Genomic DNA, 114473 nt, shown 5'->3' with positions numbered 1-114473 from the left:
GCTCCCCGTACTGCCCCCGCTATAGGCTGACGCCATGACGTACAGCGGAGCGGTGAAGGTCGGCGGGCCTGCGGATGTGCACGAGCTACAGGACCTGATGATCTCCAAGGTCGCCGTCGGCCCCATGGACAACAACACCTATTTGCTGCGCTGCCGGGCCACGGACGAGCAGCTGCTGATCGACGCGGCCAACGACGCCGGGACGCTGCTCACGCTGATCGGCGACGACGGCATCGCCTCCGTGGTCACCACGCATCAGCACGGCGACCACTGGCAGGCGCTCGCGGAGGTCGTGGCGGCCACGGGCGCGCGTACGTACGCGGGACGGGACGACGTCGACGGCATCCCGGTACCGACGGACGTGCCGGTCCAGGACGGCGACACGATCCGGGTGGGCCGCGTGGAGCTGACCGTGCGCCATCTGGTGGGGCACACACCAGGCTCCATCGCGCTCGTCTACGACGACCCGCACGGTCACCCTCATGTGTTCACAGGTGACTGCCTCTTCCCGGGTGGTGTGGGCAACACACGTAAGGATCCGAAAGCGTTCGCCAGCCTCATCCACGACGTCGAGACGAAGATCTTCGCTGTGCTTCCGGACGAGACCTGGGTCTACCCGGGGCACGGCAACGACACGACGCTGGGCTCGGAGCGACCGCACCTGCCGGAGTGGCACGCGCGGGGCTGGTGAACCGCCCCAAGAAGAAGGCACGTTGGCGAACTCCCTGACACCGCGAGCGTGTTGGTGAGTCGCCCGACGCCGGAAGTGAAGTCGGCGGCCGCACGCGTCGTCGCGCGCCCCGTGTGAAACGAGCGCACGCGCCGGTGGCACGCGCGCGCTCCCGGCGCATGGGGGGCACGCGGTCCACTGGAGGCAGTCCCGCACAGGATGATGGCTCCTGAGCGGACGGGTCGCCGGCCTTCGATCCCCGCCCTCGGCCGGCGGCCCTGCCCTGGCAGCGGTGGCCGACGTCCGGCGGCCACCGCCCCGGCACTCCCGGTTGCCTCGGCCGTCCCGTCCGGTCGGCCCACCGGACATACGGTGCGTCGTCGGCGCCACACCAGTTCACAGCATTGCAACACCCGTTCCCACTATGCGGACAGTTGCCCCTGTGACCTCGACAGACAGGCCCACGCACTGTCACTCTCCCGCCATGCATCTTGCCCTCAGCACCCTGCGTGGTGCCGCGTCCGCCGCCACCGTCGCTCTGCTCGCCGTCGCCGTCGGCTGCGCCCCGCAGCCTGAGGAGAAGGCCGCCGACAAGCCCTCCGCCGCGTCGTGTGCCAAGGGCAAACTGGCCACCGAGGTCTCCGGGAAGCTGACGATCGCGACGGACGAGCCCGCGTACGAGCCGTGGTTCAAGGACGACAAGCCGGCCAACGGCAAGGGCTTCGAGTCGGCCGTCGCGTACGCCGTGGCGAAGCAACTCGGCTACACCGAAGGCGACGTCGTCTGGCAGACCGTCCCCTTCAACAAGGCCTTCGCGCCCGGCGAGAAGACCTTCGACTTCGACATCAACCAGGTGTCGATCAGCGACGAGCGCAAGAGGGCCGTCGACTTCTCCTCCGGCTACTACGACGTACGCCAGGCCGTCATCGCGCTGAAGGACTCCAAGGCCGCGAAGGCGAAGAGCATCGCCGACCTCAAGGGCGTGAAGCTGGGCGCCCAGGTGGGCACCACCAGCCTCAACTACATCAACGACGTGGTGAAGCCGACCCAGGACCCGGCCGCGTACGCGAAGAACGACCAGGCCAAGTCCGCGCTGAAGAACGGCCAGGTGGACGCCATCGTGGTCGACCTGCCGACCGCGTTCTACATCACGGCTGCCGAGGTGACGGACGCGAGGATTGTCGGGCAGTTCGAGAACACTGGCGGCAAGCCCGAGCAGTTCGGGCTCGTCCTGGACAAGGGCAGCGCACTCACGTCGTGCGTGACGGACGCCGTGGACGCCCTGCGCGAGGACGGCACGCTGGCCTCCATCGAGAAGCAGTGGCTGTCCGACGCCGTCGACGCACCGGTACTCAAGTGACCGTCGTGAAGGAGGAGTCGGGGGAGGACTCCGGCGAAGGCTCCGGCGAGGGAGGCATGCGCGAGGCGTACGTCCCGTCGCGGCGGCGGATCGAGCGGGAGCGCTACAAGCGCACCCGTGCCCGCCGGGCGACGGCGATCGCCGCGCTGTCCACCCTCGTGACCGGCGTCGTCCTCTACCTCGTCGTCGTCAACGCGCCCGGCTGGCCGCGCACCAAGGAAACGTTCTTCAACGCGGAGTACGCGCGCGAGGCGTTCCCCAAGGTCCTCGAAGGGCTGTGGCTGAACGTCCGGTTACTGCTGGTGTGCGGCGCCGCGGTCCTCGTCCTCGGCATGCTGATCGCCGTCGCCCGTACGCTGCGCGGCCCGGTGTTCTTCCCCGTGCGGGCACTGGCCGCCGCGTACACCGACTTCTTCCGCGGCCTTCCGTTGATCATCAACCTGATGATCGTGGTCCTGGGCGTGCCGGCACTGCGGCTGCAGGGCATCACCGTCGATCCGGTGCTGCTCGGCGGTACGGCACTCACGCTGACGTATTCGGCTTACGTCGCCGAGGTGTTCCGCGCCGGTATCGAGTCCGTCCACCCCTCACAGCGCGCCGCGGCCCGCTCGCTGGGGCTGAACAACCGTCAGTCGCTGCGCTACGTCGTACTGCCCCAGGCCGTACGCCGCCAGGTGCCGCCACTCCTCAACGACCTGGTGTCCCTTCAGAAGGACACCGGGCTCGTCTCGATCGGCGGCGCGGTCGACGCCGTGCGCGCCGCGGACATCATCGTGGGCCGCAGCCTCAACTACACGCCGTACATCGTCGCGGGACTCATCTTCGTCGCGCTGACCATCCCGATGACTCGCTTCACGGACTGGGTCACGGCCCGGATGGACCGCCGACAGGCGCAGGGAGGGAGCATATGAGCGAGACACCCACGACTTCCGACGTACCGGTGCTGCGTATGGAGGCCGTCCGCAAGACCTTCGGCGGCTCGGTCGTCCTGCGGGACGTCGACTTGGAGGTCGCCCCGCACACGGTTACGGCGCTGATCGGGGCCTCCGGCTCCGGCAAGTCGACGCTGCTGCGCTGTGCGAACCTCCTGGAGGAGATCGACGACGGCGCGATCTGGCTGGACGACGAGGAGATCACCGACCCTCGGGCCGACCAGGACTCCGTACGCCGCCGGATCGGAGTCGTCTTCCAGGCGTACAACCTCTTTCCGCACATGACCGTCCTGGAGAACATCACGCTCGCCCCGCGCCGCGTGCACGGCGTGAGCCGCGGGGAAGCGGAGACGTATGCCCGTGAGCTGCTCGACCGGCTCGGGCTCGGCGCCAAGGCGCGCGAGTACCCGGACCGGCTGAGCGGTGGCCAGCAGCAACGGGCCGCGATCGTCCGTGCCCTGGCCGTACGCCCCCGGCTGCTGCTCCTCGACGAGATCACCGCCGCCCTCGACCCGGAGCTCGTGGGCGAAGTCCTGGCCGTCGTCCGGGACTTGAAGGGCGACGGAATGACCATGGTGCTGGCCACGCACGAGATGGGCTTCGCCCGCGATGTCGCGGACCAGGTGTGCTTCCTGGACGGCGGAGTCGTGCTGGAGCGCGGCACGGCCGAGGAGGTCTTCGGCGACCCGCGGGAGGAGCGCACGCGGCGCTTTCTGCGGCGGATCGTGGAGGCGGGACGGCTGTAGCCGACCGCGGGTTCATGGCTCGGGGCAGGCCCACGGTTGGGGACAGGGGGGCACTGCGCCGGGAAAATCTGGGCTCGGAAATCCTGGAATGAGTTCATGAGTCGATGGTGGCACCCGCCACTGACAATCGGTCGCGAGCCCGAGCCGTGCGCCGGCCGCCGGACCCCCTCCCGGCGTCCCGGGCCGGCCCATCGGCCCGCGCTGGTCAGGCCTTCCCCTGCCCCGTCCCCGCCAGCGCCGCGACCCGTTCCACCCCGAACACGTACCCCTGCACACCACAGCCCGCGATCACGCCGTCGGCACGGAGCGAGACGTACGAGTGGTGCCGGAACTCCTCGCGCTTGTGGATGTTGGAGATGTGGACTTCCAACACGGGCAGGCCGTCACAGGTGTTGAGCGCGTCCAGGATCGCGACGGAGGTGTGCGAGTAGGCGCCCGGGTTGATCACGATCCCGGAGTGGTTGAGGCGTGCCTCGTGGATCCAGTCGACGAGTTCGCCCTCGTGGTTGGACTGGCGGAAGTCCACCGTGCCGCCGTGCGCGGCCGCCGCCTTGGCACACATCGCCTCGACGTCGGCGAGGGTGTCGGAACCGTAGATCTCCGGCTGCCGCTGGCCCAGGAGGTTCAGGTTGGGGCCGTTGAGAATCATGATCGGGGCGTTGGCGAGAGTTCGGGGCACCGTTCCTCCGGTCCGGTCGGCTGGGTCGGCCCGTTCGGGACCGCTGTTCAGACCCGGTTTATCACGGTGCGTGGACGCGGCGAGGGCTCCTGTCCTCCTGGCATGACGACGCCCGCCTACCCTCCCAAGCCGGCGCCCGGCGACCGGATAGCGGTGATCTCGCCGTCCACCGCGCTGCCGGGCCTCCTTCCGCTCCCGTACGAGCTGGGGCTGGAGCGGCTGCGCAAGGAGTACGGGCTCGAACCGGTCGAGTATTCGACGACCCGGAAGGTGGGCTCGACGCCTCAGGAACGGGCCGCCGACATCCATGCGGCGTTCGCGGACCCGAGCGTCAGGGCGGTCATCGCGGCCATCGGCGGCGACGACCAGATCACCGTGCTGCCGCTGCTGGACAGGGAGTTGATCCGCGCGAATCCGAAGCCGTTCTTCGGCTACAGCGACAACACGAACCTGCTCGCGTATCTGCACAGCGCCGGAATCGTCGGCTACCACGGCGCGACCGTTATGAGCGAGCTGGGCCGCCCCGGCGCGATGCACCCGCTGACCGCCGAGTCCATGCGGGCGGCGCTCTTCACCTCGGGCGAGTACGAACTGCGGCCCGCCGAGCGGTGGCGCGACGTCGACCGCGACTGGGCGGACCCGGCGACGTTCGAGTCGGAACCGGAGACGCGGCCCGGCAACGGGTGGACCTGGTTCAACCCGGACCGGGTGGTGGAGGGGCGCAGTTGGGGCGGCTGTCTGGAGATCGTCGCCTGGCTCCTGATGGCCGACCGTGAGATACCGCGCGACCTCTCCGTCCACGACGGAGTGCTCTTCCTGGAGACCTCCGAGGAACTGCCGAGCGGTGAGGAAGTCTTCCGCATCCTGCGGAACATGGGCGAGCGCGGACTGCTCCAGCGCTTCTCCGCGCTCCTGATGGGCCGCGCCAAGACCTGGTCGTTCGAGCACCCCAACAGCCCGGAGAAGGGCGCCCGTTATGCCGCGGAGCAGCGTGCGGCCGTGCTGCGCGCCATGCGGGCCTACGCCCCTGACACCACGATCGTCTTCGACGTGGATCTCGGGCACACCGATCCGCAAATCGTCATTCCCTATGGAGGTGCCATTCGGGTGGACGGCTCTGCCCGGCGCATCACGGTGACGTATTGAAGCCGACCGGGCTCCCGCGCGCCCCCGTAACTCTTGGTGACCGTGGGTAGTTGAGGCGGCATGCATCGTGCACGCACCGTAAAGCCTCCTTCCATGCCGCGACTCGCGGCCGCCTCGCTCGCCGGGACAGCCATCGAGTTCTACGACTTCTTCGTCTACGGGACCGCCGCCGCACTGGTCCTCGGACCCTTGTTCTTCCCGACGTTCTCGCCGGTCGCGGGGACGCTGGCGGCTTTCGCGACCTTCGGCGTGGGCTTCGTGGCACGGCCGCTGGGCTCGGTCCTGTTCGGCCATATCGGTGACCGGCACGGACGGCGGCCCGTTCTCGTCGCCTCCTTGTTGCTGACCGGTGCGGCGACCGTAGCGGTCGGCTGCGTACCGACGTACGACACCATCGGTACGGCCGCTCCCGTGCTGCTCTTGGTGCTGCGTTTTCTGCAGGGACTCGGGCTCGGCGGTGAGTGGGGCGGGGCGGTGCTGCTGACCGCGGAACACGCGCCGGCCGAGCGGCGCGGGCTGTGGTCGAGCTTCCCGCAGATCGGTCCCGCTGTGGGGTTCGTCCTCGCCAACGGTGTGATGCTGATGCTGTCGGCGACACTCTCCGACGCGCAGTTCGCCGCCTGGGGCTGGCGGGTGCCGTTCTGGGCGGCGGGTGTGCTGGCGGCGGCGGGGCTGTGGCTGCGCTCCTCCCTCGCGGAGAGCCCGCAGTTCCTCGAACTGCGGGAGCACGCGCGCGTGCCGCTCGCGGAAGTGGTGCACGACCACTGGCGGCTCGTTCTGCTGACGGCCGGAGCGCTCGCGGTCGGATACGCGGTGTTCTACGCGGTGACGACCTGGTCCCTCGCCTACGCGACGGAGCGGCTCGGGGTGAGCCGTACCGTCATGCTGGCCTGCATCATGGCGGCCGTCCTGGTGAAAGGCGCTCTGACCCCGCTGGCGGCCCACCTCGGCGACCGCTACGGGCGGCGACCGCTGTGCCTGGCGGGCTGTGCGGGCTCCGCGCTGTGGATGTTCCCGATGATCGCGCTGCTGTCGACCGGCGAACCGCTGCTGATGTTCCTCGGCTTCCTGGTGGCGCTGATCGCGTTCGTCACGATGTTCGCCGTGATCGCCGCGTATCTGCCGGAGCTGTACGAGCCACGGGTGCGCTGCACGGGTGCCGCGGTGGGGTACAACCTGGGCGGGGTACTCGGCGGCGCGCTCACCCCGATCGTGGCGACGGCGGTCGCCGAACAGAGCGGGCGGGTCCCCTGGGGCGTGGCCGCCTATTTGACGGGCGTCGCGCTGCTCAGCCTGGGCTGCTTCGCACTGCTGCCCGAGACCCGGCCCGTACGGGTTGCGGCGCCGGAACCCGCTACAGGGTGACGTGCGGCATGGGCGCACGTATGCGTTTGCGTAAACGCTTACGCGCGCCCTGCGGTGGGTGCGGAGTGCTGTCGCCCGCGGATCACCGCCTGCTCCTCAAATGCACTGGCGGCGGCGACCGGGCCGAGTTATGCCCGTTGCGGCGCCGCGACGCTACTTGAGTTCGGTCATCTCGCGTACATCACAGTCGGTGAACGACGGCGGCCTGGTACACATCGCGGCCAGCTGCTCCGCCATCCTGGTCGTCTCGGGGTCGTTGCTGTTGCGCATGGCGTCCTCGTACGACTCGAACTCCAACACGACCAGCAAGCGGTTGGGTGTGTTCCGGTCCTGCAGGACAAGGCGGTGTGTGGGGCCGCCGCTGTTGCCCGCGGCGCGCTTCTCGCGCTCCCGGACCAACTCCCGCATCTCGTCCATGCGCTCGGTCTCGAAGTCGATGATCTGCACGAACTTCATGGGTGCCTCCACCCGGCCAGGCGCCCCCGGGCCGGGGAACGCTCAGCACACAAGCAAGCACCGGGAGCGGTGGTCGGCAACTCGCCGAACGTCGCTCCCGGTGCTGGTTGTTCCTACGTCCGACGCGGTCAGACGTCGATGCTGTCCTTCTGAGTCCCTTCGGCCTGCTGAGATCCTTCGGCCTTCCGGGCCTCTTCGGCCGTCTGCTTCTTGGAGGCCATCAGGCTGGTGATCGTCGTGACGACAAGCACCGCGCAGATCACTCCGAGGGAGACCGGGATGGAGATCTCCGGGACGTGGACACCGGACTCATGCAGCGCGTGCAGCACCAGCTTGACGCCGATGAAGCCGAGGATCACCGACAGGCCGTAGCTGAGGTGGACCAGCTTCCTGAGGAGTCCGCCGATCAGGAAGTACAGCTGCCGCAGACCCATCAGCGCGAACGCGTTGGCCGTGAAGACGATGTACGGGTCCTGCGTCAGACCGAAGATCGCGGGGATCGAGTCGAGTGCGAAGAGCACGTCTGTGGTGCCGATCGCGAGCATGACGACCAGCATCGGCGTCATGACGCGCTTGCCGTTCTGCTGGATCCACAGCTTGGTGCCGTGGTAGCGGTCGGCGACACCGAAGCGGCGCTCGGCGGCCTTGAGCAGCCGGTTCTCGTCCCAGTCCTCGTCCTCCTCGTCGGCCCGGGCCTCCTGGATCAGCTTCCAGGCGGTGTAGATGAGGAACGCGCCGAAGATGTAGAAGACCCACGCGAAGCTCGCGAGGATGGCGGCGCCCGCTGCGATGAAGATCGCGCGCAGGACGAGGGCTATCAGCACACCGATGAGCAGCACCCGCTGCTGGTACTGCGTGGGCACCGCGAACTTCGCCATGATCAGGACGAAGACGAAGAGGTTGTCGACGCTCAGCGATTTCTCGGTGATGAAGCCCGCGAAGAACTCGCCGGAGGGCTGTCCTCCGCCGAATATGAGCAGTCCGAGTCCGAACAGTCCGGCCAGGACGATCCAGACGACCGTCCAGATTCCGGCTTCCTTGATCGATACGTCGTGCGGCTTACGGCCGATGAAGAAGTCGACGGCGATGAGGGCGGCAAGGCCCACGATGGTCAGGACCCACAGGGTCAGGGAAACATTCACTGCGCCTCCGGCAGTACGTAACGGCAGATTTCAGCGTCGTCGCTACCGGAGGTCTCTTCCACCCTGGGCGTCTGGGGCGCGTGATGCGTCCAGTGCGCTTCGGGCCGACGCCCCGGGATCTGGCCGGATCCGTATTGACGGGTACGCCGCAGCAGGTAGGGAGTACTCCCCTCCGTACGGAGGACAGTACCCAATCACCAAGGAAAGGTAAAGAGATTGGTAAAAGAAAGGCCAAATGCCCTGGTCAGGCGACTTGGCGAATCCTTGGGAGAGTGCGCGGGAGCCCTCAGCGGTTCCAGGAGCGCCGGGCTGCCGCGACCTGGGTGAGGACGTGCTGGAGCACCTGGCTGCCGGGCGGTACGCGCGAGGGGTCGTATGTCCACGCGTGCCCCACCCACGGGTCGGCGAGGTGGTCATCGGGCACCGGGGTGAGCCTGAGCAGCGAGCGCCACAGCGGGTCGAGCAGCGGTCCGTAGGCGGCGGCGTCCTCCCGGTCGGCAACCAGCATGAGGTGGACTCCCACGGCCGGGCCCTCGTCCGCGAGATAGCGCAGCTGGGTCACGGCACGGTCGTCGAAGCCGTGCGGGAAGTCATTGACGATCAGCAGCTGCTCTGCCGTGTCGAGGTCGGCCGGCAGCGAGTCGGCCACGCCGCCGCGGATCGCCATCTGCACCAGGTCGACACGCTGGGTGAGCCGGGCAAGCATGTCGTTCACCCCTGCGGCGCCGACGGCGGGCGGGCCGCCGAGCACGCCGGTACTCGCGAGCGGCGCGAGCGACGAGGCCCCTGAACCGGCCGGGTCGATCACCTGCACCGTGTACTCGCCCGCCGGGTAGACGGCGAGCAGCCGGGCGGCGTGCGCCACCGCCGAATCCATGGCGAGGCGGCGCAGCTCGTCGGAGTCGGCGAGCGAGTCGTCGAGGGATCCGGCGCGGCCGCTGTCGATCCACAGACCACGCTCCAGCGGCAGCCGCACCAGCATCGGAATGCTCAGGCCGTCGCTCTCGGGCAGCTGGAGATCCCCCAGACGCAGGGCCATGGGAATCTCCATCGGCACCCGGTAGCCGTGCCAGACCGGGTTGTCCCAGCGTGCGAACGCGGGCGGCAGCGCGGGCTCGACGACCTCGGCCTCGGCGGTGAGCTGGGCGAGGTCGCGGTCGAGCGCCTCCCTGGCCCGGTCGACCAGCTGGGCGTGCTTGGCGCGGGCCGCCTCGCGTGCGGCGTCGCCCTGTCCGCCGATGCGGCTGCGCGGGTCGGACAGGGCCCTGTCGAGCTCCTGCTCCATGCGCGACTCGGCGAAGTCGACGGCGCTGCGGTACGCGGCCGTGGCGCGGGCCAGGTCCTCGAACATGCCCCACACCTGGTTGTAGAGCCGCTCCTCCATGGACCAGCCGGTCGCGTCGCCCGCCACGGGCTGCGCGGGCTGTCCCGGCTGGGCCGGGGGCGCGGTCGGCGGGGGCGACGGAGGCGCGGCCGCCTGTCGGCCCGGGTGGCTGTAGTTGACGGAATCGCCGGCTCCGGCCACGGCGGGCTGCGTGACGGCGGACGGGTCCGCCTGCGCGGGCCCCCCGGGATGGCCAACCTGCGGCGCCGCGTGCTCAGGAGCGCCGGACGCTGTGGCTCCCGCCTGTCCGCTCGGATGTCCGTGGTGCGGCGGTGGTACGTGGCCGGAGACGCCCTGGGACGTGGGCCCGGACCCGCCCTGGTCCTGGCCGAGCGCGGGTGCCGCGGCCTGTCGCGAGCGGTCGCCGTCGGCCGTACGCGGCGGAGGTGCGGCCACCGCACGCGCCAGGCCCTTGGCGACCGCCTCGTTGATGCTGCCCGCGAGCTGGTGGGCCTGGGGCAGGCCCTGGTCGGCGAGGAGTTCGGCGAGGCCGCCCGCGTACCCCTGACCGACGGCCCGCACCTTCCAGGCGCCCTGCCTGCGGTAGAGCTCGAGTGCGACGACGGCCGACTCGGCGTCGAGGCCCGTGATCGTGTAGCTGGCGACCTCGGAGCCGTCGAGTCCGGTCACGGCGACGAAGGGCGCGGCGACGGCGCCGAACCGGACCGGCCCACCGGCCCCTGACGGCAGCGCGAGGAGCACACTGACCCGGTGCACGGACTCTGGCAGCGCGTCCAGGTCGCAGGCGAGGCGGTGGTCCGCCGCCGCCTGCTTGGAGACCTCGAGACCGGGCAGAGTGGGTGAGCCCGGGTGGGCCACCCACTCGACACCGTGCACCGTGCCGTGTTCGTCGCTGAGCGTGGCCCCGGCCACGATCGGCTTGCCTGCCGACACACGGATCTCAAGTCGGGCCTGGGCGAGAGGGTGGTTCTGCCCCCGGACCAGCTCAGCCGTCATCGCCTTCGTTCCCCCTATGTACTCATGCGCCTGTATTCGTGCTCCCCGCGCCAGGCTGCCTACAGGTGCGGCAGGATCGTCGGCATCAGGTCCTGGAAGGTGCGGCCGTTGGCCGGCGTACCGATGGCGGTCATCTGCCAGCCTGTGCCCGCGCGGTGGACCTTCGCCATGATCTGCGCCGTGTACTGGCCGCCGCCGGCCAGGGTGTAGCGGGCCAGCTCCTGGCCGTTGGTCTCGTCGACCAGGCGGCAGAACGCGTCCTGCACCTCCTGGAACGTCTGGCCCGTGAAGGAGTTCACGGTGAAGACGATCTGGTCGATGTGGACCGGAATGCGCGCGAGGTCGACGAGGATCGCCTCGTCGTCGCCGCCCTGGCCCACACCGCCGACGAGGTTGTCACCGGTATGCCGCACGGAGCCGTCGTCACTGACGAGGTGACGGAAGAACACCACGTCGACCGGCTGCTTGTCCGCGAACAGCACGGCGGAGGCATCGAGGTCGATCTCCCGGGTGCGAGAGCCGAACAGGCCACGTCGCGGAGCCGCCTGCCAGCCGAGCCCCATGCGCACCGCGGTCAGCGTGCCTCCGTCATTCTTCTGCAGATTGATGGCCTGACCCTTGGTCATGTTGACCGTCACGCGCTGTTCCCCTCTCGAACCGTCCCCTGTTGCCGCAGAATCCTGCGGTTGACCAGCAACCCTACGCAGGGCCACTGACAGCGCCGAACCCTGGTGCACACTTTGTGTCGGTCTTGCAACACAGCGCGCCACCCGCGAGTCAGGCGATGCCTGCCTCCTTCATCTGCCGCAGCTCCTTCTTCATCTCCGAGACCTCGTCACGCAGACGGGCGGCGATCTCGAACTGCAGGTCCGCGGCGGCCGCCCGCATCCGCTCCGTCATCTCCTGGATCTGCCCGGCGAGTTCCGCCGCGGGGCGGTCGGTCGGCACGGTCTCCTTGGCCTTGCCCTTGGCGGACTTGGCTCCCTTCGCTGCCTTCGAGCCGAGCGCGGGCACCGGGGCCTTGGCGCCCTTGCCGTCCTTCGACTGACGGTAGCCCGAGCCGAGCAGCTGTTCCGTGTCGACGTCCTCGCGGGCGATCTGCGAGACGATGTCATTGATCTTCTTGCGGAGGGGCTGCGGGTCGAGGCCCCTCTCCTTGTTGTACGCGACCTGCTTCTCCCGGCGGCGGTTGGTCTCCTCGATGGCCTTCTCCATCGCCGGGGTGATCTTGTCGGCGTACATGTGGACCTGACCGGAGACGTTGCGCGCCGCGCGGCCGATGGTCTGGATCAGGGACGTACCAGAGCGCAGGAAACCTTCCTTGTCGGCGTCGAGGATCGACACCAGGGAGACCTCGGGCAGGTCGAGGCCTTCCCTCAGGAGGTTGATGCCGACGAGGACGTCGAACTCGCCGGCGCGCAGCTCGCGCAGCAGCTCGACACGGCGCAGGGTGTCGACGTCGCTGTGCAGGTAGCGGACCTGGATGCCCAGTTCGAGGAAGTAGTCGGTGAGGTCCTCGGCCATCTTCTTGGTGAGCGTGGTGACCAGGACGCGCTCGTCCTTCTCCGTGCGCTTGCGGATCTCGTGAACCAGGTCGTCGATCTGCCCTTCGGTGGGCTTGACGACGACCTCGGGGTCGATGAGGCCAGTAGGGCGGATGATCTGCTCGACGAAGCCGTCCCCGCGCGAGAGCTCGTACTTGCCCGGCGTCGCCGACAGATAGACGGCTTGGCCGATGCGCTCCTGGAACTCCTCCCACTTCAAGGGGCGGTTGTCCAGGGCGGAGGGCAGCCGGAAGCCATGGTCTACGAGGGTGCGCTTTCGGGAGGCGTCCCCCTCGTACATGGCGCCGATCTGCGGCACCGTGACGTGAGACTCGTCAATGACGAGCAGGAAGTCCTCTGGGAAGTAGTCGATGAGGGTGTGGGGCGCGGTACCGGGCTCGCGGCCGTCGAAGTGCATCGAGTAGTTCTCCACGCCGGAGCAGGAGCCGATCTGGCGGAGCATCTCGAGGTCGTAGGTCGTGCGCATCCGCAGCCGCTGGGCCTCCAGGAGCTTACCCTGCTTCTCAAGCTCCGCAAGGCGCTCCCCCAGCTCCTTCTCGATGTCGTTGACGGCTCGCTCCATGCGCTCGGGGCCCGCCACGTAGTGGGACGCCGGGAACACGTAGAGGTGCTCGTCGTCGCTGATGACCTCACCGGTGAGCGGGTGCAGCGTGGAGAGGGCCTCGATCTCGTCGCCGAACATCTCGATACGAACGGCCAGTTCCTCGTAGACCGGGAAGATCTCGATCGTGTCGCCGCGGACCCGGAAGGTGCCCCGCGCGAAGGCCACGTCGTTGCGCGTGTACTGGATATCGACGAATCGGCGCAGCAGGTCGTCCCGGTCGATCTCGTCGCCGACCTTGAGGGCGACCATGCGGTCCACGTACTCCTGAGGCGTACCCAGGCCGTAGATGCAGGAGACCGAGGCGACCACGATGACGTCGCGGCGCGTGAGCAGCGAGTTGGTGGCGGAGTGGCGCAGTCGCTCCACCTCCTCGTTGATCGAGGAGTCCTTTTCGATGTAGGTGTCCGACTGGGGGACGTAGGCCTCGGGCTGGTAGTAGTCGTAGTACGAGACGAAGTACTCGACCGCGTTGTTCGGCAGCAGCTCGCGGAACTCGTTGGCCAGCTGGGCGGCCAGTGTCTTGTTCGGCGCCATCACCAGGGTGGGGCGCTGGAGCTTCTCGATCATCCACGCGGTGGTCGCGGACTTGCCGGTGCCGGTCGCGCCGAGGAGGACTACGTCCTTCTCACCTGCGCGGATACGCCGCTCAAGCTCGGCGATGGCAGCGGGCTGGTCGCCGCTGGGCTGGTAGGGGCTGACGACCTCGAAAGGCGCCACCGTGCGTTCGATCTTGGATACGGGCCGCATGGAATCCACCGTACGACCCCGCACTGACAATGGCGTCGGGTCACCAGTTCTGCGGAGTGCGAGAACCGGGGTGCTTGGAGCGCTGGCGCAGGCCGGCCGCGGGCCGGCGGCCGGTGTGGCGGACCATGTGGGCCGGGATGCCCGGCTTCTGCTCGGCAGCGTTCCAGCCGGGCTTGCCCATGACCATCAGCGGGTCGAACGTCACCACGACACCAGCGAGGAGCAGGAAGGCGAGAGGGCCGACCATCAGGGGCGCCAGCAGGGCAGCGGGCGACTCCCCGGCGGGATCGCTGGCCGCGCCGTGCAGATGGACGCTGAGGGCGGCCATGCCCGTGTAGTGCATGCCGCTGACGGCGAGGCCCATGACCAGGCTCGCGCCCACGCTCCACAGGAAGCCCCGGACTTGTCCCGCCGCCCATAGGGCCGCGATCGCGGCGACGACTGCTATGACGACCGAGGCGGCGACTGTGAAGGTGTTGTACTCGAGGTTCCCGTTGAGTCGCATACCGGCCATGCCCAGGTAGTGCATGGAGGCGATGCCGAGGCCTGTGATGGTGCCGCCGGTGAAAAGGGCCGTTCCGGAGGCTCCCTTGTAGCCGACGATGAAGATCCCGATGCCGACCATGACGATCGCGACGCCCAGGCTCGCGAACGTCGTCGGCTTGTCGTAGTGGATCGGTGTCTCGTCGACGGAAAATCCCATCATCGCGATGAAGTGCATGGTCCATATGCCGGAGCCGATCGCCGCCGAGCCGAGCGCGAGCCAGCCTGACCGCCAGGAGCGGGTGACAAGCATCGATCTCGTGGTGCAGCGCAGGCCCAGCGCTCCGCCGAGGCAAGCCATCAGGTACGCCACCAGCGGCGTGACCAGTCCGTAGCTGAAACCGTCGACCGTGCCCTGCATGCGCGGTTGCCCTTCCGCCCTGTTGCGTCCCGGAATTCCGTGAAATGCCCCTGTCCCAGGACCGCCGCGGCGGCCGGGGTTGACGCAGAGAGTATGACTCGCGTCGGAACGCTCGAACGATTTTCCGGCAAAGAATCACGCCCTTGCCGCAGTTGTGCGGCACAGGTGAGCGGACTCCGGCAACTCCATTCAATTTGTGGCCATCTTGCACCTCCCTGCTGTTGACCCTCTGCTGTCACTCTGGGACGGTCCGTGACCACAGACGCAAGGAGTACGCATGCACGCGCGCGCTGCCACCGCAACGACCACCGCGCTCCTGGGAGCCGCCGCCCTCGTTCTCCCCGCCTCCACCGCTCACGCTGATGCGAGCACCGACCAACCCCTGGTCATCGCCCATCGTGGTGCCTCGGCCCATGCCCCGGAGAACACGATTGCCGCCATCGACAAAGCGGCCGACCTCGGATTCCGCTGGGTCGAGAACGACGTCCAGCGCACCAAGGACGGCGAACTCGTGGTGATCCACGACGACAGCCTGACGCGCACGACCGATGTGGAGGAGGTCTTCCCCGGGCGGGCCCCCTGGAAGGTGAAGGACTTCACCGCCGCGGAGATCGCGCGCCTCGACGCCGGCAGCTGGTTCAGCCCCAGGTTCACGGGCGCGCGCGTGCCGACGCTGAAGCAGTACATGAACCGGGTCTCGCGCAACCACCAGAAGCTCGTCCTGGAGATCAAGAACCCCGCGCTCTACCCGGGCATCGAACGGGAGACCCTCAAGGCCCTCAGCAACGAAGGCTGGCTGGGGCCGGCCCACGTGCGGAGCAAGCTGGTCATCCAGAGCTTCAGCGCGGACAGCGTCCGGACCGTGCACGCGCTGCGGCCCGACATCAAGACGGGCTTCCTGGGCACGCCGCCGGTCGCCGAGCTGCCCGTGTACGCCCAGTTCGCCGATCAGATCAACTCGACCCACACGTCCATCTCCGCCGACTACGTCGCCGCGATCCATGCCCTCGACGGAGCGCACGGAAATCCGCTGGAGATCTTCACCTGGACCGTCGACACCGCGGACGGCACGCGGCGCGTCGCGGACTTCGGCGTGGACGGCGTCATCACGAACAGGCCCGACGTGGTCCGGGAGGCGCTGAACGAGGGCTGAGAATCACGAAGGCTGAGAACAAAGGACCGGGAACGAGGGCTGAGGCCCTCATGGCAGGCCCGTCGCCGGTGGCCCGGACGCTCGTGAGCGTCCGGGCCACCGGCGTTGTCAGTGGTGCGCCGTACGGTGGATCGCATGAACAGCCATGGGCAGAACGAGCAGCAGGTGGTGTGGGCCGTCGTCGACAGCTCCATCGGTCCGCTGTTGCTGGCCGCGACCGGCGAGGGCCTGGTCAGCGTCGTCTTCCACGTCACGGACGCGGTGCGCGACAAGGCGCTCGAGCGGCTCGGGTCCCGGCTCGGCACCGAGCCTGTCGAGGCACCCGAGTCCCCTCTGCTGGCCGAGGCGATACGGCAGGTCGCGGCGTACTTCGCGGGTGAGCGCCGTGACTTCGAGTTGCCGCTGGACTGGTCCCTGATCTCCGGGTTCAACCGCCAGGTGCTGCGCGTGCTGGCGTCCGGCGTTCCGTTCGGGACCGTGGTGGGGTACGGCGATCTGGCCCGGCGGGTCGGTCAGCCGGGCGCGGCCCAGGCGGTAGGCATGGCCATGGGGGCCAATCCGCTGCCGGTAGTCGTGCCCTGCCACCGGGTCGTGGAGAGTGACGGCGGCATCGGCGGGTTCGGGGGCGGCCTGGAGACCAAGCGGAAGCTGCTGGCGCTGGAAGGAGTGCTGCCGGAGCCGTTGTTCTGAAGGACGCATGTTCTTTTGAAGGACGCATGTTGTTCTGAGAGGCAGGTTCTGAGCGACTGTTGAAGGGGCTCGTGAAGGCACTCGGCCTCGGGAGTGGTTGTTGTCGTGAGGGTGTCCTGAGAAGGATGAGGGGGGACGCGCCGGTGACCACATCGTCCGTGTTCGGTTCCATCGCCACGGAGTGTTCGCGGTGACCGCCGTCGAGCGGCCGGTCGTCGTGCCCGTCGACGCGGACGGACTGCCGGCGCTGCGTCGCCGGATATCCGCTGTGCTCGTCGCCAGTCAGATCCTCGGCGGGCTCGGAGTGGCGACCGGTATAGCGCTGGCTGTCGTGCTGGCCCAAGAGGTGGCCGGCACCGAGTCGCTGGCCGGGCTCGCGCCCACCGCGACCGTCGCGGGGACGGCGGTGCTCTCCGTGCCGCTGGCGGCGCTGATGACAGCGCGCGGCCGTCGGCCCGGGCTTGTCCTGGCGTATCTCATCGGAGCGCTGGGGGCCGGAGTCGTCGTGGTCGGCGCGGCCGTGGACAGCTTTCCGCTGTTGCTGCTCGGCATGGCGGGGTTCGGCGCGGCCTCGTCCGCGAACCTGCAGGCGCGGTTCGCGGCCGCGGACCTGGCCGAGCCGGAGCGGCGGGCGCGGGCCATCTCCAACGTCGTGTGGGCCACCACGATCGGTGCGGTCCTCGGCCCAAACATCGCCGCGCCCGCCGGCCGCAGCGTCTCCGGGCTCGGCATACCGGAGACGGCGGGCCCCTTCCTGTGGGCGACCGGGGTCTTCCTCATGTCGGCGCTCCTGGTCGCGGTGCTGCTGCGACCCGACCCGCTGCTCACCGCCCGCGCGCTGGCGCCGGTCGAGGAGCAGTCCGCCGCGGCACGGTCCATACGGGCCGGGGTGGCCGCCGTCCGGGCCTCGCCGCGTGCCCGGCTGGCTCTCGTGACGGTGGCCGTGTCACACACCGCGATGGTGTCGGTGATGTCGATGACACCGGTCGATCTCGGTCACCACGGGGCGAGCATCGATCTGATCGGGCTGGTCATAAGCGGCCACATCGCGGGCATGTACGCGTTCTCGCCCGTCATGGGGCGGCTGTCCGACCGGTTCGGGCGACTCTCGGTGATCGGCCTGGCTGTGGCGCTGCTGGCCTGCGCGGCACTGCTCGCGGGTACAGCGGGCGCCAGTCACGGGCAGACCGCCGCCGGGCTCTTCCTGCTGGGCCTCGGCTGGTCGGCGGGCCTCGTCTCCGGCTCCGCGCTCTTGACGGACTCCGTGCCCCAGCCCGCGCGCGCTGCGGCTCAAGGGCTCTCCGATCTCTCCATGAACACGTCGGCGGGCATCGGCGGGGCGGCCGCCGGCCTAGTCGTCGCGCAGGCGAGTTACGCCTGGCTGAACCTCATAGCCGCCTGCCTGTTGCTGCCGCTGGGTGCGCTGGCGCTGTTCACTCGCCGGACCACGACGCAGCGCGGCCCAACGCCCACGCCGTAAGAACAGCCCTGGAGGCGGCCGAAGGACGGCCGTAAAAACTTGCGGACCGCGGCCCGCGCGAAGGGTGGCCGGAACGGTGCGGCGGTAGCAGACTCCGCCGTGCGCACAGCCACTGGCATCCGAAGTCACGGGGGCCGAAGGGACGGCGATCACGTATGAGCGGGAACCGGGCAGTCGCGTATCTCAAGCCGGGCGCGGTGGAAGTCAGGACCATCGACTACCCCACGCTCGAACTGCAGGACGGGCCGGGGGTGGCACCCGACAACGTCGGCCGCAAGTGCCGGCACGGGGTCCTCCTCAAAGTGCTCGCCAGCAACATCTGCGGCAGCGACCAGCACATGGTGCGCGGCCGTACGACCGCGCCCGAGGGACTCGTACTCGGGCATGAAATCACCGGAGAGGTCATCGAGCGGGGCCCGGACGTCGAGTTCGTCGAGGTCGGAGACATCGTCTCGGTGCCGTTCAACATCGCCTGCGGGCGGTGCCGCAACTGCAAGGAGCGCAAGACCGGCATCTGTCTGAACGTCAATCCGGCCCGCCCCGGGGCGGCCTACGGCTACGTCGACATGGGTGGCTGGGTCGGCGGCCAGGCAGAGTACGCCATGGTCCCGTACGCGGACTTCAACCTGCTGCGGTTCCCGGACCGGGACCAGGCACGCGAGAAGCTCCTCGACCTGACCATGCTGTCGGACATCTTCCCGACCGGCTTCCACGGCGCGGTGACATCGGGCGCCGAGGTCGGCTCGACGGTGTACATCGCCGGGGCGGGGCCGGTCGGTCTCGCCGCCGCGGCGTCGGCTCAGCTTCTCGGCGCCGCCGTCGTCATCGTCGGCGACCTGAACGCCGAACGCCTCGCGCAGGCCCGGAGCTTCGGCTGCGAGACGGTCGACCTCACCCGCGGTGACGTGGGCGAGCAGATCGCCGAGATCCTGGGTGAGCCGGAGGTGGACGCGGCCGTCGACGCGGTCGGCTTCGAGGCGCGGGCCCACGGCCACGGCCCCGACGCCGAGGAGGCACCCGCGACGGTCCTCAACTCGCTGATGGGCATCACGCGCGCGGGTGGCGCGCTGGGCATTCCGGGCCTGTACGTCACGGACGACCCTGGCGGGGTCGATCAGGACGCACGAACCGGGACGCTGAAGGTGCGGCTCGGCCTGGGATGGGCGAAGAGCCACCGCTTCACCACGGGTCAGTGTCCGGTGATGCGGTACCACCGGGGGCTGATGAAGGCGATCCTGCACGAGCGTGTGCACATCGCCAAAGCCGTCAACGCGACGGTGATCAGCCTGGACGACGCGCCGCGCGGCTACGCCGAGTTCGATCAGGGCGCCAGCCGTAAGTACGTCCTCGATCCGCATGGGGCACTGAACGGAGCACGGCCTGTCTGAGTCCCCGAGGGCGGCTCTGGAGGGGAGGTCCCAAGGGGTGTCCACGCGCGCGTGGACACCCCTTGTTCCACAAGCTCACAACACCCCTTCCCCCCTCCTTGGCTCACAGCTTCTCCTTCTCACATCGGAGAGCTACTCGTAGTGCCGTGCCTCGAAGACGTTTCCGTCCGGGTCCCGGAAGTAGAAGCTCCGCTTCGCCTTTCCGCGGGCGCCGAACGCGTCGTAGGTGAACTCCGAGAGAGGTACGGCTCGTTCCGCCAGGCGGGCGCGGAGATCGTCGAAGTCCTCACCTCCGAGGGACAGGCATACGTGGTTGACCGGGTGGCCCGCGCTCTCGGCCGCCCCTGGGACGACGTCCATGCGCTCGGCCATCGACAGGGGCGCGAGATCGAAGATGGTCTCCTCGTTGAGGCGCACGGAGGGAAACGACACCTGCCCCGCGGCGAACTCGGTGACCCTGATGGGCTCAAGGCCCACCGCCTTCTCGTAGAAGTCGGCCGAGGCCACCGGGTCGCGTACCCAGAGGACGACATGGTCGAGTCGTGTGGAGTTGTCTGTCATGCCATCAGGCTGCTGCCCCCTTGTGGCCGTCGCAAGGGTTTGGCCGGGCGCGTCGCCCGCCAGGGATGAGGGAAGAACCGACAGACAGGAGGCACGCGCGTGCTGGTGGTGTCCGAAGAGGTGCGGGAGGCGCTCGCCGCGGGGCGGCCCGTGGTGGCACTGGAGTCCACGATCATCGCGCACGGGCTGCCGCGTCCGCGCAATCTCCAGGTGGCGCTGGAGCTGGAGAACACCGTGCGCCAGGAGGGCGCCGTTCCCGCGACGATCGCCGTCCTGGACGGGCTCCCCCACGTGGGTCTCGACAAGGAGCAGCTGGAGCGGGTCGCGAACGAGGAGGGCATCCGCAAGCTGGGGCATCGCGATCTGCCGCTCGCGGTCGCCGCGGGGGTCAGCGGGGCGACCACGGTGTCCGCGACGGCGCTGCTGGCCGCGCAGGCGGGCGTACGGGTGTTCGCGACGGGCGGGCTCGGTGGCGTGCACCGGGAGTGGACGCTGACGCAGGACGAATCCGCCGACCTGGGGCTCCTCGCGCGCACCCGGATCACTGTGGTGTGCGCCGGGGTGAAGTCGATCCTGGACGTGCCGGCGACCCTGCAGCGGCTGGAGACGCTGGGCGTCGCTGTCGCCGGTTACGCCACGGCGCGCTTTCCCGGCTTCTATCTGTCCGACTCGGGACACCCGGTGGACTGGACGCTCCAGTCGCCCGGCGAGGTCGCGGGTGTCATGCGCGCACAGGACGCGCTCGGCGGACCCGAATCGGCCCTCATCGTCGCCAACCCCGTGCCCGAGGCGGAGCAGCTCGATCCCGAGCTCCACGCGCGCGTGCTCGCCGACGCGCTGCAGGCGTGCGAGGCGGAGGGCGTGAGCGGCCAGGCGGTCACTCCGTTCCTGCTCGACTACCTGGTACGCCACACCGACGGGGCGTCACTGACCGCGAATCTGGCGGCGGTACGCGGCAACGTACGGCTCGCGGGGCGGATCGCGGCAGCCTGGGCAGGGACGTGACCGGGGCGGACGGAGGCGAGATGTCAGCCGGCGCCGACGGGGCTCTCCTTGTCGTCGGCGACGTCGTCACTGATGTCATCGCCCGGCATCGCGGACCGCTCGCGTCGGGCACCGACACGGCCGCCGTCATACAGACACTGCCGGGCGGCGCGGGCGCCAACGTGGCGTGCTGGGCGGCCCGTCGGGGCGGTGCGGAGGTGCGGCTCCTCGGCCGGGTGGGCGCGGACTCGGCCGCGTGGCACGAGCGGGAACTGACGGCTTCAGGGGTGCGCCCCCTCCTGGTCATCGATCCGCAAGCGCCGACGGGCACGGTGATCTGTCTCGTGGACGCGGGCGCTTCGGCGGAGCGCACCTTCCTCACGGACAGTGGCGCGTCCCTGCGACTCGATGCCGATGACTGGTCGCCGTCGCTGCTCGACGGTGTCGCGTGGCTGCACCTGTCGGGCTATCTGTTCTTCTCCGAGCCCTGCCGCGCGCTGGTGGCACTGACTCTGGCCTCGGCACGCGCGCGCGGTGTGCCGGTGAGCGTGGATCCCGCCTCGGCGGGGTTCCTCACAGAGCTGGGTGTGGACCGTTTCCTCGCGCTCGCCGAGGGTGTCGACGTACTTCTGCCGAACAGGGACGAGGCCTGTCTGCTCACCGGTCTGCCCGATCCGGCGGACGCGGCGGCCAAGTTGAGCCGCCACGTTCCGCTGGTGGTGGTCAAGCAGGGCGGGGCCGGGGCCCTGGTCGCCCGGTCGGGGGTGGTCGAGGCCCGGGTTCCGGCGGCATTCGCAACCCCCGTCGACACGACGGGGGCCGGGGACGCCTTCACGGGAGCCTTCCTGGCCGCGCTGCTTGCGGGCGGCCAACCGGAGGAAGCGGCCGCGGAGGGGTGCCGGGCCGGGGCACGGGCGGTGGAACGGGTGGGCGGGCGGCCGGAGACAGGGGCGTAAACCTGTCGTCGGAGCTGCGGCCCGGCACCGGCCTCCCGGGATCATTCCCTCCCTCGACTCTCGCTTGCATGACCACGTCACCCACCGCGCAGCGCTGCTCCAGGGCCGCCACCCGCCACCGTTCCCAGAACTACATCCGGCGCCCCCACGCCGAGATCAGCGGCGCCGCGGCCAGATCCATACCGCCCGCGGCCACGTTCGCCAGGTGACGGTCGATGTCTTGCTCCGTGGCCAGGCGCGCTGCCACGAGCTGGTCACGGATCTGACGAACCGTCGCGGACTCCAGCGTGGCCGAGGCGGGCGAGGTGATCGGAAAGTACGCGTCGGCCTCGACCTTGCGCAGTCCGGCCTCGCGGAGCAGGCGCGGAAGCCGCCGCCCGTACGCGAGATCGGCGCCGCGCTCGGCCAGCAGCTCGCGGAACCCGTGACGCAGCCGGTTGGCCAGCTGTTGCTCCGGGCTGCGCTCGTCGGGGCAGGCCAGCGGCTGCAACGAGGGGTCGGCGTCCTCGACCAGGAGCCTTCCGCCGGGCCGCAGCGCCCTGATCATCGAGCGCAACGCCCGCTCCCGGTCCGGCACATGGGCCAGCACCAGCCGGGCGTGCACGAGGTCGAAGCCCTCCCCCGGTGGCTCGTCCACGCCCACGTCGTGGACGCGCAGCTCGACCGGGGGACGGACGGCCGAGGTCGCCCACGAGATGTCGATGTCGGTCGCGACGACCCGGCCGGTGGGGCCGACCTTCTTGGCGAGCCAGGACACCACGGACGTGCCGCCCGCGCCGACCTCCCAGCAGCGCCAGCCGGGTCCGATGCCGAGCCGCTCGATGTGCTGGAACGTCGTGGGGTCGAAGAGAGCGGCGAGGGCGGCGAAGCGCTGCCCCGCCTCGGTCTGTCGGTTGTCGAGGAGATACCCATCGGTTCGCGTCATGCGACGATCATCCCAGTTGTCCGGCTTGTCCATGATGGTCGACGCTCCCTACGTCAACACGTCAGTCCGGACCCCCCTCGCAGTTGGCCCGCTCATAGCCGACTCGAGAGTCGGCATGCCCATAACCGGCCCGCTCGCAGCTGACGCCCGCGCGCCGACACTGTGCCGCCACCGACCACGACGGCGGTTCCGGAACGGAATGTTCCGTTCCCACAGGCTCCTTCGGCCGTCGAAGCATCCTGGCAGACTGGCCGCGACAAGGCGCAGAGTGCGGCGCGGGGGAGATCCACGCAAGGAGACCCAGATGTCCATGGCAGGGAATCTGCGGAAGGTCACGAGCCTGAGCAAGGTCGGCGGCCTCCGCAGGGTGGCACGGCTGGCACGACGGCGCACTCGCGTCGACCTGAGCCATCCCGCCCGGTCCCCGCTCGGCTCCGCGGTCGTGAACTGCGTGGCGTACGAGGAGGGATCCAGAGTCCCCGCCGGCCGCGATCTGGTCGAGACGGTGGAGCGGATCCGCAAGGCCGACGGCGGCTTCGTCTGGCTCGGGCTGCATGAACCGACGGAGGCCGAGTTCACGGGCATCGCCGAGCTCTTCGACCTGCACCCACTGGCAGTCGAGGACGCGGTGGACGCCCATCAGCGCCCGAAGCTGGAGCGGTACGGCGAGACGCTGTTCGCGGTGTTCAAGACGGTCTGCTATGTCGAGCACTCCGAACTGACCGCGACCAGCGAGGTGGTGAACACCGGCGAGATCATGGTGTTCGTCGGCCATGACTTCGTGGTCACCGTGCGGCACGGTCGGCACGGGTCCCTGGGACCGCTTCGCGAGGAGCTGGAGGCCAGCCCCGAGCAGCTCGCCAAGGGCCCGGCCGCGGTGCTGCACGCGATCGCGGACCATGTGGTGGACGAGTATCTGAACGTCACGGACTCGGTGCAGGAGGACATCGACCAGGTTGAGACGGACGTGTTCTCCGCGAGCGGCGCGCGGGCCGACCCGGGGCGCATCTACCAGCTCAAGCGTGAACTCCTGGAGCTGAAGCGGGCGGTGGTTCCCCTGGGCCGCCCCATCATGGACCTCGCCACCCGGCCGATACGGGTGATCGACCCGGAGATACAGGCGTACTTCCGGGACGTCTCCGACCACCAGTTGCGGGTCGCCGAACAGATAGCCGCGTTCGACGAACTGCTCAACTCGATTCTGCAGGCGCACCTCGCACAGGTCAGCGTCGCGCAGAACGAGGACATGCGGAAGATCACGGCCTGGGCGGCACTGATCGCCGTGCCGACGATGGTCTGCGGTGTCTACGGCATGAATTTCGACAACATGCCGGAGCTGCACTGGAGGTTCGGCTATCCGTTGGCGCTCGGCGCGATCGCCGTCGCGTGCTTCACCCTCTACCGGGGGTTCAAGCGCAACGGCTGGCTGTGACGCCGCTCGTCCGGCACGGCCGGCCGGACGAGCGCGTGTTCCCGGTACCGGTGGGGCCTGGGCGTCAGCGTGTCGCGCTCTTCGCGTAGACGCTCTCGGCCCAGCTCGCGAGCTGTTCGTCCGTCAGATGCTGGGCCAGGTCGGCCTCGCTGATCATCCCGACCAGACGCTTGTTCTCGATCACAGGAAGGCGGCGGATCTGGTGCCCCTGCATTTCGCCGAGTACGTCGCTGACGTCGGCGCTCGATTCGATCCAGCGCGGTGTGCCCTTGGCCATCTCACCCGCGGTGACGCGCGCCGGGTCGTGGCCCATGGCCACACAGCCGACCACGATGTCGCGGTCCGTGAGGATGCCGCAGAGCCGTTCGTTCTCGTCGCTGATGGGCAGCGCGCCCACGTTGAGCTCGCGCATCAGCTGGGCGGCTCGGTCCAGGGTCTCGCGAGCGGGGATCCACTGGGCGCCGCGGTGCATGATGTCTCCGGCGGTGGTCATGAAGTACCTCCCGGTGCCGGACGGCCGGCGCGGCGCGGGTACGCGCCGCTAGTCCCGGCGTCCTACATTCTCGCCGGGTACGGGGAGATACGCACCCGGAAGTTCCCGGCTTCCGGTCGGTTTTCAGGCCCCGGCCCTGCGGTCTCCCGGTCTCACGCCGAGAAGCCGACGATCCGCTCGGGCAGCACGCGGACGATCACCCGGACCTCGTCCACCTTCTCCGCCTGAGGGTCTATGCCGAGGTACTTGTGCGAGAGCTCGTACGGGAGTCGCTTGCCCTCGTCGGGGAGGATCTCGGCGGTGCCGCGGATCTCCACCGATGTGTAGGGGTTGGCGAGGTCGAAGACCGAGAGGCTGACGCGGGGGTCGCGTCGGAGGTTGCGGACCTTCTGCCGACCGTCGGTCGAGGAGAAAAGGACAGTGTCGCCCTCGCGTTTGATCCACACCACCGAGTTCTGGGGTGCGCCGCCAGGACCGAGGGTGGCGACGCTGGCGAAGTTCTTACCGTCGAGGAGCGTGCGGACCGAGTCGTCCAAGGAGATCATCATGCCATCAGAGTAACTACATGCACGTGCATACAAAAGCCCTGTTGGAGGAACCGACGCCCAACGTGAGGGAATAGGGCGCGGACCGCCTGTCGCCGAAGTCAGCCGTTCCACGCCGGGTGGCGTGGGTCGTCCGCGCGCACCAGGACGTCGGCCGTGTCACCCGGGGCCGTCTCGCTCTCATAGCGTTCGTACGCGGGAAGCGTCCAGTGCTCGCTTTCGGGCGTGCGTCGACGCAGGGCGGCCGGGGAGAGGCGTACGTGGACGGTGAGGTCGAACGGGAACCAGTGACGCAGGAGCATCGGTCCGTGTAGCAACAGTACGGCGCCGGGCGGGAGTTGGACGGACGGGCTGCGGGTGGCGCGGTCGGTGGCCGGGTCCCAGAGGTCGGGCAGGACTCGGCCGTCGCCACCGGGCTCCAGCGGGCCGAAGACCTCGCGCCACAGAGCGCCGGTGTCGAACCAGCCGTCGTAGTACGCCTCCACGTCCTGGCGGCCGTACTCGAACCGGAGGGAGGCGGGGCGCAGAAAGCCCTCCGTGCCGACGACAACCGCGGACCGGCCGCGCGGGCGCAGGGCCTCGGCCACGAGTTCGGCGAGGTCGCCGGGGTGGGCGGCCGGAGCTCCGTCGAAGGCGACGCGCGGCCAGGGGCCGCCGTCGGCCGGCTTCAGGTCGAGCAGCCGCTCGGCGAGAAGGTCGCCGAGCCGTTCCCAGGTGATCGCTTCAAGTCGCACACGGCCCATGATGCCGCGAGGGGGAGGCGACCGGCGGACGCATGGTCACGGGCAGAGAAGAACCGGCGGACCAATGGTCACGGGCAGAGAAGAACCGGCGAGCGCGTGGTCACGGGCAGAGAAGACCGGCGGGCGCGTGGTCACTGGGACCGCGGGGAGCACCCCGGGGAAGGCGACCGGGCAGATCGGCGTAGATCCAGGCCCGCCGCGGGGAATGAACCGACCATGGCGACCACGGCAACTCACCCGACTCCCCCAACTCCCCCACCCCGCACCGGGCTTCTCGTCATTCAGTCGATCAAGAGGAGGCACTGTGCCGAGTGTCGGGGCGGTCCGCTTGGGCTGTTGGTGATGGAGGAGGGGACGCCGCGCTGTCTGGACTGTGCCGATCTTGGACATCTGGTGTTTCTGCCGCGGGGCGACACGGCGTTGACGCGGAGGTCGCGGGAGGGAAGCGCGTTGTCGGCGGTGGTCGTGCGGTTCAGCCGGCGGCGGAGTCGGTACGAACGACAGGGGGTGCTCGTCGAGGAGGCGGCGCTCGCGCGGGCCGAGGAGCGGTGTCTGGCGGACGCGGAGGCTCGGCGGCGACGGCGGGCGCGGGACGCGCGGCGGAGGGACGCGGAGGATGTGCGGTTCACGGACGCGTTCGCGGAGGAGATCCTGCGGTTGTTTCCCGGTTGCCCGGCAGACCGGGCGCAGGCGATCGCCGCGCACGCCTCGGTGCGGGGCAGCGGGCGTGTGGGCCGTAGTGCGGCGGGGCGCGCGCTGTCCGAGGCCGCGGTGACCTCGGCGGTGTGCGCGGCGGTCCGGCACACGGAGACTCCGTACGACCAGCTGCTGATGAGCGGCGTACCGCGTCATGAGGCCCGCCGTCGGATCGCTCCCACGGTCGAGGGGACGCTCCAGGGATGGCGCGCGGGCGGGGTGGGGCAGGCATGACCGCACCGGCGCGGGCGTGATCGTCCCAGGATGCCGCCCCCGGACTGCCCCCTCTGGACGGCGCTCGCCCTTGCCCTTGCCCTTGCCCTTGCCCTTGCCCTTGCCCTCACCTCGCCCTCGCCCTCGCCCTCGCCCTCGCCCTCGCCCTCGCCCTCGCCCTCGCCCCGAAGACGCTCGGACATGCCCCCGAGTTCCTCGGCCATGGTCACTCTCCTCGTACGGCATTTCACTTGTCGTGACAGCTTGTGGTGACAAAGAGTGCCGTGCAGGATCTTTGGGTTCGGGGTCGTCCGGCCCGTGGAGTCGGGGAGCGGTGCGCGAGTTGTTACCCAGGAGCCTTGCTTACGGGGAGTTGCCATGATCGAGGGACCGTACTTCGTACTGACGGTGCTGGGCGTGCTCGGCACCGGGTTGGTGGCCGGGGTCTTCTGCGGGTTCTCCACGTTCGTGATGAAGGGGCTCGCCGCGCTGCCGCCCGCGCAGGGCGTCGCCGCGATGCAGGCGATCAACGTGACCGCGCTGACGCCGGCCTTCATGATCGTGTTCGTCGGGTCGGCCGTGCTGTGCGCCGTGCTCGCGGTGGTCACGTTCGTGCTGTGGCCCGACGAGGGCACGGCGGAGCTGCTGCTGGGCAGCGCGCTGTATCTGTTCGGCTGTTTCGGGATCACGATGGCCGCGAACGTCCCGCGCAACGACAAGCTGGCCACGATGAACGCCGGCACCCCGGAGGCCGCCGCGTACTGGCCCTCGTACGTGAGTCAGTGGACGACGTGGAATCACGTTCGCACGGTCGCGTCGGCCGCAGCGTCGATCTCGTACGTGCTGGCGCTCACCTGAGGCGCACATACCGGCACCGCCACCGGCGCCTGGGCGCGCATACCGGCGCCCGTCTGGGACGGGCGCGGCGACGGCGTCGTATCGTGGCGAGAAGAGTCTGCCGAAGGCCCTGCGGCCCGCCGCCCGGAGACCGGAGATGCGAAGCGGAGACGGATACCGGCGTCGGAGACCGTACGGGCCCCGTTCGCGTACGCAAGGGGGACGGCGATGGCCGATCCCAAAGGTTTCCTCCACGCCTCCCGCCAGGAATGGCCGCGCCGTCCTGTCGAGGAGCGGGTCCGTGACTGGGACGAGGTGTACGTCCCCGGGGCGCTGCTGCCGATCATCGGCACGCAGGCCGACCGGTGCATGGACTGCGGCATTCCCTTCTGTCACGAGGCCTGCCCGCTGGGCAACCTGATCCCGGACTGGAACGACCTGGTCTCGCGTGACGACTGGCGCGCGGCGAGCGAGCGGCTGCACGCGACCAACAACTTCCCAGAGTTCACCGGGCGGTTGTGTCCCGCACCGTGCGAGGCGGGCTGCGTGCTGGCGATCAACCAGCCCGCGGTCACCATCAAGAACGTCGAGGTCGCTATCGCCGACCGGGCTTGGGAGGACGGGTTGGCGCCACCTCGGCCGCCGGACCGGCTGTCCGGGCGGACGGTCGCGGTGATCGGGTCAGGGCCCACCGGCCTTGCCGCGGCGCAGCAGTTGACCCGGGCGGGGCACACCGTCGCGGTGTACGAGAAGGACGACCGGCTCGGCGGTCTGATGCGATACGGGATCCCCGAGTTCAAGATGGAGAAGCGGCACCTGGAGCGGCGGATCGAGCAGATGAGGGCGGAGGGAACCAAGTTCCGTACGTCGACCGCCGTCGGCCGGGACATCGGAGCGGCCGAACTGCGCGCCCGCTACGACGCGGTCGTCCTGGCCGTCGGCGCCACGGCCTGGCGTGAACTCCCCGTGCCGGGGCGGGGGTTGACCGGCATCCATCAGGCGATGGAGTATCTGCCGCTGGCCAACCGGGTGTGCGAGGGAGACCTCGAGAGCTCGCCACTGTCCGCGGCGGACCAGCACGTCGTGATCGTCGGCGGCGGGGACACGGGGGCCGACTGTCTGGGCACCGCGGTGCGCGAGGGTGCGGCATCGGTGACGCAGCTCGACATCTACGAGCAACCGGGTACGGAGCGCGACGAGGACACCGAGCCGTGGCCGGTGTATCCGAAGATCTACCGGCTGTCGGCCGCACACGAGGAGGCCCGCGACCTGGAGACGGCGCCCGCGGCCGACGCGGACGCGCGGCTCTTCGCGTCGTCCACGCTCCGCTTCACCGGGGACGCGGACGGGCATGTCCGCGCGCTGCACCTGGTCGAGGTCGACGCCGAGCGTCGCCCACGCCCCGGGACCGGCCGCTCGCTCCCCGCCGACCTCGTCCTGCTCGCCCTCGGTTTCTCCGGCCCCGACCGCGCCGACGGCCTCGTCGACCAGTTCGGTCTCGCCCTCGACCCCCGCGGCACGATCACCCGCGACGCGGACTTCGCGACGAACGTCCCCGGCGTGTACGCCGCGGGGGACGCCGCGCGCGGCCAGTCCTTGATCGTGTGGGCGATCGCCGAGGGGCGGGCGGTGGCGGCGGCAGTGGATCGCCGTCTGACGGGCGCCACCCGGCTGCCGGCGCCGATAGGGCCGTACGACCGGCCGATGAGGGTGTAGACGCCACACGCCACACGCCACAGGCCACACGGCACACGGCACACGGCACACGGCATTGAAGGTGTGAGCCACCCGCGTTACCCGCCGTCTCATCGGCCCACCACCCCAGCGTCCCACCGCCTCGCGAGCCCACCACCCCAGCGACCACGCCGCGGCAAACCGTCGCCTCAGCGGCCGTCCGTGCCCGCCTTCTTGGCCGTCGAAAGAGCGATGCGGTTCCACGTGTTGATCGCGAGGATCAGCGCCAGCACCTGGGCCAGCTCCGGGTCGTCGAACTGGGCGGCGGCCTGGGCGTAGACGTCGGCCGGGACGCCCCCGTCGGCGACCAGAGTCACCGCCTCCGTGAGTGCGAGTGCCGCCCGCTCCTTCTCCGTGAAGACGTGCGGGGCCTCGCGCCACACCGGGACCATGTGCAGCCGTTCCTCGCTCTCGCCCGCCTTGCGCGCGTCGTTGGTGTGCATGTGAAGGCAGTACGCGCAGTGATTGAGGTGCGAGGCGCGGATCTGGATCAGTTCGACGAGGGCCGGGTCGAGTCCCTCGCGGGCGGCGGCATCGAAGCCGATGAGGGCACGGAAGGCCTTCGGCGCGGATTTCGCGAAGTCGAGTCGAATGTTTTCGGCCACCCGCACTCCAGCCGCGGTCCCGGTGTTCGCGTGCGCCCTGTGCGGCGCGTTCGTCGTGCTCGTCGCGTTCATCTCGTCCCTCGTGTTCGTCGCGTTCATCTCGTCCCTCGTGTTCGTCGCGTTCATCTCGTCCCTCGTGTTCGTCGCGTTCATCTCGTCCCTCGTGTTCGTCGCGTTCGTCGTCATGGCCATGAATCTACGGGCCGGAAAGACCCGCTGTAGGGTGCATTTTCATGACAGATTCATGGGTCAATTCAGCCGAACGCATCGGCGCCGACCTGCACCTGGACCTGTCGGGCCCGTCGGGTCCGGGAGGCCGCCGTGCCGCCCTGATCCGTGCCCTCCGTGAGGCCATCCGCAGCGGCCGTCTCACCCCGGGCACCCGCCTCCCTCCGTACCGCTCGCTGGCCGCCGACCTCGGCGTCGCGCGCAACACGGTCGCCGACGCGTACGCCGAGCTCGTCGCCGAGGGCTGGCTGACCGCGCGCCAGGGCTCGGGCACCCGGGTCGCGGAGCGCGCCGAGCCGTTGGGCGCCCACGCGCGCGTGCCCAAAAAGGCACCTCCGCGCGCGCGTGGGCCTCGGTTCGACCTGCGCCAGGGCACGCCGGACGCGTCGTCGTTCCCGCGTACCGAGTGGCTCGCCTCGTACCGGCGTGCGCTGAACGCCGCGCCCAACGAGGCTTTCGGGCCGGGCGATCCGGCGGGCCGGATCGAACTGCGGGAGGCGCTCACCGAGTACCTGGCACGCGCGCGTGGCGTCCGCACCGAGCCGGGACGGATCGTCATCTGCTCGGGCTTCGCGCACGCCTTGCGGCTGCTTTTCCCCAAGGTCATACGGGGCCCACTGGCCGTGGAGGCGTACGGCCTCGGCTTCCACCGCGAGTTGCTGGCGGCGGCGGGCGTACGGACCGTCCCGCTGCCCCTCGACGAAGACGGCGCCCGAGTGGACGTATTGGGAAGGGAGCGGGCCGTGCTGCTCACGCCCGCGCACCAGTTCCCGACCGGCGGGCCACTGCATCCCGCACGGCGTTCGGCGGTGATCGACTGGGCACGCGCGCGTGGAGGGGTGGTTCTGGAGGACGACTACGACGGGGAGTTTCGTTACGACCGCAAGCCCGTCGGAGCCGTGCAGGGCCTGGACCCGGAGCGGGTCATCCACATCGGTTCGGTCAGCAAGAGCCTGTCGCCCGCGCTCCGACTGGGCTGGATGGTCCTTCCGGAGAGGTACGTCGCGGGGGTGCTGGCGGCCAAGGGCGAGCGGGAGGCGTGGGCGAACGTTCTGGAGCAGCTGACGCTCGCGGACTTCGTCGTGTCGGGGTCGTACGACCGCCATGTGCGGCGGATGCGGCAGCGGTACCGGAGGCGGCGGGACCGTCTGGTCGCCGCGCTGGAGGCGCACGCGCCGCACGTCGAGGTGACCGGGATCGCGGCCGGGCTCCACGCGGTGCTGCGCCTGCCGCCGGGGAGCGAGCGGTCCGCTGTGAAGGCCGCCGGGTGGCAGGGTCTCGCGCTGGACGGGCTCGCCGAGTTCCGGCACCCGGAGGCTGCCGTGTCCGCGCCGGACGGGCTCGTCGTGGGGTATGCGACGCCTTCGGATCACGCGTACGGGGCCGCGCTGGACGCGTTGTGCGCGGTGTTGCCTCCCGAGTGAGCGTTGCCTCCCGAAGCGAGCACGGAGTGAGCGGAATTTCCGACCGGCCGAGTGGCGTTGTCGCCGGATGAGTGGCTGGAATATGCCTCCTCACTGACATGCAATAGAACAGCTGGGTGGGATCATTGATCCCAGGAGGCGTGTTGTCGCCGCGGCCGCGAAACCGGAAGCGGCGGTGGTCCGCCCCCATCCTTCGTTCCGCCGTCAGGCGTAGGGCCACCCCGCGCGTCCCCCCTGTTGGCGGTCGGTCCTGGAGGGTGTGCGATGACGACGGTTGACGAACGTCATGAAGACGGTGCGCGAGACGGGGATGACCGGGGCTCGCGCCACGACAGCGGCGCGATGCGGGGGCCGCGGGCTCTGGACGCACTCCGCCCGAACGGCGCGATGGACGCTCCTCGCGGGCGAGATCCGCTTGGTTCCCTGTTCCTCCGAGCTGCCTCCGAAGCGGTCCCGCTGAGCGATCCGCGGGCCGCACGCATCCCGTTCGCCGGTTCCAAGGCCGCGCATCTCGCGCGGGCGGCGCGGGCCGGGCTGCCGGTACTACCCGGGTTCGTCGTGCCGCACGGCGAGGCGGCGGGCGGTGAACGGGCGGACGATGACGGATGGGCCGGCGACGGCGGGTGGGCGGAGGGTGAGCCGGAAGGGCTTCGCCGTGCCTGGCAGGAGCTCTCCGACGGCGGCACGCGACCGCTCGTCGTACGTTCCTCCTCCCCGCAGGAGGACACGCAGGAGTCGTCCTTGGCGGGCCAGTTCGCGTCCGTGCTGGATGTGCGGGGCCGGGGCGACTTCCATGCGGCCGTACGGACCGTGCTCGACTCGGCGCGCAGGGCCGACGGCTCGGCCGCTCCGATGGCCGTGCTGGTGCAGCCGATGCTCGCGGCCCGCGTCGGGGGCGTGTTGTTCGGTGCCGACCCCGTGGAGGGGCGGGCGGACCGGATGCTGGTGAGCGCGGTGCGGGGCGGGCCCGACTCGCTGGTCAGCGGTGCACAGCCCGGCACCAACTACTGGTTGAACCGCTGGGGCCGGGTGCTGCGCACCGAGCCCGAGGACGCCGAACCCCTGCTCGGTGCCCCCGAACTGCGTCGGCTCGCCGGGCTGGCGCGACAGGCGCGCCGGGTCTTCGGCGGGCCGCAGGACATCGAGTTCGGGTTCGACGAGGCCGGGCGGCTCTGGCTGTTCCAGAGTCGTCCCATCACGGCGATGGCGGCGCGGCCCGCGCGCGGGGCACGGCTGCTCGGTCCCGGACCGGTGGCGGAGACACTGCCGGATCAGCTGGAGCCGCTGGAGGAGGACTTGTGGGTGGCACCCATGGCGCGCGGGCTCGCCGCCGCGCTCGACATCGGGGGCACCGCACCCCGGCGGCAGCTGCGCGCGGTCCCGGTCGTCACGGCGGTCGGCGGCCGGGCCGCGGCTGACCTGCGCCTGCTCGGCGCCGTCCCACCCCGGCACCGGTGGCTGGCGCTGCTCAACCCGGCGCCCGGCGCCCGTCGACTGGCCGCCGCCTGGCGGGTGGGCCGGCTGACCGCCGCGCTGCCCGGCCTGGCGGTGGACCTGGTCGCGGACGTCGACCGGAGCCTCGCCGAGACGCCGCCCCCGGACCGCCTCGCCCGCTCCGACCTCGTTTCCACCCTGCGCTGGACCCGCATCACGCTGGTCTCCTTGCACGCCCAGGAGGCCCTCGCGGGCGTCCTCCTCCCCGAGACACGCGCCACGGCCGCAGGTACGGCTCTCACCGTGCTCGCCGAGGCGCGCGCCCGCGGCGTGCCGGACCATCGGCTGGTGGCGACGGAGCCGGTGGTGCTTGCGTTGGTGTCGCCCGGCCTGAGCCGAGAGCTGAAGCTTCCAGGAGGCACGCCGGGAGGCACGCCGGCAGACACGCCCGGAGGTACGGTCAGCACTCCGGAGGCGAGCCCCACTGACGCCCCCACTCCACCGGTCACGGCCGCCCTCCCCACCACAACGACCACCTTCGCCTCTGCCTTCACCTCCGCCTCTGTCGCCTCCCTCCCCCCACGCGAGGCCCTTCGTCTCCGCATCCGCTGGGTGCAGGAGCTCCAGGTGCGGCTCGTCCGGGAGGCGGCGCAGCGACTGGCCGTACGAGGTGATCTGGGCGACGTGTCGAAGGTGGGGCTGCTGCGCTGGCGGGAGTTCGTCGAGTCGCTCGAAGGCGGACGTCTCCCCGGCGACCTGAAGGAACGCCTGCCGCGGTCCGCCTCGGCGCCTCTGCCCGACACGTTCCGGCTCGCGAAGAGCGGCGCGGTCGTCGCCGAGCGGCCCGCGGGCGAGGGCAAAGGCGCAGGGCAGGGCGTGTCCGGCGGTCGGGCCACCGGTACGGCCTGGGACGGGACCGGGCCGCGCCCGGCGGACCCCGTGCTCGTGGTCCGCACGCTCGATCCCGCGCTCGCCCCGCTCCTCCCCGGCCTCGCGGGACTCGTCGCGCAGACCGGCAGCCCGCTGTCCCATCTCGCCGTGCTTGCCCGGGAGTTCGGCCTGCCGGCCGTCGTCGGATCCACGGATGCCGTACGCCGCTTCCCGCCGGGCTCCCGCCTCACGGTCGACGGCACGACCGGCGACGTACAGGTCAAGGGCATCACCGGCGACGTACCCGTACACCTGCACGTACACGACGGACACCCGCAGCCGCACAGGAACGAGCCTCAGGGAGGCCCCCGATGAGGCGCCTCGTCTACTTCTTCGGCGGTGCGGCGGCCGCGGGGGCCGGGATGTACGTCGTCATCTACCTGTACCGGTGGCAGTGGCAGCGGGCCATCCTGTCCGGAGTGTTGCTGCTCATCATCGAGGTGATGCTCCTCGGGGTCGTGCTGCTCGGGCGGCTCGCACGAATCGAGCAGCGGATACGTGATGCGGACCGGCGTCAGGAGGACGTCCTGACGCGGCTGCGGGAGAAGGAGTCGCCGACGACGGGGGACCGGTTCCGCTGGCTGGACGACGAGCAAACGAACCGTACGTATGTCTTCGTGCCGGTCCTCATGGTCACCGGCGTGTTGCTCTCCGGTCTCGCCTGGCTTGTGCAGCGGATCGCGTCGACCACGGCCCGCCCCTCTGCGGAACGGCGGCTCGCGGGACGCCTCTCCGTCCTGGCCGCGCCCGATCCGGCCCGACGCGCCGGCTCGGACGGCATGGAGGACCTGGAAGACCTCCCTCCGGTCGGGGCTCCTCGGCAGCGCGGCCATACCGGGCGCGTGCTTGCCGTGGCTGTCACCGGGGCCGCCCTGCTCGGCGCACTCGTCGTAGGGCTCGCCGATCTCACCCAGACTCGCGAGGAGAAGACGAAGGACTCCGAGGCGACCTCTGTGCTCCTGCGCGTCGACATGCGCGGCGTGAACGTGACCGCCGAGCGGGAGTCGCTCGCCGCGCACCAGCTCTGGGAACGCTGCCGGGACTCGACGTCCGTCCCGCTGAACCGGGCCACGCTCGGCGAGCTGGGCGACGGCCTGTTCGCGGGCGTGGTCCGGCCCGCGCTCACCGACCACGACCGCCTACGGCTGCGCGGCTGCCTGGAGGACACCGGCCTGGACCGTACGCACCTCACGGTGGTCGGCATCGGCGACGCGGACGCGGACGACGACTGAGCTGGTCCGCGCTCAGATCGCCGTCGGCACTCTCATCCCTCCAGGCACAGAAACAACTCTTACCTCTCCATACACAAGAGCAAATCTCGCCCCTCCATGCACACCGGCAATTAACGCCACACATGGGCAAAATACCCCATATAACCACAACTCCCGCCCCAGCGGCCGGGGTTACGATGCCAACACGCCCCGTCCCCAAGCCCCCGGGTCCCCCATGGCTGTCGTTGCCCCGTCGTCACCCCGACTCACCCTGCCCAGCGGCCGTCCCCGCAGGACTTTGCGCAGAACCGCCTTCCGCGCTCTCGCCGCCCTCGGCCTCGGCTATCTGGTCCTCTGGGCGACCGGCGCGCTGGGCATCCTCGCGTTGTCGTTCTGGACCCGCGAACAGACCCCGCCGCCCGAGGGAACCCGCGCGGTGCAGGGCATCCACCACTTCCAGCCCGTGGACGCCGATGGGGGGTTGTGGCGCGGTGCCGCCCCCTCCCCCGCGGGCTACCGGGCGCTGGCCGGGCTCGGCTTCACCACCGTCGTCGACCTGCGCGCCGAGGATCTGAGCGCCTCCCAGCTCGCCGGGCCGACGAAGGCCGGCCTCGATGCCGTACGACTGCCCATCCGTGACGGACAGACCCCGACGCCGGACCAGGTGCGACGTTTCCTCGATGTCGTCGGCGCGGCCCCCGGCCCGGTGTTCGTGCACTGCGGCGCGGGCGTGGGCCGTACGGGGGCGATGGCCGCGGCGTATCTCGTGCAGGGCGGACAGGAGTCGCCGTCGGCGGCGGTCCGGCGCAACCTCGCGGTCGGACCGCCGTCGATCGAGCAGATCTACTACGGGCTGAGCCTCGGCGAGGACCGTGCCGAGCAGCCGCCGTTCCCGGTGGTCGCGGTCAGCCGGCTCGTGGACGCGCCACGCCGCATGTGGTCCCGGCTCTGAATCAAGTGGATCAACTGCGTCAATTGCATCTGCATCACTGCGTCGATTACATCAACCGAATCAACCGAATCAACTGAATCAACAACTGGATCAACTGAGCGCCAAAGTAGAAAAGCAAGTTGAACAAGAGGGGCCGAACGGCGGCCTCAGGAGAGCAGGAAGTCCGCCTCTCCCGCCTTGGCGCCCTGGATGAACGCGGTCATCTCGCCGGGTGTGTAGATGAGGGCCGGTCCGTCCGGGTCCGCCGACTGACGGACCGCGATACGGCCGTCGGCGAGCTTCATCGCCTCCAGGCAGTTGCCGCCGTTGCCCCCGCTCCACGGCTTGTGCCAGCCCTCACTGCCCAGCTCCCGTGCGGGCATGCCGTTGTAGATCCGCGCATTGCGTATGCGGGACTTGATGCGATCCATTCACAGCTCCTTGCGGAGATCCATAAGGATCTCCTTCGTGCGATGTGCCGTAGCGGCTTGCGCCGCCATGCGGTCCATGACCTCGAGGTGAGTGGCCACCTCGGCACGCGCGTCCAGGTAGACGGCGCCGGTCAGGTACTCGCTGTAGACCATGTCCGGAAGCTCCGGCATGGCAAAGCGGAACAGCACGAAGGGCCCGTACGTGCCGGCGTGCGGCCCCGAGGAGAACGGGGCGATCTGCAGCGTCACGTTGGGCAGCTTCGTGGCCTCGAGCAGCTTGTCGATCTGGCCGCGCATGACCTCCGGCCCGCCCACGGGGCGGCGCAGGGCGGTCTCGTCCATCACGGCCCAGAACCGGGGCGCGTCCTCGCGCGTCAGCAGCTCCTGGCGTTGCATACGCAGCGCCACATGGCGCTCTATGTCCTCGGGTCTCGTCTGGCCGATGGCGCCGGATTCCATGACGCCACGCGCGTACTCCTCGGTCTGCAGCACTCCGGGCACGAAGTGCGGTTCGTACGAGCGAATGAGGGAGGCCGCGCCCTCCAGGCTCACGTACATCGAGAACCAGCCCGGCAGGATGTCGTGGAACCTCTGCCACCAGCCCGGCTGGTTCGCCTCTTCCGCGAGCGTGACGAAGGCCGCGGCCTCGTCGTCGGAGACGCCGTACGACTTCAGCAGGAGCTGGAGATACGGAATTTTGAGGGAGACCTCGGCCGTCTCCATACGACGGACGGTGGCGGCGGTGACGCGCAGGATGCGCGCCGCCTCCTCACGCTTGAGCCCCGCGCGCTCCCGCAGATCATGCAGGCGCCGCCCGAGGACGACCTGCCCGACCGTCGGCGCGGACCGCGGCTCGCTCACGTCCACCTCCACATAGTCCTGACAGCCCGGACGGCGCCCGTTCGGGTCCCCGAACGGGTACCCAACTGACGCCGCGCCACATGCTGTTGCGAGCAGTGTGCCATGGCCATTCAGCACAGAACACTGCACTCTGCATTTTTCAGAGTGACACTTGCCAAGTGTTCACGACGGGGAGATAGTGGCAAGCGTGATTCCGTCCGCGTCGTTAGGAACAGATGCCGCCGAGGACCGGTCGCGCCTCGGTGCCGCCGCTGGGATGTACTCCCAGACGGCCGCCGAGCGCCGGTTCCGCTTCGAGCTGGCCGCACATCCGGGCTCGGCAGCGCAGGCCCGGCACCTGACACGTGCCCGGCTCTCGGGATGGGCGGTCTGCGAGGACACCTGCGACACGGCGGAGCTCGTCGTCTCCGAGCTGGTCACCAACGCCATCGTGCACACCGCGAGCAGCCATGTGGTGTGCGAGCTGCACGATGGCGAGGGCCGGCTGCGGATAGCCGTCCGTGACGAGGGATGTGCTCCGGGTGTGCCCCACCCGTCGCCGCAGCGTTCGGAGGAGGAGCACGGGAGGGGACTGCTTCTCGTCGCGGCGGTGTGCACCGCCTGGGGCGCCCAGGAAACCGGACCCGGCCTGCTGGTCTGGGCGGATCTGCCGCGCTCGGCGAACAACGGCGCCGAGCCGCGGTCGGACCTGGGCTGGGGTGCGAGGAGCCGGCCGGCCCCAGCCGGCTCCTCGCGAACCGAGCCGGACACGTCTCCGGCCGGGCACGAGTGGTTCTGACGGTGCTGGTCTGAATCGTTCCAGCCGGTCCGCGGCTGGTCTCGGAAAAACGTGAGAAACGTGAGAACGGACGGGGGCTGAATGGGAGTGAGGGCTACGTCGGCCGGTGGTCCAGGTGTGCTGAGCCTGGACACGCTGATCCGCCTCGACCGCGGACGGCGGTCCTCCGGTGCCGGGGCGTCCCGGCGGCTGGCCGTCCCGGAGGGCATGCGAGTGCCGCTGGGCTGCGACGCGGTGGCGATACCCGCGAGACTCGGCCCGCTGCTGATGCCCCGGCTGCCGCGCGTCGGCTGTGTGTACGCCGACAGCACCCACTGGTGGTGGCTCGTGCCCTCCGACTCCGACGTCGCCCTGGAGTGGCCGGCGCCCGCGCAGTACGCCACGGGGGCGCTGGTACCCGACTCGCCCCATCTCCCCGGACTCATCCACAATCCGGGCGGCACGCTTCCGTACACCCCGCCGATCCCCCTCTATCTGGCGCTGTGCCGGGTGACGGGGACGCCGCCGGCTTGGTCCCGGCCGGTCAGCGCCTGAGGCGTACGTCACGTCCGTACGTTCCCGAAAGCGCCCGAGCGTGCTCCGGTTGCACCGTGACGGACCGGGTGCGCGCCCTGCCCGATGGCGTCCGGCGCCGCGATAGTGGCCGTTGGTCCACGATCGGGGAGGTCATCGGTGAGACCGGCTGGATCGGCGGAATCGGCAGGACCGGCAGGACCGGCAGGACCGACGGAATCAGCGGGGAAGAAGCGCGGTGCGGGCGAACCTGAGCCGCCGTCCGAGTCGGAACAGCTGTTGTTCGGTGGGCCGTTGCGCTACGACATGGGCTGGTCCCAGCACTCCGACGCGTTCCTGGAACTGAACTTCCGGGCCATGGTGACGCGGCTGCCCGCGCTGCTCGCGTCCAGTTTCCGGCTCGCCTGGCAGGCGGATCGCCGGGCCGCGCGGATCGTGCTGGGCGCGGAGGTGGCCCGCGGCCTGGCGCAGGCGGTGAGTCTGCTGGCGGTCAACAGCGTCCTTGGGCGCCTCATGGCGGGCGGCCCGGTCGAGGACCGGCTGCGCGGGGCGGTGCCCGCGCTCGTCACGGTCGCCGTCGTGATGCTGCTCGCCGCGTTGCTGCGAGCCGCTTCGACGTACGCCACGGGCCGGCTCGAACCGAAGGTGGAGCGCGTCGCGACGGAGCTGTATCTGGAGCGGGCGGCGGCGGTCGAGCTGTCCGCGATCGAGGACGAGGCCTTCCACAAGCTGTTGGACACGGCGCAGTACGGCGCCTCGTCGGCGCGGCGCATGATCGCGATCGCCACGCGCGTGGTGAACGCGATGATCTCGCTGATCGCGGCCGCCGGCGTCCTGACGGTGCTTCACGCGGCCCTGCTCCCGCTGCTGGTGACGATGACGCTGCCGAGCGCGTGGAGCGCGCTGACCATCGCCCGGCGCCGTTACGCGTCGTTCCACGCCTGGGTGCAGCACGCCCGGGCCGGGCGGCTGATCAGCGGTCTGCTCACCGAGCCCGCCGCGGCGCCGGAGATCCGCGTCCACGGTGTCGGTCCTTTCCTGCTGCGGCACTTCCGCGCCATGTCGGAGTCCGCCGAGGCGGAGCAGGCCCGCCTCGCCCGCCTGGAGGCCCGGACCGGCCTGATCGCGGCCGCCTGGACCGGCCTGGCCACCGTGGCGACATACGCGACGCTCGGCGGGCTGCTGCTGGCCGGCGCGATGGCGCTCTCCGTGGCGGGCACGGCGGTGATCGCGATCCGTACGGGCTCCGCGAACCTCGACACACTCGTCCTGGAGGTCAACACCCTCCACGAGGAGGCCCTGTTCGTAGGGGATCTGCATCGCCTGTACGTGGAGGCGGCCGAGCGTGCGATCCCGGTCGGCGGCGAGTCGCTGCCCGAGGAGCCGCGCGAGATCCGCTTCGAGAACGTCACGTTCACCTACCCGGGCAGCGCGGCCCGGCCGGCCCTGTCGGACCTGACGCTCAGTGTGCCGCTCGGCAAGATCGTGGCGCTCGTCGGGGAGAACGGCTCCGGGAAGACCACTCTGGTCAAGCTCCTGTCGGGCCTGTACACGCCACAGCGCGGCCGGATCCTGTGGGACGACGTCGACGCGGCGACCGCCGACCGGCATCAACTCGCCGAGCGCATCGCGATGGTGGCGCAGGACTTCAAGCGGTGGCCGTTCACGGCCCGCGTGAATGTCGCGATCGGCCGGGCGTCGGCGCCGCTCACCGACGAGCGGCTGCGCGAGTCCGTCACCGAGGCAGGCGCAGAGGACGTGGTGGCGGATCTGCCGCGCGGGTTCGACACGCTGCTGGCCCGGATGTTCAGCGGTGGGCACGAACTGTCAGGCGGTCAGTGGCAGCGGCTCGGCATCGCGCGGGCGGCGTACCGGCGGGGGGCGATCCTGGTCGTGGACGAGCCGACGGCGGCCCTCGACGCCCGTGCCGAGCTGGAGGTCTTCGAGAAGATCCGGGCCCTGGCGGGCACCGGTCAGACGGTCATCCTCATCACGCACCGCCTCGCCTCGGTGCGCCACGCCGACCTGGTGCATGTCCTCGACCAGGGCCGCCTCGTGGAGTCCGGCACGCCGGACGAGCTTCTTTCCACGGGTGGCGTCTACGCCGAGCTGTACTCGCTCCAGGCCGAGCAGTTCGCGACAAAGGTGCCCGCACCCAAGCCCGGCATGCCGGAGGTGTCCGGGATGCCGGCGGTGAAGGTGCCCACGCCCAAGGCTGGCTGAAGCCTTCGGCTCAGCAGAGGTCCTCGGTTCAGTTGAGGCGCTCGGTTCAGTTGAGGCGCTCGGTTCGTTCGGTTCACTCGGTGAGGTCTCGCACGATCACCAGGAAGGCGTCCGAGGACAGATCCATCACGACCTCCGCGTGCTGCCCTTCCAGGCGACGCGCCTGCGCGAACTCCTCCGCCGGCCACGAGCCACGCGGCCCGCCGGCGGGAAAGCGCTCCAGCACCGTTCGTCCGTTCAGCACTCCGCACCTCCATGTAGCGCGGCTCTCTTAAGAGCCCTTGAAGAGTTAAACGCCAATCATGGGGTGAAGGTCTCGCGAAGTGACGTTACTGAGACGTAGTCGACACTCAGTGATAACGAACTGTGAAACACCTCTCAGGCCACTCCAGCCTTGGTGAGGCGGCCGTTTCGGCGTCGTGAGGTGATCCTTGCGCCTCTCGTGAGGCGGCCGTCCGGCCTTCGTGAGGCGGCCCGCTCAGTCCTCGTACTCGTCGTGGTAGCGAATCCGCTCGCTGCCGGCAGGCGCACCCAGCGCCGACGCGCGCCCTCTGGGCTCCTCCCACTCCTCCTGCCGGCCGAGGGCCGTAAGGTCCAGGAAACTCGTGGTGGAGCCGAGTCCGTCGAGTCCCCGCTCGTACGTCGAGTACGTGTGGAAGATCCGCTCACGGTCCCGCAGAAAACAGCTCACTCCGGGCCGCTCTTGTGACTCGTCGCCCTCGACGCACTCGTCCCCCTCGACGTTTTCGGCACCGTCGACGCTTTCGACGCCGCCGAACGACACCTGGAAGTCGTAGTTGAAGTCACTCCCGAATGACGAGAACCAGGGCGCCGTCCACCCCATCCGTGCCTTGAAGGGCAGGATTTTCGTGTACGGCGCGCGGGACACCGCCGCGAACTCCGTGCCCCGCGCGCGCAGATGCGCGAGGTGTCCTATCTGGTCGAGGAACGCCGAGCAGCTGCGGCAGCCCGTGTCCCACTCCGGCGCGAACATGAAGTGGTAGACGACGAGTTGCTGCCGCCCTTGGAAGAGGTCGAGCAGCGTCGCCTTGCCGTCCCCGCCCTCGAAGACGTACTCCTTGTCGATCTCGACCATCGGCAGTCGCCGTCGCTCGGCGTTCAGCGCGTCGCGCGCGCGGGTCGCGGCCTTCTCCGTGACCAGCAGTTCCTCGCGCGCGGCACGCCACTCCTCACGCGAGACGATCCGCGGAAGCGTCATTGCCCCTCCTCCGGTGCGGTGGCTTCTCTGTGGTGGACCGGAGGGACGCCTGGAACTCATCGGTGGGATGCGGATTTTCTTTTCCACGGCTCTGAGGAGCAATTCAGCTTCAGGTCCGGGAAGCGTTCCAGGAGGAGGGAGCCCGCTCATGGGCCTGCGGCCGCCTCAGGTGTCGTACTCCTGGATCTTCCTGCCGTGGCTGCGGTCGATCAGGGCGGGCATTCGTTCGTTCAACTCCCGCACGACTCCCGGCACATCGAGGGTCAGCAGCTCGCGGTCGCGCATGAGCACCCGCCCGTCGACGATCGTCGTGCGTACGTCGCTGGAGCGGGCGCTGTGCACGAGGGTGGCGGCGAGATCGTGCACCGGCTGGGTGTGCGGGCCGGTCAGGTCGACGAGGATGATGTCGGCCCTCCGCCCCGGCGCGAGGCTGCCGATCTCCTGGCCGAGTCCGACGGCTCGCGCACTCTGGAGCGTTGCGTGGTGCAGGGCTTGACGTGCCGTCAGCCAGCGTGGGTCGCCGCCGGTGGACTTCTGCACGAGGGCGGTGAGGGCCATGGAATCCCACACGTCCAGGGAGCTGTTGGAAGCGGCACCGTCCGTGGCGAGGCCTACGGAGATGCCGAGTTCCCGCAGCGCGCGTACCGGAGTGGTGGTGGGCCAGGCGAACTTGAGGTAGCCCCGCGGCGCGCTGGCCACGCCGACCCGGCCCGTGGCGCGGGCGAGCACGGGCAGGTCGCGCTCGATGATGCCGGTGCCGTGCGCGATGAGTACGTCGGTGTCGAGGAGGCCGGTGTCGGCGAGGATCTCGATCGGCGTACGGCCGTGGCGGGCGAGGCTGGTCTCGGCCTGGTCGCGGTTCTCGGAGGCGTGGATGTGCACGAGCAGGCCGTGTTCGCGGGCGAGTCGAGCGGTCGCGGCGAGGTCGGCGTCGTCGACGGTGTAGGGCGCGTGCGGGGCGAGCGAGGTGGTGATGCGGCCGTCGGCGGTGTCGCGGTGCCGGAGAGCGAAGTCGAGCGACTGCTCGCGCCCCTCGGTGCCTTGTGAGGAGAAGAAGGCCTGCCCGAGGTTGGCGCGCATCCCGCTCTCCGCTGTCACTGCGGCGACCGTGTCCATGGAGAAGTAGTGGTCCGCGAAGCAGGTGACGCCGCCCCGGATCATCTCGGCGCAGGCGAGCCGCGCGCCCAACTCCACGTCCCTCTCGGTGAGGTTGGACTCGATCGGCCAGATGACGTCGTTGAACCACTCCTCCACCGGCAGGTCCTCGGCGATGCCGCGCAGGGTCACCATCGGCGCGTGCGTATGGCAGTTGACGAGGCCGGGCATCGCCAGCCGGCCGCGGGCGTCGATGCGCTCCGTGGCGGGGAGGTCGAGCCGCTCCGTGGTGACCGCCTCGATGCGCCCGCCCCGTACGACGATGGTGGCGTCCTCGAGGAAGTCGATCTGTTCATGATCGTCATGCACGAGGGCGGTGCAACGGGTGATGATGAGATCGGCCGGCGTGTTCGCGTCGGACGAGGCATCGGGCGCGGTATTGGTCTTCGCGTCGGACGAGGCATTGGCCTTTGCTTCGGGCGAAGGCTCGGGCGAGGTCATCACGCCACGGTACGACGGCCTCGTGCCACCGGGTGACGTGAACCGTGCATCCGGTCCCCACCCTGTCGCCGCGCCGGTTTCGCGCGCACGCTGGGCCCACCACTCGACCGGCAGCGCCCCTGGCGGACGCTCCCTGGAAGGAGCCCGGCATGCTCCTCGGCACCTGGAACCTGGAGAACCTGTACCGGCCCGGCGGCCCCTTCGGACCGCGCACCGAGGTCGCGTACAAGGCGAAGCTCACCGCTCTGGCCTCGGTCATCACGGAGCTCGCCCCGACACTGCTCGGCGTACAGGAGGTCGGCGACCCGGAGGCCCTGGAGGACCTGGCCGGGATGCTGGACGGCGACTGGCACATCGCGCTCTCGGAGTATCCGGACGACCGCGGTATCCGGGTGGGCTTCCTCAGCCGTCCCGCGCCACGGACGATCACCGACACGAACACCTTCCCCGCGCCGCTGCGGCCCGTTCAGGGCGACGACGACGGTGAGCCGGTGTACCGGACGGGCCGCGGCTTCCTCGCGGTGGAGATCGTGAGCGGGGCCATGACCCTGACGGTGGTGGTCTGCCATCTGAAGTCGAAGCTGCTGACCTACCCGGGCGGGCGGTTCCAACCACGGAACGAGGGCGAACGGGCCCGCTACGGCGCGTACGCCCTGTACCGGCGGGCCGCCGAGGCCACGACGCTGCGTACCGTCGCCGACGGTCTCCTGGACGGCAAGGGCAGGGAACGGAACGTGGCCGTGCTCGGTGACCTCAACGACGAGGTCACGGCCGCCACGACGCAGATCCTGCAGGGCCCGCCCGGTTCCGAGATCGGCACACCCGGCTTCGAACGGCCCGACAGAGGCGACGCGGCACGGCTCTGGAACATCGCTCCACTCATCCCGGAGGAGCAACGCTTCTCCCGCGTCCACTCCGGGCGTCCCGAGCTGATAGACCACATAATGGTCAGCCGCCTGCTGCTCGACCAGGTGACCGGGGCGGGGACGGGCACGCCGGTCCATGTCCAGGAGACTCCGCTGCCGTCGGTCGACGAGGATCCGGGGAAGCGGCGGGATGCGGCGGGGTCGGACCATGCTCCGGTGTGGGCGCGGATAGAGCCCTGAGCGCTGACGGCTGACGGCTGACGGCTGACCGCTGACCGCTGACGGCTGACGGCTGACCGCTGACCGCTGACCGCTGACGGCTGACGGCTGACGACCTCCAACGACTGACAACTAGGCCGTACGGAGCTCCCCCGGTCCTTTGCCCTCCCCTCCGAGCCCCGCGCGCTCCCGCTGTTCGACGAGTTCGTCGAGGAGCGTGGCGAGGCGCTCGGTGTGGCGTGGGGTGAGCCGTCCCGTGTCGTCGAGGTGGACGGCGCAGGCGGTGGTGGTGTCCACGAGGCGTTCGAGCGTGGCGGCGACCTCGTCGGTGCCTTCCGTGTGCCGGGCCAGGGTGGGGAGTTCGGCGGAGGCACGGTCGATCGCGGCGCGGGCTTCGGCCAGCGTCCGGTAGGCCTCGCGGCGCAGCGCCCAGCGCGCCGCCCGGTCGTCGGCGCCGCTCAGTACCTGCCCGAGATACGCGTGCGCCGCGTCCGTCGCGGCCTCCAGCCGGGCCCGTACGTTCCCGCCGCGCTGCCCCGGCGCCGGCAGATGCCCGACGATCAGCACGATCGCGCAGGCCAGCAGCGTCTCGCCGATGCGGCTCCAGGAAGCCGGCGGTTCGCCGCCGACCATGACGAGGGAGAGCACGAGGACGGTGACAACGGCCGTTTGGGCGGCGAAGTGCCGGGTGGCGACGGGGATCAGCGCGCCGCAGACCGCCACGACCGCAACGAGCCCTCCCGGCTGGGGGAGCAGGGCCGCGAGCGCCGCGAAGAGAACGGCACCGAATACCGTGCCCGCCGCCCGGTTCAGTACGCGCGAGACGAGCGGACCGAGGTCCGGCTTCACCAGGAAGACGGCGGTGGCCGGGAGCCAGTACCAGTGCACGTGGTGCAGCGCCTGCGCGACGGCCGCGCTGGCCCCGAAGCAGAGGGCGACACGGAAGCCGTACTCGCGTCCGCCGGAGCCGGTGATGGTACGGAGGAACGCCTTGCCGCTGAGGGTGCGGGCGTGCAGCCCCTTCTGCTGGGTCTGCTGGGCGGCGTGGTTGAGGGGGTTGGGGTGCGAGGCGCCGGAGGAGGCGGCAGCTTCCTTGTCCCCGGTCTCCTTGGCGGCCTCGGTGACCCTGCCGGCCCCGTTCTCCTTGTCGGCCCCGTTCTCCTTGGCGGCCTTGGTGTTCCATCCGGTCTTGATGCCACCCCGGTCGAAGGCCTCGGCGGCATGCAGCAGTGCGTCGTCGAGGGCTCTCAGCCCCGCCACGGAACGGGCAGGCGCGGGGAGCGGGCCGCACGGTTCTCCGGTGCGTACGGAGAGGGCGAGCCGTCGCGGCCCCTCGCCCGTACGCGCGGGCAACGCGTCCCCCGACCAGGCCAGCGCGGTCGCGGCCTCGGCGAGGGGCAGCGCGGCGGCGTACTGCGCCCGCAGCCGCCGCTCGGCCGCGGAACTGGCGTACCGCCGCAGCCGTGGCCCCGCGAGCGCGTCCTGCGCGTGATCGAGCGCGGCGGTCAGCGCGGCCCGTCGGGCCCCGGCGTCACCCCCGCCGACGGCGCCGAGCAAATCGGCGATGGCGTCATAGACGGCACTGACGGCGACCCGCTCCCCATCGAACCGGAAGTCACTGGCCCCACTGGTCAGCGCCCCGGGCGTAGGCAGCGCCAGCCGCAGCACGATCAGCCAGCCGGCGCCGGCCAGAAAGAACAAAGCCCGCTGCCACCCCGGCTCGGGCAGGGGCATCCCTGCCCCGATGGCCGCCGCGACGAGCAGTTGCGTCCCGGCCCCCGAGGCCACGGGCCCCACGGCGCTCACGGCTCCGGCGACCAGCCCGAGCCCGGTGAGGATCAAGGTGAGCGGCACAGCTCCGAACTGCTGCCCCGCGTACGTACCGACGACGAGCCCCGCGGCCCCGGCCAGCGCGGGCACCCCGAGCCGGTGCACGGCGGCCCGCCGACTCCCTGGCCGGTCGTTGATCCCGGCGAGCATGGCTCCGAGCGCGGCCACCACCCCGAGGGACTCCCGCCCGGCGAGGACGGCCGCGAGCAGCAGGGGCCCGGCGGCCAGCGCGCCCCGCACGACGGCATTCCACGGCACGGGCCCTCTTTGCGTACGCAGCGCATGCGCCAGCCAGGGCGGCAGAACAGCGGAGACGGAGACGGGGCGCGGCACGGGCACGGGGCTCCTGTCGGTACGAGGGCGGGGGGTTGCCTTCGGGCGACGTCGGCCTGGGCGGTGGTGTCTACGGTAGGGCGGGTTTCTGGAGGGAACGGGGTGCTTGTATTTCGACGGTGTGACGATCGGGGGGATGGCTGCGTTCTTTATGTACGCAATCGGAATCTACGCAATCGGAGCGGTCTGAAGTCGAGCCTGGGTTCCGCCCGGAGCCGGAGCACGGCCGGTCCGGCGATGCGCGATCAGCGGCGTAACGACAAGCCTCGTGCCACATTCGGCTGACCCGCTTTGAAGAACTGTGCGATCCGAAGGGTTATTCGGCGAGAGTGTTCGCGGCCGCCGTAATCGCCGACTCGACGAGCGCTTCGACCTCGGTGATCACTCGGGCAAGCTCCCCCGGGCCCGACCGCAGGTCGCCAATCATGTCGTCGACACCCCGCAACCCCGCCCGCTCCAACAACCGCTTTTCGTTCGTCACCCACTCCCCCTGCCCCGCCAGCACCGCGTGCCCGGCCTGCATCGCGGCCGTTGCGATGGCGCCCGCGACCTCTGTACGGCGACCGTTCGGGGCGTGGTTGGTCTTGGCGTAGGTGAGGGTCACGCGGGCGGTGTCGTGCCAGCGGTTGCGGGCCGTGTTGCGAAGTTTGGCCGGGTAGGCGGCAGGGCGGGGCAGTGTGCCGCGGAGTACCTGGTTGACAGCCAGCTCGGCGACCACCAAGTAGCTGGAGATTCCAGCGAGGTGAAAGAGGAGGGGCTCGACATGGAAGCGGCCCTCCTCCGCCTCCGCCAACTCGTGTTCGACCACGTCGAGGTCGCGGTAGTGGACATCGACGCGGCGGCCGTCGATCGTCAGCCACGCGCCGCCGTTGAAGACGCCGCCGCCCCAGCCGCCGATCTCGGAGACTTCGCCCTCCCAGCCGATGGCGCGGAGGGCGGCGGGGCTGAAGTCGCCGCGGTAGTAGACGGCCAGGTCCCAGTCGCTGTCAGGGGTGTGGGTGCCCTGGGCTCGGGAGCCGCCGAGGGCCACCGCCTGGACCGCCGGGAGGGCGGCCAGGCGGTCGGCGACGGTGTTGAGGAAGGTGGGGTCGTTCATGGCGGTCACTCCGGGGCCCTTATCAGTGCGGTCGCTCGATGCTTCACTCCACAGAGGCGCGTCACGCGCGGGGCGGGGGCTCCCCGATCGTCAGGTCGCCGACCGTGTGTGCCTGGACGGCGGTGCCGTGCCGCACGCCGCCGCTGATGGTGTTGTGGACGGTGCCCGGCGCGGAGGCGGCGGACGGCTGGGTCAACTCGTCCAGCAGGGCGCGGAGTTCGGCGGCCGCCTCCGGGTCGTCGCGCAGCGTGCGCCGGAGACGGGTGCGCCAGGACGCCTGTACGTCGGCCGCGGCCTCCTCGTCCTCGGCGTCCCGCGCGGCGACGAGATCGGCCCGGGATTCCTCCAACTCGCCCTGGACAGCCTCCTCGTCCCTCCCCGTGAGAAGAAGGCGACGACGCGATCCCGTACGTTCCCTCACCCGTCGGTCACCATCTGCTGCACGAGCGCCGTCGCCCCCGCCGCCAGCGCCGTCAACTCCGTGTCCATCGAACCCCCTTCGTCACGGTTACGGGGATCTACGTTAGCCGGAGGGACCGACAACGCTCGGACGCGTTCCCTCGCCGTACGCAAAGCGAGGCGGGCGCTCCCGCCGGAACGCCCGCCTGTACGCCCGCGCCGCCCGGCGAACGTAGTGCGTTGTTGCGTACTGCTATCGCCTACGGGAAGGACGCCCCGCGTTCACCGCTAGCCCGCCACCGCATCCCGCAGCGCCGCGAGCTCCCCGTACATGACCGCGCCCGGGCACTCCGTCGCCATCCAGTCGCGGTGGCCGCTGATTTCGGGGACGTCTCTCGTGGTGCCGTTGATCGGGTTCGTGTACGTGACCTGGGCCTTGGGGTCGACTCCGTGGAAGCGGGTCAGGACACGGACCAGGCGGGTGAGGGCCGTGCGGGCGGCGTCGGTCGGGCCCTGGTCCACCAGGGTGCCGAGGAGGGCTATGCCGAGGTTGCCCGAGTTGAAGCCGGCCGCGTGGAAGGCGGTCACGAGCTTGCTGTCCGCGTCATGGGCCGGGATGCCGTCGTCGCCCGAATAACGGCCTTCGTAGATGGTGCCCGCCTCGTCGATGAGGAAGTGGTAGCCGATGTCGCCCCAGTCGTTGGTGATCGCGTGGAGCTGGTAGATCGCGCGCACCGTGGCGGCCGGGTCCGGGTCGTCGTTGACCGTGGCGGTGTGGTGGACCGTGAGGGTCTGGAACGGGTAGTACGCGGTCGGCGTGTTCTCCGTACCGTCCTCCTTGAAGCGCAGTGACTCGTCCGCGCCCCAGGCGGCGCGCGACAGGTAGGCGACGCCGCGCACCCGGGTCGTGTCCGTCGGCACGGCCACCTTGCGCGTCGGCCCCTGCGTGGTGTCGATGGCCAGGGAGCGCAGGCCGGTGGCGCCGTCCGGGGCCTTCAGCTCGTAACCGGAAGCCTTGTCGACGGAGATGAGCAGCCCGCCGCCGTTGCTGTCCGAACAGCCGCTGGCGCTCAGGGACTTCCAGGCTCCCGTGCCGCCATCGGCGTCGGTCAGCCGGATGCCGCCGCCCGCGGCCTCGCGGGTGCCGGCCCAGCGCAGGCCCACGTAGCCGATGGGGAAGGCCGCCTCGACGGGCGCCTCACCCGTGGCCTCCTTGGCGCGGGTCTTGGGGAAGGCCTCGGCGGTCGTACCGGCCGTACTGCCGTTCGTGCCGGATTCGGCGTCGGTGGTGTCCGAACCGGCCGAGTCCGAGCTGGTGTTCGCCATCACGACGGGGGTGAGCGCGGCGCCTGCCGCGACCGCGCCCGCGGCACCGATCAGGCCGCGCCGCGTGACACGGGACCGGGCGCGGTGTGAGGGGTTGGTGGGGGTGGAGGGGGGAACAGTCATGGGGGTTCCTTTAGGTGTTCCAGGGTCGTTCCTGACGGCCTCGGGCACACGAGGCCCGCACTCCAGCCGTCCTTGAAGACTCAAGGGAGCATAGGGGTCCGAGCCAACGGGCCTGTTCGCACCCCCCGTTAAAGTCACCGGATGCACATCTCCCCCTCCTCTCCCGCCCGTCTCGTCCGCGAATTCCACCTGGCGTTCGGACTCGACACCCGTACGACGCCGACCGAGGTATCCCCGGAACTCGCCGCCCACCGCGGCGAGTTGCTGGCCGAGGAGGCCGCCGAGGTGGCAGAGGTGTCCGTCGCCGGTCCGCTGGACCGGCTGGCGCACGAGTTGGCGGACGTCGTCTATGTCGCGTACGGCACCGCGCTCGTGCACGGCATCGATCTCGACGCGGTGATAGCCGAGATCCACCGCGCCAACATGACGAAGCTGGGGCCCGACGGGCAAGTCAGCCGCCGGTCCGACGGCAAGGTCCTCAAGGGGGACCACTACCGGGCACCGGACGTGTCGGACGTGCTGCGACGTCAGGGCTGGGAGGGGCGGGAGGGGTAGTCGGCGGCTCTTTCGATATGCCTCGATTCGTCGTCCGACCTGCGGATTCTCCTGATTGTCAGTGGCGTGCGTTACCAATTGATGTGTCACGCAGCGTCACAACGGGGGAGGTAGTGATGACGACACAGGGTGCGCCCGAACCACAGGAAGGCCGTGCGGCGGAGCCCGCTCGTACGCGTGCCTCGGGGACCGGGCTACGGGCTCGAGGGGATGAAATGCCCAGCCGCGCCCGGAAGTTGGCCACAAGACATCCCGCTCGGCGATTGACACGTACACGCAACGCTCGGGAAGGCGCCGCTTTCTACGGTCGGCGGGCGAGCGCTGATCGTCGAGCCGAGGCCGGGCATCGCCGGCCGGCCGCGGGCGTCGATGCGCTCGGTGGCGGGGAGGCGCCGCCGGACCCCGGACGTCCTGGAGGACAGTCCCGGAGAATAATTCGGGTGCGGCTCCGCGGCCGGGGCCACATCATCGGCAGGTTGTCCCTCGACACCCGCCGGTCCACGGGAGGCCACCCATGCTGAAGCGCGTCACCGTTCCCACGCTCTTCGCACCGCCCACCTACTCCCATGCCTCAGTCGTCGAGGCGGGCACGCGCCTCGCGTTCCTCGCCGGGTCCGTCCCTCTCGACGCCGAAGGAAAGCTCGTCGGCGCGGGCGACCCGGCACGGCAGGCCGAGCAGGTGATCGCCAACCTGGGTGAGCAACTCCGGGCGGTCGGGAGCGACTTGGCGCATGTGGCGTACACCGACGTGTATGTGGTGAGCAGCGACCCCGCCGTGCTCTCCGAGGTCTGGGACGTCGTGGAGGCCTCCGGACTCAGCACCGGCCCTCACTCGTCCACGCTCCTCGGCGTCACCTGCCTCGGTTACACCGGCCAGCTGGTGGAGATCACGGCGACGGCCGTGGTCCCGGAGCCCGGCTCCGGCTCCGGCTCCGGCTCCGGCTCCGGCCTAGAGTCGGCCCCATGCTGATCGAGCACCGCGGGCAGCGGCCCGTCGTCCCCGTCTCCGCGTACGTCGCCCCGACGGCCGTCCTCTGCGGCGCCGTCACCCTCGGTGAGCGCGCCCGTGTGCTGCACGGCGCCGTGCTCACCGCGGAGGACGGGGAGGTACGGACCGGCGCGGACGTCGTCGTCATGGAGAACGCCCTGGTACGGGGCCGACGTCGGCACCCCGCGCTCATCGGGAACGCCGTACTCATCGGCCCGCACACCCACATCAACGGAGCCCGTATCGAGGACGAGGTGTTCGTGGCCACCGGAGCCGCCGTCTTCCCCGGAGCCGTCGCGGGCGCCGGTTCGGAGCTGCGGATCAACAGCGTGCTGCACGCCAACTCGATCCTGCCGCCCGGCACGGTGGTCCCTATCGGATGGATCGCCGCCGGAACGCCGGAAGCCCGGCTCTTCGCGCCCGGCCAGCACGACGAACTATGGGAGGTACAAAGGGAGTTGGACTTTCCGGGCACGGTGTACGGCGTGCCCCGCGGTACGCCCATGCGGGAGATCATGGCCCGGCAGTCGAACCACTTCGGCGCTCACCTCAACGACCGCCTCATCGATGAGCGCATCGCCGATAACCGCCTCACCGATGACCGCACAGGTGATCACCGCACACTTGACGACCATCCCTCCGACGATGGCCCGTTGACCGGCTGAATTCCTTTGTCGTGCGAGGCCGAGCCCGTTCAGCCGCGGGCATTCCGGGCCAGCTCCAGCGCGTACGCCGGCCACCACTGGCCGGCGTCCGGTCCGCCCCGGCAGGTGCCGTCGGACTCGCCCGGTCGCTTGATCCACAGATAGGCGTCGAGCGGTGAGGTGCCGGTCTGAACGGTGGGCGGGGTGCCGAGGGCCCGGCCGGGCGGGTTGCACCAGGATTCGTCGTCCCTGGGGTCGATACCTGTTGGCGTACTCGTAGCCGCACCCGCACCCGGATGGGGACCATTGCCATTGCGGCTGCTGTCGATCACGAAGTGTTTGCCGCCGAGGGCTTCGGACAACTGGTTCCCGTACGCCGAACTGACCGCGTCTGTCTGGAAGTTGGAGACGTTGAGCGCGAAGCCGTCGGCGAGGGCGGTGCCCGCCTGCTTCAACGGCTCGACCAGCCGTGAGGTGTCCGGGTGCCAGGCGGCGTTTCCGGCGTCGAGATAGACACGGGTACCCGGCTGCCGCTTGAACCGCTCCACGGCGTACGCCAGCAGCGCGTACCGCTCCTTGGCCACCACCTGTTCGCAGCCCGCCACCGCCTGCGCCACGGCGTCCGGTTCGACGATCACGTACGCGCCCCGGTCGCCGAGCCCCGCCGCGAACTCGTCGACCCACTGCCGGTAGCCCGCCGCGCTCGAGGCTCCGCCGCGCGAGTAGGAACCGCAGTCTCGGTGCGGGATGTAGTACGCGACAAGAACGGCGGTACGGCCCTCACGCGCGGCGGCGGTGGTGCGGGCCTGCACCACCGCCTGGGGCTCGGGGCCGTTCAGCCACTCGGCCTGGGGGCGGGTGGCGATCCGGTCCATGAGCAGGGCGTCGGCGGTCCGCCCCGTGCGACGCCACTCCGCGGCCTGCCGGGCGGCTGAGGACTGGGGGTTGATCCAGAGTTCGGGTACGGCGTGGCTCACGGCTCTCGGCTCCCCTCGCCCAGCCAAGCCGACGCCCGATGCACCCGCGGCACCCACTCCCCCACGCCCACTCGCACTCACGGACGCAGACGCGGACCCACCCACCCCAGAAACCTCCGAACCCTCGCCGCACGACACGAGCGCCAAAGCAGCGAGCGCGGAGGCAAGCACCCGGACACGAACAGGAACACGGACATGAACACAGGCACGAACACCAGCACCAACACAGGCGCCAACAGATACGGGCACGACCGACTCCGTTCCCGCCGCCGGAGGCAAGGGCGGCGACTCGTCCGCGAGGCGCCGCCTCACTCACCGGCCCGGCCCCTCTCCCCCGGAGTCTGCGGTCCCCCACACCCCACCGCCCCGCCCGCCGCCGCAGACGCACGCAGAATCACCCCGACGGAGGCCGCCGACCGACGCACGAGGACCCCAGCCACCCAGGGCACCAGCCACCCAGGCACTAGCCACTCAGACACTCAGACACTCAGCAGACACTCAAAGCACCTGAGGCCCGTCACCAAGTCCCGGCAACCCGCGCAACCCGGATGGTCCCCAAGTCCGCCTCTTCGCCAACGGCTTCGCATAACTCCCCGCCCGGCTCGTCGTCAGCCCGAGCGACACCAGTGACTCGGCCAGCTTGACCGCCGCCGCGACCCCGTCGACGACCGGCAGACCCAGCTTGTTCCCCACCGCGCGCACCACCCGCCCCAGCCCGGTCATCCCGGCGCAGCCGAGTACGAGCACCTCGGCCCCGGCGTCCCGCGCCCGTTCTGCGGCGGCGACGAAGGCCGCCTCCGTACGCTCCGATTCGCCGAGGTCGAGGACGCCGAGCCCCGTGCCCACGACGGCGGCGCAGTTCTGGGCCACCCCGGCCGCGTACAGGCTGTCCTCGATCTGTCCGCGCGAGCGTTCCAGCGTGGTGACGACGCCGTACCGGCGTCCGAGCAGGCATGCCAGGTGAGCGGCGGCCTCGGTGATGTCGACGACGGGTACGTCCACGAGTTCCCGTACGCCCTCGCGCCCGTGCTCCCCGAAACCGGCCATGACGACGGCGTCGTACGGGCCCTGGTACGTCCGCAGGGTGTCGAGGACGGCTGCCGCCGAAAGGTAGCTGTCGAGCCAGCCCTCCGCGGACTCGGGCCCCCACGCGGGGGTGAGCCCGGTCACGGTGGTGCCCGGGCCTGCGGCGGCCCGGGCACCTCGCACGATTTCCTCGGTCATCTCCTGCGTCGTATTGCAGTTGGTGACGACGATCCGCACGCTCAGCCCTCCACCGGAGCCGGAGCCGACTCGGCGGTCGCGGCGGCGCGCTCGGAGCGGCACAGCAGCGCGTACAGTCCGGCGGCCAGCGCCGTACCGATGAACCACGAGTACGGGGCCACGTCACTGAAGTCCTTCACCAGCGCCAGTACCGCCGCGACCCCCGCCGCGGGCAGGAATGCCCACAGTGCCTTGGGGTTGACGCCCTTGCGGTAGTAGTAGCGCGATCCCGGCTCGGCCTTGAAGAGCTCGTCGACGTCGATGCGGCCGCGCTTGACCCAGAAGTAGTCGAGCATGATCACGCCGAACAGCGGGCCGAGGAAGGCGCCGAGGCCACCGAGGAAGTAGTTGACGACGGTGGGGTTGGAGAAGAGGTTCCAGGGGGTCACGAGCAGCGCGGCGACCGTGCTGATCATGCCGCCGATCTTGAAGGTGATCTTCTGCGGCCAGACGTTGGCCAGGTCGTACGCGGGCGAGACGAAGTTGGCGACGATGTTGACGCCCATGGTGGCGATGGCGAAGGTGAGCGCGCCCAGCACCAGGACCCAGGTGTTGCCGACCTTGGCTACGAGCAGCGCCGGGTCGGTGATGGCCTCGCCGAACACCTCGATGGAACCGGCCGTGACGATGACCGACACGATCACGAAGGCGGTCGAGTTGATGGGCAGGCCCCAGAAGTTGCCGCGCTTGACGGTCTTGTAGCTGGGCGCGAAGCGCGAGAAGTCGCAGAAGTTGAGCATCAGCGTGCCGTACGTGGCGAGGATCAGTCCGATCGCGCCGAACCACTGCCGCCACTGCTCACCCACGGAGACCGGGTTCGGGGTGGAGGTGAGCGAGATGGTCCAGCCGGCCTTGGCGAGGATCCAGATGGCAAGGGCGATCATCACGAGCCAGATCGCCGGGCCGCAGAAGTCCTGGAACTTCCGTACGGATTCCATGCCCTGGCTGATGATCAGCGCCTGGACCAGCCACAGCGAAAGGAACGACACCCAGCCGAGCGCGTCGAGGCCGACGAACGAGTGGTGCGTCCAGGACTCCAGCCCCGGCCAGGCCGCGAGCAGCATGATGTTGACGGCGACGGACGCCAGATAGGTCTGGATGCCGTACCACATGATGGCGATGACGGCCCTGATGAGGGCCGGGATGTTGGCTCCCCAGACACCGAAGCTGATGCGGCTGACGACGGGGAAGGGCACGCCGTGGCGCTGTCCGATCTTGCCCATCCAGTTCATGCCGACGTAGATGATCACGAAGCCGACGAGCAGGGACGTGAAGATCTGCCAGACGTTCATGCCGAGGACCAGCAGGCCGGCGGCGAACGTGTAGTTGCCCAGGTTGTGGACGTCGGACATCCACATGGCGAAGAGGTCGAAGACCTTCCAGTTGCGCTTGCCCGCGGGCGCGAGATCTTCGTTGGTGAGCCGTGGGTCCGGGACGAACGCTGGTGTGCCGGTGGCTTCGGCGGGATCGGCGAGGGACACGGGGCCTCCATGAGCGAGGGGACGGGGAGGACGGGGGATGGATGGGGGATGGCAGGGGACGACTATCGAAGTTTTGGTATACCAAACTTCGGTCATAGTCCCGCTGCCGACGACATCTGGCTATGTCCGTGCCGTTACGGATCGGTAAAACAGTCCCGGGTTAAAACAGTCCCGGGTTCGGCGAGGATGGACCCATGACAACGGTGGAACCGCTGGGGGCGGTACGTGAGCGGGTCCTCGCCTCGCTGCGGCAGGAGATCATCGCGGGGCGGCTGCGGCCCGGCGACCGGCTGGTCGAGCGCGAGTTGGCCGACCGTTTCGGGGTCTCCCGGGTGCCGGTCCGGGAGGCGATCCGGGCGCTGGTCGCCGAGGGCTTCGTCCACTTCGAGACGCCGCGCCGCACGGTCGTACGCCGCCTCACACCGACCGACGTCGCGGAGCTCTTCGAGCTGCGCGAGGCCTTGGAGGTCTACGCCGCCGGGCTCGCCGCCGCACGGGCGACACCGCAGGACCTGGCGGAGGTGGAGGAACTCCTCGACCGTGCGGCCATCGCGACCCGGGCCGGGGACGCGGAGGCGATCACCGATATCAACAGCCGCCTCCACGACCGCATCGTGGCGATGGCGGGCAACAGTCTGCTGATCGCCGCCCTGGAACCGGTCGCCGGCCGCCTGCGCTGGATGACCCGGCGGAACGAGGAATGGCCCCAACTCCTCGTGGAGCACCGCGAGTTGTACGAGGCGATCGCCTCCGGCGACCCGGCACGCGCCCGCGCCCACGCCCTCACCCACGTGCAGACCAACTACCGGTCGACGGTCCGGCACTTGTTCGGCGAAGCCGGCGGCGTTTCCAGCCACGGCTCCAGCAACGGCACTGGCGCCGGCGCCGGCACCGGCTCAGATGGAGAACAGTGACCGCCCGTGCGGCGGTCAGCGCCGCCCGGGCCGGCCCCCGCACGCTCGTCGTCTGCGGCGGCTGCGGCGGCTGCGGCTGCGGCTGCGGCTGCGGCTGCGGCAGACGACGAGCGCAGGCATCCTGGCTAGGACCACGACCGACAGCTTGACCGGCTGCGAGCGGCTCGAACCGGTTGCGAGCCGCGGCTCGACCGGGTGCAAACAGGGTCTCGACCCGCTGCGAGCCGCGGCCGAGGCCTCCGGCGGCCGCGTCGGGGTCGCACGAAGGACTGCCTCGGCCCGCTGTCGCGTGCATCCCCGCACACCGGGTACTCGAGCAGGCCACGCCCCTGTGGACACGTTGATCAGAGCACGTTGATCAGAGCACGTTGATCAAACCCTCTCCGAGAGGAGCCAACAGTGAGCAGCGAATCCGGCCGCAGGATCGTCGTCACCGGCGCCACCGGCAATGTGGGCACCAGTCTGGTACGTCTGCTCGGGGAGGATTCGGAGGTCGGCTCCGTCTTGGGCATCGCCCGCCGGATCCCCGACTGGTCAGCCGCCAAGACCGAGTGGTCCGCCGTGGACCTGACGTCCGAAGAGGCCGACCTGGTCAAGGAGTTCGAGGGCGCCGACGCCGTCGTCCATCTGGCGTGGGCGTTCCAGCCCACCCACGATCCGGCCGCGACATGGCGCACCAACGTACTCGGCAGCATCCGGGTGTTCGAGGCAGTGGCCGCCGCCAAAGTGCCCGTCCTGGTGCACGCCTCGTCCGTGGGTGCCTACTCGCCGGGACCCAAGGAACGCGCGGTGGACGAGTCATGGCCGACGCACGGCTGGCCGGACGCCGCGTACTGCCGTGAGAAGGCCTATCTGGAACGCGCTCTGGACTCCTTCGATCGTGAGCACCCCGGCACCCGAGTGGTGCGGATGAGGCCCGCCTTCCTGTTCAAGAAGGAGTCGGCGAGCGAGCAGCGGCGCATCTTCGGCGGACGCTTCCTGCCAGGGCCGCTGGCCCGCCCCGAGCTGCTGCCGTTCCTGCCGGACATCCCCGGTCTGCGCGTGCAGGCGCTGCACAGCGACGACGCCGCGAACGCGTACCGACTGGCGGTGCACAACGATGTCCGTGGCGCGTTCAACCTCGCGGGCGAACCGCCGGTCGACGCGGAGGTGCTGGGCGAGCTCCTCGGGGCGCGGCCGGTGCGCTTGCCCCGCACGGCCGCGCGCTCGGCGATCGCCGCCGCCTGGGGGCTGCATCTGCTGCCCGCCTCGCCGCACCTCTTCGACGCGGTACTGAGGCTGCCGCTTATGGACTGCACACGAGCCCGCGCGGAGCTGGGCTGGCGGCCCGAGCGGACCTCGGTCGAGGTACTGGAGGAGTTCCTGCACGGACTCCAGCGCGGGGCCGGCGCGGAGACGGAGCCGCTTCAGGGCCGCAAAGTGGGCTGACCCGCCCGACGCGATCGCTGTACGGGAAACCGCCGCGATCGCGGTGCGGAAAGCCGACGCGGCAGGCCTCGGTCTGCCCTGTTCCCCCTGTCGGACGCCCCCTCCAGACGCGCTCGCCGGACGCCTACCGGGCCGCGTACCTGTCAGTGGCCGCCACCAGCGCGTCCACGACTCCCGACGCCCCGGCGTTGTGGCCCACATCGTCGACGACGACCAACTCGCTCCCGGGCCAGGCGTGGTGAAGGCGCCAGACCGTGCCGAGGAGGTTGCCGAAGTCGAGGCTGCCCTGGACGAGGGTGCCGGGGATGTCCTTGAGGAGCGGGGCGTCACGGAGGACAACGGCCTGGTCGCCGCTGTCCCCACCGCCACCGCCACCGCCATCGCTGTCGCCATCGCAGCCGCCGCCGTCGCCGTCGCCCAGGAAGTGGTCGTTTCCGAAGTAATGGGTGACGGTGCGGGCGAAGGCCAGCCGGAACACCGGGTCCTCGTAACGCTCCACCGACCGCGGCGGCGCGGGAATGGTCGCCGTCTCCCAGTCGGTCCATGCCCGCGCGGCGCGGGCGCGCGTCTCGGCATCGGGCGACTCGATCAGCCGGTTGTACGCCGCCGCCAGGTCACCGTCACGCTCATCCTCGGGGACCAGCTCCAGGAACCGCTCGAAGGCCTCGGGAAAGATCTTCCCCAACCCGCGGGTCAACAGCGCCACTTCACCGGAGGAGCCGGTGGCCACGCCCACGAGCACCAGCTCCGACACCGCCTCCGGATGCGTCTGCGCGTACCTCAGCCCCAGCACGGACCCCCACGAGACACCCCACACAAGCCACCGCTCGATGCCCAACTCCCGCCGCAGTAGTTCCAGATCGCCGATCAGGTGCGCCGTCGTGTTGACACTCATGTCCGTCCCGTACGCGCTCGCGTGCGGCGTCGACCGTCCGCAGCCACGCTGATCGAGCACGACGATGCGGTACGCGGCCGGGTCGAAGTAGCGCGCTGAGTCGGAATTGCAGCCCGATCCGGGCCCACCGTGCAGCACCACCGCGGGCTTGCCGTGCGGATTCCCGCACACCTCCCAGTACACGCCGTTGCCGTCACCGACGTCGAGCATGCCGTGGTCATACGGTTCGATCTGCGGATATAGGCCCATCGCGCGACCCTAACCGGCGTACGGGCCGGTCGTCAGCCCCGCCGACCGCGCGGCCGTACGCAGCACATGGCGCAGCATCTCGGGGGTGAGCCGCCCGGTGAAGGTGTTGCGCTGGCTGACGTGGAAGCATCCGAAGAGCTCCAGCGGCCGCCTGTCCGGGGCATCCAGCGTGACCCGCGCCCCGTGCGCGAAGGCCGGCCGGGGCCGGGGCACCGTCCACCCTGCCCCGGCGAACGCGGGCAGCGCGGCCTGCCACCCGAAGGCCCCGAGCACGACGACCGCGCGAAGCGTGGGCCCGAGCAGCTTCAGCTCACTCACCAGCCAGGGCCGACAGGTGTCCCGCTCTTCGGGGGTCGGCTTGTTTGCGGGCGGTGCGCAGTGCACGGGCGAGGTGACGCGTACGCCGTACAGGGTCAGCCCGTCGTCGGCGCTCACGGACGTGGGCTGCGAGGCCAGCCCGACGTCATGCAGCGCCTCGTACAGCACGTCCCCGGAGCGGTCCCCCGTGAACATCCGCCCCGTCCGGTTCCCTCCGTGCGCCGCGGGCGCGAGCCCGACCACCAGCAGAGAGGCGTCGGGCGGCCCGAAGCCCGGCACCGGGCGGCCCCAGTACGTCCAGTCCGCGAAGGCGGCCCGTTTCGTCCGGGCCACCTCCTCCCGCCACTCCACCAACCGCGGACAGGCCCGGCATCCGGCGATCCGCTCGTCCAGCACGTCCAGCTCGCCCAGGCTGCTCTCCCGCTCCATGCCACCACGGTATGCCCGGGTGAGGACGGGCCCGAGGCAATGGAAAAGGGTTCCGACTGCCGATGGCCCGAGGACTAAGGTCGAAGCATGGCTTCAGGGACTCAGAGCAACGGGGCGAAGGGCGTGCCCCACGGCGACGGGCCGGGCCCCGCGGGTGACTCGACAGGTGCACGCGGCAGGGTCGGTACGCGCGGCACAGCCGGTACGCACGGCGCCTCGGATGCGCGGAACGCCGACAGCGGGACCGGCCCCGGCGACGGAACCGGCAGGGACAGCCGGACCGGCACAGGCACCGGGACGGCCACAGGCACCGGGACGGCGACAGACACCCGGACCGGCACGGACGGCTCCGCCGACGCCGTGGCCGTCGCGAAGGCGGCCGCGCCCTCGGCCGGCGAGACCGTCCGCGTCGACAGCTGGATCTGGTCCGTACGTCTTGTGAAGACCCGCTCCATGGGCGCCACCGCCTGCCGTGGAGGCCACGTCCGTGTGAACGGCGAACGCGTCAAGCCCGCGCACGCCGTCCGCGTCGGCGACGAGGTCCGGCTCCGGCACGCCGGCCGGGAACGGGTCGTCGTCGTCAAACGAGTGATCCGCAAACGCGTCGGCCCCCCGGTCGCCGCCGAGTGCTACATCGACAACAGCCCACCGCCTCCGCCCCGCGAGGCCATCGCCCCGGCAGGCATCCGCGACCGCGGCGCAGGCCGCCCAACCAAGCGCGACCGCCGCGATATGGAACGCCTACGGGGCCTGAGCACGCCTGACGGCGACCCCGGCGCACCCTGACCCAGCCCTGCTTTCCAATCCAGCGTGTCTGACGCGGACACCGGGCGGTGCCCTCCAGAGGCTTAAGAAGCCTCCGCTTTCCGTCTGTGGGCCGGGCGCCCTTTGACTGGTGCGCAAAGGGTGGCGGGTACGCAAGGTGCGCACCGATCCGCGCCCCGCTGGAACTGACGCACGCCGCCGGCGTTCAGCACAGCCTCGACCACCGGCACGCGCACCTACACACGGCACACCCGGCGCACGGCCGCCCGATCTCGGCGCAGAACTCCCCTCGGGTACGAGCCCCACCCGGCCATCCAGCTCGCGCCGAAGACACCCGGTGTGTGCCCGCCCGGTCCCTGGGCCCACGCCTCTCTTCAGCACGGGCCCGGCCCCACCCCTGCTGCCCCTCCCACACGCCGGGACGGGCAGCGCACGGCATCCGGCCAGGGCGTCGGGTGCCCTCCGGACGCCGCGCGTCAAGCCATGCACTCAGGACCGCCGTCGTACGAGCCTCAGCAGTTCCGCGTTGTGCCCGCGCCGAGCCCAGGCGATCAGCGCTAGCGGCATTATGAGGATGAGCGGGGTCGCCGCGTACTCCCCGTCGAAGACGGTGACCTGCGCGATGAACGCCCCCACCATCAGCGCGCTCAGCGACACCGCCGCCACGGACGACAGCACCGGAATCAACAGCGCTATCCCACCGGCCAGTTCGAGCAGACCTATGCTGTACATCCCCGCGCTGCCCCAGCCGAGCTCGTCGAAGGACTCGACGGCCGACGATTGCGCAATCAGCTTGGGCAGTGCGCTCGCGATCACGTAGAACAGGGCGAGCAGCACCTGCAGGCCACGCAGGCCGAGGCGGGCACGACGACCACGGGCGGTCGCGGACTCGGCGACGACGGTGCCGGAGGTGACGGAAACGGTGGTCTCGGACATGAGGATCTCCTGTGTGAAGCGGTTCACGGTGCTGTCACAGAGGTAGACCGCCTCGACGTCCGAAACTCATCGCCCCCCATGGAACTCCCCCACTCCCCAAAGTCCCCATCCCCCCACGCGAATTCACCACCTACCCGAGCAAACCCACCCCCGGACCGAAGCTCACGCCCTCACAGGCACCGCCCGCACCCACACCCGGTCCTCCGTCAGATACCGGTCGACCCGCAGCCCCGCCTCCCCCAACACCCCCTCGAACTCCTCCTCCGTGAGCGGCCGGGCGAGGAACGTATGCGTCCACGTCGCATCCGGAAAGACATACTCCGCCCGTACCGAGTTCACCCCGTCCCCCACCGGTTCCGATGACAACATTCGCAACGTGAACCCACGCGGATCAACCGTCCCTCCGGTCGGTGGGACCCCTAGCTCGCTTCGCTCACGCGGCAGATTCGTGTGGTAGTCCGCGCCCTCGCGCTGAATCAACACGCACCCGCCGTCCGTGACATGGCTCCGGCACACCGCGAGCATCCCGCGCCGCACCTCGACGTCCCCGTTGTGTACGAGGAACGACGCGAGCATCACCACGTCGAACTTCTCTTCCAGGTCGAGCGTTTCGACGGGGCTGCAGATCGTGTGCGCCCCGCGCACTCGCTCCAGCATTTCGACCGACTCGTCCACGGCCGTCACCGTGAAGCCCCGCTCCAGGAGCGGATGGGTCATCCGCCCCACACCACAGCCGAGTTCGAGAATGTGCGCCCCCGCCGGCACGGCCGCAGTGATGATGTCCGGCTCGTCCCCGATGGGCAGCCGCGCGTACAACTCGACCGCACAGCCGTCCGGCGTGATCGCGCCAGGCCCTGTCCCCTCGTATCCCTCACGCATCTCGATCGTCATACCAGCCCAACGGCCCGCGCCAGCCGCCCCGTTCCCACTCCCGCCCGCACCACCCGTCCGAGTGACAGCTCAAGCCGGCCACCACGCACCGCCCGAGCCAGTCACAGTGAAAGTCAGCGACAGCGCACGCTCGTTGCAATCCAAGTCAACGACAGCGCACGTCAGTTACAGCGCGAACCAGCCATGGCCTCCGTACCAGCGACCGCCCGCCCGCAGGTGATCACCGACCGCCCGCTCCATCCTGGTGCGCCGCGGCAACGCCTCCACCGGCAGCTCCGGGTCCCCGAAGACGAAGCCGACGGGGCTCTTGTCGTCCGCCTTGGTCTCCTCGTACGCGAGCTGAAACCGCTCCTGGAAACGGACGATGTTGGAGTCCGCCGGCAGGTACCGCTTCAGCTGGGGGTCGAGCAGCCAGGAGTGGCAAACGGCCACCTCGTAGCGCTCGTCGGGGTAGTGGCGGGCGAAGAACTCCCGCGCCAGGTCCAGCGACTGGTCGCATGCCTCGGGTGACAGGGGCCCTCGGAAGTCGGTGACGTGCAGGCTCATGCAGAGCTCGCCGGGGCCCGTGTCGAGGCCCGCGGTCGCGGCCGCCTGCCCCATGCGCCCGCCGAGCCGTGCTCGCTGAAATTGCAGCCGCCCCAGCTGGTACAGCTCCCCGTGGAAGTGCAGGGCGATCCACCACGGCACCAGCAGCCCGGACGTGCCGAACCGCCGCCGGTGCACGGCCATGTGCCGCCCCAGGTCGGCGAGGGTGCGCCGGGTCACGGCCTCCGGAATGCCCCGTTCCCGGTGGTAGACGCGCACGTACGGCAGCGCGGCGACGAAGACGAACACATGAAACGTGCGGCCCAGCGCGCCTGTGGACTCCGGGAAGACCGGCGGCTCCCACCCCTTGCCGATCTCCCCCATGTCACGTACGAACCGCCCGACGCACCGCCGTAGCAATGTCATAGCCTCCGGGTCCGCCGCCAACTGCGCGCGCAGTGCGACGAGTTCATTGACGAACTCGTGCGGAACGGACAGGTCGAGCAATACGTCCGGCAGCGCGACCTCGTCCGGAAGCACACCGCCCTGCGACCGCGGCTCACCAGCGCCTGAGCCGGCACCCGAACCCGCGCCTGAGCCCGCGCCCGGGCCCCCGCTCTCGTCCTCGCTCTCCAGATCCCGCAGCCATCCGGCGAGCCTCTCGTCCGCCCGCAACGCTTCCAGCAGCACAGCCGCTCCCCGTTCGTCCGCCCTTGGTGAACGTGCACCACGAAGAGTACTTTTGCCCGTAGGAGTAGTGATCGCGATGCGTACGGGCAGTGAACCGACGACTGCGCGCAGTGCGCTGCGTGCGCGCTTCTGGCTCAGTGTGTGGGGGATGGTCTGGGCGATCGCGGGGACTGCGGCGTTCGCCCTCGTCGGGCGGCCCGGCTGGGCGATCGCCTGCGGGGTGCTGTGGCTGATCGTCACCGTCGATCTGACGATGATCCTCAAGCACATCCGCCAGGGGCCCCACTACCAGCCAGGACCCGATATACCGCCGTACCGGCCACCGGAGCGCCGCGTGTAGTGCCGCGCTCCGCACCGGCTCCGGTTCAGGAGTCGAACCGCGCCGCGGCCAGATACTCCGGCTGCGGATCCAGCGCCGCCGCGAGCCGGAAGTGACGTATGGCCTGGTCGGGCCGGCCGGAGCGCTCGTAGGTGCGGGCGAGCGCGAAGTGCGCGAACGCGTTGTCCGGCTCGCGCTCCAGCACGATCGTGAACTCCAGCTCGGCGGGCCGCAGTTGGGCGGCGGCGAAGAAGGCACGCGCACGCAGCAGCCGCGCGGCCGTGTTCTCCGGGTGCGCGGCGATTACTCGGTCGAGCAGCTTCACCGCACCCCGCGGATCCCGCGCGGCCAGCAACTGCTCGGCGGCGCGGAAGTCGATGACATGCGTCTCCGGAGTACGTCCGGCGAATCCGCTGGTCTCGGGCACGGCAGAGTCCTTCCCTCACTGCAAGGAATCAACGCCCCTGAGGGGGTCACTATTCCAAGGTCCCGTGCGCCCGGCGTACAAGGTCCGCCCACACGTCCCGGACCCGCCGCTCCAGCGCTTCGAGCGGTACGTCGTTGTCGATGACGATGTCCGCGATCTCCAGGCGCTTCTCGCGTGTGGCCTGGGCGGCCATGCGGGCGCGGGCGTCCTCCTCGGTCATGCCGCGCAGCCGTACGAGCCGGTCGAGCTGGGTCTCGGGGCGAGCGTCGACCACGATCACGAGGTCGTACAGCCGCGCGAGGCCGTTCTCGGCGAGCAGGGGGACGTCGTGCACGACCACGGAGTCCTCCGAGGCGGCTTCTTCGAGCTCGCGGGAACGGGCACCTACCAGGGGGTGCACGATCGAGTTCAGCACGGCGAGCTTCTCCGCGTCCGCGAAGACGATAGAGCCGAGCTTCGGCCGGTCCAGGCTGCCGTCTTCGGCGAGCACGTCCTCGCCGAAGGCGTCAACGATCGCCGCCAGCCCTGGAGTCCCCGGCGCGACGACCTCCCGCGCGATCCTGTCGGCGTCGATCAGCACGGCGCCGCAGTCCACGAGCAGCCGCGACACCTCGCTCTTGCCGACGCCGATCCCGCCGGTCAGGCCCACCTTCAGCATGACCGCAAGCTTAGGGCCCGCCACTGACAACGCCCCGGCAGGGCTCCGGCGGACCCGTCACAGCCGCGACAACATCTACGCGTCGCCCTCCCGTTCGGCCAGGAACCGCTCGAACTCGAGCCCGATCTCGTCCGCCGACGGGATGTCCACCGGCTCGGCGAGCATGTTGCCCCTGGACTCGGCACCCGCGGCGGCGTCGTACTGGTGCTCGAGTCCCTGTACGAGCGCGACGAGTTCCTCGTCGCCCTCCTGGATCTGCCGGTCGATCTCGGTCTGGGTACGGTGCGCCTCGGTGCGCAGGGAGTGCGCGATCCCGGGCAGGACCAGGCCGGTCGCGGCGGTGATCGACTCCAGGACGGTCAGCGCGGCGTCCGGGTACGGAGAGCGCGCGATGTAGTGCGGCACGTGCGCGGCGACACCCAGGACATCGTGTCCGGCCTGCATGAGGCGGTACTCGACGAGCGACTCGGCGCTGCCGGGGACCTGGGCCTCATCGAAGGGGCTGCGGTGGCCGGGAACGAGATCGTTGCGATTGCCGTGCGGGGTGAGCCCCACGGGACGTGTGTGCGGGATGCCCATGGGGATGCCGTGGAAACTCACGGACAGGCGGACGCCCAGCCGCTCCACGATCTGCTGTACGGCCGCCGCGAAACGCTCCCACTCGACATCCGGCTCAGGACCGGACAGCAGCAGGAAGGGTGCCCCGGTGGCGTCCTGGACGAGCCGTACGTCCAGCGTCGGCTCCTCGTAGTCGTCCCAACGGTCCCGCTTGAACGTCAGCAGCGGCCGCCTGGCCCGGTAGTCCACGAGCCGGTCGTGGTCGAAGCGGGCCACGACCTGGTGGGGCAGCGAGTCGAGCAGCCGGTCGACGATCTGGTCGCCGGTCTCTCCCGCGTCGATGTATCCGTCGAAGTGGTAGAGCATGACAAGGCCGGCCGATTCCTGGGCGAGCGCCATGTCGACGACAGCCAGGCCCTTCGGCTCCCATGCGTACAAACCCTGCGGATCAAGCACAGTGACCGCTCCTCCTCGTGTTCGTACTGCACAACGTGGCGCGGAGCGCGGGCATTCCCCGCCGGCGCTCCTTCACCATGCTCTTACCGACTTCTCAGGTGCCGACTTCTCGGCCTCTACGAGGAGAGCATGCTCGCGTTACGCCGACAGCACGCGCGCGTGGAGCGCGGTGACCGCCTTGCGAGCGGACGTGAACGAGCCGTGCTGCCGGGCGTCTGTGTAGCTCAGCCAGTCGCCCGCGAAGTAGACACCCGGTGGGCTCGTTGAGCGGCTTGTAGCGGGCGTGGGCGGGCCGCCGGGGCATCCGTGCCAGGCCCGCCTCCAGGTGGGGCGTCCGGCGCCAGTGGTGGGAGAACGATTGCCGGGTTGGTGCGCGGCGGCGAGGCCTACGAGGCCTACGACGACCACCTTGGCGGCGCCGCGCCCGGTGAACGTGGAGTCGCTCGGCTTTAGACACGGAAGAGCTGTTCACTCTGGGCGGCGTGGGCGGTGGGGCGGTGGGGCGAGGCCGTGAGCCCCCATGGTGGCGAACATCGCGCCCGCGAACTGGTGAGACCCACATTGCGCACGAGCGAACGCCTCATCGCACCAGGACCGCTCTGAGGTTGTGCCATCTCCGGGCCCCCTGCTCGATCTTGAACAACCGGGGAAGCCTCCCAATGGTCCGTCGCGACCCGTCAGTTACCCGTGCATCCGCCACGTTTCTGCAACCGCAGACGTTCAGCGCACTGAATACCCATCGATCGGTATGGCGGACTGGCCGCGGGCGCCCCAAGGCCGGGACAGTCGCGCTCTACGACAACGCACCGCGGGCCCGCACCCAGATGGGTGCGGGCCCGCGGTTATCAGCCGGCTACTGCCTAGCGGTGAGCAATCAGCTCTGGCCGCCGGCGAGCTTCTCGCGGAGGGCAGCCAGGGCCTCGTCCGACGCCAGGGCGCCGGAGTTGTCGTCCGACTCCGAGGAGTACGAACCGCCGCCGCCACCGCCACCGGAGGCGGCCGGAGCCGCACCCGGGGTCGCCGTGCCCTCGGCCTCGGCCTGCGCGTCGGCCTCGCGGGACTTGATGACCTGCGCCTGGTGCTGCTCGAAGCGCGTCTGCGCCTCGGCGTACTGGCGCTCCCACTCCTCGCGCTGCTTCTCGTAACCCTCGAGCCAGTCGTTGGTCTCGGGGTCGAAGCCCTCGGGGTAGATGTAGTTGCCCTGGTCGTCGTACGACGCGGCCATGCCGTACAGCGTCGGGTCGAACTCGACCGAGGCCGGGTCGGCACCGAAGGACTCGTTGGCCTGCTTCAGCGAGAGGCTGATGCGACGGCGCTCGAGGTCGATGTCGATGACCTTGACGAAGATCTCGTCGTTGACCTGGACAACCTGCTCCGGGATCTCCACGTGGCGCTCGGCCAGCTCGGAGATGTGCACCAGACCCTCGATGCCCTCGTCCACGCGGACGAACGCACCGAACGGAACCAGCTTCGTGACCTTTCCGGGCACGACCTGACCGATCTGGTGGGTGCGGGCGAACTGCTGCCACGGGTCTTCCTGGGTCGCCTTCAGCGACAGGGAGACGCGCTCGCGGTCCATGTCGACGTCGAGGACCTCGACGGTGACTTCCTGGCCGACCTCGACAACCTCGGAGGGGTGGTCGATGTGCTTCCAGGACAGCTCGGAGACGTGGACCAGACCGTCGACGCCACCCAGGTCCACGAAGGCACCGAAGTTGACGATCGAGGAGACGACGCCGGAACGGACCTGACCCTTCTGCAGGGTCGTGAGGAACGTCTGGCGGACCTCGGACTGGGTCTGCTCCAGCCAGGCACGGCGGGACAGGACCACGTTGTTGCGGTTCTTGTCCAGCTCGATGATCTTCGCCTCGAGCTCCTTGCCCACGTACGGCTGGAGGTCGCGAACGCGGCGCATCTCGACGAGGGAGGCCGGCAGGAAGCCACGGAGGCCGATGTCGAGGATGAGTCCACCCTTGACGACCTCGATGACGGTACCGGTGACGATGCCGTCTTCTTCCTTGATCTTCTCGATCGTGCCCCAGGCCCGCTCGTACTGAGCGCGCTTCTTGGACAGGATCAGACGGCCTTCCTTGTCCTCCTTCTGGAGGACCAGGGCCTCGATCTCATCGCCCACGGCGACGACCTCGTTGGGGTCGACGTCGTGCTTGATGGAGAGTTCGCGGCTCGGGATGACGCCTTCGGTCTTGTAACCGATGTCGAGCAGGACCTCGTCCCGGTCGACCTTCACGATGACGCCGTCGACGATGTCGCCGTCGTTGAAGTACTTGATCGTCTCGTCGATCGCGGCGAGGAAGGCTTCCTCGTTACCGATGTCGTTGACCGCAACCTGCGGGGTGGTGGCGGTGGTCTCGGTGCTGCTCGTCATGTGGGAAAGGGCTCCGGTACGGACAGTGAGTCGTAGGTACTGCTTACGCCGGGAGCCCGTTTCGCTCTGCAGAAGGCCGGACAGCCAAGGAAGCGCCGAATCCGGGTCGTGTTTGTAACAAACACTTCGGTGGCGCCTCGACAACCGAGGGGTCATACATACAGATGCGAGCGCAGCCTGCTACGTCTGAGGAGCGCAGGCCCGCAGCGCAACTTGTAGCATACGGGGGCAGCCGGACAGGGTCAATGCGCGAAGGCGCACACCCGGGGCGGAACGCCGCATACCCGGCACAAACCCTGTCGCATGAGGCCACGCGGGCCTTGGAGAGCCCCTTCTGTGACACCGCCGCGACGGGTTGGACGGAAGAGCCCGCAGATTGAAGCCCGCAGATTAATACGAGGGAGCCGATCATCCAAGAGCACGAAGCGTCCGAACCCGAGGCGACCCGACGCGACGCGGGGGTCATCGAGACTTCTCGCGCCAGTCGCGGCTGGTGGGACCGGAACGCGGACGACTACCAGGTGGAGCACGGCACGTTCCTCGGCGACGACCGCTTCGTGTGGGGTCCCGAGGGACTCGACGAGGTGGAGGCCGAGCTGCTCGGGCCGCCGGAGGAGCTGGCGGGCAAGGACGTACTGGAGATCGGCGCGGGAGCCGCCCAGTGCTCGCGCTGGCTGGCCGGCCAAGGGGCCCGTCCGGTCGCCCTGGACCTCTCGCACCGCCAGCTCCAGCACGCTCTGCGGATCGGCTCCAAGGGCGTCGGACTCGTGGAGGCGGACGCCGGGGCGCTGCCCTTCGCGGACGGCTCGTTCGACCTGGCGTGCTCCGCGTACGGGGCACTGCCGTTCGTCGCGGATCCGGTGAAGGTCCTCCGGGAGGTGCGCCGTGTGCTGCGGCCCGGCGGCCGGTTCGTCTTCTCCGTCACGCACCCGATCCGCTGGGCCTTCCCCGACGAGCCCGGTCCCGAGGGGCTGAGCGTGGCCGCCTCGTACTTCGACCGCACGCCGTACGTCGAGCAGGACGAGGCGGGCCGTGCGGTGTACGTCGAGCATCACAGGACGGTCGGCGACCGCGTCCGGGACGTGGTGGCGGGAGGCTTCCGGCTGATCGACCTCGTCGAGCCCGAGTGGCCCGCCTGGAACAGCCAGGAGTGGGGCGGCTGGTCTCCCCTTCGGGGAAACCTGATCCCGGGGACGGCGATCTTCGTATGCGTACGAGACTGAGCGTGTGATCCGTTACGACGCCCTGGACGTCCTGCCCGTACGCGGTGCGCTGCCCGGCCTGGGCGACGCCCTGGAGGCGCATGGTGCCGCCGTGCTCGTCGCGCCGCCTGGTACCGGCAAGACGACGCTCGTACCGCTGGTGCTCGCCGGTCTCGTGGGTGACGGGCCCATACGCCGTGTCGTGGTCGCCGAGCCGCGGCGGATCGCCGCCCGGGCGGCGGCGCGGCGGATGGCGTGGCTGCTCGGCGAGAAGGTCGGCGAGAGCGTCGGGTTCACCGTGCGCGGGGAGCGTGTGGTGGGTCCACGCGCGCGCGTGGAGGTCGTCACGACCGGTGTGCTGCTCCAACGGGTGCAGCGGGACCAGGAGCAGGCAGGCGTCGACGTGGTCGTGCTCGACGAGTGCCACGAGCGGCATCTGGACGCGGACACGGTGGCGGCGTTCCTGCTGGACGTACGGGCCGCTCTGCGGCCCGAGCTGCGGCTGGTGGCCGCTTCCGCGACGACCGACGCCCAGGGGTGGGCGCGGCTGCTCGGCGACGCGCCGGTGGTCGAGGCTGCGGGCGTCTCCCATCCGGTCGAGGTGGTGTGGGCGCCGCCCGCGCGCCCCGTACGGCCGCCACACGGGATGCGAGTGGATCCGGTGCTGCTGACACATGTGGCGTCGGTGGTGCGGCGGGCGCTTTCCGAGCGCGACGGGGATGTGCTGTGTTTCCTCCCCGGGGTCGGGGAGATCGCGCGTGTCGCGGGGCAGCTCGGCGGTCTCGGCGACGTCGAGGTGCTTCAGGTGCACGGGCGGGCGCCGACGGCTGTGCAGGACGCGGTGCTGTCCGGCGGTGCGGGACGCAGGGTGGTCCTCGCGACGTCCGTGGCCGAGTCGTCGCTGACGGTCCCGGGGGTGCGGGTGGTCGTGGACTCGGGGTTGGCGCGGGAGCCGCGGGTGGACCACGCGCGCGGGCTGAGCGCCTTGGCGACGGTACGGGCCTCGCAGGCGGCCGGGAGGCAGCGGGCGGGGCGTGCCGGGCGGGAGGCGCCGGGGGCGGTGTACCGGTGCTGGGCGGAGGCGGAGGACGTACGGCTGCAGCGCTTTCCCGCGCCGGAGATCAAGGTCGCGGACCTGACGGCGTTCGCGCTGCAGACGGCGTGCTGGGGCGATCCCGACGCCTCCGGGCTCTCTTTGCTGGATCCCCCGCCGGGAGGCGCCATGGCGGCCGCTCGTGGCGTTCTGGAGGCCATCGGTGCCGTCGGGCCTGACGGGCGCCCCACCGACCGGGGCGTACGCATGTCCCGGCTCGGTCTGCATCCGCGGCTCGGGCGGGCCCTGCTGGACGCCGCGCCCTCCGTCGGCCCGGCGCGCGCCGCGGAGGTGGTCGCCCTGCTGAGTGAGGAGCCACCGCGGGAGTACGGGGATGACCTCGCGTCTGCGTTGAGGGCCGCCCGGCGCGGCGGGGACGCCTACGCCGGGCGGTGGCGTGCGGAGGTACGGCGACTGCGGGCCGCGTCGACGCCCGCGCGTTCGGCGCTGAGCCTCGACGACGACCAGGCCGTCGGACTCGTGGCCGCCCTGGCCTTCCCCGAGCGGGTCGCCCGGGCGCAGGGCGGATCGCACCTCATGGTGTCCGGGACCCGGGCCGAGATCGGTGACGGGAGTGGGCTGCGGGACGCGCCCTGGATCGCTGTCGCTGTTGCAGATCGGCCGGTTGGAGCAGGGCACGCGCGTGTGCGGCTCGGAGCCGTGATCGACGAAGGGGTCGCGCGCGAGGCGGCCGGGGCGCTGTTCAGCGAGGGAGACGAGGTGCGTTGGGCCGACGGGGACGTCGTGGCGCGGCGGGTCGAGCGGCTTGGGGCGGTGGAACTGGCGGTGCGGCCGTTGCGGAACGCCGAACCCGGGCTCGTACGGGAAGCGCTTGTGGAGGGGCTGAAGCAGGAAGGGCTCGGGGTGTTGCGGTGGTCGCGTGACGCCGAAGCGCTGCGGCTGCGGCTCGGCTTTCTGCGTCACCATCTCGGGGCGCCGTGGCCCGACGTGTCGGAGGACGCCCTGCACGCGCGCGTGGACGAGTGGCTCGAGCCCGAGCTGAGCCGGGCCCGGCGGCGGGCCGATCTGGAGCGGATCGATGCCGGGCAGGCGCTTGCCCGGTTGTTGCCGTGGGCCTCCGGGGAGGCGGCCCGGTTCGACGAGTTGGCGCCGGAGCGGATCGAGGTGCCGAGCGGGTCCAGGATCCGGGTCGACTATGCCGATCCCGAACGGCCCGTACTGGCCGTGAAGTTGCAGGAGATGTTCGGCGCTCAGGAGTCGCCGACCGTCGCCGGTGTGCCCGTTCTCGTACATCTGCTGTCACCCGCGGGGCGCCCTGCCGCCGTCACCTCCGACCTCGCCTCCTTCTGGAGGGACGGTTACAGGGGCGTACGGGCGGAGCTGCGTGGGCGGTATCCGAAGCATCCGTGGCCCGAGGATCCCGCGACCGCCGAACCGACCCGGCACACCAACGCGCGCCTCAGGCGCTGACCGGCTCGGGTTCGCGGGCTTCCGTGGGCGAAGGGTCACCGGGGCGGCGGCTGCGGGCCTCCAGGTACAGGGACAGCGACAGCAGCCCTGCGCCCAGGATCAGGAAGCCCCACGGGAGGTACGACGTGAGCAGCAGGATGAGGACGCGCTGGGACTTGACCAGGTCGACCGTCGACTTGATGTAGTCCTCGCGCATTTTCACGTGCCCGGAGAAGGCCGTTACCTTGTCGCGGTCTCCAAGGAGCGTGCCGCCGCGCAGTTCCTCCTTGTGGATCTCCTCCCCGTAGACGGGGGCGCCGGTGGCGGGTTCGACCCAGAACTTGCGGACCGTGGTGTACCAGCGGGTCGTGCCCGTCTTGGCGACCGACTCCGGGGTGATCCCCTCGACGGGCAGGTTCTTGGGCATGGGCACTTTGGTCCAGGGGATGGTCTGCTCGAAGTAGTAAACGTTTACGCCTCGGAAGTCCTGCGTGCCCTTGTAGTGGATGGGGGCGGTGACGCGGGCCTGTGCGTCGAAGTACTCGTAGTCCCTTTTCTCCGTCTGGAAGGGCCATTTGAACTCGATGCCCTCGCGCCTGACCGGTTCGCCGTCGACCATCTCGCCGGTGGCGTGGACGGGTTCCTGCGTGTGCGCGTCGAAGATGTAGCGCTCCGGGATCTTGGAGACCATCTTTCCGTCGGGACCCTGGACGTAGGAGAGGCCGTCCCAGACGACGACGTCGCGGCCGGCGGTCTTCTCGATCTTCTCGGAGGCCTCGACGTTGCCCTTGAGGGTCTGCACGATGGACACCTTGTCGACTTTCCGCGCCTTCATCGTGCCGTAGTCGAGGAGGGTCGCGTCCTTGGCCTCCAGGACCATGTCCTGGTACTGGTTGGCCGGGATCTTGGCCAGGCGCGGGAACGCGTACCAGCGCAGCAGCGGTGACAGCGCCGCGAAGAACACGGCGAGGGCGAGCAGGATCAGGCTGGCCTTGCGTCGCATCTCGGCGGCCCTCCTACGGTCACGGGTGCTCGGGGACGGTGGTCAGCAGCGGCTTCGGCGAGGTCTCGCCGGCCGGTGAGCCGACGGCCGTGATGGTGAGGACCAGCGCGAACGCGACGACGAGACCGGTCGCGGCGGCGATGAGGGCACGCATGCGGGCCTCCCGGCACAGTGAGCTGATACATCGTCAGGTCGGGCACCGTAGCAACGCGCGGCCGAGATGAGAACACGTCGGACACGTCGCAGACACAGAGACGCGGAGACAGACGGCGGGCCCACTCCCGGCGTTGGGAGTGGGCCCGCCGTCTGCGTGGTGCGGGTGCGTGCGGGATCAGGAGGCTGCGGCCGCCACCTTCAGCTCGACCGTCAGCGTCGCGCCGCCGGTGGTGTTGATGCGCAGCAGGAACGTGCCGGCCGTGTCGTCCGCGTACAGCTTCGGCAGCGTCAACAGGCCGTTCGCATCCGTCTTGAGGCCCGTCAGGGCGCGTACGGCCTTGCCGTCGGCGTCCTTGAAGTAGGGGCCCTTGTCGTTCTCGGTCGCGTCGTCCGCCGCCTTGATGAGCGTGGCGGTGGCCGCGACACCGCCCGCGGCGGCGCCGTTGTACGTGGCCTTCACCTCGACCTGTTCCGCGAAGTCGCCGCCCGGGACGCAGGTCAGCGCGGCGTCGCTGGTTCGGACGAGGGCGTCGGCCTGACGGGCGGTGACCGATGCCGTGTACGCGAGGCCGGCCAGGACTCGGCCGACGACCGTGGCGCGGACCGTGAAGTCGCCGGTCTTCTCGCCGGCCTGGAGCGCGGGCGCGGTGGCCACGCCGGAACTGCCGGTGACGACCGTCGCGACGGTTTCTCCGCCCGCGAAGGTGGCGTCCGTGTCGCCGATGATCGTGAACCGGACCCGGACCTTCGCGACAGCCTTGCCGGCCGCCGTCTCGGCGCGGGTGGCGATCTTCTCGGTGAAAGCATCGCCCGCGGTCGCGGTGAGCTTGCCGGTGCCCGCGTTCTCCAGGTGGTCCACCGTGTCGGTGGGCGTGGCGGGCGGGGACGTGGGAGGCGTACTTGTCGGAGGCTTCGACGTGCTGGGCGGGGTCGAGGGCGGGCGGGGGCTCGGGCTCGTCGAGCCGTTGCCCGTCGCCGGAGGGCTGGGCTTCGGCGTACGGGGCGGATTCGGACTCGGCGACGTGCCGGCGTTGGACCCGTTGCTGCCATCGCTGCGCCCGGAGGGCAGCGTGCCCGTGCCGTCCGGGACCTCGTGCGTGCCCTTGCGGTAGTACTCCAGCCACGACAGAACCGTGTTCAGGTAGTCCGTCGAGTTGTTGTAGCTGAGGATCGCGCGCCTGAGGTCGGCCCGGTCGGACAGATCCCAGTTGAACCGGCACACGTAGTGGCCGGCGGCGAGGGCCGCGTCGTAGATGTTGTTGGGGTCCTTCTTACCGTCGCCGTTGCCGTCGCGAGCCGACCACTCCCAGGTGGAGGGAATGAACTGCATGGGGCCGACGGCACGGTCGTGGGTGGTGTCGCCGTCGTACGCGCCGCCGTCGGTGTCGGATATGTTCGCGAAGCCGTTGCCGTTGAGGACGGGGCCGAGGATCGGGGTGATCGTTGTGCCGTTGGCGTCGACGCGGCCGCCGCGGGCCTGGCCGGACTCGACCTTGCCGATGGCCGCGAGGAGTTCCCAGGGCAGGTTGCAGCCGGGCTTGGACTCGCGCAGCGCCGCCTCGGCCTTCTTGTAGGCGTCGAGGACGGTCGCGGGTATGCCCGCTTCGGTGTCACCCGTGACGGCAGGGCTGTCGGTGCCCGTACTGGGCGTCGGGGTCGGGGTGTTGAGCGGCGGAAGGTCCGTGTAGTACGGCGAGTTGCCGGTCGCGCTGTCGTCGGCGGACGCGTCGGGCGAGGGCTGGGAACCGATGTTCTGTCTGCCCTGCGGCGTGTCGGTCACGCCCGGGGCCTGGGACGCGGACAGCGCCGCGACCGCGACCGCGGCCACAGCGGTGGTTGCCGCCCCCTTGACAACCCGCCTGCCGAATTGCGCCGCCATTGCGTGAACCCCTCCCGTGGACGATCGCCGCGCTCCGCGCGTTCTCCTGTGGTCCGGCCGCACTCCCCAGTACGGCAACCCAGGTGACCCTACGACAACTTCCGCCGCGTAGACACCTGTTCGTGCCCGATTTTCACCGGTTGGCCATATCCCGTTTCTCCTGCCCCTGACGCCTCCGGACCATGCGGGGCCGCCGGGAAGCCCTCGCGCATACTGGGCGTGATCGATCAAGGGATCGTCCAGGACCGTCAGATTCGGTCAACTTCGTTCACGGGGAGCCCAGTTGCCGTTCACGCTCAGCCATGCCGCAGCTGTCTTGCCGGCCTTACGCACCGACGGGACCGGACGCGGCCGACTGATTCCGGCCGCGCTTGTCGCCGGTTCGTTCGCGCCCGACATGACCTATTACGCGGCAAGTGCACTACCGGAGGCGATGGAGTTCGGCGAGTTCACGCACTCCTTCACCGGGGTGCTGACGGTCGACGTCCTCATCACCTGGGCGCTTGTGGGTGCCTGGCTGGTGCTGCGCGAGCCGCTGGTGGCGCTGCTGCCGCGGGGGCGGCAGGGGCGGATCGGGTCTCTCCTGCACTGCGGTTCGCCGCGGGCTCGTTTCCGGCCTGCGCTGGCACTGTGGTGGTACGTCTCGGCGGTGCTCGGCGCGCTGACGCATGTCGTGTGGGACGCGTTCACGCATCTCGACCGGTGGGGCATGCGGGTGTTCCCCGTCCTGGGTCGGGAGATCGCGGGCTCGCCGCTGTACTGGTATCTGCAGTACGGCGGTTCGGCCGTGGCGGCGGCGGTGATAGCGGCGTTTGTGGTGGTCGCCCTGCGGAGGCTGCCCGCCATGGATCCTGCCGCGGAGCCCGAGGGGGCGCCGTTGGAGACGCAGTTGGGGATGACACCGGGAGGGCCGTTGGGCACGCCCGCGGGAGTGCCCGTCCTGTCCGTACGAGACCGCTGGCTCTCGTGGCTCGTGATCGGGGGGTGCGCGGCGGTGGCGGGGGTGCAGCGGGCGGCTCGCTGGTGGGCGTACTGGGGGGCCGAGGCGGAGCTCTGGGAGCTGATCCCCACCGTGTGCTTCGGCGCGGGGGCCGGGCTGGCCGTCGGGCTGACGGTGTACGCCGTGGCGGTCAGGGTGTGGCGTCCGGCTCCGGCTGGTCCCAGCCGGGCAGCGGCTCGTACGGAGCCGAGCCGTCCGACATCTCGCTGATCGCGTTCTCCGGGGTGAGGTCCCGGCCTATGCCGCGGCCCTGGTTGACACCGCGGTGCACGGCCTGGGCTATGCGCTCGATGGTGCGCACTCCGTATGCCTTCGTCGGGTTGTCGTGCGACAGGACGACGATGCGGTACGTGCGGTCCGCGCCCGTGAAGGCGCCGATGCTGTGAACGCGCCAGCCGTGCGTGGATCTGGGCAGCCAGCCGTTCTTGATGTGGGCCTTCAGTCCGCGTGGCATGCCCGCGGGGACGCCCCAGCGCTGGTCGGCGCGGACGTCGGCGAGCAGTTTCAGGCCGTGTGCGCGGGTGCGAAGGAACGAGCGGGTGCTCGTCAGTACGGCCAGTAGCCGCATCTGGTCGACGGCCGTGGTGCGGGTGAGGCCCCAGTAGCCGCCCGGGCCCAGCACGGTGGCCCGGGTGCGGACGCGGGTGAGGAAGTCGTCCAGGTGGCTGTGGCCCAGGTCTGTCCACAGGCGCCCGGCGGCACGGTTGTCCGAGCTGACGATCATGGGCCGTACGTTCGTCGCTTCCCAGCGGGTGAGTCCGCGGCCCAGTTCCTCGGCCCGCCGGAGCAGCCCCTCCATGATCAACACCTTGGCGACGCTCGCCGAGTCGTACTGCCGCTCGCCGGCCAACACGCAGGTCAGGCCGGAGTCGTCGCGCACCGCCACGGAGACGCTGCCGTCCCTTGACGACAACGCCGCCTGGATGTCTTGGGACAACTGGGTGGCGAGGTCAGGGGCGTGGGGGGCGTGGCAGGTGACGGGGGTGGTGGGGGTATCGGAGGGGGTTCGGGATGCTGCCCGGGCCGTTGGGGCAGAGGCGGGGTCTGCCGGAGTGGGGTGATCTGCGACATCTCCGAGTGGACGCCGGTCGGTGGTGTCTGCGGGGACGCGGTGGGGAGTGCCGGTCAGGGCGCCGTGGTTGGCGTCCGTCGGGGCGCCGTGGAAGGTGCCCGTCGGGATGCGGTGCGTGGCGTCCGTCCGGGTGTGGTCTGTGGTGTCTGTCGGAATGCGTCTGATGGTGGCGCCGGCCGGGATTCTGGGGCTGGCGGCACCGGCCGAGACAGCGGTGATCGGCGCGAGGAGAGCCGACGCGAGGGCTGCGGCCAGTGCCGTGCGGCAGTGCCGTATGCGTCGTGTGCGGCGTATGCGAGGACCCATGCCCGCATCCTTACGGGGCGCCTGGCCGGGGGCGCCTTCGCGGGGGCCACGCGGGTGACGGGCCCTCCAGGGCTTGGGCGGGCTGTGCGGGTTGGCCTCGCGGCCGGAGGGTGAGGCTCGCCCCTGACTGCCGATCGGGAGCCCGCCCCGGAGGGTGAGGCTCACCCCTGACTGCCGATCGGGAGCCCGCCCCGGAGGGTGAGGCTCGCCCCGACTGCGGAGCCGGGAGCCCGTCCCGGAGGGACGGCTCACCTGGGGATGGCTCACCTCGTGACCGCTTGCCTCTGAAGGATTCACCCCCGGGAGGGCTCAACTCGGAACCACTCGTCCCGGAAGGGTTGCCTCAAGGCCTCGGGCGGTTGCCCGCCCACCGGGCTGCGCCACCGGGCTCCACCGACGGGCTTCTCGCCGTTGCGGCGGAGGCGGAGAAGGAATCGCGGGGAGAGAAAGGGTGCGGCGCACTGGAGGACTGCCCCGGCGGCACGCGAGCCGACCCACTCCCCTACTTTCCCGCACCCAAAGCCCCCACCTCGGAACCCGGAGCCCAAGCCGCACCCGCACCCGCACCCGCACCCGCACCCGTCACAAGCTAGTGCGCGGCCGACTCCCAGTCCGGTCCCGAGCCGACCGAGACGTCCAGCGGGGCCCGCAGGTGCACCGCGTTCGCCATTTCGTGGCGGACGAGTTTCTCGGTCTTGGCGCGTTCGCCAGGGGCGATCTCCAGGACGATTTCGTCGTGGACCTGGAGGAGCATGCGGGACTGGAGGTCGGCCTCGCGCAGCGCCCGGTCCACGTTCAGCATGGCGATCTTGACGATGTCCGCCGCAGTGCCCTGGATCGGCGCGTTCAGAGCCATACGCTCAGCGGCTTCGCGGCGCTGGCGGTTGTCGCTGTTGAGATCGGGGAGGTAGCGGCGGCGCCCGAAGAGCGTCGCCGTATAGCCCGTCGCCCGCGCCTCGTCGACCGCCCGGCGGAGATAGTCGCGTACGCCGCCGAAGCGCTCGAAGTACGTGTCCATCAGTACGCGCGCCTCGCCCGCGTCGATGTTCAGCTGCTGGGAGAGCCCGAAAGCCGACAACCCGTACGCGAGCCCGTACGACATCGCCTTGATCTTGCGGCGCATCTCCGCGTCGACGGCGGACCGCTCCACGGAGAACACCTGGGAGGCGACGGTGGTGTGCAGGTCCTCGCCCGAGGTGAACGCCTCCAAGAGGCCCTCGTCCTCGGAGAGGTGGGCCATCACGCGCAGCTCGATCTGGCTGTAGTCGGCGGTCATGAGGGACTCGAAGCCCTCGCCGACCACGAACCCGCGGCGGATCGCCCGGCCTTCGTCCGTGCGGACCGGGATGTTCTGGAGGTTCGGGTCGGTCGACGACAGGCGGCCCGTCGCCGCGACCGTCTGGTTGAAGGTGGTGTGGATGCGGCCGTCCGCGGCGATCGACTTGATGAGGCCCTCGACGGTCACGCGGAGTTTCGCCTGCTCGCGGTGGCGGAGCATGATCACGGGGAGTTCGTGGTCGGTCTGCGTGGCCAGCCAGGCCAGCGCGTCCGCGTCCGTCGTGTAGCCCGTCTTCGTCTTCTTCGTCTTGGGCAGGGCCAGTTCGCCGAAGAGGACTTCCTGGAGTTGCTTGGGCGAGCCGAGGTTGAACTCGTGGCCCACGGAGGCGTGCGCCTCCTTTATCGCCTGCTGCACGGCGGCCGCGAACATCTGCTCCATGGCCTCCAGGTGCGTCCGGTCGGCCGCGATGCCGTGCCGCTCCAGGCGGGCGAGCAGCGCGGACGTGGGCAGTTCCATCTCGCCGAGCAGGTCGGCCGCGCCCACCTCCTTGAGCTTCTCGCCGAACGCCTCGCCGAGGTCGAGGATCGCGCGGGCCTGCACCATCAGCGCGTCGGCCTCGGCCTGGTCGTCCGCGCCGAAGGCGAGCTGACCGTCGGCCTCGGCGGTGGGCGCGAGCTCCCTGCCGAGGTACTCCAGGGACAGCGCGTCCAGGGCGAAGGAGCGGCGGCCGGGCTTGACCAGGTAGGCGGCGAGCGCGGTGTCCATGGAGACGCCCTCGACGCTCCAGCCGTGCTCGGCGAAGACCCGCATGACGCCCTTGGCGTTGTGCAGGACCTTGGGCTTCTTCGGGTCGGCGAGCCACTGCGCGAACGCGTTCTCGTCGGCCTCGTCCAGCTGCGACGGGTCGAACCAGGCGGCCGCTCCGGCGGCCGCGGCGAGCGCGACCTCGGCCACGGAGCCCGTACCGAGCGTCCAGGTGTCGACGGTGGCCAGGCCCAGGACCGCCTTGCCGTGCTCGGCGAGCCAGGGCTTGAGCTCGCCCGCGCCGAGCACCGTGCCGTCCAGCTCGACGCCCTCCGCGACCGGCCCCGCGTCGGTCTCCTCCGCACCGGGGTCGACGGCGAAGAGCCGCTCGCGCAGCGAGGGGTTCCTGATCTCCAGGGTGTCCAGGACCATCGCGACGGTCTTGCGGTCGTAGGCCGCGCGCTCCAGGTCGACGACCGTCTTGGGCAGCTCGACATTCCGCTCCAGCTCGGTGAGCCGGCGGTTGAGCTTGACGGCCTCCAGGTGATCGCGGAGGTTCTGCCCCGCCTTGCCCTTGACCTCCTCGGCGCGCTCGACCAGCTCGACGAACGACCCGAACTGGTTGATCCACTTCGCCGCGGTCTTCTCACCGACGCCCGGGATGCCCGGCAGGTTGTCGGACGGGTCGCCGCGCAGCGCCGCGAAGTCGGGGTACTGCGCGGGCGTCAGCCCGTACTTCTCGAAGACCTTCTCCGGAGTGAACCGCGTCAGCTCCGAGACGCCCTTCGTCGGATACAGCACGGTCGTGTGCTCGCTGACCAGCTGGAAGGAGTCACGGTCGCCGGTGACGATCAGCACGTCGAAGCCGGCCGCCTCGGCCTGCGTGGCGAGCGTGGCGATCACGTCGTCCGCCTCGAAGCCGTCGACCGCGAACCGCTCGGCGTGCATCGCGTCGAGCAGCTCACCGATCAGCTCGACCTGGCCCTTGAACTCGTCCGGCGTCTTGGAGCGGTTCGCCTTGTACTCCGTGAACTCCGCGGAGCGCCACGTCTTGCGCGAGACGTCGAACGCCACCGCGAAGTGGGTGGGCGCCTCGTCACGCAGGGTGTTGGCGAGCATCGACGCGAATCCGTAGATCGCGTTCGTCGGCTGCCCCGTCGCCGTCGTGAAGTTCTCCGCGGGCAGCGCGAAGAACGCTCGGTACGCCAGCGAATGCCCGTCCATGAGCATCAGCCGCGGGCGCCCGTCGCCGGAGGTCTTCTCGGTCTTCTTCGATGCTGTCTCTGCCACGCCCCCGATCCTGCCACGCCCCACTGACAGTCGGCCCCGCCCGCAGCCCACGACCGCCCTCACGGCGCCCGCGACCGACCGCCCGCCGCCCCGACCGCCCGCGCGCCTGCGCCCCGCTTTCCCGACCGGCCAAGGTCGTTGTCACAGCCACGTGCGAGGATCGGAGATGTACCTCACACGTGTGCTCGAAAGGGAACCGAGATGGCCAGCAAGCCTCCCCAGAGTGATCCGGTTCAGGACGCGCCGCAGATCGCCGGGCCGAAGCACGCCGCGGCGGGACTGCCCGCCATCGGGCACACCCTGCGCATGGCACAGCAGCAGATGGGGGTGAGGCGCACGGCGCTGACGCTGCTGCGCGTCAATCAGAAGGACGGCTTCGACTGCCCGGGCTGCGCCTGGCCCGAGCCGGAGCACCGGCACACGGCGGAGTTCTGTGAGAACGGCGCGAAGGCCGTCGCCGAGGAGGCGACCCTGCGCCGCGTGACGCCGGACTTCTTCGCCGCGCACACGGTGGCCGACCTCGCGACCCGCAGCGGCTACTGGCTCGGCCAGCAGGGCCGTCTCACGCAGCCCATGTATCTCGCGGAGGGCGCCGACCACTACGAGCCGGTGCCCTGGGAGCGGGCCTTCGACATCATCGCCGAGGAGCTCACCGGCCTCGCCTCCCCCGACGAGGCGCTCTTCTACACCTCGGGGCGCACCAGCAACGAAGCGGCGTTCCTGTACCAGCTGTTCGCCCGCGAGTTCGGCACGAACAACCTGCCGGACTGCTCCAACATGTGCCACGAGTCCTCGGGTTCCGCGCTCGGCGAGACCATCGGCGTCGGCAAGGGCAGCGTCCTCCTGGAGGACCTCTACAAGGCGGACCTGATCGTCGTCGCCGGGCAGAACCCGGGCACGAACCACCCGCGCATGCTCTCCGCCCTGGAGAAGGCGAAGGCCAACGGCGCGAAGATCATCACCGTGAATCCGCTCCCCGAAGCGGGCATGGAGCGCTTCAAGAACCCGCAGACCCCCCAGGGCATGTTCAAGGGCGCCGCGCTCACCGACCTGTTCCTGCAGATCCGCATCGGCGGCGACCAGGCCCTCTTCCGCCTCCTCAACAAGCTGATCCTCGAGACGGAAGGCGCGGTCGACGAGGACTTCGTACGCGAACACACCCACGGTTACGAGGAGTTCACGGAGGCCGCCCGCGCCGCCGACTGGGACGAGACCCTCACCGCGACGGGCCTCACGCGCGCGCAGATCGACGAAGCGCTGCGCATGGTCCTCGCCTCGAAGCGAACCATCGTCTGCTGGGCGATGGGCCTCACCCAGCACAAGCACTCCGTGCCGACCATCCGCGAGGTCGTCAACTTCCTTCTGCTGCGTGGCAACATCGGCCGCCCGGGCGCCGGTGTGTGCCCGGTGCGCGGCCACTCGAACGTGCAGGGCGACCGCACGATGGGCATCTTCGAGCGCCCCGCCCCCGCCTTCCTGGACGCCCTGGAGAAGGAGTTCGGCTTCGCCCCGCCGCGCGAGCACGGCTACGACGTCGTACGGGCCATCCGCGCGATGCGTGACGACAAGGCCAAGGTCTTCTTCGCGATGGGCGGCAATTTCGTGTCGGCCTCCCCCGACACCGAGGTCACCGAGGCGGCCATGCGCCGCGCCCGCCTCACCGTGCACGTGTCCACGAAGCTCAACCGCTCGCACGCCGTCACGGGCGCGCGTGCCCTCATCCTGCCCACCCTCGGGCGCACCGAACGCGACCTCCAGGGCAGCGGCGAGCAGTCCGTGACCGTCGAGGACTCCATGGGCATGGTGCACGCCTCCCGCGGCCGTCTGGAGCCCGCGAGCGAGCACCTGCTGTCCGAGCCGGCCATCGTGTGCCGCCTCGCGCGCCGGGTCCTCGGCAGCCAATCCCGCACCCCCTGGGAGGAGTTCGAGAAGGACTACGCGACGATCCGCGACCGCATCGCGAAGGTCGTCCCGGGCTTCGAGGACTTCAACGCGCGCGTGGCCGAGCCCGGCGGCTTCGCCCTCCCGCACGCCCCGCGCGACGAGCGCCGCTTCCCCACCGCCACCGGAAAGGCCAACTTCACGGCCGCGCCCGTCGAGTACCCGAAGCTCCCCGAGGGCCGCCTCCTGCTGCAGACCCTGCGCTCGCACGACCAGTACAACACCACCATCTACGGCCTGGACGACCGCTACCGGGGCATCAAGAACGGCCGCCGCGTCGTCCTCGTCAACCCCGAGGACGCCCGCGAGCTTGACCTCGCCGACGGCTCGTACACCGACCTGGTCAGCGAGTGGAAGGACGGCGTGGAGCGCCGCGCCGCCGGCTTCCGCGTCGTGCACTACCCCACGGCCCGGGGCTGCGCGGCCGCCTACTACCCGGAGACCAACGTCCTGGTGCCGCTGGACGCCACCGCCGACACCAGTAACACGCCCGCCAGCAAGTCCGTCGTCGTCCGTCTGGAACAATCGGCTGCCAACTGAGCGTTCGCTTAGGTGGCTGATCGGCAGCGCCGGGCACGATCGACGACGAAGGAGCCGGACCCCATGGGCGAGCACCACCACGTGAAGTTCCCGCAAGAGGTCATCGACGAGTACGCCGCGCTCGGCGTGGACGTCGTCGCCATGTTCTCCGCGGGACACCTCGGCACGCGCATGGGCGTCCAGATCACCGAGGCCTCCTCGGACCGCGTCGTCGGCACCATGCCGGTGGAGGGCAACACCCAGCCGTACGGACTCCTGCACGGCGGCGCCTCCGCCGTACTGGCCGAGACGCTCGGCTCGGTCGGGGCGATGCTCCACGGCGGCAGCTCCAAGATCGCCGTCGGCGTCGACCTCAACTGCACGCACCACCGCGGAGCCCGCTCCGGCCTGGTCACCGGCGTGGCAACACCCGTCCACCGGGGCCGCTCAACAGCCACGTACGAGATCGTGATCAGCGACGAGGACGGCAAGCGTGTATGCACCGCACGCCTCACCTGCATGCTGCGGGGCGTCAACCCGAGCGACGAGGCGCGGGTGAACACGGCGGGCTGACGGCTGACGGCTGACGGCTGACGGCTGACGGCTGACGGCTGACGGGGCAGGGAAAACCCTAGGGATGCGGCCGCGATCTTGCCGCGGCCCCATCCGCACGTTTCACTGAGCTCTGCTCAACCCCCCACAGGAGAACACCCGTCCCACCTGCCCAAAGGGGTTCTTCTTGTCCGCCACACGCGCCACCGCGGCCCGCACGACCGCCGTCACCACCGCCGTCACCGCCGCGGCCTGCGCCGCCGTGCTCGCCACCGCGCTGCCCTCGTCCGCGATCAACTCGTACAACGCGACGCCCGCGCCCGAGCGCACCGAGGTCGGGGCACTGGTCGCCACCTGGGACAACGACGACGACCCGGCCACCCCGGACCGGGTCGACTGGGTCTGCTCCGGCACCATGATCGACACGAACACCTTCCTGACCGCCGCGCACTGCACCACCGACTGGCCGGACAACGTGAAGTTCTACGTGTCCCTCGACCAGGACGTACAGGCCGGCCTCGACGCCGCCGCGAAGAAGTACCCCGGCGACCCCGCGGCCCAGGCGAACGCCGTCGCCGTCCAGGGCACCCCGCACAGCCACCCCGACTTCCCGGGGCCGGCCTCCGACACCCACGACATCTCGGTGATCGAACTGCCCGCGAAGAAGGTCGCGTCCCGCTGGTCGTTCACCCCGGCCGCGCTGCCCGCCGCGAACCAGCTGGGCGCGCTCGGCACCCAGGGGCTCAACTCGACCGACTGGTTCGTCGCCGGCTACGGCACCCAGGAGGCCGTCAACGGCCCCGGCGGCCAGACCCACCCCGGCGGCGGCGTCCGCATGAAGGCACCCGTCACCTTCGACGCCCTCAACGCCGCCTGGGTGCGCCTGGCGATGACCGCCCCACAAGGCAACGGCGGTGCCTGCTACGGAGATTCGGGCGGACCGAACTTCGCGGTGATCGGCGGGAAGAACGTGCTCGCGGCCACCACGATCACCGGCGACACACCGTGTTACGCCACCAACGTGACCTACCGGCTGGACACTTCGGGAGCACGGGCCTTCCTCGCCCCGTTCGTCGCCCTCCCCTGACCGTCACGGCGACCGCCGAGCGGGAGACGCCCGTCGCGTGCCGTTGACGTTGATACCGGGCGCCGGGCGGCTTAGCGTCGGGGCATGACAACGGGTGGGGCGCCTCGGCCGGGCGCGGTGCGGGGGTGTGCGCTCGGGCTGGTGCCGCTGACCGGTGCCGGGCTCGCCGGAGGCGGCGAGCCCGGCACCAACGGCCGTACGGCGACGGGTACATCGGACGCCACGCCCGCACGGAGCGCCTCGGCCTCGCCGTCGGCCACACCCCCGTTCGCGACACCCCCTGAGGACCTGTGCGGGCGGATTGTCGCGTACTGGTCGCGAGAGGTGCTGGACACCAACACCTACGGCGACTACCAGTCGATGGGCCTGTCCAACGGGCAGTACGAGATCCCGATGGACGTCGTGGACGCCGCCCGGGCCGAGCAGGAACACAACGGCCCGACCGCGGCGCAACGGCTCATCGACCGCGGGGCACACGAGAGCCGCGAGGACCGGCACCGCGACGGCGGCCCGGCCAAGGGTCCCTGGCGGTGAGCGGCGTCGGCCCTGTCGAGCCGGGCCCGGGCACGCGCGCGTGGGACACCCCGGAACCAGGCACCCGATCCCTCCCCGAGCCCCCACGCCGACGCCTGGCACGGCTGTACGCCCGCCACCGCCGCGCCGTCCTCGCGTCCGCGGCGGCCGCCGTTCTCCTCCCGGGCGGCGGCTATCTCTACGTCACCCGGCCCCAGCCACCGCCGCCGCCCGCCCCGCCGTACCCCTACCTGGTCGTCCACGTCTCGTATTTGGGCAAGGAGACCGCGCCCGCGAACGCTCCGCGTCAGAGCTTCAGCTTCGCGGTGAAGGTCACCACTCAGTCCGGCCCTCCGGTCACCGTGATGGACATCACCCAGTCCTACGACAGTGTTTCGCTGACGTCGGTCCCCCGCCCGCCGTTCCGAACCGAGGTCGGTTCCCCACGCAAGATCGTCGTTACCATGCATGTGACGGAATGTGCGAATGTGCCTGTGAGCGCCGGACTGCCTTTCCTGGACGTAACTCTGCGTAATACGCGTGCAATACAACGCCACAGTTTCATCTTGGGCGAGCGCTACGCGCATGACCTCTCAGAAGCTCTTCAAGGCATCTGCGACAACGACGCCCCGTCATCACCAAAACCCTAGATCACTCCTGGAAACATCCCGGCTCATCCTGCGGGTTCTCAGCATGCGGACTGGGCGAATCGGTGCGAATTGCACTTATCCGCCCACCGAGTACCGCTCTGCATTACCTCGTGTCATAACAAGAGCGTCACAGCCTGGGTCAGATACTCCTCCACGTTCCCTTCACCCGCTTAGAGTCACGCCCAGTCACCGCGCACCGGATTCGAAGACGTTTCGGCCCAGCGCTCGACTCGGCCCGTTCAACAGAAAGGGCCGCGCCAGGGAAAGGACTGCTGATCGTGCGTCAACGTTCGCTTATCGCCATCACCGCCGCGCTGGCGGCGGGAGCACTCACCCTCACCGCATGCGGCTCCCGTGACGAAGGCGGCGACTCCAGCGGCGACTCAGCCAGCACCACGCTGACCATCGGCGTGGACGCCCCCCTCTCCGGCGAGAACTCGACCACCGGCCTCGGCATCCAGTACGGCGCCCAGATAGCCGTCGACGACGCCAACAAGAAGAACACCGTCCCGGGCGTCAAGTTCAAGATCAAGGCCCTCGACGACAAGGCCCAGCCCGCCACCGGCCAGCAAAACGCCACGGCCTTCGTCGGCGACAAGTCCGTCGTCGGCGCCGTCGGCCCGCTGAACTCCGGTGTCGCCCAGTCGATGCTGCAGGTCTTCGCCTCCGCCGACATGGCCCAGATCTCGCCGGCGAACACCAACCCCGAGCTGACCATGGGCAAGGACTGGCAGACCGCCCCGAAGCGGCCGTACAAGACGTACTTCCGTACCGCCACCACCGACGCCCTCCAGGGCGGCTTCGCGGCCGACTACGCCTACAACGGCCTCAAGAAGAAGAACGTCTTCGTCGTCGACGACAAGCAGACCTACGGCGCCGGCCTCGCCAAGCTCTTCAACGAGGCGTTCACCAAGGCCGGCGGCAAGGTCGCCGGCACGGACCACGTCAACACCGGCGACAAGGACTTCGGCGCCCTCGTCTCCAAGATCAAGTCGTCCAAGGCCGACCTCGTCTACTACGGCGGCCAGTACGACGAGTCCGCGCTGATCACCAAGCAGCTCAAGGACGCCGGCGTCAAGGTCCCGCTCTTCGGCGGCGACGGCATGTTCGCCACCACCTACATCGAGACCGCCGGCGCCGCCGCCTCCGAAGGCGACCTCGCGACCGCCATCGGCGTCCCCGTCGACACCCTGCCCGGCGCCAAGGCCTTCGTCGACACCTACAAGGCCAAGGGCTACAAGGGTGACTACGGCGCCTACGGCGCCTACGCCTACGACGCCACCACCGCGATCATCAACGCCGTGAAGGCCGCCAAGGAAGCCAAGGAAGACATCTCCGGCGACGAACTGCGCTCCAAGGTCGTCGAAGAGGTCCAGAAGACCGACTTCGAAGGCATCAGCGGCAAGCTCGCCTTCGACGAGTTCGGTGACACGACCAACAAGCAGCTCACCGTTTACCAGGTCGAAAAGGGCAAGTGGAAGGCTGTCAAGACCGGCACGTACGACGCCGGCTGACGCACACTCCCCACAAGCACCACACCACGGGCCGCGCGGAAGGAGGACCCCGACCGCGCGGCCCGTTTCCACACCCATCCCCGCGTGCACGCCCCAGTGCACAACGACCACCGACTATGGAGGCCACGCGGTGAACACCCTGCCGCAGCAGCTGGCCAACGGGCTGCTCCTGGGCTCGATGTACGGGCTCATCGCCATCGGCTACACGATGGTGTACGGCATCGTCCAGCTCATCAACTTCGCGCACGGCGAGATCTTCATGACCGGAGGCTTCGGCGCGCTCACCGTCTACCTGGCCCTTCCCTCGGGCATATCCATGTGGGCACTAGTGCCACTGATGCTGATCGGCGGCGGACTCGTCGCGGTCTTCATCGCCGTCGGAGCGGAACGGTTCGCCTACCGACCACTGCGCGGAGCACCACGACTGGCACCGCTCATCACCGCGATCGGTCTCTCCCTGGCCCTCCAGGAAGTCGTCCGCAACTTCTACCCCGACGCCGACCGCGCCCGCGCGTTCCCCGGCCTCGACAACACCCACGACATCGGCTCCGTCACCATCAAGGACGCCGACATCTTCCTGATCCTCGCCGCGGTCGTCTGCATGGCGTCCCTCGCCCTGTTCGTCCGCCGCAGCCGCACCGGCCGCGCCATGCAGGCCACCGCACAGGACCCGGACACCGCCCAGCTCATGGGCATCGACACCAACCGCATCATCGTCATCGCCTTCGCCATCGGCGGCTTCTTCGCAGCCGTCGCAGCCGTCGCCTACGGACTCAAGTACGGCAACATCGACTACCGCATGGGCTTCCTCATGGGCCTCAAGGCCTTCACCGCGGCAGTCCTCGGCGGCATCGGCAACATCTACGGCGCCATGATCGGCGGCCTCGTCCTCGGCGTCGCCGAAACCCTCGCCTCCGCCTACATCGACGGAATCCCCGGCATGCAGCAGCTCGGCGGCGCCAGCTGGGCCAACGTCTGGGCCTTCTGCCTCCTCATCCTCGTCCTGCTCTTCAGGCCACAAGGCCTACTCGGCGAACGCGTCGCGGACAGGGCGTGATGACCATGACTCAAACCCTCACCAAGACGAGCCCCGCCACCCGCGGCCTCATACCGCTGCCGCCCACCGCGGCCCGCGCCCTCACCCTCGCCGGCGGCGTCGCCACCGCCGCGTCCGCGTTCCTCGCCTGGACCTGGACCAGCGAATTCCCCGGCGACCTCACCATCAACGGCTACCCCGGCGGCCTGCAGTGGCTGACGTTCACCGCCGGAATCCTCACCGTGCTGTTCGCACTCGCCCACTACGGCGTACGCGGCCTCGGATGGCTCACACCCGCCGGCAACAACGCACCCGTCGTACTCAACGCACTCGGCGGCTTCGGCACCACCTGGTTCACCGTCATCGCCATCGCGGCCAACCTCGGCGGACTCGCCAACCTCGAACCCGGCGCGTACATCGCCGCCATCGCCTCCCTGCTGCCCGTCATCGGCGCACTCGCACTCCCCCAGGAAGGCGCCGGCGAACAACCGGCCAAGGAAACCTTCGGCCACTACATCGCCAAAGCCGAGCGCATCCCGGCCGCCAAGGCCACCGCGCCCTGGATCCAGCGGCTCATCATCACCGCCGTCACGATCATCGGCCTCTTCACCTTCACCTACGGCATCGACACCGAATACGGCGAGCTGTTCATCGGCTACCTCATCGTCGTCATCTTCGCCGTCTGGGCCCTGCACACCGCCGGTCTGATGGACCGCTTCTCACAACTCATCGCCGGCAACCGCAGCTTCACCCTCGCGATGGGCTTCGCCGCCGCCATCGCCTTCCCCTTCACCCAGACCGACGATCACTACGCCAACATCGGCGTCAACATCCTGATCTTCGGCACCGTCGCCCTCGGCCTCAACATCGTCGTCGGCCTCGCCGGACTCCTCGACCTCGGATACGTCGCCTTCCTCGGCGTCGGCGCCTACACCGCCGCCCTCGTCTCCGGATCCGAGTTCTCCACCTTCTCCGGCGTCCAGTTCCCCTTCTGGGCCGCCGCCCTCTCCGGCGCCGCCGCATCGCTCATCTTCGGCGTCCTCATCGGCGCCCCCACCCTGCGACTGCGCGGCGACTACCTCGCCATCGTCACCCTCGGCTTCGGAGAAATCTTCCGCATCGCCGTCAACAACCTCGACGGCGACTCCGGACCGGACATCACCAACGGCCCCAACGGCATCCCGTCCATCCCCGACCTCTCCTTCTTCGGATACAACTTCGGGGAATCCCACGACATCGCCGGCTTCACCCTCGGCCGCTTCGCCAACTACTACCTCCTCATGGTCCTGATCATGGCGATCGTGGTCCTCGTCTACACCCGCGCCGCCGACTCACGCATCGGCCGCTCCTGGATCGCCATCCGCGAAGACGAAACCGCCGCCACCGCCATGGGCATCAACGGCTTCCGCGTCAAACTCGTCGCCTTCGCCCTCGGCGCCGCCCTCGCGGGCCTCGCAGGCACGGTCAGCGCCCACGTCACCTACAGCGTGGTCCCCAACCCGTACCAGTTCGCAGGCTCCACCCCGCCCAACTCCGCGTTCCTCCTGGCCGCGGTAGTCCTCGGCGGCATGGGCACCGTCGCCGGACCCATCCTCGGCGCGGCACTGCTCTACCTCCTCCCGGAGAAGCTCGTCTTCCTCCAGGACAAGTCACTCCTCGCATTCGGCATCGCCCTCGTGGTCCTCATGCGCTTCCGGCCGGAAGGCATCATCGCCAACCGCCGCCGCCAGCTCGAATTCCACGAGACCGGCCAACTCGACGTACCAGACACCACGACGTTGACCGACCAAACGGCCGTCACCAAGGCGGGGGCGTGACCACCATGACGACACCAGTGCTCGAAGCCCGCGACGTCACCATGCGCTTCGGCGGCCTCACCGCCGTCCGCTCCGTCGACTTCACCGTCAACAGCGGCGAGATCGTCGGCCTCATCGGCCCCAACGGCGCCGGCAAGACAACCTTCTTCAACTGCCTCACCGGCCTGTACGTGCCGACCGAAGGCAAGGTCTCGTACAAGGGCACAGTCCTCCCTCCCAAACCACACCTGGTCACACAGGCAGGCATCGCCCGTACGTTCCAGAACATCCGGCTCTTCGCCAACATGACCGTCCTGGAAAACGTCCTCGTCGGCCGCCACACCCGCACCAAAGAAGGCCTCTGGTCAGCCCTCCTCCGCGGCCCCGGCTTCAAAAAAGCCGAACGAGCCTCCGAGGAACGCGCCATGGAACTCCTCGAGTTCATCGGCCTCGCCCACAAGCGCGACCACCTCGCCAGGAACCTGCCGTACGGCGAACAGCGCAAGCTGGAAATCGCCCGCGCACTGGCCTCCGAGCCGGGGCTGCTCCTGCTCGACGAACCCACAGCCGGCATGAACCCCCAGGAGACGCGCGCCACCGAGGAACTCGTCCTCGCCATCCGCGACCAGGGCATCGCCGTCCTCCTCATCGAGCACGACATGCGCTTCGTCTTCAACCTGTCCGACCGCGTCGCCGTCCTCGTCCAGGGCGAAAAACTCGTCGAAGGCACCCCCGCAGTCGTCCAGGCCGACGAACGCGTCGTCGCCGCCTACCTCGGCACCCCCTACGAGGGCGACCCCGGAGCCGCCGAAGTCGCCGAAGTCGAAGCCGCAGAGGCAGCGGCCGTCGCGGACGCGGCCGTCGCGGACGCGGCCCCGGCGGACAGCACCACCAGTACGCGAGGAGAATCCCAGTGACCGCACTGCTCGAGGTCGAAGACCTCAAGGTCGCCTACGGCAAGATCGAAGCCGTCAAGGGCATCTCCTTCAGCGTCGAAGCAGGCCAGGTCGTCACCCTCATCGGCACCAACGGCGCCGGCAAGACGACCACCCTCCGCACCCTCTCCGGCCTGCTCAAGCCCTCCTCCGGCACCATCCTCTTCGAAGGACAGCCCCTCGCCGGAGTCCCCGCCCACAAGATCGTCGCCCTCGGACTCGCCCACTCCCCCGAAGGCCGACACATCTTCCCCCGCCTCACCATCGCGGAAAACCTCCACCTCGGAGCATTCCTCCGCAAGGACAAAGAAGGCATCGAAAAGGACATCCAGCGCGCCTACGACCTCTTCCCCATCCTCGGGGAACGCAGGAAGCAGGCCGCGGGAACCCTGTCCGGCGGCGAACAGCAGATGCTCGCGATGGGCCGGGCACTGATGTCCCAGCCCAAACTCCTCATGCTCGACGAACCCTCCATGGGCCTCTCGCCGATCATGATGCAGAAGATCATGTCCACCATCGTCGAACTCAAGTCCCAGGGCACGACGATCCTCCTCGTCGAACAGAACGCCCAGGCCGCCCTCTCCCTGGCCGACCACGGACACGTCATGGAGATCGGCAACATCGTGCTCTCCGGCACGGGACAGGACCTCCTGCACGACGAGTCGGTACGCAAGGCGTACCTCGGCGAGGACTGACCCCCGCCCGCCCGTGTACGGCTGAGGCCCGCCCCCCTGTCCCGGGGTGCGGGCCTCAGCCGTACGTACGCTCGTCGCCGCTACTCAGTCCTTCGCGGACTTCTTCTCCTCGGCGTCCAGAATGACCGCCTCAGCGACCTGCTGCATCGACATACGCCGGTCCATCGACGTCTTCTGAATCCAACGGAAGGCAGCCGGCTCCGTCAGCCCGTACTCCGTCTGCAGAACCGACTTCGCACGGTCCACCAGCTTCCGGGTCTCCAAACGCTGCGTGAGATCCTCGATCTCCTTCTCCAGCGCCTTCAACTCCGTGAACCGGGACACGGCCATCTCGATCGCCGGCACCACGTCACTCTTACTGAACGGCTTCACGAGGTACGCCATCGCACCGGCGTCCCTCGCCCGCTCGACGAGGTCCCGCTGCGAGAACGCGGTGAGCATCAGCACCGGAGCGATGGACTCCTCCGCGATCTTCTCGGCGGCAGAGATCCCGTCCAGCTTCGGCATCTTCACGTCGAGGATCACCAGATCCGGGCGATGCTCCCGGGCAAGCTCGACGGCTTCCTCACCGTCACCGGCCTCGCCTACAACGGAGTACCCCTCTTCTTCGAGCATCTCCTTGAGGTCAAGACGGATCAACGCCTCATCCTCGGCGATGACGACACGGGTCGTCAGCGGAGGCACGTGCGACTTGTCGTCGTCGGGCGCGTCTACGGGCTGGGGCGACTCGGGGGCGGTCACGGGGGCTCCTCGGTGTGGGGCAGGGTACTGCTCCCAAGAGCGTACCTAGCTGCGGTATGGTGGGAGCGCAGCGGGTCGCGGTAAACCTTCGATTCGCTGGGCCCCGGTAGCCCAATTGGCAGCAGGCAATGGATTCAAAACCCATACAGTGTCGGTTCGAGTCCGACCCGGGGCACTTTTCCTTAGATTCCAAGGTCAGCCCCCAGAAGCGGATGTTCACGTTCTCGTGAATGTCCGCTTTTTTCTGCGTGTCGAGACGATCGGCCGCACAGAGTGTCCGCATGTACGACAAGGGCACACGCAAGCGGGCACTCGCGCTGGTTGGCCAGGGGCGCAGCCTGAACTCCGTCAGTAACGAGATCGGCGTCTCCCGGGCAGCCTTACGCTCCTGGCAAACCCGCATCGAGCCGCTCAAGCGCGCCGGCAAGCCGTGCCCTCGATGCCAGGGCGTGCCCGCGCCACCCGAAGACCCAGCGGCGTACGCCTATCTCCTGGGGCTCTATCTCGGCGACGGCTGCATCAACGCTCACCGTCGAGGCGTCTACTTCATCCGCATCGTGTGCGACAACGCCTGGCCGGGCCTCATCGACGCCTGCGAAGCCGCAATTCGATCCGCGCGCCCGGACAACAGCGTGTTCCGGGTGAAGAAGGACGGCTGTGTAGCAGTCACCGCCACCAGCAAGCACTGGCCCTGCTTCTTCCCCCAGCACGGCCCGGGCAAGAAGCATGAGCGCACCATCACCCTGGAAGCTTGGCAACAGGAGATCGTCGACGCCCACCCATGGGAGTTCATCCGGGGACTCATCCACTCCGACGGATGCCGCATCACCAACTGGACGACTCGTCTCGTCGGCGGTGAGCGGAAGCGCTACGAATACCCTCGGTACTTCTTCACGAACCTCTCTGCGGACATCAGGCAGCTTTACACCGACGCTCTCGACAAGGTCGGCCTCGAGTGGAAGCAGGCGAACTCGCGCAACGTCTCCGTCGCCAAGAAGGCCTCCGTAGCCCTGATGGACACCCACGTAGGCCCCAAGTACTGACGCCCAGCCGCTACTTGGGCGCGTCGTCCTCGCCGATGTGATGGACGCGGACCAGGTTCGTAGAGCCGGAGACTCCGGGTGGCGAGCCGGCCGTGATGACGACGATGTCGCCCTTCTGGCAGCGGCCGTACTTCAACAACAGCTCGTCGACCTGGTCGACCATCGCGTCGGTGGAGTCGACGTGAGGGCCGAGGAAGGTCTCCACGCCCCAGGTCAGGTTCAGCTGGGAGCGGGTCGCCGGGTCCGGGGTGAAAGCGAGCAGTGGGATCGGTGACCTGTAGCGCGACAGTCGGCGAACCGTGTCGCCACTCTGTGTGAAGGCGACCAGGAATTTGGCGCCCAGGAAGTCGCCCATTTCGGCGGCCGCGCGGGCCACCGCGCCGCCCTGGGTGCGGGGCTTGTTCCGCTCCGTCAGGGGCGGGAGGCCCTTCGCGAGGATGTCTTCCTCGGCGGCCTCCACGATGCGGGACATCGTCCTGACCGTCTCGATGGGGTAGTTGCCGACGCTGGTCTCGCCAGACAGCATCACCGCGTCCGTGCCGTCGATGACGGCGTTCGCCACATCGCTCGCCTCCGCCCTGGTCGGGCGGGAGTTGTCGATCATCGAGTCGAGCATCTGCGTGGCGACGATGACGGGTTTGGCGTTGCGCTTGGCGAGTTTGATGGCGCGCTTCTGGACGATCGGGACCTGCTCCAGGGGCATTTCGACGCCCAGGTCGCCGCGGGCGACCATGATGCCGTCGAAGGCGGCGACGATGTCGTCGATGTTGTCGACGGCTTGGGGCTTTTCGACTTTGGCGATGACGGGGAGGTGGCGGTCCTCCTCCTTCATGATGCGGTGGACGTCTTCGATGTCGCGTCCGCTGCGGACGAAGGAGAGGGCGATGACGTCGAATCCGGTGTTCAGGGCCCAGCGGAGGTCGGCTTCGTCTTTGTCGGAGAGGGCGGGGACGGAGACGGCGACGCCGGGAAGGTTCAACCCTTTGTGGTCGGAGACCATGCCGCCTTCGATGACGGTGGTGTGGACGCGGGGTCCGTCGACGGAGGTGACTTCGAGGCAGACTTTGCCGTCGTCGACGAGGATGCGTTCGCCGGGGGTGACGTCGTCCGCCAGGCCGTCGTAGGTCGTTCCGCAGGTCTGGCGGTCGCCTTCGACGTCGGCTTCGACCGTGATGGTGAAGGTGTCTCCGCGTTCAAGGAGTACGGGGCCTTCGGTGAAGCGGCCGAGTCGGATCTTCGGGCCTTGAAGGTCGGCGAGGATTCCGACGCTGCGGCCGGTCTCGTCGGAGGCCTTTCGTACGCGCTGGTAGCGCTCCTCGTGGTCGGCGTGGGTGCCGTGGCTGAGGTTGAAGCGGGCTATGTCCATTCCGGCTTCGACCAGGGCTTTGATCTGGTCGTACGAGTCGGTGGCGGGGCCCAGGGTGCAGACGATTTTTGCTCGGCGCATGTTTCGAGCGTAGGCCTTACCAGCGGGTAGGGAATTGGTTGTGCATGACTACCCAACTACCTCTGCGTGAAGGGTTATTGACAAGTGTTGAATTGTGCGCGGGAGTGCTCCGATGAGCATTTCGGAGGCTCTACAGCGCTGGTGGTGCCATGGTGAATCGGGCGTTGACTTGGGCGTAGACGTGTTGTCGTTCGGGTTCGAGGTCGAGGGGTGGGGCTTCGGCGGTTTCGGCCGCGTCGAAGGCCATGGTGCGCATGCTGCCTGTCTGAGCCATGCCGTAGGGGTGGGCGTTTTCGGCGCCGATGTCGGCGAGTTCGACGAGGGCGGCGAGGGTGGTGCCGAGGGCTTCGGCGTATTCGCGGGCCCGTTGGACGGCTTCGCGTACTGCTTGTTGCCTGGCTTGGCGGTGGGCGGGTGAGTCGGGGCGCAGGGCCCACCATGGGCCGTCGACGCGGGTGAGGTCGAGGTCGGCGAGGCGGGTGGTGAGTTCGCCGAGGGCGGTGAAGTCCGTCAGCTCGGCGGTGATGTGGACGCGGCCGTGGTAGGCGCGGATGCGTTCGCCGCGGCCGCGTTTGGTGAGTTGGGGGGTGATGGAGAAGGCGCCTGTCTCCAGTTTTTCCACCGCGTCGCCGTACGTCTTCACGAGGTCGAGGGCGGTGGTGTTGCGGCGGGTGAGGTCGGTGAGGGCGTCTCGGCGGTCGGTGCCGCGGGCGCTGACCGTGATGCCGATGCGGGCGATCTCGGGGTCGACTTCGAGGTGGGCTTCGCCTCGGACCGCGATGCGTGGGGCGTCTGGTGTGCCGTAGGGGACTGCCGGTCGGGCTTCCTCTGGGGTGGAGGTCATACGTCCCACTCTGTCACCGGCGGCCCGTTTCCGGGCTTCGCTGGTCACCAGATCGAAACCTACGGGGACTGTTGTCGTGCGTCATGTCCGGGTCAGAATCTACGCGCGTCATCTACGCGTGTTGTTGACCTTTCCCCTAGGAGTAACCAGACATGCCGCTGAACCGCCGGAAGTTCCTGAAGAAGTCCGCCGTGACCGGTGCGGGGGTCGCGCTGGCCGGTGGGGTCGCGGCGCCGAGTGCGGAGGCGGCGGTGCCGGTGGCGAAGGGCGGCCGGAAGCCCAAGCGGTACTCGCTGACGGTGATGGGCACGACCGATCTGCACGGTCATGTCTTCAACTGGGACTACTTCAAGGACGCGGAGTACAAGGACGCCGCGGGCAACGCGCAGGGGCTGGCCCGTATCTCGACGCTGGTGAACGAGATCCGTGCGGAGCGGGGCCGCCGCAACACGCTGCTTCTGGACGCGGGTGACACGATCCAGGGCACGCCGCTGACGTACTACTACGCGAAGGTGGACCCGATCACCGCCGAGGGTGGTCCGGTGCATCCGATGGCGCAGGCGATGAACGCGATCGGGTATGACGCGGTGGCGTTGGGCAACCATGAGTTCAACTACGGCATCGAGACGCTGCGGAAGTTCGAGGAGCAGTGCGACTTCCCGTTGCTGGGTGCCAACGCGCTGGACGCGAAGACGTTGAAGCCGGCGTTCCCTCCGTACTTCATCAAGAGGTTCCATGTGCCGGGTGCGCCGCCGGTGAAGGTGGCGGTGCTGGGTCTCACCAATCCGGGTATCGCGATCTGGGACAAGGCGTACGTCCAGGGCAAGTTGACGTTCCCGGGTCTGGAGGAGCAGGCGGCGAAGTGGGTGCCGAAGCTGCGGTCGATGGGTGCGGACGTGGTGGTCGTGTCGGCGCACAGTGGGTCTTCCGGCACCTCGTCGTACGGTGACCAGTTGCCGTACGTGGAGAACTCGGCGGGGCTGGTGGCGCAGCAGGTGCCGGGGATCGACGCGATTCTGGTCGGGCACGCGCATGTGGAGATTCCCGAGTTGAAGGTGACGAACGAGAAGACCGGGAAGACGGTCGTGCTGTCGGAGCCGCTGGCTTACGCGGAGCGGTTGTCGTTGTTCGACTTCGAGTTGGTCTTCGAGAAGGGGAAGTGGACGGTCGAGTCGGTCGCGGCGTCGGTCCGTAACTCGAACGCGGTCGCCGACGACCCGGAGATCACGAAGCTGCTGAAGGACGAACACGACGTGGTCGTGGCGTACGTCAATCAGGTGGTCGGTACGGCGACGGAGACGTTGACGACGGTTGAGGCGCGGTACAAGGACGCGCCGATCATCGACCTGATCACGAAGGTCCAGGAGGATGTGGTCAGGGCGGCGCTGGCGGGTACGGAGTATGCGTCGCTGCCGGTGATCGCGCAGGCGTCGCCGTTCTCGCGGACGTCGGAGATTCCGGCCGGTGAGGTGACGATCCGGGATCTGTCGAGTCTGTACGTGTACGACAACACGCTGGTGGCGAAGTTGATGACGGGTGCGCAGTTGCGGGCGTACCTGGAGTACTCGGCGGAGTATTTCGTGCAGACGGCGGCGGGTGCCGCGGTCGACCCGGCGAAGCTGACGAACGCGGGCAATCGCCCCGACTACAACTACGACTACGTGTCGGGTCTGACGTACGACATCGACATCGCGCAGGCGGCGGGTTCGCGGATCAAGAACCTCTCTTACAACGGTGCGGCGCTGGATGACGCTGAGCGGTTCGTGTTGGCGGTGAACAACTATCGGGCCAATGGCGGTGGTGCCTTCCCGCATGTCGCGTCCGCGCAGGAGCTGTGGGCCGAGTCGACGGAGATCCGTACGCGGATCGCGGAGTGGGCGACGGAGAAGGGCACGCTGGATCCGAAGGAGTTCGCTTCGGTGGACTGGAAGCTGACGCGGGACGGGACGCCCGTCTTCTAGTCGGCTCACACCACTGGCCGGCTGGAGACTTTCTGGTCGGCCAGTGGTGTGAGCATCTGTGATTGCTGCCTGGCGTGCGGGATCTGGGGCTGCTGTGCGAGACCGAAGGTCGTGAAGGCTGTTCGGCTCGGCAGCGGGTAAGGGTCCTTGCCCGTCAGGGAGTTGAGGATGCTGGCGCTGCGCCAGGCCCCGAGGCCGAGGTCGGGGGCGCCGACGCCGTGGGTGTGGCGTTCGGCGTTCTGGACGTAGACGGCTCCGGTGACGGAAGGGTCGAGGAGGAGGCGGTACTGGTCGTCGATCCTTGGGCGTTCGGAGCCGTCGCGGCGCATGTAGGGGTCGAGTCCGGCGAGGAGTTGGTCGAGGGGGCGTTCGCGGTAGCCGGTGGCGAGGACGACGGCGTCCGTGGTGATGCGGGAGCGGCCGGCTTGCTGTACGTGTTCGAGGTGCAGTTCGACCTTGGTGGTGGCCACTCGGCCCGCTGTGCGTACGAGGACGCCGGGGGTGAGGACGGTGTCGGGCCAGCCACCGTGGAGGGTGCGGCGGTAGAGCTCGTCGTGGATGGCGGTGATGGTGTCGGTGTCGATGCCTTTGTGGAGTTGCCATTGGGCGGGGACGAGCCGGTCGCGGACGGGTTCGGGCAGGGCGTGGAAGTAGCGCGTGTAGTCGGGTGTGAAGTGTTCGAGGCCGAGTTTTGAGTACTCCATGGGCGCGAAGGCTTCGGTGCGGGCGAGCCAGTGGATTCCTTCGCGGCCCACGGGGCGGTTTTTGAGGAGGTCGAGGAAGACCTCGGCGCCGGTCTGCCCTGAGCCGATGACGGTGATGTGGTCGGCGGTGAGGAAGTGTTCGCGGTGTGCGAGGTAGTCCGCGGCGTGGATGACGGGCACTCCGGGGGCTTCGACGAGGGGGCGGAGCGGTTCGGGGACGTAGGGGGCGGTGCCGATGCCGAGGGCGATGTTCTTGGTGTAGGTGCGGCCGAGGGCTTCGGCTTCGCCGTCGGTGTCGAGTTGGGTGAAGTCGACTTCGAACAGGTCGCGTTCGGGGTTCCAGCGGACGGCGTCGACCTGGTGGCCGAAGTGGAGGCCGGGGAGGTTTTCGCTGACCCAGCGGCAGTAGTCGGTGTATTCGGCGCGGTGGAGGTGGAAGCGCTCGGCGAAGTAGAAGGGGAAGAGGCGGTCGCGGGCTTTGAGGTGGTTGAGGAAGGACCAGGGGCTTGCGGGGTCGGCGAGGGTCACCAGGTCGGCGAGGAAGGGGACTTGGAGGGTGGCGCCGTCGATCAGTAGTCCCGGGTGCCAGTCGAAGGCGGGGCGCTGTTCGTAGAAGGCGGTGTCGAGTTCGGTGAGGGGGTGGGCGAGGGCGGCGAGGGAGAGGTTGAAGGGGCCGATGCCGATGCCGACGAGGTCGCGGGATGCTTCGGGCTCGTGGTGTTGTGGCTGTGCGGGGGGCGTGGCGGACGTGGGGGGCGTCATCGTGCGGTGTGTCCTTCCACCAGTTTCAGGAGCGCGGCGAGGTCGCCGGGTCCGGTGTGCGGGTTGAGCAGGGTGGCCTTGAGCCAGAGGCGATTGTCGAGGCGGGCGCGGCCGAGGACGGCGCGGCCTTGGGTGAGGAGTGTGCGGCGTACGGCGGCGACGGTGTCGTCGGTCGCGTCGGCGGGCCGGAACAGGACGGTGCTGATGGTGGGCCGGTCGTGGAGCTCGAAGCGGGGATGCTCGTGGATGAGCTCGGCGAACTCGGTGGCGCGGGCGCAGACTTGGTCGACGAGTGCGCCGAGTCCTTGGCGGCCGAGGGTTTTGAGGGTGACGGCGATCTTGAGGATGTCGGGGCGTCGGGTGGTGCGCAGGGAGCGGCCGAGGAGGTCGGGGAGGCCTGCTTCGGTGTCGTCGTCGGCGTTGAGGTAGTCGGCGCGGTGGGCGAGGGCGTCGAGGTCGTGCGGGTCGCGTACGGCGAGGAGGCCGGCGGCGATGGGCTGCCAGCCGAGTTTGTGCAGGTCGAGGGTGACGGTGTGGGCGCGGGTGATGCCGTCGAGCTTGGGGCGGTGGCGGTCGCTGAAGAGGAGGCCTCCGCCGTAGGCGGCGTCGACGTGCAGGCGGGCGCCGTGGGTTTCGCAGAGGTCGGCGATGTCGGGGAGCGGGTCGATGAGGCCGGCGTCGGTGGTGCCGGCGGTGGCGGCGACTATGAGGGAGTTGCGGGGGCTGTGCAGCTGGGTGAGGGCTTGGTCGAGGGCGGCGGGGTCCATGGTGCCTGTGGGGGCGGGCACGGTGACGGGTTCGGGGAGGCCGAGCAGCCAGGTGGCGCGGCGGAGGGAGTGGTGGGCGTCGGCCGCGCAGACGAGTTGGGTGCGGCCTTGTGTTTCCCGGGCCAGGAGGAGGGCGAGTTGGTTGGATTCGGTGCCGCCGGTGGTGACCAACGCGTCGCCCTCTGTTGGGGCGCGTTTGGCGTTCGGCAGGCTCGCTGTGGCGTATACCTGCGCGGCGAGAGCCGCCGTGACCAGTGCCTCCAGTTCCGATGCGGCCGGTGCCTGGTCCCAGGAGTCCAGGGAGGGGTTGAGGGCGGAGGCTGCGAGGTCGGCGGCGGTGGCGACGGCGAGGGGCGGGCAGTGGAGGTGGGCGGTGCACAGGGGGTCGGCGGGGTCGGCGGCGCCCTCCGCGAACGCGTGGACGAGGGTGCGTAGCGCGTCTTCGTCGCCCCGCTCGGGGAGGATCTCGCCCGCCGCCGCGCGCAGTCGGGCGGCGACCGCTTCGGGGCCCCCGGCGGGCAGCGGTCCGCCGCGGGCCGCGGCGCCGTCCCGGAGGGCGTCGAGGACGGTGGTGAGCAACGGCCGCAGGGTGTCCGGGCCTTGGGGGCCTGAGGCGAGCGGGCTCATGGACGTCCTCCGAAGGGCGCGCGGCGGGGGTTTCCAGCGGGAATTTCCAGCGGGGTTTCCAGCCTGTACGCGTTTCGGTCGGCGCGCCCGAAGAGTCCAACGATCGGCACCCAAAAGGGGGTACGGGGCGGGGCGCTCCGCGGGTTGGGCGGGGTCGCTGAGGCCCGGTGTGGTGTGCGGGTTGTATGGGGCTGGTCGCTCCCTCGCTCTCGGCTTCTCCCCCGCTCTCGGCTTCGCTCGAGCGGGGGGCCTCCATGAGCGGGGGGATCCCCATCGCGGCGGAGCCGCATGATGTGGCCGCCCCGCCCCTTATGGGGCGCCCCGGTTCAGGGTGTGAAGTGCGGGACGTGGTCGCGGACCTACGCCTTCCGCACCTCCGGCACCTTCCGCACCTCGGGCACCTCCCTCATCTCTGATACCTGCTACGCCTCCTCCGCCTCCGGCATCTCCTGTGCCGCCAGTGCCTCGCGTACGCGCAACGTCCTTGCCAGGTCGTCGAGTTGGTCGGCCAGTTTGCGGCGCAGGGCGGGGATCGGGGCGGCGTCACGCAGGCACTGTTCGCCGAGGCGGAGGGTCTCGGTGGAGACGGCGTAGACGGGGAACGCCCAGCGGCCGACGGCCTCGGCGATGGCGGGGCCGCGTCGGGCGGCGACGGCGACGGCGTCCTCGTAGTAGCGGGGGACGAAGTTCCGTACGAGATCGATCTGTTCGGGCTGCCAGAAGCCCTGGGCGGTGGCGGTGAAGAGGTAGTTGGAGAGGTCGTCGGTGGCGAACATCGACTCCCAGGCCGCGCGCTTGGCCGCTGGGTCCGGGAGGGCGGCGCGGCAGCGGGCGGCGCCCTCCTGGCCGGTGGCGCTGGGGTCCTGGACGAGTTCGGTGTCGATGACGGCGTCGTCGATGGCGCCGAGGACGGCGAGGCGGCCGAGGATGCGCCAGCGCAGTTCGGGGTCGAGTTCGGGGCCGCCGGGGACGGTGCCCTCGGAGAACCAGGCGCTGATGGTGTCGGGCTGGGCGGCGACGTCGATGAGGTGGCGTACGGCGATGAGGCGCAGGCCGGGGTGGGAGCCGTCCTCGGTACGGCGGATCAGGTCGCGGCACAGGGAGGTGAGGGTGGCGAGGGCGGCGGGCCGGTCGTGGGCGGGCAGGAAGCGGTCGGCGACCTGGGTGGCGGCGAAGGCGAGGACGCCCTGGACGACGGCAAGGTCTGTTTCCTCGGGGAGGTGGGTGCGGGCGGCTTCCAGGTAGGCGGCGGGCTCGAGGTCGCCGTCGCGGACCATGTCGCGCAGGGTGTTCCACAGGACGGCGCGGGTGAGGGCGTCTGGGACGCTGGAGATGCCGCGTACGGCGGTTTCCTCGGAGACGTCGTCGAGGCGGATCTTGGCGTAGGTGAGGTCGAGGTCGTTGGGGACGATCAGGGCGGGGCGTGGGCCGGGGCGCGGGTCGGTGGGCGGGTTGCATGGAATGTCGGTTTCGTACCGCTCGCGCAGGACGAGTGCGTGGCCGTCGTTGAGGTCGCGGTCGTAGACGCCGACGGTGACGCGGTGCGGGCGGCTGCCGGCGCGGTCGACGGTGAGGGTCCACTCCCCCGGCCGGGCGGAGACGGACGCGGTGAGCGTGTCGACGCCGGTGGTGCGCAGCCAGGAGTCGGCCCAGGCGTGGACGTCGCGTTCGGTGGCTCCGGCGAGGGATTCGATGAAGTCGGCGAGGGTGGCGTTGCCGAACTTGTGGCGGGCGAAGTGGGTGTTGATGCCGGCGAGGAAGTCCTTTTCGCCGAGCCAGGCGACGAGTTGGCGCAGCGCGGAGGCGCCCTTGGCGTAGGAGATGCCGTCGAAGTTGAGCATCGCGGAGGCGGTGTCGGGGACGGCGTCGGGGACGGGGGCGACGGGGTGGGTGGAGGGCCGCTGGTCGGCGTCGTAGCCCCAGCCCTTGCGGACCGTCCCGAAGTCGACCCAGGTGTCGGTGAAGCGGGTGGCTTCGGTGAGGGTCTGGTAGCCCATGTACTCGGCGAAGGACTCGTTCAGCCAGATGTCGTCCCACCAGCGCAGGGTGACGAGGTCGCCGAACCACATGTGGGCCATCTCGTGGGCGATGACCATGGCGCGGGTCTGGCGTTCGGTGTCGGTGACGGCGGAGCGGTAGACGAACTCGTCGCGGAAGGTGACGAGTCCGGGGTTCTCCATGGCGCCGGCGTTGAACTCGGGGACGAACGCCTGGTCGTAGGAGTCGAAGGGGTACGGCTCCTCGAACTTCTCGTGGTAGCGGTCGAAGCAGGCTCGGGTGATGTCGAGGATCTCGTCGGCGTCGGCGTCCAGGTACGGGGCCAGGGAGCGGCGGCAGTGGATGCCGAAGGGCAGGCCGCGGTGTTCGGTGCGTACGGAGTGCCAGGGTCCGGCGGCGACGGCGACGAGGTAGGTGGAGATCAGCGGGGTGGCGGCGGCTCGCCAGCTGCCGTCCTCCTGCCGCTCGGTGACTCCGTTGGCGAGGACGGTCCAGCCCTTGGGGGCCGTGACGGTCAGCTCGAAGACGGCCTTCAGGTCGGGCTGGTCGAAGGCTGCGAAGACGCGCTGTACGTCGTCCATGAACAGCTGCGTGTAGACGTACGTCTCGCCGTCGGTGGGGTCGGTGAAGCGGTGCATGCCCTCGCCGGTGCGGGAGTAGCGCATGGTGGTGTCGATGCGCAGCTCGTGCTCGCCCGCGGTCAGGTTCTTGATCGCCAGCCGGTTCTCGTCCAGGGAGAGGGAGTCCAGGTCGAGGAGCTGCCCGTCGAGGGCGACGGAGCGCAGTTCGGCGGGCTTGAGTTCGACGAAGGTGTCCCCGTCCGCGCGGGCGGTGAAGCGGATGACGGTACGGGAGTCGAAGATCTCGTCGCCGCGCGTCAGACCGAGTTCGATCTGGTAGCGGTGGACGTCGAGGAGCTTGGCACGGGTCTGCGCTTCGTCGCGAGTCAGTACGGGCATGGGGGACATGCTGCCTGATGGGCGGGGCGCGGCACAGGGGAGCCCTGGTCTCGCGGTACCGGGACGGCCTGGTCCGCCGGTCTCGGTCCCCGGTCCTGCGGCGCTACGCGGACCGGTCCGGTTCCCGGCCGGCGTCCCGAGCGGTGTCTCGGCCGGTGTCTCAGCCGGTGTCTCGGCCGACGCGCCGCTGCTGGGTGGGCACGCGGGTGTCGTAGTACTCGGAGGGTTCCTGGTCCTTCACGAGGGCCCGTAGTTCGCGTACCTCCCGTTCCAGGAGCTGGTAGCGCAGGTGGGCGTCGTACAGGAAGCGGACCTTGGTGCGCAGAATCCAGGGGTCGATGGGTTTCATGACGAAGTCGGCGACGCCCAGCCGGAAGGCGGTGGAGGTGAGTTCGGAGTCCGTGCCGAAGCCGGTGACCAGGATGACGGGGATGTGCTGGGTCTGCTCCACGCCCCGCATGTAGCGGACGACGTCGAGGCCGCTGACGCCGGGCATGCGTACGTCGAGGAGGAGCAGGCCGACCTGGCCGCGCAGGACTTCCTTCAGCGCGTGGTCGCCGTTGGTCGCCCGCGTCATGCGGTAGCCGAGCGGGGCCAGGGCGCTCTCCAGCGCGTACAGCGTGTCCTCGTGGTCGTCGACGATGAGGATCTTCGCATCCGGCGGCATCGAGTGAAGTCCCCTCGCTTGGACAGTCGGCTCAAGGTCCGAGCCGACCGACAGGGAGTACTCATGGACTGACAAGGAGTGCTCAGCGCAGGATCCCTCATTTCGGCGCGCAGGCCGAGAGGGTGGGCTTACAACTGTGTGAGAAGTCGGGCCGGCCGGTAGTCACTCGATGCCGCCGTCGTGGTCACTGTGCGGAGTTGACGTCGTCCGCGATGCGCTCGTGGTGGCGGATGACCTCGGCGATGATGAAGTTGAGGAGTTTCTCGGCGAACGCCGGGTCCAGTCTGGCGTTCTCGGCGAGCCGGCGCAGGCGGTCGATCTGGTGGGCCTCGCGGGACGGGTCGGCGGGCGGCAGCTGGTGGGCGGCCTTGAGGTGGCCGACCTGCTGGGTGCATTTGAAGCGTTCGGCGAGCATGTGGACGACTGCGGCATCGATGTTGTCGATGCTCTCGCGCAGCCGGGCGAGCTCTGCGCGGACGGCCGGGTCGACATCGTTGGCGTTGCCGGTGCTGCTGGTGGTCATGGGGGCCAACCCTACGTGGCGGGCACGCGCTCGATCCTCGGCGGATCGTCCGGATCGGGGATCTGGTTGCTCCAGCCGCCTGGCACCGTACGGCCCTGCTGCTCCCGGAAACGGACGGGTGCCATGCCGACGCGGCGGGTGAACAGGCGGGAGAAGTAGGCCGGGTCGTCGTATCCGACACGTCGGGCGACCGCGGCGACGGGGAGGTCGGTGGCGGCGAGGAGTTCCTTGGCGTGACCGAGGCGGATGCCGAGGAGGTAGTCCTTGGGGCTGCAGCCGGCGCCGCGGCGGACGGCGGTGCGCAGCTCGGCGGGGGTCATGCCGTGCCGTGCGGCGTGGTCGGCGACGGAGAGGGCCTTGCAGGCGTCGCGGGCGAGGGCCTGGAGGACCTGGTGTCCGTCGGGGGTGGTGTCGGCGCGGGCGCGGCGCAGGGTGACGAGGAGTTCGTGGACGGCGGCGCTGGTCTCGACTTCCAGGAGGGGGTTGTCTCGGCGGGCTGCGCGGACGATGCGGGCGACGGTGGCGCGGGCGGGGCCGGCGTCGGAGAGGGGCACGACGGGCCGGCCGGGTTCGATGTAGCCGAGTTCGGTGTACGTGTCGGTGGTGGTCCCGGTGAAGTCGACGAAGGCCTCGTCCCAGCCGGTCTCGGGGTCGGGCCCGTAGTGGTGCGGTACGCCGGGGGTGAGCCAGAGCAGGGCGGGTGCGGTCACGGCGGTGCGGCGTCCGTCGGCGGTCCGGAACCAGCCGCGGCCCGTGCTGACCACGACGGCCACGTGGTGGTCCAGGGTGCGGGGTCCGACCGTGGGCAGCGCGCCGTACTGGAGGCCGACGCCGAGGCAGACGAGGCCGAGCTTGTGGTGGGCGGGGCCGGGGGTGAAGAACCGCATCCAGGTGTGGTACATCCGCTTTCCTCCTGCTTCCTCCCGCCCGGCTCGCACGCCTAGCGTCACCGTTCGCGTCACGTCTTGCGTCACCTCTTGCGTCCAACCAACGCTGATCTTTGTCCATGGACCGGAACCGCCGCCAGGGGTGAGGGTGGTGCGCATGAGCGAGTTCGCGGTGGGGGACACCGATTTTCTGCTGGACGGGCGGCCGGTGCGGCTGCTGTCGGGGGCGCTGCACTACTTCCGGGTGCACGAGGAGCAGTGGGCGCACCGGCTGGCGATGCTGCGGGCGATGGGGCTGAACTGTGTGGAGACGTACGTTCCGTGGAATCTCCACGAGCCGCGCCCGGGCAGTTTCCAGGACGTGCAGGCCCTCGGCCGGTTCCTGGACGCGGCCCGGGAGGCCGGACTGTGGGCGCTCGTGCGGCCCGGCCCGTACATCTGCGCGGAGTGGGAGAACGGCGGGCTGCCGCACTGGCTGACCGGGGAGCTGGGCGCCCGGGTGCGCACGCGGGACGAGGGGTTCCTGCGGCACGTGGAGCGCTGGTTCCGTCACCTGCTGCACGAGATCGTGCCCCGGCAGCTCGACCGCGGTGGTCCGGTGATCATGGTGCAGGTGGAGAACGAGTACGGGAGCTACGGCTCGGACCGGGTGTATCCGCGCCGGCTGGCCGACCTGCTGCGCGCCGAGGGCGTGACCGTGCCGCTCTTCACCTCGGACGGCCCCGAGGACCACATGCTCACCGGCGGATCCGTGGAGGGCGTCCTGGCCACCGCGAATTTCGGGTCGCACGCGCGCGTGGCCTTCGAGACGCTGCGTCGGCACCGGCCGACGGGTCCGCTGATGTGCATGGAGTTCTGGTGCGGCTGGTTCGACCACTGGGGCGCCGAGCACGTCGTACGCGATCCCGGGGACGCCGCGGACGCGTTGCGGGAGATCCTGGAGTGCGGGGCCTCGGTCAACCTCTACATGGCGCACGGCGGCACGAACTTCGCCGGCTGGGCGGGCGCCAACCGGGGTGGCGGCGCCCTGCACGACGGGACGCTGGAGCCGGACGTGACGTCGTACGACTACGACGCGCCGATCGACGAATACGGGCGCCCCACCGAGAAGTTCTGGCGGTTCCGGTCGGTACTCGCCGCGTACGCGGACGGCCCGCTGCCCGAACCGCCGCCGACGCCGGCGCCGTTGGGTTCCCCCGCGACCGTGGATCTCACTGGCTGGGCGCCCCTGTCCGCCGTACTCGACACACTCGGCGGGCCCGAGTCCGAGCACCCCGTGCCGCCCACCTTCGAGGAACTGGACGTGGACCGCGGTCTGGTCCGTTACTCGGTCGACGTCCCCGGGCCGCGGCAGCCCTACCCCCTGACAGTGCGGGGGCTGCGGGATCTGGCGGTGGTGTACGTGGACGGCTCGCCGGCCGGAGTCCTCACCGAGGACGAGGCGCAGCTGAAGGAGCCGGTCGCCGGCCCCGCGCGCGTGGAGCTGTGGGTGGAGTCGCTGGGGCGGGTCAACTACGGGCCGCGGAGCGGGGAGCGGAAGGGAATCACCGGGGGCGTACTGCACGAGCGGCAGTATCTGCACGGGGTGCGGGCGCGGGGGTTGCGGCTGGACGCGCTCGACGCCGGCGTGGACTCGGTGCCGTTCCGTGCGCTTCCCGCGATCGGGGCCCCCGGCCTGTACCGCGGCACCGTGACGGTACGAGGCGCCGGGGACGCCCGCCTCGAACTCCCGGGCTGGACAAGGGGATTCGTCTGGCTCAACGGCTTCAACCTGGGCCGCTACTGGTCCATCGGCCCACAGCAGTCCCTGTACGTCCCCGGGCCGGTGCTGCGGGAAGGCGTCAACGAGGTGTGGGTACTGGAGCTCCAGGAGCCTTCGCCGACCTCTCCGCCGAGCTTGCGCGGGCTGGAGGAAGGAGGTTCAGAGGGCGGCGCCCCGTAGACGAAGGGGGTTCGCAGGGCCCCGTAAGGGGCGCGGGGAACTGCGCCACCAGCCCCCACCGACCCGCACCCCACACACAACCCAAGGCAATCCGCCCCATAAGGGGCGCGGGGAACTGCGCGATCAACCCCCATCAACCCGCAGCCCGCAAACACCCCAAACCACCCGCCCCGAAACCGCCCCCGACAACAGCAGGCGCCCGCGGCCAAAGCCACGAACGCCCACCCCAGTACCCGCAAGTACCCGCAAGTACCCGCAATCGGCCGCGCCCTTAAAGCGTCGCAGCCGCCCGGGCTATCGCGGAAGCGAACGTGGACACCTCGGTGTACACCCCCGGCACCAACGGCCGCGCACACCCGTCCCCCCAGCTGACGATCCCGACCTGGATCCACGCCCCGCTGTCGTCCTTGCGGAACATGGGCCCACCGGAGTCCCCCTGGCACGTGTCGACCCCGCCGCGCGGAACCCCGGCACAGATCTCCTGCCCGGCGGTGAGCCGGCTGCCGTAATGCCGCTTGCACCTGCGGTCGCTGACGAAGGGGACCTTGGCCTTGAGGAGCTGGTTCGAGCCGGTGCCCGCGTTCTCCTGGGTGTCGCCCCACCCGGCGATGGTGAACGTGCCCCTGTTGTAGCGGGTGTTCGTGGCGATCTTCAGCGTGGGCTTGTCGATGGGCCGGGCGAGCTTGATGAGCGCCCAGTCCTTGCCGTCGCCGTCGTAGCCCGGGGCCTGGAGGACCTTGGTGGACTTGACCTTGATCGCACCGGGACCGTCGAGGTCGACGACCCCGGCGGTCGCGGTGATCCCGGTGTTGTTGCCCGAGCCTTCCACGCAGTGCGCGGCGGTCAGGACGATGTTCTTCTTGTAGAGCGCGCCGCCGCATCCCATGGACAGGCTGACCATGAACGGGAACTCGTTCTGCGCGGCGGGCGCACCTCCGATGATCGGCACTGGTGCGGCGAGCGCGGTGAGGGGCTGGAGGCTGCCGGCCGCGAGCGCGACGGCTCCGATCGCGGCGGCTCGCCTGAAAGCGGAACTCTTGAAACCGGAACTCTTGAAACCGGGTCTCTTGGACGGACTGAGCGTTCTGTTGGTCAATGGACTTCCTTTCGCGGGGGGTTGGGCGCACTGCAGTATGAAGATCAGACAGCAGTGCGGCAAGGGCTGATCTCATGCCCTCACCAGGCAACCCGGCCCGCGAAAATCCGCTCTCCTCCCCTTAGAGTGGAATCGGGTTCACGGCCTCTTGGGGGTACGGGCGTGACGAACGGCGGTCCGGTCGAGCACGGCTACCCGCACCTGGACACGGTGCGGGCGGCGATCACCGCGCTGTACAAACGGCTCTCGTACGACACGATCCACACCTTCGACACCAGCGTGGCGCCCGTCGACGTGGCCTTCTGCGACACGGACGATCTCTATCTGGGCGCCCAGCGGGTGGCCCGCGAGCTGGTGCACCACTTCCGCCTGCCCGACGCCCGCATGATCGTGAGCTTCCGCGAGATGCAGCACGCGGCGAACGTCGAACTGGCCGCGGGCCCCGAGTACTTCATCGAGCTGAACGACCGCTTCCGCTCCCACCGCAGGGATATCGGCGCCGCGCTCGCACACGAGGTGATGCACGTCTACCTGCACCGTCTTGACCTCTCCTTCCCCGGCACGCGCGACAACGAGATCCTCACGGACACGGCGACGACGTATCTCGGCGCGGGCTGGCTGCTGCTCGACGCGTATCGCGAGGACGCGGCGTCCTCTCAGAAGCTCGGCTATCTGACACCGGAGGAATTCGGGTACGTGCTGGCCAAGCGGTCCCTGGTCTTCGGCGAGGACCCGTCGACCTGGTTCACCAGTGCTCAGGCCTATACGGCGTACACGAAGGGCATGACGCGGGCCCGCCACGACGAGCAGCAGCCCCCGCTGACCGCGGCCGGCTGGGCGGGCCGCCGCCGCTACGCGAAGGACCGCCGCCACGCCCAGGACCACTCCGTCCCGGCCCCGCCCGTCGGCGTCCCGTACGCCTTCACGCCCGAGGGCCACGGCCACGGCCCCCTGCGCGTCTCGTTCCCCTGCCCGACCTGCCACCAGCGGATCCGGGTGCCGGTGCGGGGCCGGGTACGGGCCCGCTGCGGCCTGTGCCGCACGGTCCTGGAATGCGATACGTAAAGGGGATCCGACAGGCAGGTGGTCGCGACAGGCTTGTGGTCGCGACATTGTGGCCGCGACAGGCAAAAGGCTTTGCCTCGTGGGCCCCTTCGGGGCGAAGGTCGAGGGATGAACGTGCGGGACCCGGCTGCCGGTCTGTTCACGGCGGTGTACGAGAGCGACGAGGACGCGGTCGTACGACAACTGCGCGCCGGCGCGAGCCCCGAATCGGTGGACGAGGACGGTCAGACGGCCCTGTACCTGGCGGCGGTGAACGACGAGCCCGGTGTCGTACGCCTGCTCCTGGCGGCCGGCGCCGCCCCTGACCGCCTCAGCGAGGGCACCGACTCGCCGCTGTGCGGGGCTGCCTGCGGCGGCCACACGGAGGTCGTGCGCACCTTGCTGGTGTCCGGGGCTCAGCCCGATCTGGTCGAGGCGTTCGGTTTCACCGCCCTGACCTGGGCCGTGCAGCGGGGCCACGCGCCGGTGGTCGCCGATCTCCTCGCGGCCGGCGCGGACCCGGACCGCCCGACCCCGGCCGGCGAACCCCCACTGGTCGCGGCCGCCCGCCGCGGCTCGCCCGGCTGCGTACGCGCCCTTCTCGCGCACGGTGCCCAGGCTCGATCCGAGGCTCTGACCGAGGCGCGGCGCTGGTTGTCGCTGGACGTGGAGGCCGAGCTACGGGCCGGCCTGGAGCGGGCCTACGGGCCCGGCCACGAATACGTGACCCGTCGCGTTCCGGAGGACGGCGGCGTGACCGTCGAGGTCGACCTTCTGAGGGACGGCCGCCCGGCCGCGGGCAACGACCAGCAGACCGGGCACGCGGCCATCGCCACGCTCCTGGAGACCTCCCTGGGTATCGCCACGCCCGCGCCCGAGCTCGCCGACCGTGCGCTCCGTTGCGGCGACCGCCGCAACGCCGACTGGACCGAGGCGGCGGCCGCGCTGGCGCTGCGCGGCGACGACGAGACGGTCCGGTTGGCGACGCTGTGGCGGGGCGGGATGGATCCGCTGCGGCGGGCGTTCGGGGCGGATGTGCTGGCGTTGCTGCCGTAGTGCCGTTCAGGCCGAAGAAAAAACCCCTACGCCGCCGCCCGTCTCTCCCGCTGACGGGCGGCGGCCGCTGGGTCAGTTGAACATCCTCAAGTCGTAGACGACCTCGTACTTGCCGCCGAATCCCGCGTACGTGATCGTCCGCTGCGGCGTGACGGGCTGCCCCGCCCAGCGGCTGGTGTACGACGGGATCACGGTCTGGACAGTGAGGGGCTTGAAGACCTCGTCGCCCCACCAGTTCTTGAGGAAGTCGAAGATGTAGTTCACGGCGACGCTCACCGCGATGCCTATGAGGATGCCCACCGGGCCGCCCGGCGCGCCGAGCACACCGCCGACGGCCTTCTTGACAGCCTCGATGACCTTGGACTTGACCGAGTCGAGCAGCTTGTTGAGGTATTCGGCGAAGCCGCCCCAGTCGGCCTCGGCGAGCACCACGGTGACGAAGTACGACTTCGGGAAGCCGACGGTGTTCTCGGTGAGGCTGAACCAGGTGAACTGCTTGGCCGGCGAGTACGTCTGCACATCACCGTTGTTGAAGTCGCGCACCTTGAACTTCGAGATCTGGTGCGTGTCACCGCTCTCGTCGATGCTGGCGCCGCCCAGATGGATCTCGTCCTTGCCCACCTCACTGGTCGTTTCCAGGGCCTTGACGCGGTGGACGCGCAGCTCGAGCTTGTGCAGCGCCTCGACCGCGGCGGCCTGGGCGATCGGCTCCCCCGCAGACTCCACCGACTCGCCGGTATCCCCGAGGAGCGAGGCGGGCACCTTGCTCAGCTCGTCCTTGGGGAACCTGAGCTTGTCCGGGAAGGGCAGTCGGCCGACCTGGGCGGACACCGGAGTGGCTGAGCGCAGGTCGACCTTGGCGAGGTCGCCGAGCCGCTTGGTGCGGGCGGCTCCGGACTTCAGGTCGGCGGTGACCTTGTCCGCGGCCTTCTTCCTGAGGCCCTCGGGCAGCGCGGCGAAACGCTCCGCGAGGACGTACTCGGTGGCGTTCTTGTCCGCGGGCATCGGGTACTTGGCGGGCTCCGCGTGGTGGGCGGCGACCTTGTCGGCGGCCAGCTGGAACTCCTGAACGACGCGTTCGGTCACGGCCTTGACCTTGGCGTTCGGGATGTCGGTGACGACGGAATCCCTGTTCTGCAGTGGCTTCTTGTCAGCCATGTCGAATGTTCCCCCGTTGGTTTGCCTCCGCGGTGGTTCCGAGGAGGTGCCACCGACGCTAGGGGGCCCGGGCCCCGCGCGCCCCGGGGAGCGCCCCGGGAGGATCCCTAGGGTTCGCCCGCCAGGGCGGCCGCGAGCCGGGTACGGGAGTCGACGCCGAGCTTGGGGAAGATCCGGCCGAGGTGGTACTCGACGGTCTTGACGCTGATGACGAGCTCGCGCGCCACCTGCCGGTTGGTGAGCCCGGAGACGACCAGGCGGGCGACCGCCAGCTCCTGCGGGGTGAGCAGGGCCGAGCCGCGTGTCCGCGGCTCCCGCTCGGCGGACCGGAGTCCGCAGGCCGCCAACTCCCGATCGCAGCGCGCGAGATCGGGCGGTGCGTCGAGGCGTACGAGGAGGTCGCGGGCGGTGCGCAGCTGCTCGCCGGCGCGGGTGCGGCGGCCCGCGCGGCGGAGGAATCCGCCGTACGCGAGGTGCAGCAGGGCGCGGTCGAAGGGCGCCTCGACGTGCTTGGCGTGCCTGAGGCCCAACTGGAACGCGCGCTCGGCCGCGGCAGGCTCGCCGCGCGCGGCCTCCAGGGTGCCGCGGGCGCGGGCGGCCTGGAGCAGGGCGCGGTGCTGTCCGCTCTGGGCGGCGAACACCTCGTAGGGAGCCAGGGCTTCGGCCGCGCGTTTCTCGTCGCCGACCGCGCTCCAGGCGTCGGCGAGGAGATCCGCCCAGGCCACAATGCCCAGTTGCTCGAAGTCTCCGCCCCGCCCCAGGCCGAGCAGGGGCTCCAGGGCGACGATCACGTCCTCGGGGCGGCCTTGGGCACGGCCGAGGTGGGCCTCGGCGAGGGAGGCCCACAGCAGCGGGTTCACATGGCCCCACTGGCCGTACTCGCGGGCCACACGCGCGTGGGCCTGTGCCTTGGCGAACTCACCGCGTGCGGAGTGGACCAGGGCGGCCAGCATCCGGCAGTACAGGGCGATGTGCGGCTGGTCGGTGTCGGCGGCGAGCGACAGCGCGAGACCGGTGTGGACGTTCGCGTCGTCCCAGTGGCCCGCGTGGTACTCGGCGGAGGCGAGCGTCGACGCGGCGACCACCCGGAAGGACGCGGCGCGCCGGTGGCAGGCGCCGAAGACTCCTCTCAAGTCCCTTATGGCGCCGGTCAGATCGCCGGTCTTCTCACGCAGCGAGCCACGGCCGAGCAGCTCCTCCAGCTCGGCGGGGCTCGCCACGGCAGGGTCCGGCAGCGGGCCGAGGGCGGCGAGCGCGGTCGTCGCCCGCCCGGTCATCGCGAGGCCGGTGAGTCGCAGGTAGCGGATCAGGTCGGTGGCCGTGTCGTCGGGCGCGAGCCGCAGCGCGAGATCCGCCCACTCGGCCATCTCACGGCCGTGCGCCATGCTGCCGTGCAGCGCGGCGAACTGACCGGCGATCCGTGCCCCGAGCAGGGGTTCGGCCTCCGGGTCGCATCGGTGCCAGGCGTCCGCCAGGAGCGCCTCGGCCCGTTCCATGTCGAAGAAGCCGAGCCGGCCCAGCAGATAGCTGCGCCAGCCGCCGGGCGTGAACCGAGCGATCCGCTGGGCGACTTCACCCATGTCCGGTATGTCTCCGGCGAGCAGGGCGCACTCGACGGCTTCCAGGGTGTACTGCTCGTACGCCGCGGTGTCCGCGCTCAGTCGTGCGGCGGCCGTCAGCTGTCCCGCCGCGTTCGCCCAGGCCCCGTCGTCGGCGAAGGCACGCCCCAGGGCGGCCAGTTCGGCGGCGAGTTCCGGGTC

The 114473-nt window shown here is 70.0% G+C and carries 100 protein-coding genes, 1 tRNA gene and 1 pseudogene (2 of these 102 cut by a window edge); 51 read left to right on the top strand and 51 right to left on the bottom strand.

Annotated elements, in window-relative coordinates; translation table 11 throughout:
- The 5 genes from ACTWQR_RS01280 to ACTWQR_RS01260 all read left to right on the top strand — a co-directional run.
- Positions 1–25: the 3' portion of a maleylpyruvate isomerase family mycothiol-dependent enzyme gene (locus ACTWQR_RS01280; protein ID WP_443224949.1), read on the top strand. 704 nt of this gene lie to the left of the window's left edge; 25 of the gene's 729 nt are visible here — the last part of the coding sequence; its start codon lies beyond the left edge, outside the window; its stop codon occupies positions 23–25.
- A gap of 9 nt (positions 26–34) precedes the next feature.
- Positions 35–691 carry an MBL fold metallo-hydrolase gene (locus tag ACTWQR_RS01275; RefSeq protein WP_443224948.1) on the top strand — a complete coding sequence of 219 codons (657 nt, stop codon included), beginning with the start codon at positions 35–37 and terminating at the stop codon, positions 689–691.
- 463 nt (positions 692–1154) lie between these two features.
- Complete coding sequence (locus tag ACTWQR_RS01270) at positions 1155–2030, top strand: ABC transporter substrate-binding protein (protein WP_443224947.1); 876 nt, start codon at positions 1155–1157, stop codon at positions 2028–2030.
- A complete protein-coding gene (locus ACTWQR_RS01265) occupies positions 2027–2941 on the top strand; it encodes an amino acid ABC transporter permease (protein WP_443224946.1) in 915 nt (304 codons plus the stop codon). Before ACTWQR_RS01270 ends, ACTWQR_RS01265 begins: the two co-directional genes overlap by 4 nt.
- Positions 2938–3708: an amino acid ABC transporter ATP-binding protein gene (locus tag ACTWQR_RS01260; protein WP_443224945.1), complete on the top strand. Its 771-nt coding sequence runs from the start codon at positions 2938–2940 to the stop codon at positions 3706–3708. Before ACTWQR_RS01265 ends, ACTWQR_RS01260 begins: the two co-directional genes overlap by 4 nt.
- A gap of 205 nt (positions 3709–3913) precedes the next feature.
- On the opposite strand, the gene aroQ is transcribed toward ACTWQR_RS01260, so the two are convergent.
- Positions 3914–4387, bottom strand: coding sequence for a type II 3-dehydroquinate dehydratase (aroQ, locus tag ACTWQR_RS01255; protein WP_443224944.1), 474 nt, complete (start codon positions 4385–4387; stop codon positions 3914–3916).
- Positions 4388–4489: 102 nt separating this feature from the next.
- Between aroQ and ACTWQR_RS01250 the strand changes: the two genes are divergently transcribed.
- Positions 4490–5533, top strand: a complete 1044-nt coding sequence (locus ACTWQR_RS01250; RefSeq protein WP_443224943.1) for a S66 family peptidase — start codon at positions 4490–4492, stop codon at positions 5531–5533.
- Positions 5534–5626: 93 nt separating this feature from the next.
- Positions 5627–6898, top strand: coding sequence for an MFS transporter (locus ACTWQR_RS01245; protein ID WP_443224942.1), 1272 nt, complete (start codon positions 5627–5629; stop codon positions 6896–6898).
- A 153-nt stretch (positions 6899–7051) separates the two neighbouring features.
- On the opposite strand, the gene ACTWQR_RS01240 is transcribed toward ACTWQR_RS01245, so the two are convergent.
- The 6 genes from ACTWQR_RS01240 to ACTWQR_RS01215 all read right to left on the bottom strand — a co-directional run bounded on the left by ACTWQR_RS01240 (position 7052) and on the right by ACTWQR_RS01215 (position 14657).
- Positions 7052–7354 carry a hypothetical protein gene (locus ACTWQR_RS01240; RefSeq protein ID WP_443224941.1) on the bottom strand — a complete coding sequence of 101 codons (303 nt, stop codon included), beginning with the start codon at positions 7352–7354 and terminating at the stop codon, positions 7052–7054.
- Between the two features lie 128 nt (positions 7355–7482).
- Positions 7483–8496, bottom strand: coding sequence for a TerC/Alx family metal homeostasis membrane protein (locus tag ACTWQR_RS01235; protein WP_443224940.1), 1014 nt, complete (start codon positions 8494–8496; stop codon positions 7483–7485).
- A 286-nt stretch (positions 8497–8782) separates the two neighbouring features.
- Entirely contained in the window at positions 8783–10837 is a 2055-nt protein-coding gene (locus ACTWQR_RS01230) for a TerD family protein (protein ID WP_443224939.1), read from the bottom strand.
- Between the two features lie 59 nt (positions 10838–10896).
- A complete protein-coding gene (locus ACTWQR_RS01225; RefSeq protein WP_443224938.1) occupies positions 10897–11475 on the bottom strand; it encodes a TerD family protein in 579 nt (192 codons plus the stop codon).
- A 139-nt stretch (positions 11476–11614) separates the two neighbouring features.
- Positions 11615–13753 (bottom strand): excinuclease ABC subunit UvrB, encoded by a 2139-nt coding sequence (gene uvrB / locus ACTWQR_RS01220; RefSeq protein ID WP_443224937.1) that lies wholly within the window; start codon positions 13751–13753, stop codon positions 11615–11617.
- 40 nt (positions 13754–13793) lie between these two features.
- Complete coding sequence (locus ACTWQR_RS01215) at positions 13794–14657, bottom strand: MHYT domain-containing protein (RefSeq protein WP_443224936.1); 864 nt, start codon at positions 14655–14657, stop codon at positions 13794–13796.
- Between the two features lie 277 nt (positions 14658–14934).
- Here ACTWQR_RS01215 and ACTWQR_RS01210 point away from each other — a divergent pair, with 277 nt between their 5' ends.
- From ACTWQR_RS01210 to fdhA, 4 genes are all read left to right on the top strand, one after another.
- A complete protein-coding gene (locus tag ACTWQR_RS01210) occupies positions 14935–15810 on the top strand; it encodes a glycerophosphodiester phosphodiesterase (protein WP_443224935.1) in 876 nt (291 codons plus the stop codon).
- A 135-nt stretch (positions 15811–15945) separates the two neighbouring features.
- Entirely contained in the window at positions 15946–16500 is a 555-nt protein-coding gene (locus ACTWQR_RS01205) for a methylated-DNA--[protein]-cysteine S-methyltransferase (protein WP_443224934.1), read from the top strand.
- Positions 16501–16690: 190 nt separating this feature from the next.
- Positions 16691–17980 (top strand): MFS transporter, encoded by a 1290-nt coding sequence (locus ACTWQR_RS01200; protein WP_443224933.1) that lies wholly within the window; start codon positions 16691–16693, stop codon positions 17978–17980.
- A gap of 155 nt (positions 17981–18135) precedes the next feature.
- Positions 18136–19368: a formaldehyde dehydrogenase, glutathione-independent gene (fdhA, locus tag ACTWQR_RS01195; RefSeq protein WP_443224932.1), complete on the top strand. Its 1233-nt coding sequence runs from the start codon at positions 18136–18138 to the stop codon at positions 19366–19368.
- A 132-nt stretch (positions 19369–19500) separates the two neighbouring features.
- On the opposite strand, the gene ACTWQR_RS01190 is transcribed toward fdhA, so the two are convergent.
- A complete protein-coding gene (locus ACTWQR_RS01190) occupies positions 19501–19929 on the bottom strand; it encodes a VOC family protein (protein WP_443224931.1) in 429 nt (142 codons plus the stop codon).
- 99 nt (positions 19930–20028) lie between these two features.
- Between ACTWQR_RS01190 and ACTWQR_RS01185 the strand changes: the two genes are divergently transcribed.
- The gene (locus tag ACTWQR_RS01185; protein WP_443224930.1) at positions 20029–20934 is read left to right on the top strand and encodes a pseudouridine-5'-phosphate glycosidase; all 906 of its coding nucleotides are present in this window, start codon (positions 20029–20031) and stop codon (positions 20932–20934) included.
- Positions 20935–20954: 20 nt separating this feature from the next.
- Positions 20955–21869, top strand: coding sequence for a carbohydrate kinase family protein (locus tag ACTWQR_RS01180; protein ID WP_443224929.1), 915 nt, complete (start codon positions 20955–20957; stop codon positions 21867–21869).
- Positions 21870–21999: 130 nt separating this feature from the next.
- On the opposite strand, the gene ACTWQR_RS01175 is transcribed toward ACTWQR_RS01180, so the two are convergent.
- Entirely contained in the window at positions 22000–22794 is a 795-nt protein-coding gene (locus tag ACTWQR_RS01175) for a methyltransferase domain-containing protein (RefSeq protein ID WP_443224928.1), read from the bottom strand.
- Between the two features lie 304 nt (positions 22795–23098).
- Between ACTWQR_RS01175 and ACTWQR_RS01170 the strand changes: the two genes are divergently transcribed.
- Complete coding sequence (locus ACTWQR_RS01170; protein ID WP_443224927.1) at positions 23099–24226, top strand: magnesium and cobalt transport protein CorA; 1128 nt, start codon at positions 23099–23101, stop codon at positions 24224–24226.
- 64 nt (positions 24227–24290) lie between these two features.
- On the opposite strand, the gene ACTWQR_RS01165 is transcribed toward ACTWQR_RS01170, so the two are convergent.
- The 3 genes from ACTWQR_RS01165 to ACTWQR_RS01155 form a co-directional block, all read right to left on the bottom strand.
- Entirely contained in the window at positions 24291–24719 is a 429-nt protein-coding gene (locus ACTWQR_RS01165; RefSeq protein ID WP_443224926.1) for a CBS domain-containing protein, read from the bottom strand.
- 152 nt (positions 24720–24871) lie between these two features.
- Positions 24872–25267 carry a PPOX class F420-dependent oxidoreductase gene (locus ACTWQR_RS01160; RefSeq protein ID WP_443224925.1) on the bottom strand — a complete coding sequence of 132 codons (396 nt, stop codon included), beginning with the start codon at positions 25265–25267 and terminating at the stop codon, positions 24872–24874.
- A 98-nt stretch (positions 25268–25365) separates the two neighbouring features.
- The gene (locus tag ACTWQR_RS01155) at positions 25366–26007 is read right to left on the bottom strand and encodes a uridine kinase (protein ID WP_443224924.1); all 642 of its coding nucleotides are present in this window, start codon (positions 26005–26007) and stop codon (positions 25366–25368) included.
- Between the two features lie 216 nt (positions 26008–26223).
- Between ACTWQR_RS01155 and ACTWQR_RS01150 the strand changes: the two genes are divergently transcribed.
- The 3 genes from ACTWQR_RS01150 to ACTWQR_RS01140 all read left to right on the top strand — a co-directional run bounded on the left by ACTWQR_RS01150 (position 26224) and on the right by ACTWQR_RS01140 (position 29469).
- Positions 26224–26937, top strand: coding sequence for a DUF2293 domain-containing protein (locus ACTWQR_RS01150; protein WP_443224923.1), 714 nt, complete (start codon positions 26224–26226; stop codon positions 26935–26937).
- 357 nt (positions 26938–27294) lie between these two features.
- On the top strand, positions 27295–27774 hold the full coding sequence (locus tag ACTWQR_RS01145) for an anthrone oxygenase family protein (protein ID WP_443224922.1): 480 nt from the start codon (positions 27295–27297) through the stop codon (positions 27772–27774).
- 207 nt (positions 27775–27981) lie between these two features.
- Positions 27982–29469: a glutamate synthase subunit beta gene (locus ACTWQR_RS01140; protein WP_443224921.1), complete on the top strand. Its 1488-nt coding sequence runs from the start codon at positions 27982–27984 to the stop codon at positions 29467–29469.
- A gap of 167 nt (positions 29470–29636) precedes the next feature.
- On the opposite strand, the gene ACTWQR_RS01135 is transcribed toward ACTWQR_RS01140, so the two are convergent.
- Positions 29637–30164, bottom strand: coding sequence for a carboxymuconolactone decarboxylase family protein (locus ACTWQR_RS01135; RefSeq protein WP_443225007.1), 528 nt, complete (start codon positions 30162–30164; stop codon positions 29637–29639).
- A gap of 161 nt (positions 30165–30325) precedes the next feature.
- On the opposite strand from ACTWQR_RS01135, the gene pdxR reads away from it, so the two are divergent.
- The 4 genes from pdxR to ACTWQR_RS01115 all read left to right on the top strand — a co-directional run bounded on the left by pdxR (position 30326) and on the right by ACTWQR_RS01115 (position 36271).
- The gene (pdxR, locus tag ACTWQR_RS01130; protein ID WP_443224920.1) at positions 30326–31744 is read left to right on the top strand and encodes a MocR-like pyridoxine biosynthesis transcription factor PdxR; all 1419 of its coding nucleotides are present in this window, start codon (positions 30326–30328) and stop codon (positions 31742–31744) included.
- Between the two features lie 264 nt (positions 31745–32008).
- Positions 32009–34423, top strand: coding sequence for a PEP/pyruvate-binding domain-containing protein (locus tag ACTWQR_RS01125; protein WP_443224919.1), 2415 nt, complete (start codon positions 32009–32011; stop codon positions 34421–34423).
- The gene (locus ACTWQR_RS01120; RefSeq protein ID WP_443224918.1) at positions 34420–35340 is read left to right on the top strand and encodes a hypothetical protein; all 921 of its coding nucleotides are present in this window, start codon (positions 34420–34422) and stop codon (positions 35338–35340) included. The genes ACTWQR_RS01125 and ACTWQR_RS01120 overlap by 4 nt, the downstream gene beginning before the upstream one ends.
- Before the next feature lie 277 nt (positions 35341–35617).
- Positions 35618–36271: a fused DSP-PTPase phosphatase/NAD kinase-like protein gene (locus ACTWQR_RS01115; protein WP_443224917.1), complete on the top strand. Its 654-nt coding sequence runs from the start codon at positions 35618–35620 to the stop codon at positions 36269–36271.
- A gap of 146 nt (positions 36272–36417) precedes the next feature.
- Here ACTWQR_RS01115 and ACTWQR_RS01110 read toward each other — a convergent pair whose 3' ends face one another.
- Both ACTWQR_RS01110 and ACTWQR_RS01105 read right to left on the bottom strand, forming a co-directional pair.
- On the bottom strand, positions 36418–36681 hold the full coding sequence (locus ACTWQR_RS01110) for a DUF397 domain-containing protein (protein ID WP_443224916.1): 264 nt from the start codon (positions 36679–36681) through the stop codon (positions 36418–36420).
- Positions 36682–37542: a helix-turn-helix domain-containing protein gene (locus tag ACTWQR_RS01105; RefSeq protein WP_443224915.1), complete on the bottom strand. Its 861-nt coding sequence runs from the start codon at positions 37540–37542 to the stop codon at positions 36682–36684.
- A gap of 178 nt (positions 37543–37720) precedes the next feature.
- Between ACTWQR_RS01105 and ACTWQR_RS01100 the strand changes: the two genes are divergently transcribed.
- The 3 genes from ACTWQR_RS01100 to ACTWQR_RS01090 all read left to right on the top strand — a co-directional run bounded on the left by ACTWQR_RS01100 (position 37721) and on the right by ACTWQR_RS01090 (position 41056).
- Entirely contained in the window at positions 37721–38320 is a 600-nt protein-coding gene (locus tag ACTWQR_RS01100) for an ATP-binding protein (protein WP_443224914.1), read from the top strand.
- Positions 38321–38401: 81 nt separating this feature from the next.
- Positions 38402–38854: a hypothetical protein gene (locus ACTWQR_RS01095; RefSeq protein WP_443224913.1), complete on the top strand. Its 453-nt coding sequence runs from the start codon at positions 38402–38404 to the stop codon at positions 38852–38854.
- 285 nt (positions 38855–39139) lie between these two features.
- On the top strand, positions 39140–41056 hold the full coding sequence (locus ACTWQR_RS01090; RefSeq protein WP_443225006.1) for an ABC transporter ATP-binding protein: 1917 nt from the start codon (positions 39140–39142) through the stop codon (positions 41054–41056).
- Between the two features lie 73 nt (positions 41057–41129).
- On the opposite strand, the gene ACTWQR_RS01085 is transcribed toward ACTWQR_RS01090, so the two are convergent.
- The 3 genes from ACTWQR_RS01085 to ACTWQR_RS01075 all read right to left on the bottom strand — a co-directional run bounded on the left by ACTWQR_RS01085 (position 41130) and on the right by ACTWQR_RS01075 (position 43871).
- Positions 41130–41300 (bottom strand): hypothetical protein, encoded by a 171-nt coding sequence (locus tag ACTWQR_RS01085; RefSeq protein WP_443225011.1) that lies wholly within the window; start codon positions 41298–41300, stop codon positions 41130–41132.
- A gap of 234 nt (positions 41301–41534) precedes the next feature.
- A complete protein-coding gene (locus ACTWQR_RS01080) occupies positions 41535–42275 on the bottom strand; it encodes a DUF899 domain-containing protein (RefSeq protein WP_443224912.1) in 741 nt (246 codons plus the stop codon).
- A gap of 165 nt (positions 42276–42440) precedes the next feature.
- The gene (locus ACTWQR_RS01075) at positions 42441–43871 is read right to left on the bottom strand and encodes an amidohydrolase (protein ID WP_443224911.1); all 1431 of its coding nucleotides are present in this window, start codon (positions 43869–43871) and stop codon (positions 42441–42443) included.
- Between the two features lie 149 nt (positions 43872–44020).
- Here ACTWQR_RS01075 and ACTWQR_RS01070 point away from each other — a divergent pair, with 149 nt between their 5' ends.
- Positions 44021–44977 carry an endonuclease/exonuclease/phosphatase family protein gene (locus ACTWQR_RS01070; protein WP_443224910.1) on the top strand — a complete coding sequence of 319 codons (957 nt, stop codon included), beginning with the start codon at positions 44021–44023 and terminating at the stop codon, positions 44975–44977.
- Between the two features lie 111 nt (positions 44978–45088).
- Here ACTWQR_RS01070 and ACTWQR_RS01065 read toward each other — a convergent pair whose 3' ends face one another.
- From ACTWQR_RS01065 to ACTWQR_RS01050, 4 genes are all read right to left on the bottom strand, one after another.
- Positions 45089–47119: an FUSC family protein gene (locus ACTWQR_RS01065; protein WP_443225005.1), complete on the bottom strand. Its 2031-nt coding sequence runs from the start codon at positions 47117–47119 to the stop codon at positions 45089–45091.
- 316 nt (positions 47120–47435) lie between these two features.
- Entirely contained in the window at positions 47436–48215 is a 780-nt protein-coding gene (locus ACTWQR_RS01060) for a nucleotidyltransferase domain-containing protein (protein ID WP_443224909.1), read from the bottom strand.
- A gap of 61 nt (positions 48216–48276) precedes the next feature.
- Positions 48277–48636: a hypothetical protein gene (locus tag ACTWQR_RS01055; protein ID WP_443224908.1), complete on the bottom strand. Its 360-nt coding sequence runs from the start codon at positions 48634–48636 to the stop codon at positions 48277–48279.
- Between the two features lie 266 nt (positions 48637–48902).
- On the bottom strand, positions 48903–50063 hold the full coding sequence (locus ACTWQR_RS01050; protein WP_443224907.1) for a peptidoglycan recognition protein family protein: 1161 nt from the start codon (positions 50061–50063) through the stop codon (positions 48903–48905).
- A gap of 141 nt (positions 50064–50204) precedes the next feature.
- On the opposite strand from ACTWQR_RS01050, the gene ACTWQR_RS01045 reads away from it, so the two are divergent.
- From ACTWQR_RS01045 to ACTWQR_RS01035, 3 genes are all read left to right on the top strand, one after another.
- Complete coding sequence (locus tag ACTWQR_RS01045; protein ID WP_443224906.1) at positions 50205–50618, top strand: MazG nucleotide pyrophosphohydrolase domain-containing protein; 414 nt, start codon at positions 50205–50207, stop codon at positions 50616–50618.
- A 514-nt stretch (positions 50619–51132) separates the two neighbouring features.
- Complete coding sequence (locus ACTWQR_RS01040) at positions 51133–51588, top strand: RidA family protein (RefSeq protein WP_443224905.1); 456 nt, start codon at positions 51133–51135, stop codon at positions 51586–51588.
- A complete protein-coding gene (locus ACTWQR_RS01035) occupies positions 51582–52271 on the top strand; it encodes a gamma carbonic anhydrase family protein (protein WP_443224904.1) in 690 nt (229 codons plus the stop codon). Before ACTWQR_RS01040 ends, ACTWQR_RS01035 begins: the two co-directional genes overlap by 7 nt.
- A gap of 29 nt (positions 52272–52300) precedes the next feature.
- Here the strand turns inward: ACTWQR_RS01035 and ACTWQR_RS01030 are convergent, their stop codons facing one another.
- The 3 genes from ACTWQR_RS01030 to ACTWQR_RS01020 all read right to left on the bottom strand — a co-directional run bounded on the left by ACTWQR_RS01030 (position 52301) and on the right by ACTWQR_RS01020 (position 55971).
- Positions 52301–53227, bottom strand: a complete 927-nt coding sequence (locus tag ACTWQR_RS01030; protein ID WP_443224903.1) for a glycoside hydrolase family 6 protein — start codon at positions 53225–53227, stop codon at positions 52301–52303.
- 498 nt (positions 53228–53725) lie between these two features.
- Positions 53726–54490 (bottom strand): aspartate/glutamate racemase family protein, encoded by a 765-nt coding sequence (locus tag ACTWQR_RS01025; RefSeq protein WP_443224902.1) that lies wholly within the window; start codon positions 54488–54490, stop codon positions 53726–53728.
- A gap of 2 nt (positions 54491–54492) precedes the next feature.
- Entirely contained in the window at positions 54493–55971 is a 1479-nt protein-coding gene (locus tag ACTWQR_RS01020; protein ID WP_443224901.1) for an NCS1 family nucleobase:cation symporter-1, read from the bottom strand.
- Between the two features lie 194 nt (positions 55972–56165).
- On the opposite strand from ACTWQR_RS01020, the gene ACTWQR_RS01015 reads away from it, so the two are divergent.
- Complete coding sequence (locus ACTWQR_RS01015) at positions 56166–56885, top strand: GntR family transcriptional regulator (protein ID WP_443224900.1); 720 nt, start codon at positions 56166–56168, stop codon at positions 56883–56885.
- Positions 56886–57284: 399 nt separating this feature from the next.
- A complete protein-coding gene (locus tag ACTWQR_RS01010; protein ID WP_443224899.1) occupies positions 57285–58313 on the top strand; it encodes an SDR family oxidoreductase in 1029 nt (342 codons plus the stop codon).
- A gap of 124 nt (positions 58314–58437) precedes the next feature.
- Here ACTWQR_RS01010 and ACTWQR_RS01005 read toward each other — a convergent pair whose 3' ends face one another.
- Complete coding sequence (locus tag ACTWQR_RS01005; protein ID WP_443224898.1) at positions 58438–59457, bottom strand: alpha/beta fold hydrolase; 1020 nt, start codon at positions 59455–59457, stop codon at positions 58438–58440.
- 9 nt (positions 59458–59466) lie between these two features.
- Complete coding sequence (locus ACTWQR_RS01000) at positions 59467–60204, bottom strand: uracil-DNA glycosylase (RefSeq protein ID WP_443224897.1); 738 nt, start codon at positions 60202–60204, stop codon at positions 59467–59469.
- A 351-nt stretch (positions 60205–60555) separates the two neighbouring features.
- Between ACTWQR_RS01000 and ACTWQR_RS00995 the strand changes: the two are divergent.
- Positions 60556–60990 (top strand): annotated as a pseudogene (locus tag ACTWQR_RS00995) (RNA-binding S4 domain-containing protein); the annotation flags it as partial.
- Between the two features lie 468 nt (positions 60991–61458).
- Here ACTWQR_RS00995 and ACTWQR_RS00990 read toward each other — a convergent pair.
- The 3 genes from ACTWQR_RS00990 to ACTWQR_RS00980 form a co-directional block, all read right to left on the bottom strand.
- Positions 61459–61905: a DoxX family protein gene (locus ACTWQR_RS00990; protein ID WP_443224896.1), complete on the bottom strand. Its 447-nt coding sequence runs from the start codon at positions 61903–61905 to the stop codon at positions 61459–61461.
- A 162-nt stretch (positions 61906–62067) separates the two neighbouring features.
- On the bottom strand, positions 62068–62784 hold the full coding sequence (locus ACTWQR_RS00985) for a class I SAM-dependent methyltransferase (protein ID WP_443224895.1): 717 nt from the start codon (positions 62782–62784) through the stop codon (positions 62068–62070).
- Positions 62785–62961: 177 nt separating this feature from the next.
- Positions 62962–63861, bottom strand: coding sequence for an acyltransferase domain-containing protein (locus ACTWQR_RS00980; RefSeq protein WP_443225004.1), 900 nt, complete (start codon positions 63859–63861; stop codon positions 62962–62964).
- 226 nt (positions 63862–64087) lie between these two features.
- On the opposite strand from ACTWQR_RS00980, the gene ACTWQR_RS00975 reads away from it, so the two are divergent.
- The gene (locus ACTWQR_RS00975; protein WP_443224894.1) at positions 64088–64351 is read left to right on the top strand and encodes a DUF6343 family protein; all 264 of its coding nucleotides are present in this window, start codon (positions 64088–64090) and stop codon (positions 64349–64351) included.
- Between the two features lie 25 nt (positions 64352–64376).
- Here the strand turns inward: ACTWQR_RS00975 and ACTWQR_RS00970 are convergent, their stop codons facing one another.
- From ACTWQR_RS00970 to rpsA, 4 genes are all read right to left on the bottom strand, one after another.
- Positions 64377–64757 (bottom strand): tetratricopeptide repeat protein, encoded by a 381-nt coding sequence (locus tag ACTWQR_RS00970; protein WP_443224893.1) that lies wholly within the window; start codon positions 64755–64757, stop codon positions 64377–64379.
- A gap of 49 nt (positions 64758–64806) precedes the next feature.
- Positions 64807–65415 (bottom strand): dephospho-CoA kinase, encoded by a 609-nt coding sequence (gene coaE, locus ACTWQR_RS00965; RefSeq protein WP_443224892.1) that lies wholly within the window; start codon positions 65413–65415, stop codon positions 64807–64809.
- Between the two features lie 75 nt (positions 65416–65490).
- Complete coding sequence (locus ACTWQR_RS00960) at positions 65491–66429, bottom strand: PAC2 family protein (RefSeq protein ID WP_443224891.1); 939 nt, start codon at positions 66427–66429, stop codon at positions 65491–65493.
- Between the two features lie 874 nt (positions 66430–67303).
- Positions 67304–68815, bottom strand: coding sequence for a 30S ribosomal protein S1 (gene rpsA, locus ACTWQR_RS00955; protein ID WP_443224890.1), 1512 nt, complete (start codon positions 68813–68815; stop codon positions 67304–67306).
- Between the two features lie 389 nt (positions 68816–69204).
- On the opposite strand from rpsA, the gene ACTWQR_RS00950 reads away from it, so the two are divergent.
- Together ACTWQR_RS00950 and hrpB are read left to right on the top strand one after the other, a co-directional pair.
- Positions 69205–70038: a class I SAM-dependent methyltransferase gene (locus ACTWQR_RS00950; protein ID WP_443225003.1), complete on the top strand. Its 834-nt coding sequence runs from the start codon at positions 69205–69207 to the stop codon at positions 70036–70038.
- 4 nt (positions 70039–70042) lie between these two features.
- A complete protein-coding gene (hrpB, locus tag ACTWQR_RS00945) occupies positions 70043–72541 on the top strand; it encodes an ATP-dependent helicase HrpB (RefSeq protein WP_443224889.1) in 2499 nt (832 codons plus the stop codon).
- On the opposite strand, the gene ACTWQR_RS00940 is transcribed toward hrpB, so the two are convergent.
- The 3 genes from ACTWQR_RS00940 to ACTWQR_RS00930 all read right to left on the bottom strand — a co-directional run bounded on the left by ACTWQR_RS00940 (position 72531) and on the right by ACTWQR_RS00930 (position 75558).
- Positions 72531–73523 (bottom strand): DUF3068 domain-containing protein, encoded by a 993-nt coding sequence (locus tag ACTWQR_RS00940; protein WP_443224888.1) that lies wholly within the window; start codon positions 73521–73523, stop codon positions 72531–72533. The genes hrpB and ACTWQR_RS00940 overlap by 11 nt on opposite strands.
- Before the next feature lie 19 nt (positions 73524–73542).
- On the bottom strand, positions 73543–73677 hold the full coding sequence (locus tag ACTWQR_RS00935; RefSeq protein WP_443224887.1) for an SPW_0924 family protein: 135 nt from the start codon (positions 73675–73677) through the stop codon (positions 73543–73545).
- A 177-nt stretch (positions 73678–73854) separates the two neighbouring features.
- On the bottom strand, positions 73855–75558 hold the full coding sequence (locus ACTWQR_RS00930; protein ID WP_443224886.1) for a lytic transglycosylase domain-containing protein: 1704 nt from the start codon (positions 75556–75558) through the stop codon (positions 73855–73857).
- 283 nt (positions 75559–75841) lie between these two features.
- Between ACTWQR_RS00930 and ACTWQR_RS00925 the strand changes: the two genes are divergently transcribed.
- A complete protein-coding gene (locus ACTWQR_RS00925) occupies positions 75842–76768 on the top strand; it encodes a DUF4184 family protein (protein WP_443224885.1) in 927 nt (308 codons plus the stop codon).
- Here the strand turns inward: ACTWQR_RS00925 and ACTWQR_RS00920 are convergent.
- Both ACTWQR_RS00920 and polA read right to left on the bottom strand, forming a co-directional pair.
- Positions 76689–77936, bottom strand: coding sequence for a serine hydrolase (locus tag ACTWQR_RS00920; RefSeq protein WP_443224884.1), 1248 nt, complete (start codon positions 77934–77936; stop codon positions 76689–76691). The two genes, ACTWQR_RS00925 and ACTWQR_RS00920, sit on opposite strands and share 80 nt — an antisense overlap.
- 589 nt (positions 77937–78525) lie before the next feature.
- Positions 78526–81249, bottom strand: coding sequence for a DNA polymerase I (gene polA / locus ACTWQR_RS00915; protein ID WP_443224883.1), 2724 nt, complete (start codon positions 81247–81249; stop codon positions 78526–78528).
- Positions 81250–81450: 201 nt separating this feature from the next.
- On the opposite strand from polA, the gene ACTWQR_RS00910 reads away from it, so the two are divergent.
- The 10 genes from ACTWQR_RS00910 (at position 81451) to ACTWQR_RS00865 (ending at position 92487) form a co-directional block, all read left to right on the top strand.
- Positions 81451–83730, top strand: a complete 2280-nt coding sequence (locus ACTWQR_RS00910) for an FdhF/YdeP family oxidoreductase (protein ID WP_443224882.1) — start codon at positions 81451–81453, stop codon at positions 83728–83730.
- A 63-nt stretch (positions 83731–83793) separates the two neighbouring features.
- A complete protein-coding gene (locus ACTWQR_RS00905) occupies positions 83794–84282 on the top strand; it encodes a PaaI family thioesterase (protein WP_443224881.1) in 489 nt (162 codons plus the stop codon).
- Positions 84283–84448: 166 nt separating this feature from the next.
- A complete protein-coding gene (locus ACTWQR_RS00900) occupies positions 84449–85348 on the top strand; it encodes a trypsin-like serine protease (protein ID WP_443224880.1) in 900 nt (299 codons plus the stop codon).
- A gap of 84 nt (positions 85349–85432) precedes the next feature.
- A complete protein-coding gene (locus ACTWQR_RS00895; protein ID WP_443224879.1) occupies positions 85433–85882 on the top strand; it encodes a hypothetical protein in 450 nt (149 codons plus the stop codon).
- Entirely contained in the window at positions 85879–86511 is a 633-nt protein-coding gene (locus tag ACTWQR_RS00890; RefSeq protein WP_443224878.1) for a Tat pathway signal sequence domain protein, read from the top strand. The genes ACTWQR_RS00895 and ACTWQR_RS00890 overlap by 4 nt, the downstream gene beginning before the upstream one ends.
- Positions 86512–86789: 278 nt before the next feature.
- On the top strand, positions 86790–88025 hold the full coding sequence (locus ACTWQR_RS00885) for a branched-chain amino acid ABC transporter substrate-binding protein (protein WP_443224877.1): 1236 nt from the start codon (positions 86790–86792) through the stop codon (positions 88023–88025).
- Positions 88026–88155: 130 nt separating this feature from the next.
- On the top strand, positions 88156–89082 hold the full coding sequence (locus ACTWQR_RS00880) for a branched-chain amino acid ABC transporter permease (RefSeq protein ID WP_443224876.1): 927 nt from the start codon (positions 88156–88158) through the stop codon (positions 89080–89082).
- Entirely contained in the window at positions 89082–90878 is a 1797-nt protein-coding gene (locus ACTWQR_RS00875; protein WP_443224875.1) for a branched-chain amino acid ABC transporter permease, read from the top strand. Before ACTWQR_RS00880 ends, ACTWQR_RS00875 begins: the two co-directional genes overlap by 1 nt.
- A gap of 5 nt (positions 90879–90883) precedes the next feature.
- Positions 90884–91774, top strand: coding sequence for an ABC transporter ATP-binding protein (locus tag ACTWQR_RS00870; RefSeq protein WP_443225002.1), 891 nt, complete (start codon positions 90884–90886; stop codon positions 91772–91774).
- Complete coding sequence (locus ACTWQR_RS00865; RefSeq protein WP_443224874.1) at positions 91771–92487, top strand: ABC transporter ATP-binding protein; 717 nt, start codon at positions 91771–91773, stop codon at positions 92485–92487. Before ACTWQR_RS00870 ends, ACTWQR_RS00865 begins: the two co-directional genes overlap by 4 nt.
- Before the next feature lie 84 nt (positions 92488–92571).
- Here ACTWQR_RS00865 and ACTWQR_RS00860 read toward each other — a convergent pair whose 3' ends face one another.
- Positions 92572–93228 (bottom strand): ANTAR domain-containing response regulator, encoded by a 657-nt coding sequence (locus ACTWQR_RS00860; protein ID WP_443224873.1) that lies wholly within the window; start codon positions 93226–93228, stop codon positions 92572–92574.
- Positions 93229–93328: 100 nt separating this feature from the next.
- Here ACTWQR_RS00860 and ACTWQR_RS00855 point away from each other — a divergent pair.
- Positions 93329–93403: transfer RNA gene (locus tag ACTWQR_RS00855), tRNA-Leu, on the top strand.
- A 106-nt stretch (positions 93404–93509) separates the two neighbouring features.
- Positions 93510–94271, top strand: coding sequence for a transcriptional regulator (locus tag ACTWQR_RS00850; RefSeq protein WP_443224872.1), 762 nt, complete (start codon positions 93510–93512; stop codon positions 94269–94271).
- A 10-nt stretch (positions 94272–94281) separates the two neighbouring features.
- Here the strand turns inward: ACTWQR_RS00850 and pyk are convergent, their stop codons facing one another.
- On the bottom strand, positions 94282–95718 hold the full coding sequence (gene pyk / locus ACTWQR_RS00845; protein WP_443224871.1) for a pyruvate kinase: 1437 nt from the start codon (positions 95716–95718) through the stop codon (positions 94282–94284).
- A 130-nt stretch (positions 95719–95848) separates the two neighbouring features.
- Positions 95849–96562 (bottom strand): SIMPL domain-containing protein, encoded by a 714-nt coding sequence (locus ACTWQR_RS00840; protein ID WP_443224870.1) that lies wholly within the window; start codon positions 96560–96562, stop codon positions 95849–95851.
- Between the two features lie 152 nt (positions 96563–96714).
- Here ACTWQR_RS00840 and ACTWQR_RS00835 point away from each other — a divergent pair, with 152 nt between their 5' ends.
- Positions 96715–98523 (top strand): 5'-nucleotidase C-terminal domain-containing protein, encoded by a 1809-nt coding sequence (locus ACTWQR_RS00835; RefSeq protein WP_443224869.1) that lies wholly within the window; start codon positions 96715–96717, stop codon positions 98521–98523.
- Positions 98524–98528: 5 nt separating this feature from the next.
- On the opposite strand, the gene ACTWQR_RS00830 is transcribed toward ACTWQR_RS00835, so the two are convergent.
- From ACTWQR_RS00830 to ACTWQR_RS00805, 6 genes are all read right to left on the bottom strand, one after another.
- Positions 98529–99989 carry a lysine N(6)-hydroxylase/L-ornithine N(5)-oxygenase family protein gene (locus tag ACTWQR_RS00830; RefSeq protein WP_443224868.1) on the bottom strand — a complete coding sequence of 487 codons (1461 nt, stop codon included), beginning with the start codon at positions 99987–99989 and terminating at the stop codon, positions 98529–98531.
- Complete coding sequence (locus ACTWQR_RS00825; protein ID WP_443224867.1) at positions 99986–101383, bottom strand: pyridoxal phosphate-dependent decarboxylase family protein; 1398 nt, start codon at positions 101381–101383, stop codon at positions 99986–99988. Before ACTWQR_RS00825 ends, ACTWQR_RS00830 begins: the two co-directional genes overlap by 4 nt.
- A 422-nt stretch (positions 101384–101805) precedes the next feature.
- Entirely contained in the window at positions 101806–104349 is a 2544-nt protein-coding gene (gene pepN, locus ACTWQR_RS00820; RefSeq protein ID WP_443224866.1) for an aminopeptidase N, read from the bottom strand.
- Between the two features lie 151 nt (positions 104350–104500).
- The gene (locus tag ACTWQR_RS00815) at positions 104501–105007 is read right to left on the bottom strand and encodes a response regulator (RefSeq protein WP_443224865.1); all 507 of its coding nucleotides are present in this window, start codon (positions 105005–105007) and stop codon (positions 104501–104503) included.
- 184 nt (positions 105008–105191) lie between these two features.
- A complete protein-coding gene (locus ACTWQR_RS00810) occupies positions 105192–105530 on the bottom strand; it encodes a chorismate mutase (protein WP_443224864.1) in 339 nt (112 codons plus the stop codon).
- Positions 105531–105541: 11 nt separating this feature from the next.
- On the bottom strand, positions 105542–106432 hold the full coding sequence (locus tag ACTWQR_RS00805; RefSeq protein ID WP_443224863.1) for a helix-turn-helix domain-containing protein: 891 nt from the start codon (positions 106430–106432) through the stop codon (positions 105542–105544).
- 142 nt (positions 106433–106574) lie between these two features.
- On the opposite strand from ACTWQR_RS00805, the gene ACTWQR_RS00800 reads away from it, so the two are divergent.
- Positions 106575–108359 carry a glycoside hydrolase family 35 protein gene (locus ACTWQR_RS00800; RefSeq protein WP_443224862.1) on the top strand — a complete coding sequence of 595 codons (1785 nt, stop codon included), beginning with the start codon at positions 106575–106577 and terminating at the stop codon, positions 108357–108359.
- Between the two features lie 271 nt (positions 108360–108630).
- On the opposite strand, the gene ACTWQR_RS00795 is transcribed toward ACTWQR_RS00800, so the two are convergent.
- Positions 108631–109368 carry a S1 family peptidase gene (locus ACTWQR_RS00795; protein WP_443225001.1) on the bottom strand — a complete coding sequence of 246 codons (738 nt, stop codon included), beginning with the start codon at positions 109366–109368 and terminating at the stop codon, positions 108631–108633.
- 249 nt (positions 109369–109617) lie between these two features.
- Between ACTWQR_RS00795 and ACTWQR_RS00790 the strand changes: the two genes are divergently transcribed.
- Together ACTWQR_RS00790 and ACTWQR_RS00785 are read left to right on the top strand one after the other, a co-directional pair.
- Positions 109618–110520, top strand: coding sequence for a hypothetical protein (locus ACTWQR_RS00790; protein WP_443224861.1), 903 nt, complete (start codon positions 109618–109620; stop codon positions 110518–110520).
- Between the two features lie 108 nt (positions 110521–110628).
- Positions 110629–111555, top strand: coding sequence for an ankyrin repeat domain-containing protein (locus ACTWQR_RS00785; protein WP_443224860.1), 927 nt, complete (start codon positions 110629–110631; stop codon positions 111553–111555).
- 72 nt (positions 111556–111627) lie between these two features.
- Here the strand turns inward: ACTWQR_RS00785 and ACTWQR_RS00780 are convergent, their stop codons facing one another.
- A complete protein-coding gene (locus ACTWQR_RS00780) occupies positions 111628–112713 on the bottom strand; it encodes a hypothetical protein (RefSeq protein WP_443224859.1) in 1086 nt (361 codons plus the stop codon).
- Positions 112714–112820: 107 nt separating this feature from the next.
- Positions 112821–114473: the 3' portion of an ATP-binding protein gene (locus tag ACTWQR_RS00775; RefSeq protein WP_443224858.1), read on the bottom strand. It continues 1209 nt past the right edge of the window; only the last 1653 of its 2862 coding nucleotides appear in the window; the start codon falls outside the window, past its right edge; the stop codon is at positions 112821–112823.

Origin of the sequence: Streptomyces sp. 2A115, from assembly GCF_052245575.1 — a bacterium.
Taxonomy (GTDB): Bacteria; Actinomycetota; Actinomycetes; order Streptomycetales; family Streptomycetaceae; genus Streptomyces.
Note: the sequence above shows the minus strand (reverse complement) of the source record. Positions and strands in the feature narration are given on the sequence as shown.

Bases quoted from the DNA above. Each gene is read 5' to 3' on its own strand.
- ACTWQR_RS01080 (WP_443224912.1), bottom strand. From the start codon at position 42,275: ATGACGCTTCCGCGGATCGTCTCGCGTGAGGAGTGGCGTGCCGCGCGC.
- ACTWQR_RS01140 (WP_443224921.1), top strand. From the start codon at position 27,982: ATGGCCGATCCCAAAGGTTTCCTCCACGCCTCCCGCCAGGAATGGCCG.
- ACTWQR_RS01155 (WP_443224924.1), bottom strand. From the start codon at position 26,007: ATGGGCCGTGTGCGACTTGAAGCGATCACCTGGGAACGGCTCGGCGAC.
- ACTWQR_RS01110 (WP_443224916.1), bottom strand. From the start codon at position 36,681: ATGGATCGCATCAAGTCCCGCATACGCAATGCGCGGATCTACAACGGC.
- ACTWQR_RS01180 (WP_443224929.1), top strand. From the start codon at position 20,955: ATGTCAGCCGGCGCCGACGGGGCTCTCCTTGTCGTCGGCGACGTCGTC.
- ACTWQR_RS01095 (WP_443224913.1), top strand. From the start codon at position 38,402: ATGGGAGTGAGGGCTACGTCGGCCGGTGGTCCAGGTGTGCTGAGCCTG.
- ACTWQR_RS01060 (WP_443224909.1), bottom strand. From the start codon at position 48,215: ATGAACGACCCCACCTTCCTCAACACCGTCGCCGACCGCCTGGCCGCC.
- ACTWQR_RS01230 (WP_443224939.1), bottom strand. From the start codon at position 10,837: ATGACGGCTGAGCTGGTCCGGGGGCAGAACCACCCTCTCGCCCAGGCC.
- ACTWQR_RS01270 (WP_443224947.1), top strand. From the start codon at position 1,155: ATGCATCTTGCCCTCAGCACCCTGCGTGGTGCCGCGTCCGCCGCCACC.
- ACTWQR_RS01005 (WP_443224898.1), bottom strand. From the start codon at position 59,457: ATGGGCCTATATCCGCAGATCGAACCGTATGACCACGGCATGCTCGAC.
- ACTWQR_RS01240 (WP_443224941.1), bottom strand. From the start codon at position 7,354: ATGAAGTTCGTGCAGATCATCGACTTCGAGACCGAGCGCATGGACGAG.
- ACTWQR_RS01250 (WP_443224943.1), top strand. From the start codon at position 4,490: ATGACGACGCCCGCCTACCCTCCCAAGCCGGCGCCCGGCGACCGGATA.
- ACTWQR_RS00830 (WP_443224868.1), bottom strand. From the start codon at position 99,989: ATGACGCCCCCCACGTCCGCCACGCCCCCCGCACAGCCACAACACCAC.
- ACTWQR_RS00935 (WP_443224887.1), bottom strand. From the start codon at position 73,677: ATGCGTGCCCTCATCGCCGCCGCGACCGGTCTCGTCGTCGCGTTCGCG.
- uvrB (WP_443224937.1), bottom strand. From the start codon at position 13,753: ATGCGGCCCGTATCCAAGATCGAACGCACGGTGGCGCCTTTCGAGGTC.
- ACTWQR_RS01125 (WP_443224919.1), top strand. From the start codon at position 32,009: ATGACGACGGTTGACGAACGTCATGAAGACGGTGCGCGAGACGGGGAT.
- ACTWQR_RS01000 (WP_443224897.1), bottom strand. From the start codon at position 60,204: ATGGAGCGGGAGAGCAGCCTGGGCGAGCTGGACGTGCTGGACGAGCGG.
- ACTWQR_RS00805 (WP_443224863.1), bottom strand. From the start codon at position 106,432: ATGTACCACACCTGGATGCGGTTCTTCACCCCCGGCCCCGCCCACCAC.
- ACTWQR_RS01070 (WP_443224910.1), top strand. From the start codon at position 44,021: ATGCTCCTCGGCACCTGGAACCTGGAGAACCTGTACCGGCCCGGCGGC.
- ACTWQR_RS00800 (WP_443224862.1), top strand. From the start codon at position 106,575: ATGAGCGAGTTCGCGGTGGGGGACACCGATTTTCTGCTGGACGGGCGG.
- ACTWQR_RS01090 (WP_443225006.1), top strand. From the start codon at position 39,140: ATGGGCTGGTCCCAGCACTCCGACGCGTTCCTGGAACTGAACTTCCGG.
- ACTWQR_RS00780 (WP_443224859.1), bottom strand. From the start codon at position 112,713: ATGGCTGACAAGAAGCCACTGCAGAACAGGGATTCCGTCGTCACCGAC.
- ACTWQR_RS01150 (WP_443224923.1), top strand. From the start codon at position 26,224: ATGGCGACCACGGCAACTCACCCGACTCCCCCAACTCCCCCACCCCGC.
- ACTWQR_RS01050 (WP_443224907.1), bottom strand. From the start codon at position 50,063: ATGACTGTTCCCCCCTCCACCCCCACCAACCCCTCACACCGCGCCCGG.
- ACTWQR_RS00895 (WP_443224879.1), top strand. From the start codon at position 85,433: ATGACAACGGGTGGGGCGCCTCGGCCGGGCGCGGTGCGGGGGTGTGCG.
- ACTWQR_RS00940 (WP_443224888.1), bottom strand. From the start codon at position 73,523: ATGCGACGCAAGGCCAGCCTGATCCTGCTCGCCCTCGCCGTGTTCTTC.
- ACTWQR_RS00875 (WP_443224875.1), top strand. From the start codon at position 89,082: ATGACCATGACTCAAACCCTCACCAAGACGAGCCCCGCCACCCGCGGC.
- ACTWQR_RS00815 (WP_443224865.1), bottom strand. From the start codon at position 105,007: ATGCCGCCGGATGCGAAGATCCTCATCGTCGACGACCACGAGGACACG.
- ACTWQR_RS00905 (WP_443224881.1), top strand. From the start codon at position 83,794: ATGGGCGAGCACCACCACGTGAAGTTCCCGCAAGAGGTCATCGACGAG.
- ACTWQR_RS00825 (WP_443224867.1), bottom strand. From the start codon at position 101,383: ATGAGCCCGCTCGCCTCAGGCCCCCAAGGCCCGGACACCCTGCGGCCG.
- ACTWQR_RS01120 (WP_443224918.1), top strand. From the start codon at position 34,420: ATGAGGCGCCTCGTCTACTTCTTCGGCGGTGCGGCGGCCGCGGGGGCC.
- ACTWQR_RS01040 (WP_443224905.1), top strand. From the start codon at position 51,133: ATGCTGAAGCGCGTCACCGTTCCCACGCTCTTCGCACCGCCCACCTAC.
- ACTWQR_RS00835 (WP_443224869.1), top strand. From the start codon at position 96,715: ATGCCGCTGAACCGCCGGAAGTTCCTGAAGAAGTCCGCCGTGACCGGT.
- fdhA (WP_443224932.1), top strand. From the start codon at position 18,136: ATGAGCGGGAACCGGGCAGTCGCGTATCTCAAGCCGGGCGCGGTGGAA.
- pepN (WP_443224866.1), bottom strand. From the start codon at position 104,349: ATGTCCCCCATGCCCGTACTGACTCGCGACGAAGCGCAGACCCGTGCC.
- ACTWQR_RS00920 (WP_443224884.1), bottom strand. From the start codon at position 77,936: ATGGGTCCTCGCATACGCCGCACACGACGCATACGGCACTGCCGCACG.
- ACTWQR_RS01205 (WP_443224934.1), top strand. From the start codon at position 15,946: ATGAACAGCCATGGGCAGAACGAGCAGCAGGTGGTGTGGGCCGTCGTC.
- pyk (WP_443224871.1), bottom strand. From the start codon at position 95,718: ATGCGCCGAGCAAAAATCGTCTGCACCCTGGGCCCCGCCACCGACTCG.
- coaE (WP_443224892.1), bottom strand. From the start codon at position 65,415: ATGCTGAAGGTGGGCCTGACCGGCGGGATCGGCGTCGGCAAGAGCGAG.
- ACTWQR_RS01045 (WP_443224906.1), top strand. From the start codon at position 50,205: ATGCACATCTCCCCCTCCTCTCCCGCCCGTCTCGTCCGCGAATTCCAC.
- ACTWQR_RS00870 (WP_443225002.1), top strand. From the start codon at position 90,884: ATGACGACACCAGTGCTCGAAGCCCGCGACGTCACCATGCGCTTCGGC.
- ACTWQR_RS01170 (WP_443224927.1), top strand. From the start codon at position 23,099: ATGTCCATGGCAGGGAATCTGCGGAAGGTCACGAGCCTGAGCAAGGTC.
- ACTWQR_RS01165 (WP_443224926.1), bottom strand. From the start codon at position 24,719: ATGACCACCGCCGGAGACATCATGCACCGCGGCGCCCAGTGGATCCCC.
- ACTWQR_RS01135 (WP_443225007.1), bottom strand. From the start codon at position 30,164: ATGAACGCGACGAGCACGACGAACGCGCCGCACAGGGCGCACGCGAAC.
- pdxR (WP_443224920.1), top strand. From the start codon at position 30,326: ATGACAGATTCATGGGTCAATTCAGCCGAACGCATCGGCGCCGACCTG.
- ACTWQR_RS01190 (WP_443224931.1), bottom strand. From the start codon at position 19,929: ATGACAGACAACTCCACACGACTCGACCATGTCGTCCTCTGGGTACGC.
- ACTWQR_RS00985 (WP_443224895.1), bottom strand. From the start codon at position 62,784: ATGCGTGAGGGATACGAGGGGACAGGGCCTGGCGCGATCACGCCGGAC.
- rpsA (WP_443224890.1), bottom strand. From the start codon at position 68,815: ATGACGAGCAGCACCGAGACCACCGCCACCACCCCGCAGGTTGCGGTC.
- ACTWQR_RS01160 (WP_443224925.1), bottom strand. From the start codon at position 25,267: ATGATGATCTCCTTGGACGACTCGGTCCGCACGCTCCTCGACGGTAAG.
- ACTWQR_RS00785 (WP_443224860.1), top strand. From the start codon at position 110,629: ATGAACGTGCGGGACCCGGCTGCCGGTCTGTTCACGGCGGTGTACGAG.
- ACTWQR_RS01145 (WP_443224922.1), top strand. From the start codon at position 27,295: ATGATCGAGGGACCGTACTTCGTACTGACGGTGCTGGGCGTGCTCGGC.
- ACTWQR_RS01175 (WP_443224928.1), bottom strand. From the start codon at position 22,794: ATGACGCGAACCGATGGGTATCTCCTCGACAACCGACAGACCGAGGCG.
- ACTWQR_RS01210 (WP_443224935.1), top strand. From the start codon at position 14,935: ATGCACGCGCGCGCTGCCACCGCAACGACCACCGCGCTCCTGGGAGCC.
- ACTWQR_RS01075 (WP_443224911.1), bottom strand. From the start codon at position 43,871: ATGACCTCGCCCGAGCCTTCGCCCGAAGCAAAGGCCAATGCCTCGTCC.
- ACTWQR_RS00975 (WP_443224894.1), top strand. From the start codon at position 64,088: ATGCGTACGGGCAGTGAACCGACGACTGCGCGCAGTGCGCTGCGTGCG.
- ACTWQR_RS00840 (WP_443224870.1), bottom strand. From the start codon at position 96,562: ATGACCTCCACCCCAGAGGAAGCCCGACCGGCAGTCCCCTACGGCACA.
- ACTWQR_RS01035 (WP_443224904.1), top strand. From the start codon at position 51,582: ATGCTGATCGAGCACCGCGGGCAGCGGCCCGTCGTCCCCGTCTCCGCG.
- ACTWQR_RS00990 (WP_443224896.1), bottom strand. From the start codon at position 61,905: ATGTCCGAGACCACCGTTTCCGTCACCTCCGGCACCGTCGTCGCCGAG.
- ACTWQR_RS01015 (WP_443224900.1), top strand. From the start codon at position 56,166: ATGACAACGGTGGAACCGCTGGGGGCGGTACGTGAGCGGGTCCTCGCC.
- ACTWQR_RS01245 (WP_443224942.1), top strand. From the start codon at position 5,627: ATGCCGCGACTCGCGGCCGCCTCGCTCGCCGGGACAGCCATCGAGTTC.
- ACTWQR_RS01215 (WP_443224936.1), bottom strand. From the start codon at position 14,657: ATGCAGGGCACGGTCGACGGTTTCAGCTACGGACTGGTCACGCCGCTG.
- ACTWQR_RS01260 (WP_443224945.1), top strand. From the start codon at position 2,938: ATGAGCGAGACACCCACGACTTCCGACGTACCGGTGCTGCGTATGGAG.
- ACTWQR_RS00930 (WP_443224886.1), bottom strand. From the start codon at position 75,558: ATGGCGGCGCAATTCGGCAGGCGGGTTGTCAAGGGGGCGGCAACCACC.
- ACTWQR_RS00850 (WP_443224872.1), top strand. From the start codon at position 93,510: ATGTACGACAAGGGCACACGCAAGCGGGCACTCGCGCTGGTTGGCCAG.
- ACTWQR_RS00910 (WP_443224882.1), top strand. From the start codon at position 81,451: ATGGCCAGCAAGCCTCCCCAGAGTGATCCGGTTCAGGACGCGCCGCAG.
- ACTWQR_RS01275 (WP_443224948.1), top strand. From the start codon at position 35: ATGACGTACAGCGGAGCGGTGAAGGTCGGCGGGCCTGCGGATGTGCAC.
- ACTWQR_RS00810 (WP_443224864.1), bottom strand. From the start codon at position 105,530: ATGACCACCAGCAGCACCGGCAACGCCAACGATGTCGACCCGGCCGTC.